Here is an 83822-nt window from a genome sequence, read left to right as displayed (position 1 = left end):
CATTCCGTCCGCCATGGGCGTTCGTGGATTTGTTTCACTAACTCTCAATTTACATCAATTCAATAGAAGTAACTTTATATCCCAGCTTTTCCACAGCCTCGCACAGTTCCTCTTCGGGAACATCTGCGCCGAGTTTTACGATTGCTTCGCCTTTCTTAAAGCTTGCTTTGGCATTGACCTGGGCCATGCCATTGAGGGCATTCTCAATGCGATTCTGGCAGTTCACACAGGACATTCCTTCGATCTGAAGCTTTTTCGTTGCTACGATGGTGTCTAAGTGTTTCGGCTTGATCTTCACATCGCCGCCTCCACCACAGCATCCGCCTTCTCCCTTGAAGTGCTTTCTGGATCCCAGTAATGCTGCCACGATCACTATGATCAATATTCCACATATCATATATGTTCCCATTTTTTCACTCTCCTTATTGTTTTCTTTCAAAAATAACTATTCAGAACCCCATTCGCAAAATTACCTCTACGAGGCTTCCTTTTTGCTGCAATATCTGTCAAAATTTCATGCAGATTAGTATTATCCTGCCACCCATATAAACAAAACCGGTGTAGGAAACAGCTCTGTCCATCCAGACCTCCTGCCCCACACCGGTTTTTTACTTATTTCTAATTTCTAGCATACCTGTTCCGCACACTCACACGGTCTGATGGTCACATTGGTCACCTTCTGACTGTTCAGGTAACCGCAGGACTTCAGTCCTGCCCGGATCACGGAATTCCATTTTTTTGCTGAGAGATGATGTATCGAACCATCATCCAGCTCAATGGTACAGGCATTTTCCATCATGCAATTTTCAGAGTAAGCTACCTTATACATGTTCTTACGGCTGATAGCACCGATTTCTTCTAACAGGTTGACCATGCGGTATACGGTTGCGACTCCCAGCTTGTCATCCTCTTCCAATGCCCGGTAGAAGATCTCCTTACAGCTGGAGCATTCATTCTGGAGGATAATATCAATCAGCCGAAGACGCTGTTTTGTAATCCGGCAGCCTTTTTCTTTCAGCTTGGTCAATATGATCTCTCTCTGCATTTTCGTGGTCTGATAGCTTACCTGTTCCCTAGTGTCCACAATGACCTCCGCAATGGCTGCAATCGCCACCACACTGAATGGATTTTCCATTCTTTTTGTCTTTTATCATTTTGCGGACAATCAATGCAACGACACCGGCCAGTATCGCCAATACAACTACGGTTCCCATAGACTGCCTCCTTACTCTTACTTTAAAATCCTGCGGGTTCCCTTATCGAAGACCCGCAAGTAATGTTACGTTCCTATCTGTTTACTCCCCTCACAGGTATCGGTCTTTGCCTGCAAGCAGTCACGCCAGACACCTGCGAGTGAGCTTAATTATTTATTTTACTTATGCAACCTTCTTGGTGTCAACCTTCAGAGTGGTGCTCTCCTTGTAAGGACGGAAGAGCAGATAAATGAAGCCAATGATCAGAAGGAATGCTACAACAGTTCCAATGCCGAAAGATCCGTTAAGGATCAGGTTGCCGATCTGGTATACACACAGGGATACTACATAAGCCAGGCCACACTGATATCCGATAGCGATCCAGAACCATCTGGTGTTATTCATCTCACGCTTGATCGCACCCATTGCTGCGAAGCAAGGTGCGCACAGCAGGTTGAATGCCAGGAAAGCATAACCGCTTGCTACGGTGAAGGTAGCGGCCATGTTCGCATATACGGAACCTTCGCCTGCGCTGTAAAGGATACCCATCGTACCTACGATATTCTCCTTAGCTACCAGACCGGTGATGGATGCAACGGTTGCCTGCCAGTTACCGAAGCCCTGAGGGATGAAGATCCATGCCAGGCACTGACCGATCTTGCCCAGGATACTCATATCGATCTCATCCTCAGCCAGCATACGGAAGCCGTCCTCGGTGAATCCGAAATAAGTAGTAAACCATACAACGATAGTGGACAAAAGGATGATGGTACCTGCCTTCTTAATGAAGGACCAGCCGCGCTCCCACATGCTGCGCAGTACCGTACCTACGGTAGGCCAGTGGTAAGCAGGGAGCTCCATAACGAAAGGAGCAGGATCGCCCTCGAAGATCTTGGTCTTCTTCAGGATAATACCGGAACAAATGATTGCCGCAATTCCCAAAAAGTATGCGGAAGGAGCAACCCATGCTGCGCCGCCGAAGATAGCACCTGCTACCATGGCGATGAAGGGAAGCTTCGCACCACAAGGAATAAATGTGGTAGTCATAATGGTCATCTTACGGTCTCTGTCGTTCTCGATGGTGCGGGAAGCCATGATACCGGGAACACCACATCCGGAACCGATCAGCATAGGAATGAAGGATTTACCGGACAGACCGAACTTACGGAAGATACGGTCCATGATGAATGCGATACGTGCCATGTAACCACAGGACTCCAGGAATGCCAGGAAGATGAACAGTACCAGCATCTGGGGTACGAAACCAAGTACTGCACCGACACCGGCTACAATACCGTCAAGGATCAGCCCTTTCAGCCAGTCGGCACATCCGATCGCATCCAGACCAGACTCTAACAGTACGGGGATACCGGGTACCCAGATACCGTAGTCAGCGGGATCGGGAGCTTCTCCGCCGTCTGCTGCGTATACATCAACTGCCTCTGCCAGCTCAGCACCGGTGTAAGTAACATCCTCGGTTGCCAGAGTCTCTTCATCTTCCAGAGTATACTCTGCGGTAGCGGATGCATCGATGCCTGCCGCGAACTCCTGAACAGCTGCTACTGCTGCTGCGGGATCATAGTCCTCAGACTCGCTGTCGATGACTGCTGCCAGAGCTTCATCGCCGTCAGCTTCTACGAATGCGTTGATCACGTTCATTGCATCATCATAAGGCTCGGCTGCTTCTTCATAAGCACCGGTTCCGATGGTGAACAGATGCCAGCCATCACCGAATACGCCATCGTTTGCCCAGTCGGTAGCCCAGGTACCGACGGTAGTTACGGATACATAATATACGATAAACATAACCACTGCAAAGATCGGCAGTGCCAGCCATCTGTTGGTTACGATCTTATCGATCTTGTCAGAAGTGCTCAGTTTCTGGCCTTCCTTTTTGGTATAACATTCTTTGATAATAGAGGAGATGTATGTGTATCTCTCGTTGGTGATGATACTCTCAGTGTCATCATCCATGGCAGCTTCCAGCTGCTTGATCTCTGCGGATACATCGGGAACACTCTTCATCTGTGCCTGGATCTTGTCATCCTTCTCTAACAGCTTGATAGCGAAGAATCTCTTCTGCTCCTCGGGAACATCGGTCAGCTTCTTCTCTACGGTCTCGATCACGCTCTCAACCTCAGGCGCGAATTTATGTACCGCAACGGCTGCACTCTTCTTCTGTGCCAGTTCGATCGCTTTCTTAGTAGCTTTCTCGATACCGGTCAGCTTCAAAGCGGAGATCTCTACAACGGGGCAGCCCAGCTTCTCAGCAAGCTTTGCTACGTTGATCTTGTCGCCGTTCTTGTTCACGATATCGATCATGTTGACAGCCATGACAACGGGGATACCCAGTTCCATCAGCTGTGTGCTCAGATATAAGTTTCTCTCAATGTTGGTACCGTCTACCAGGTTCAGGATCGCATCGGGTCTCTCACCGATCAGGTAGTTACGTGCTACCACTTCCTCCAGAGTATACGGAGACAGGGAATAAATACCGGGTAAGTCCATGATGATCACGTCATCACCGTTACCACCGTACTGCTTCTTTAATTTACCTTCCTTTTTCTCAACGGTTACGCCGGGCCAGTTACCTACGAACTGATTGGAACCGGTCAGAGCATTGAAAAGTGTCGTTTTACCGCAGTTAGGGTTACCTGCAAGTGCAATCTTAATTGCCATTTTTCTACCTCTTTCCTCTAAAATCATTTAATAACTATTCAGACCCCATTCGCAAAACGCTCTTTCAGAGCTTCCTTTTTGCTCATGTGATTAGCTTTCACTAATTAGTTCCAGCTAACCTTCCTGCTAAAAAAAAGATCATTTACTCAACGCAAATCATCTCAGCGTCTGCCTTACGAAGAGACAGCTCATAGCCTCTGACAGTTACTTCCACGGGATCTCCCAAAGGAGCAACCTTTCTCACATAGATCTCAACACCTTTGGTAATGCCCATGTCCATGATACGTCTCTTGACAGGACCTTCACCATTCAGTTTAGTTACCTTTACGGTCTGTCCGCAGGGAACTTCCTTCAATGTCTTCATTTTCTCCTCCTATTAGCATCTTTTGGTACAGCTGCCCGCTACACCATGATTTTATTGGCCATATCCTTGCCGATGGCTACTCTGGATTCCTTGATATTCACAATCAGGTTGCCTTCGGTCCGGGACACAACTGTCACTTTACCACCTACTACAAATCCGAGGGTCTCCAAAAACTTCTTCGTCTCCTCTTTGCCGCCGATCCTCTGGATCGTGTTCTCTTCACCGGCACCTACCATACTCAGGGGCATCATACACACTTCCTTCCCTTCAATAGTATTGAACTACTTGTGGTTTCTCATTAGCTCTTAATGAGATTCATTCTCAATTCACGTGGTTAGTATATACTAACCTTTTTTTACTGTCAATATATTTTTTCGATTTTTTTCATAGAAATCTCATAGGAATTTCTTATTGATATTTTTTCTCATTAGTTATGTTTTTTACTATCTTGTCTATCTCTTTTCAAAAACATAAGCGTAAAAAGAGCTTTACCACACAAATGAATAGCGGTAAAGCTCTTTTTCATTACTATTTCAGGATACGAGTATGAGATTCTATATCAAAATCTGTTGTTTCACCATCGTCTGAATAGTACTCATACTGTTTGATCTTTTCTCCGAAGGAATACAACTTTAAATCTTCAAAATTAATATCTTCCACACATTTTCCGCCTTTTGCCACAGGTAGCAGATATCCCTCTCTCAGGAAAACATTCACGGTTCCCATTGGCATATTTACATAGGAAAAACCTTTTTCAAAGATATTACCGTCTTCTATTATTCCATTTTTGAAGACGAGTTGCTTCATTCGTTCCGGGAAATATACAACTCTTCCCGTTACATTCTGTTCACAGACCGGTGCGATCATAATATTTTCTCCAACCAGCAGTTGATCCTCCACCTGTCTGGCTAAATTATCTTTTCCATAAATGAATGACAGTGGATTAAACATCATCGTATTACGAAGTGCTGCTTTCATATACTCACTATAAATATATGGCAGAAGTTGATACCTGGCTCCAATGACACTTGAAAACTTCGGAATGTGAGAAAAGCGATACACTTCCTGTTTTCTGGTTCCTCTGGCTGAGTGGTTCCGAAGCAGCGGTGTAAATACTGCAAATTCTAACCATCGGAGCAACAAATCCTCTGTTGTATCCGCACCGAATCCACCAACATCTGCACCTGTGTATAAAAATCCACACATATTTAAAGATGACATCATTTTCACATTCATCTTCAGATGGGACCACCATGCCATATTGTCTCCCTGCCAGATACCGCCATACCGGTGCATTCCGATATAAGATGCTCTGGAAAACAGCAAAATACGTTTCTCCGGCTGGTAACGTTCAAATGCCTCCGCTGCAGATCTTGTCATATAATATCCGAATAAGTTATGTACCTGATCATGGCGATAGCGTTTTCCTTTATAATTGTGATAAAAAGAAGCGTAATCCTCTGGATTATTGGATATTGTACCGATAAGATCTGTCATCTCAAAAAAAGTATTCACATCCAAATTTTTAGTTTTGTACTCTTCCATCTTATCAAATACTTTTTTCAGTCGCTTCTCCGAATAGAAAATAGCCGGTTCATTCATGTCATTCCAAAATCCATCAATTCCCTTATCTATCAGAATTCGATATTTATCTCCAAACCATCTTCTTGCCTCATCATTTAACATATCCGGGAAGCAGCATTTTCCGGGCCATACACCTATAACAAAATCCTCTCCGTTTTCATCCTTGCAAAAATAGCCGTTTTCTTTTCCTTCCTCGTAAACATCATAGCCATCTTCTTTCTTTACACCACCATCGATTATTGGCACAAGATGGATATTTTCCTTCTTCATCTCCTCTACAAGATTTTCAAAATCCGCAAAGCTGTCTCTGTTGATTGTAAAATCCTTGTAGCGTTCCATATAATCGATATCCAGATAAATACTATCTATGGGAATATCGCGTTTTCTGTATTCTCTTACGACCTCATGCACTTCATCCGCTGTCTCATAACTCCAGCGGCTCTGTCCATAACCGAATGCCCATCTGGGGGCAATATAACTTCTTCCTATCATCTCACGGAATTCTCGAACTACATCCTGATAAGTTTCTCCTTCTATCAAATATATTTTATAGTTCTCATTTTCCATTGCGATGCTTAACCGGTCTATATCTGTATAGCCCACATCAAAAATCACAGTCCCCGGTGTATCTACAAATAACCCGTAAGTTTCACTTACACCGTCTCCCATCATGATAAAATTATGCGCCCCATACAGAGAATTGGTATGTTCACAATGATTAGGATTATCTGAGCAATTACTTACATAGCGCCATCCTCTCTTGTTCATGCCTCGCACATTTTCTCCCAGACCATACACAATTTCATCCGTTTTTAACAAATAATGAAATACATTTCCTTCTTTTTGGAAAATGTCATCCTTCCAGCTGGTTTCTTTTATTTCTTTGACAACGGCATCCGTTTCTATGGGAGTTCCGAATACATATTTTTTAACCATATTTTCTATTCCCGGCTAGCCCTTCACTCCGCCAGCCATTAATCCTTCCTTAAAGTATTTTTGCGCAAGAGCATATATAACAACGATAGGAATCATAGATAATAAACTACCTGCCATCAGTATATTATATTCCGTTCCATATTGTCCATTTAAACTGTTTAAAGCCAATGTCAAAGTCATTTTATTCTTATCATTCAACATAAGCAACGGCCATAAATAATCATTCCAACTCTCCATAAACGTGGTGATCGTCAACGTTGCTATTGCCGAACCTGATAACGGCAGTACCACTGTCCGATAAATTCTGAATAATCCTGCACCATCAAGTTCTGCTGCTTCTATATAGTCGTTGGGGATTCCTCTCATCTGCTGCACCAGCATAAATACAGCGAAAGCTCTGAATAAGGATGGTAAAATCACGCTGGGATATGTATTGATCAATCCAAGATTATTCATGATCACAAACAACGGTATCATTGTGACTTGTGTAGGAATCATCATAGATGCCAAGTATAATTTAAATACTGTATTTCCATATGGAAATTGTATCTTTGTAAATGCAAATGCTGCCATTGATGCGGACAAAATGGTAACTGCCGTATAACTACAGGTAATAAAAAAGCTATTTAAAATTGCCCTCAAAAAAGGAAATCTGGAGAAGACCATCCGATAGCTGTCCAGCGTTGGATTTTGGGGAATCCATTCTATGGGAATCTGCATCAATGCACCTTTGCTTTTCAAAGAGGTTGAAAGCATCCATAAAAAAGGGATCATCACAATAATCGCAATCAGGCAGGCTAAAAAGTAATTCCATATTATTTTTAATTTTACATTCCATTTACTATGATTCATAATGCACCCACTTATTTTGTAATTTCATCTGAATTAAAGTTAGTATGAATATAATTGCGAACAGCAGCCAGGAATACGCAGATGCATACCCCATTTTGAAATACTTAAATCCGTATGTGTAAATTCTCTCTACCATGACCTGTGTAGCCCCATTCGGTCCACCTTCTGTCATAATCTGCACCTGTGGGAATAACTGAAACGCATTAATCAAAGCCATAATAATGCAGAAAAACATCGATGGGCTAAGCAGCGGCAAAGTAATTGAGAAAAACTGTTTCATTTTTCCTGCACCGTCAACGGTTGCTGCTTCGTAGTACCCGGTATCAATTGCTTTCAGGCCTGATAGAAGAAATAATCCGTAAAATCCCATATCTTTCCATACAGACGCAAGAACAATTGCCGGCATTGCCCAGACTTTATCTGTAAGCCATCCGGGACCGGATATCCCAATATATCCCAGCAGTTGGTTCAATATACCATACTGGGGACTTAACACCCATTTCCAGATCAGACTGGCTGCCACCCACGATGTCAATACCGGAATATAGTACATAATCCGGAATACGGTGATTCCTTTCATGTTTTTATTCAATATAGAGGCAATCAGAAGGGACATTATCAAAACCATCGGAATATACAGTACAATATAATAACAGGTATGTCCCAAAACCTTCCAAAATTCTGATGTCCCGAGTATCTGCTTATAGTTATCCAAAAATACAAAATTATTTGCCAGTGTCTTGTAAGATAATTTATCCAGTCCATTCCAGTTTGTAAAACTGATGGCTATAGAAATTATAATTGGCAAAAAGCTAAAAACAATCATCCCAAGAAAGCTGGGAAGCATAAATGGTATGGCGTTTTTCAAAGCTCTTTTCTGTCTTTTTTTGCTCATATTTTTTCCTGTCATTTTCAGGATCACTGTCGCATGGCTGGCACGCCATACGACAGTTTCCTAATTTAAAATTTCATTTCTACTGTAACTTAATCTGTGCAGTACACTCTTCCTGGGCCTGATCCAGTGCTTCCTTTACCGTGATTTCACCACTTGCTGCAAGGCTTAATTTATTTGTAATGATATCGGACATTAATGAATAATCTTCAATAATCGGAGCTACCGTCAGGTAATTCAGGGAATCAAATACTGCCTGACGATTCTCGGGAGGGGTCAGCTTCAAATATCCGGAAAGAACATCCTCATTATTGATTGCAGGAAGATCCCAACCAGCATCAATTCTCATCTGTGCTGCAGTATCACTGGATGCAAGCCAGTTGATCCAGGTTGCAGCAGCTTCCTTTTTATCGCTATCCGCATTCACTACAAGTGCATTACTGAAGAAATGTGTTGCTTTCTGTGTTCCACCCGGCTCTACACAAATATCCCAGTTAAAGTCACACGCATCTGCAAATGTATTAAATGCCCAGATACCGGTAGGAATCATTCCAAGTCTTCCACTTTCAAACAGGTCCCAGTCACCCATTCCTCCCATCTGTGCTTCCGTGGGCTGCACATTCGTCTCAGTCACTTTACTGATCATCATTGTAGCGGCTTTCAGATTTTCCTCAGAATTAATTGTGAACTCTGTTTTGTCCTCATTCAAGACTCCACCGCCATACTGCGCGGCTACTTTGAAGAATTCGTTAAAGGTGATTGGCTGATAAATGCCATAGATATCGTCACCTAATGCACTGATCTTCTCACACGCTTCCATCGCATCATCCCAGGTCCAATCATCTGTAGGATAAGCAATTCCAGCCTTATCAAATAAATCTTTATTATAAATAAGTACTATATTAGAGAAATTTCCGGGTACACCATACTGCTTACCATCTACGGAAAATGCGTTTAATGCGGTCGTATTATAGCCGCTGGTATCAATTCCTGTAAGCTCAGCCAGAACTCCTTTATTCGCATATGCTGCAAAATTCTCAATGTTCAGTTCATAGCAATCAGGTGCTGTTCACCGGCTACTCTTGTCTGCATCTGTGTAAAATAGTCGTCATATCCAATCGTTTCAATGTTAACTGTTATATTGGGATATTCTTCGTGGAATGCATCATACATTTTCTGAAGTGTTTCTTCATTGCCACCAGAGGCATTAAAATTAGCATAAGTAATTTCTGCCGTTTCTTCCGATACTTCGGTGTTGGCAAGATCAACAGTCTCCTGCTTACTTTCTGTTGCAGCTGCAGTTCCTTCCGCAGTATTATCATCTGTGCTTCCGCAGCCTGTAAGTAAAGAGGTTGCCAATACTCCGGTTAATAAAAGTGACATTAATTTTTTTCTCATAAATGTATCCTCTCCTTTTCATAATTTAAACGGTTAACCTCGCATATTTTTACTGTATGAACTCAAAAATGATATTTTGTTCTGTCTCCCCCTTTACTGTTATATTTTTTCCCTTCCAGGTAATATCTATCTGATCGGAAAGAATAGAATCCTTGCCTTCCTTTCCATAGAGGAAAATCTTATTTTTCCCATCCTGTTTCATTTGAATTGTTGTCCCGGACTTTACATAAACCGGTAATTTGGTCTCAGGATCTGAATCTATCCATTTTTCTCCTTCATAGCACTTATATGTAAAGAAATCAAACCATTGTCCTTTCGGCAAATATACCTTTCTGGATGTCTGATTTTCTTCCATAAGGGGAGCCACCAGCATACTATTTCCAAACAGGTATTCATCTTCTAAGTTAATTACATTGCTGTCTTCCTGAAAATCATATACCAAGGGGCGCATCATGGGTTTACTTTCTCTTACTGCAATTTGCGCCGTTTGATAAATGTAGGGAAGAAGTTCTTCCCTAAGTGTATGCCAGTAACGCATCTCCTCAATAAATTCCGGCTGTCCGTATGCCAAGGCTACATTCCATGGACTTCTTTCATTATTTCCATCACTTCCCGGCATCAATTCCCTGAACTGACCGCCATCCGGTTCCGAATGCCACTGCATTATGGGAGAAAATACTGCCATCTGCGTAGATCTTCTGTATAAATCAATACTTGGAAGCGGTCCTGCGAATCCGCCTATATCAAAACTCCAGAAAAGAATACCACTCATGGCTGCGGAAAGGGCTGCCCGCAAGACATTCTTTAATTCATCATTGGTTGACTGATGGTCTCCTGCCCATAAAATAGGAGTTCCGGAAGCTCCTGCATATCCTGCCCGGCTAAACAGCACTTGTTCTTCCGATATTTCATTACTGTATGCATTCACATAATCCTGACAATACTGATTCTTACCTTCTGCTCCGCTTGTTCCATCCGAAAAATTCACTTCTTGGGAATAAATGAACTCTCCACCGTCCGTCTTGAATCCATCCACGCCAATATCTGACAGGTATTTTCTTTTTTGAAACCAAAACTTCTTCGTTTCTTCATTTGTGAAATCCGGAAGATAAGAGCCTTCAAACCAATTGCCCGTCGGTATCTCGTAAGGCGTTCCTGCTTTATTCATTACAAGCAGTCCATGCTCCAGTGCATATTCCTTGTCCATGTCAAGCTGTTCCGATACTCTTCCCGGTTCCATTCCTTTAAAAACAGGAATTTGCCAAAGCACTAGCTTTTTCCCTTTTTCATGAAGCCTCTCGATCATGCGTTTCGGGTTTTTCCAGTATTTACTATTGCTAAAATCAAAATCATCATAGGAAAAACCTTCTGCCGACCTCTTCGGTGAATAGGTAGCTCCGTTCCAAATATAGAAAGTTGCTTCATCACTCCATGCTTCCAAGACAATAACACTGGCCGGAAAATGATATTTTTCCAATTCCTCCAGCAATCTGTCTACATCTGCTTCAGAATTCCAATGATTGGCTGATGCCCATATTCCAAATGCATAACGGGGTGGTATTTGCGGTCTTTTAAACAAACCGGTATAATCACGAATAACCTCACCTATTGTACCCGTAAATACATAGACTTTGGATTCGCTCGGTATCTGACATCGAATTGCATGATCAAGCGTAATTGTCGTTTTCTTCTTTGTCTCAATGTAAATACCCAGTCCCGAATCTGTCACGAAAAAAGGAGTCACGCAGTAACTGATATTTCCCTGATTACAGAATTTTTCTATAACCTGTGTCTCTACTGTCTTTCCTTTCTGATTCACTGCGTCGAATTTCTCGCCCAGACCATATACACCTTTATAATCCACATTAATGATTAATTGTGTACCTTCTTTGCGTTCTATCTCTGCATAGGAATTATTTGCCAGTAATATTTTTTTATGATATTCCTGATCTTTTATCGTTTCTAAAATCATAATATCTCCGTTCTTTTTCTTACACTTTGCCTTTCAATTAGTTTTACAGGAAATACTTCTTCCACTTTTTCCATCTGGGGATTTTCAATGTTTTCGATCAATATTTCAACAGCTCTTTCTCCCTTAGCTGAAATAGGTTGTTTTACCGTAGTGAGCCCGGGCGTCGTATACTTGGAAATATCCAGATCATCAAATCCTATAATGGATATATCTTCAGGCACCTGAACACCTTGTTCATAAAACCCCTTCATCAGCCCAATTGCGAGGACATCCGCTGTCGCTACCACTGCTGTAATATCTGCCTTATTATCTACGAACCATTTTGCAGCATTTACTCCGCTTTCATAATCAACCGTCGCTTCATAAAGATTTTCTTTTTGAAATTCCAGTCCATTTTGTTCAATAGCTTTCAAAAAACCTCTATATCGCTTCTGCATAACACCATCTTCCTGAAGATGTCCTGTCACCAATGCAATTTTTTTATGTCCCTGCTGAATCACAAATTCTGTAGCCAGATTAGAGCAATTCTCATCATCAATTCTTAGTTTATGAAAATAGTCATATTTACAATAACTATCAATTAACACTACCGGTACATCCAATGTTTTTAATTCACTAAAAAACTGATTCTGATAAGTACCAATAATAATAACTCCAGCCAAATTTCGTTCCTGGATCAGCTGAAGATAATCTTCAGTTACATCGGTAGCTGAGATAATTACATGGTATCCTCTCTGTCTTGCAGCATACTCTATGCTACCCAGTAATTCACTGTAAAAAATATTATGAAACATCAGCTTACTACCTGGCTCTGTCTGTGGAACGACTACTCCCAACAATTTAGTATCTTTTACAGTTAATCCTCGTGCATTCAAATCCGGCACGAATCCTAGCTCATCGATTACTGTCAGAATCTTTTGTTTCGTTTCTTCGGATACTTTTTTCTTTCCGTTTAATACATAGGACACTGTCGCTACTGATACGTTTGATGCTGCTGCAACATCCCTGATGGTTACTCTGTTTTTCATACTTTCTCTTTTCATACAGTTTTAATATGTTTTGTTAACCGGTTAACTATATTATATTCTCCTATTTTTGAATGTCAATTATTTTTATTTAAAATAATATTTTTTAGATAAAATAAACAAACATTACGTATCGTTTTTATAGATTTTTAACGTTGCTTCTTCAACGTAATTCATAATGCTTTTTTTCTCTTCTTTATTGATATTTTTTCTCATTAAGTTGAAATCTTGCATTTCCTACCCTTTTCTGCTATTCTTATTGTAATGCCTGCGGATGGTTAAGTTTCCACATGTAAAGCAGGTATTTCGGTTCAAAATGCTATGTATGGGAAGGGTATGGTCATTACATGAAAATACAGGAATCTGCTGAGAATTATCTGGAAACGATCTTAGTGCTGAAGAAAAAGAACGGCGTTGTCCGTTCCATTGATATTGCCAACGATCTGGGTGTGTCCAAGCCCAGCGTCAGTGTCGCTATGAAGAATCTCCGCAATGGGGAATATATTGAAATGGACAAGGAAGGCTACATCACCCTGCTGGATAAGGGGCGGGAAATCGCAGAGAAAATCTACGAGCGTCACACATTCCTCACGGACTGGCTGACCTCCATCGGCGTGGATCCCACCGTGGCTGCCGAGGATGCCTGCCGGATTGAGCATGTGATCAGTGCAGAGACTTTCACTGCTATGAAAAAGACATTGAAGACGAAATAGAACTCACAGTGAATCATTGCATGTTATTTGAAAGCAAGAACTCCCGGTGCGATATTGCTCCGGGAGTTTTGTTATTATCATAAGCTCATTACCTGCGCTCATTAAATCTTAATTGTCACCCTTTTTCCCTGTCGGAACCGAATCGACGCGAACAGGAATCTGGATACCTGATCCGCCAGAATACCCATCCAGATACCGGTCATTCTCAGTCCCAGGGGAAATCCGAAAATATAGGATGCCGCAGATATTCACCAGATTGGAGATCAGGTTCGTCCTAAGGGCAATCATCGTATTGCCCGCGCCGCGCTGTGCCGCATTGATTCCCATGGACAATACGTTGAAGATCATGCCACCCATGATGATCCGGTAGTATCTCGCCGCCATGGCATGAGTATCCTCACTCGATCCGCAGAATTCAATGATCTGATCTGCGAATCCCACCGTCAGTGCACTGATAATCACCGCTGCCACCGCATTGGCTCCGAGCGTACTCACCATAAAAGTATCCACCATACCCGCCAGTGCGATAAAAAAGGATTCTCAGACCGCCGGCCACGCCAGCCGGATCGCTTCTTTTGTCAGGGAACCCTGTGTGTGTTCTGTGCTCATAGCTATGTTACCTATTACCTTTTCTTGGATATTTCCTGTTTCTGATAGTCATAATGCTTTATTACACTCTTAATCATACACCAAAACCTCCGTTTGCCGATAGTCCCAAATTTTTGTCCTCATTTTATAGCTAGACACATAATTTTATCTCATTTTCATACAATACTAATCAGACCATACACGGATATTGACACATGCAAAATCATATTTTCAAAGGAGGCTCCCATGCAATTCTCCGACAAATTTCACAATATTCACTGGAAAAACCTCATCACTGCTGTTGCCATCCCTCTGGCAGTAGGCGGACTCTCTGCCTGGATCACCAAAGACGGCATGAAAGCCTTTGAAACAGTGAATCAGCCTCCCCTGACACCGCCTATGTGGCTCTTCCCGGTGGTGTGGAGTATCCTGTTCGTCCTTATGGGAATCGCCTCTTACCTCGTTGTCATGCAAAAAGGCGAGGACACGAAAGCCCTCACCCTGTATGCTGTACAGCTTATCTTTAATTTTTTCTGGTCCATCTGGTTCTTCAACCTGGGATGGTATCTTTTCGCCTTTTTGTGGCTGGTCGCTCTGTGGATCCTGATCCTCGCCACTACCGTTGCTTTTTACCGCATCTCGAAGCCTGCCGCATGGCTGATGCTGCCTTATCTGGTGTGGGTGGCGTTCGCGGGGTATCTGAATCTGGGAGTGTGGTGGCTGAACCGGTGAAAGAGTTTTCAAAAAAACGAAACACTGTTTCACTTATTTAATTTGATTGCAAAAGGCTATCTTATAAACGCGCGCGTGCGTTTATCGTGCGTTTATTTAATCATTTCATAATGCGCTGATCTGCCATTGCCGATTGTAATCTATTTCTGCACCAGGCTGGTGCAGCTTTCTCCAAATAAACTTAACAGCATGGATTCTTAATTATTTCGCAACAGCCTTGACGTTTACATATCTATACATCCCCCTGAAATGCCGGACACATTCTTTCGATTTCCCCACGGCTGATTCCATATTTTCCGGCAAGTGACCGCCAATTATCTGCTACCGTTTTTCTAATGGCTGTGACATTTTTCTTCGCCTGTTCTGTTGATATCTCATAGTATGGCGCTGCCTCTATTGCCAAATCAAAATCTATCGCAGAATTATCTTCGTCCACATTCAGTGATAAAAATTCTCCATAAATATCCGGATTCACATCATACATCGGAGAAAGTACCCACCCTTTCTCCTCCAGAATAAATCCATGATTTCTAAAATGATCGTCTGTATTGGACACTGCCATGCTAAACACAATACGCTTCCACAATTCCTGTATATCTTTTTTAGGTGTTGCTGCGTTTGCACCATCCTTTTTACCAAGCATAGTCATTGCTGAAGAAAAGTGAATTCTTCGGCTTTCTATTCTGTCAAATCGCTTTACAAGAAATGTCGTTCCCAATCTGGAAAATTTTTCAGCTTTTGCCTCCGGAACATTAAGTCCACACATAACAGCCAGTTCATGTCTGTCTAAAAGCTTTCTAGGTTTTTCACCTGCATTTTTGGCACGCAATTCCTCTCTGCGTTTCATCAGACGCTGTCCCCATCTATCAGGGCAGGAATCGGCAAATACTCCGAATATCTTCTTATCATCGTGAATATATTGCCTTCCCTTATACATCTGTAAATCGGGATCTAATATCATATTTCCCTTTTCCAGCCATTTCTGATCATACTCAAAAGAGTAAAATTCCTTTCCTCTCGTCTGCGAAACATAGATTGTACCTATAATTTCTTCGTGATAAGGCTGAAAATCAGCAAAAACAAAAATCTTTTTTTCTTTATCCACTCCCTATCCCCTCCTGGGTGTGCGCTTTCTTACAGGCAAATCAAGATCCTGTAATTTCCGTCCCAATTCATCATCTTTAGCAACAAGCAGTAAATCCTTATCCATATAATTCAATGCATGAAGCACAGCCGCATAGCACCCCATTGCCACAGAAGGTGAGCCTTTTTCTATGGATACTAAAGTAGCTCTGCTGATTCCTGCTCTTTCCGCAACCAATTCCGACGTCAATTTTCTGCGCAGCCTTGCATACTTTATCTGTAGTCCCATTTGCTCAAGTATTTTTTCTGTTTCAGGCAACAACACTATTGTTTTTTTCGGCATAATCCCATCTCCTTATGTAAATATTATTAAACATTTATATCTACTTTGTCAAATTTTATTTACACTATTGAAAAATATCTCTGTCACGGATCCGACAGAGATATTATATAGTATGCCTATTACTCCGTTATCCTATAACGAATAACATACTGTCAAATATTACGCACAGCAATCTGTTAGCTACTCCCCATTATTTTGTAGAAATTAATTAGATTCAACTTCCTATGCTACATCCTCTGCCTGAATCTCCGGCTCGGTATCGGCGATTTCAATCTGATCCGCCAAATCCATGCAATCTATATAATGATCTCCTATCCGGAACGCATAGAAACTTCTGTAATCCGAGGTCATAGGGTCTGTATCCTGATGCTTTCCGGCATTATTATCCTGAAAATATTTCGGAAGGTAGTCAGACTGCATATGTATGTCCTTTGCATCCATGTTCTGCAGATAAACATAAATAATGGTATTACTATCCTCTAACGTGATGGCATATTCATATCGGTCGGTCCAATTTGCCATCGCCACATACGCAACGCTGCAATAATTTTCTTCATCCTGATAGAGCATATTCGTCTGATCCTGATAAGAAAATTCCAAATTCCGCAGACGCTCTGTTTCTGCCTCATACTGTTCCCTGGTATATTGATTTTCCAAATAGATCTGGCAGGTTGCCGCAAAGATTTCATCACGGGTCTGATAATAAAAATCCTGTGAAACGGTATCCATATCTGCGGAAGGAAACACCGCTAACGGGCTGTATACTCCCTTTCCTTCTAATTTGTGGTATGCTTCTCCCTCCCGGGAAGTGATTCTTGTCCCATAAATAAAATGATAGCATACGTAAGACAAAATTATCCCCAGCACAAGCACTGCTGCCACAACTGCAAGCACTGCTGCCACAACTGCAAATACTACTTTCTGCTTCTTGGTCATCTTTTTGTTTATCCCCTATTATCTTCTATTTTCTTCTGTAAATCAAAAATATGGAATCTCCAGTTCTTCAACATTACCTTCGTTTGCGTTCAGCCATTCCCTATAGTCCGTCTCATCGCCTTACATATTTTCAAAAAATTTCTAATCCTCTACAATCTCTTCTCCATAATCATAGATAGGCATCTGACCGGAAACATAAACATCAACATTATAGATTTCACCGGTCGCTTCCCCCGGTATGCCGAATTCATGGAAACATTCTCCTAAAGCATAACGATAAATGGTATATCTCTCTTTGCCCATATAAGTATGTTTTTCATAAGAATCTCCATATTGGTCGACCATTTGAGAATAAGTATTTCCGGAATATATGCCTCTCGAGGTATGTGCGAATGTTTCATTACTGCTGATTCTTATTCTGACACATTCTTTTTCAAGAAAATAAACTTGTACAAATTGAGCTTCCCCATCACCTACGTTATAATAATAATTATATTTTTTGTTATCCGAATCCTCAACCTTTTCATACAACAGCCCCATCTTATCCAGCTTCCCCAATATTTCCTGCTCACTTTCATATAAGGAAACTGAAAAATCCCCTATATTGATAACGACATCCCTATCTGTCTGTGCATTTGTTGCATTCGGCATTTCACCAATTCTATTCCTTATAGCCGCTACTGTTTCTTCTATACTTTTTTCTCCATTAAAATAATACAACGTCTCTTCCTGCGTAATCCCTATGAAAGGAAGGTCACTGCGTTGCATTACCTTCGTATTATTTATCATCTCCCTTACATCCTGTATATCCTCATCTTGTGCCGCATAAACATTTTCATAGGTACCGCCAATTTCGTATGTCAGAATAGGAAGTTTCTCTCTTTTTCCATCCGATGTCTGATAATATTCCTGCTTTCTACTATCACTAAGCTGTTGATCCAGCACATCTTGCAATATTGAGAAATTCCAATTGGGAGCAATCGTTTTCTGTCCTTCCTCAGTAAAATAGCTTTCCACAAACTTCCATGCTTCTTCTTTGTGCGTGCTTTGACTGTTAATGGCGAAACAGTTGACAAAAATAAATATTCTTCCGTTTCCTTCTGCTCCCGGAAATCCTGTATAGACTGCATCCTCACCCCATACGGATTTTTTATATAAATATTGTTGCATGTCACCTATGCACTCAAGATTGAATGGAATTTTTCCTTCCCGCATCAAAAGGTCATTCGTTTGAAACATCGCCTGTTGCGGTAATTGTTCTGCAATTTTTATATATTGTTCCAATCTGTTATCTTCCGTTTCCCCGGAATATCCTCCGCAGATTGCCCCTTCCTGTAAAAATAAATCCCGTGAAATCATAGGATCCTCTTTACATTCCCGAACGGCCCGCAAGGCTTCCTCGAAGGTAAAATTTTCTTTGTTACTGCACCATTTTTCTTTTGTTATCAATGTATATAACACAAAATTCGTTGGCAACATATACAAGCCGCCATCCGATGTCAAAACCTGATGCGCGGAATCAACGATGTCCTCTTCCCCAATCACATCACTTTTCTCCAGATAAGGAATAAGATTCTCTATCGCACCCTTTTCTCTAAGCACTTCCACGTCCATTTCATCTGTCGAAAAACTAATGATATCAGGTCCTTTTCCTGTCAAAATATCATCATACAAACGACTAATTCCGTCGCTTATATTTTCTTCGTAATAATCATGTATTGTGATTGTTATTCCGTCATTTTTACTATTAAAATCAGCTACTGCTTCCTGTAATGTCGACGCTCTCCCGATATCTCCAAGTATAATCTCCGTTTTAGGTTCTTCCGGCACAATTGTAGCAGTCTCTTTCTCCCACGCAGATGTTTTCGTCCCGGCGTCTATTTCTCCGCATCCCATTAACAGCAAAGATGATACTGTACCTACCAGCAATGATGCTATTGTTTTAAAAGTTTTCATTCGTAATCCCCCTCGCACGTTGTCGCAATATCATTTTTTTCAACAGGTAAAAAAACAAGCACTGCTGCCACAACTTCCCACTGTATAACTTAACTTGTCTTCCGTAAATTCAGGAAAGGACGCACCTCTACGTTCTCCGGTCTCTTCCCGTCATATAGCAGTTCCACATACTGTTCCGCCTTTTCATCGGAGACATCTTCCTGATCCGTAAATACTATCATTATTAGTTCAATTTCACTTTGTTCCGGCTGCTTTCTAATTATGTTCAGGGAATGGAAATACATCTCGCTGTAATCAATTCCTCACTCACTAAATAGTGTACAATCACTAATTGCGCCGGTTGATTCTCTGATGTCTGCTCATAAAATTCGTCCAGCAATTCTGCTCCGCTGCATTCCCTTGACTGCCAATCCAAGACATACACCGGATAATCTTTGAGTTCTTCTATATTTAACGGAAGGACGGATAATTCCTGTCTGATTGCATCCGGATCGGTTTTCCCTTTCAAATTTTCCAAGCTGAAATCTTCCGATAAATCAACCGGTTCTGACTGCTCATTTAATACTGCTGTAGTCGTTATGGTATTAGGTATCATCTCCTCGGTAACTTCTGAAGTATTCTGTTCTGTATCATTCTGTTCCGGTCTATTCTGCCCACAGCTTACCATGCTTAACATAATTATTAATAATGCCACACACCTCATCTTTGCTTTGTACATACTTTTTCTGAATCCTCCTCCCACAAGATTTTTCAAAAGCCTTTTACCATACGTATTCCTCCAGCATCCTCTTTATAGAAATACCAATTCTTTCATCCTGTTTCTCACTCTCTGTAAGCGACAATGTCACACTCAATGGATCTTCCAGTTTCTTATTCTTAAAATCAATAAAGTATCCCAGTTCCAGAACAACGCATCCTATTTCTTCCCCGGAATGTACCTGCTTCATTTTTCTAATTCCGGATTCTGTTATTTCTTTTTTGGTAATTGCATAAGTCGGATATTCATTATCCGAAAGTAATGAGTACTCACATAGTGCAGTGATTCCTGCCTTTTTTTCCAATTGAATATCCTCTTTTAGCTCATACCTTGCAATCACAGGGTTTCTCAATATGACCCGTACATCATTCCACAGTTTCTGAATATCCGCCGGAACAGTTATCACCCTGGATTTACCCTTCATACCCAAAATATCCACATTCAGATACTCAATTTCATCAAAGCACCTGTTTGCAGACATTTTCGTAACGCCTAATCTTATTGCAGCTTTTGATGCAGTAACATTTTCCCATTTTTCATATATTGCAACCAATATAACTTTTTGTGTTAAAAATGAAATTAAATGAACCGGAGAAATTTTCCTTTCATTCTCATTGGACAGCAAATATCCGATAAAAGGCAAGTACACCTGTTTATCTTTCAGTACAAAGGGAATTCCCTCTTCCAATAATTTTTCTTTAATATAAAATGATGTAGAATCAAAAAAAATGGCGCAATTAAGACCTGCTGCCTTTTCAATTTTAATCCAGTCCTTTCTAAGCGCTGCCAAGCCAACATCTGCCTTGGGTTGAATTGCTATCCATGGTGAACCGTTTGTTTCAACCTTATAAAAAGTGTATCTTCCACGAAAGGCCAGGGGCAGCTTCTCATTCAAATATTCAGTTTCTTCTATCATCACATTTTGACGCAATGTTTTTTCCAAAAAATTCTTCATATAGTCACCATTTTTAAAAATGTAACTCTTTTTATGTTACATTTTTAAAATAGCATATTTTTATTGCACATTCAATATTTAATGATAAGATAGTCGACCGATATCAATTATTTTGATATTTTCAATTTAAAATATCTCAATCACATAATCATAACTATAGGTGTGCACATACAACCGGTCATCCTTCTCTGCCATGAGGTCCGGCATCTTTTTCAGAGACAGGCGGTCGATCACCTCTCCGGTATTTTTATCCAGCTGATAGAGATAATCGTCCTCTGCGGTAAAGCCATAGCCGCAGAAGATCACGTCCCCTTTCACGAGAAAATTCATGCTGTTATAAGTCTGGTCTGCACTTCGCCACAGCAGTTTCTCATTTTCCAGATCATAGGCAAACATAAAGCAGCTGTCCGGCTGCGCATAACCGTTCATTACTGAAGCCCCGTAAAAAATTCCGTTCTCAAGGCAGGCATTATTACCGTTGACGTACCATTTGTCTGTCGGATATTCCAGTACATACAGGCAGTTCTCACCATCGAAAATGCTGAGTTTTCCATCCTCCCACTGATAGGTATACTCCCACTGATAGGTATAATTTTCATCATAGAAGCAGTCCCAGTTTTCTCCGATCATGGGAAGGGAAATGTCTTCCGATGCATTGTACCATTCGTCTGCAAAAGTAATATTGTTATACGTCTCGGAAAGGATTTCCAGGGAATAGGGCTGCGCCGCAGTTCCTTCCGGGTGAAATTCCGAGATTCCAGTGAAATCTATGAGGATCTCTTTCGGTGCAATGGGTGTTTCCCGGGATTCGGACTCTGTGAGAGCTCCGGAGGTCTCTGCCTCATCTATTTTAGTGTCTATATTGGAAATATTTTCGGTTTGTTTCTCCGCTTCGTTGTTCTCCGGTGCATTGGTCTCCCGGGCGCCACATGCCATTAACAGGCAGGCGGACAGTGCAAATGTTGCTAATCTGTATTGTTTTTTCATGATAATCTCCCTTACTGCTTAAAATTCTCACGCATTTCTTACTTTAAATCCGTAACTCTTTTTATATTACGAATTTAAAATATCATATTTTTGTTGCACTTTCATTAACTGTTTCCAATAATTTCATATTAAAATAAACAATTCCGATGTAGCTTATTTCTATTTACCGTCCAGATACCTTTGCATAAAATTTGAGGCGGTAATTCAACGATGATCTATTCGATTTCCGCTGATAATTACCGCCTGAACATCATTATTCTTCTCTGTCAACTCTTTCTGTTAATCAATCGTTTTCATCTTCTTTTGAAATCTGGGGTGCTATTTGACTTTGCGAATCATTATTATGCTGCAGCTCTTGTACATTGCCACTGCTTTGTGCAAATGTTATGGCACTGCCATTTGTTTCATAGGATCGAATGATCTTTATATTCTCGTCTGTCATCTCGGTCAGTTCCACCTCCAATCTCAGTGGATTTTCCCTAATGACGGAGGTAACTACAAATGGTAATTTCCCGGCAACCATATCTGCCGAAATTTTCTCCTGCAATGTTTCTACATATGCCCCTGATGGTGTTCCATCTGAATTTCTGGAATCTAGAATTGTGTTTGCACCGGTCATATTGGGTTCTGCAAATATGATATCATCACTGTTCCGGCCGGTAGTGATCTGTCCGTTTTGCACCCAGATTTTACGAATATCCTGTGCGAAGCTTCCCACTTCCTGTAATTCGCCGTTCCGGTACCGGAACAGAAAGCTCTCGTACTGCCCCTGCTCATCTTTTCTGGTAAGGGCTAACAATATCTGTCTGCCGTCCGGGCTGAAGGCATAGATGCTGTTCCCCAGATTCTGTGCCGTCCGCATCTCGCCACTCGTCGTGTTGACCGTAAAAACATACTGATCCAGCGGAGAATGATCCGGCGTATTCAGTGCCTGCGCCATCCTGGAACGAAGCGTGATCCGGTCTGCGGTTCCGTCTCCGTCCAAATCAAGCAGCGCATAGGTCTCCTGTGCCGCACGCTCGGACACATCATAGACAACTCCTACTTTTGTCAGGATTTCCTGCCTCTGTGCGGCTGCATAGGCATCTGTCTCCTCTGCGGTCAGTTCCGCTGCTGTTTTCCCGTTCCATACCGGCCTTACAGACAGGATCGGCAGCTTCAGCTGTTCGCTGCCATCACTATTTTCGAAGATCCAGTAACCGTCCTCTGCACGAAACGAAGCCTTGTCGAAATCCTGCGCCTCCGACGGCAGCTTCCAGTCCGTGACCCCGTTTTCTCCGGTCTGTCCCGAAGTATCATATTCCCGGATCGTGTCGATCCAGATGTCCAAGTCGCCATCCTGATAGTCAGAGGATGCCAGGTAGTACAAGCGCACGCTCTCTATCTCATCCCGGTAACAATCTAAATAGTCACACTGATCCGAAGTATTGAAGAGTCTCCGATCCTGATATACGCATGACCAGTGGGATGCTGCATATCCCGGCGCAATATACCCCGGTACGACACAATCCAGTCCGGCATCACTCCCGGTTGCCACATAGATGCCGTAACTGGACACCTGATAAGTAGCATATTGATCTCTAAAAGATCCCTGAGGTACCTGCGTATAATCCCCGGGATGGGCTCCCGCCAAAGGATCCTCTTCCACATCCTGCGGTCCATATTCCGCATAGACGATTCTTGCCTGATTCTCTCCATCCAACGGACCGTAAGAATGCCGTCCTTTACTGTCGATATCTCCCAGTGACAGCATCCAGATCTGACTGCTCTCCTCGGCGAATACCATGGGAATATCAATATCGGATCCGTCAGCGAAAATATAATGTACGTTTGCCACAGAGCCTTCGCCGGGTCTTGTGGAATCTTTTTGGAAAAATAAATACTGCCTTTCCGCTTCATAGAGCAGTTCCGTCATTTCTCCGCTGCCACCCTCCAGATGCAGCAGTGCTTCCGCCGCTTTTACCGGATCCTTATAAGTCTCGTGGGCTGCGGTATCCCCATCCAGGATCTGTCTGTGCAGTTTTCTCGCCGCAACGCCGTTGTATTCCAGATATTGAATGCCGTCCTGTCCGGCAAAAGACCGGGTATCCTCCAAGGTATCCACATCAAACAACGCACTGAATTCTTCTCTGCTATGAATCCCCTGTTCCAATGCCGCCAGCCATTCGGTTTTCCTGCCTTCATCGTCTGAACCGTCCTCTGTGAATTCTCCGGTCGTCACTTCTTCTGTCGCATCGGAAACGTCAGACACATTTGCTGTATCTGCCCCGTTCCCATTTCCTCCGGGGTTGCTGCACAGGCACACCACCAGTACCACGATCACTGCTGCCGCGCCGATCATGACCCAGAACGGCGGCTTGCGATAATCCAGTACATGACGAATACGATTCTTCACATGGTCTTCGCCAAAAGAAAGCAGTGCGCAGATGGAACCGCCCCGATAACGCTTCCACTCTCCGCCGGAAGCTTCTTCCAGCAATGTATAGGAATAGATCTTCTTGCTCTCCTCGCCGAGAAGCTTCACAACTTTTTCATCGCAGGACATCTCACAGTCCATATTCATCAGATAAAATGCCAGCCACACCAACGGGTTAAACCAATGCACACAGCAGATCAGCAGCGCTGCCGGTTTGAAAAGGTAATCCCTGCGCTGCAGATGCACTCTCTCGTGGCACAACACGACTTTTCTGCTCTCCGGATCCAGCCCCGAAGAGAGATAGATCACCGGATGGATCAGCCCCATGACGAAGGACAGGTGTCCTCCGTCAATCTCGCAGATTCCCGGTTCCACCTGTCTGACACCGCTGTCAGGTCTGCGGATACGGTGACGCATACGCAGGTAGGAAAAAGTATGATACCCCATAAATCCTGCCATTCCAAGTAACCATGCGATCAACAGGACACGAAACCATGTTTTTCCCATTGTTGCACCGATCCTTTGCAAAGAATCGTCCGCATTATCCCGGTTATCCACCGGGTAACCACCATCCAAGGCATTCGTAACATTACCCGGTGCCTGAATTTCACCGACACCGTCATCTCCAATTTCATTCATGCCTTCTACGTTTCCATCCTGTCCCAGTGTTGGTGCAGAACCTTCCCTATTTCCGGTGGCTTCTAAAGTCCCGGCATTCAGATTTCCCGTATTATCCGCCCCGGACAGCACGGCATCCACAGTATTGTCTCCACGGTGGCTGCCATTATAAACTCCCTCATTGTCAACTGATCCGGCACTGTTCCCGGCAGTCAACTGTGCAGAGGTTGTCGCCGTCCCTACGGTCAACAGACGCTCCGGGATCAGACTGATCCTGGTCCCCGGCAGCACCGGACAACATAACCGCACAAATACGATTCCCCACAGCAGATAGGAACACCATTTCGGGGCTTTTTTCAGTAAAAATCTGGCCAGTATCACCAACAAAATACAATAGCTTCCCACCAGACTGAGACGCCATATACTGTCAAACAAACGATAGATGCCTTCCACCATAAAGTCCCTCCTATGTTCTCTGCTTCCCTATCCGCGGAAGCTCCGCTCTCTGTCATCCCTGTTCTGTAACGCCCCGAAGCTCACTAATTTTCCGTCCCGGCAGCTGAGGCTTCCACAATCGCCTTCCTGCAACTCGCTGTAGATTCTGTCGGAAACTTCCAAGGTGATCTGTTCGCCCTCTTTTTCCAGATTTTCAAAAATGACAGTCTTGACGTTTTCCGCCTCGGTTACTCCGGAATTTACTGTGCCGTTTGCCAGATATACCGGTTGGTTCACCGCAGTAGCCTGTGCCTTGCTATAGACTTTTGCACGGTTCACCGTATGATATCCCCGTTGCCTGTTCCGTAAGCTCCGCACCAGAAGGTACAGAAGATATCCCAGAATTGCCGCTGCGAACAGGACTGTCAATATGTTTTCCACCGGACTGAAACTTAACTGCTGCATCATAAGCACAACCTCCCCATTTTTCATTATTTATCTCATTTCACAGTATCCTTTATGATATCCTTGTATACTTCCAACAGCCACCAGGAAAACGCCTGTGATTGTTTTGCTGCATTGTCGATCATGCCATCTGCAGTTGCTTTGTCCTCCGCCGGTACTACCAGCAGGAACTCTTCCTCTTCTATTTTTACTCCACATAATACGTTTTTTAGATCTTTTGAGATAAGGAACATATTACCGGATGTATCTCCATCGGTAGTTGTGATGCAGGAATACGATGGTTCCGCTTTTACGAAAAGTGTCGTAAATCCCATTTCCTCATCACCAAAAATCTTTTCTCCATCCAGCCATACATTTCCCTGAATATAATCCTCCTGATTTTTCCAGATAAAATGTGCCTTTTTCGCATGAATCTCTACCGGAACCTGTTGATAAAATTGCGGATTTACCAAACCGACTAACATGCCACTGCCAACATAATCATATGTTTCCTCTTTCGGAGTATCATAATATCGCAATCCGTAATCTCCGAGACACAGCAGGACTACAGCAACTATAACGATCAGAAAAATTACGATTCCTTTGTTCTTTTTACTCCAATGCATGATCTGTATCTCCTTTTCACACTTTACCCTGCAAAATATAAACCGCTGAAATAGTCACTGTAATCCGTTCCATCCCGTAACCGAAACCACCCCTTCACACCATCCGTAATCTCGATGCAGATCCAGTCCTGTGTTGCATCCAGCTTCGTCATGCGTACCTTGCTTCCTTTGGGCAGCACAAAGGTCTCATCCCCGTCCGGTGTACGGTAGAGCGTTATATCCTGCCGCAGCTCCACTTCCTCCCAGGCACTTAATACATATTCCTCCTGTGGCACTTCCCGAAGTCTTCCGTTCGATGTTACCTGATAGATTTTCTGGATATAATCATTCTGCACCGCAAAATATGGTTCGGTGATAACCATCTGTCCATCCTGTATCCATGCCTTTCGCAGATCCTGTGCGAGCCGGTCTGTTTCCACCGGTTTTCCGTCTTCATAGTGATAGATTCGGGTCAGTGGATCTGCGCTTTCGCCGTCATCATACAATGCGATCAGGAGCTGTTCTCCGTCCGGGCTGAAAGCGAAGATCGAATTGCTCATATTTCCCGTGCTGTCCGGAATCTCAGCCGTCTGTCCGTCTATCTCCAACACTGCATCCTGCAGGTCATAGCAATTCATTTGACTAAGTCCCAGATTCAGATATATCGTATATTGCTCCAGAGAATACCCCGTTACCGGCTCCGCAGGATGCAGAGAAATCTTCTCCGGCACACCATCGCCATCCAGATCCAGCTGCGCCGATGTCTCAGTTTCTGTCCGCTCCGATACATCAAATACCACACCCGGATAGGCCAGAATGTCTGCTCTTTCGATGTGCTGGCTATCCGCCCCGCTAAGTGCAAACCGCATACTTATGGATGGATTACTATTGTAAATGTCATAATATCCGTCATGAACATGAAGCGTCGTGCCGCTGTTGAGCTGCAAATTCACCGGCAGAACCGTATCGGTGACAGTATGGGTACTCATGTCAAACTCCCGAAGTACCCTCGGCATCCACTCATCCGTCATAAGATGCGCCTCATCGGGATCTGTCAGATAATAGACCTTGCCGCCGCTCCATTCCGTCACATCCGGCAGATCTTTTTGCAGCTGTGTATAGGCATCCGATGTGTCATATGCGCCCCGCTCACAGGTAACGTCATACCAGCCCGTTGCCATGATGCGTTCCGCTTGAATGCAGCGAAATACACTGCCGGACGTTCCCCAAAGTTCACTCATGGTATAGATCCCGTAATTTGAAATCTGTACATGGGGATAATAAGTCGAATAACTGCCGGCATCCACAGGATACCAGTCCATCCAGCCCCAGTAGACCGCTCTGTCCGGTTGTCGGAGTTCGTACTCCCCATAGACCATTCTGGTACAGATATCACCGGTGAGCGGACCATATCCCGAGTCCTCCGCACTGCCCGGATCTCCAAAGGATAAGAGCCACAGCTGCGTCATCTCCTCCGCCATGACCATGGGAATATCTACAGCAGATCCATCCGCAAAAGTATAATGTACATTCACCACAGAGCCTTCTCCCGGCCGGTCAGAGTCCTCCCGATAATAAGGATATTGCCGCCCTGCCGGATACAGCGTCTCGGTCACGGCTCCGCTTCCATCACCCAGGTGCAACAGTGACACCGCTGCCGTTACCGGATCTGTATATTTTCTATAAGTCTCGGATGCAGGTTCCTCCGCCAGTGCTTTGAATATCGCATACGCGGCATTCGTATTGTTTTCACGAACCAGCAGATCATAAGCCACTTGATCCGCTGCAAAGGAATGCTTTTCTTCGATTTCTTCCACATCAAAAACAGCGGCAAAATCTTCTCTGCTATGAATCGTTACCTTTGCAAAATCTTCCGGTGTCTTGATGCTGTCCGGAAACTGCGCAATATTTCCACTCGTCTCCGCATTGCTGTCTACATCCATTTCTGCTCCTGCGCTGTCGTCTGTATCTGCACGATCCGCCGTGCCTGCCCCGTTCCCACTTCCACCGGGATTGCTGCACAGACACACCGCCAGTACCACGATCACTGCTGCCGCGCCAATCATGACCCAGAACGGCGGCTTGCGATAATCCAGTACATGGCGGATCCTGTTCTTCACATGATCTTCAACAAAAGAAAGCAAGGCACAGATGGAACCGCCCCGATAGCGTTTCCATTCCCCACCGGAAACCTCTTCCAGCAATGTATAGGAATATATCTTCTTGCTCTCCTCGCCGAGAAGCTTCACAACTTTTTCATCGCAGGACATCTCACAGTCCATATTCATCAGATAAAATGCCAGCCACACCAACGGGTTAAACCAGTGCACACAGCAGATCAGCAGAGCTGCCGGTTTGAAGAGATAATCCCTGCGCTGCAAATGCACTCTCTCGTGGCACAGCACAACGTTTCTGCTCTCGGGATCTAAGCCCGAAGACAGATAGATCACCGGATGCACCAGTCCCATGACAAAGGACAGATGCCCACCGTCGATTTCGCAGATCCCCGGTTCCACCTGTCTGACACCGCCGTCAGGTCTGTGAAGCCGGTTACGCATACGCAGGTAGGAAAAGGCATGATACCCCATAAATCCTGCCATTCCAAACAGCCATACCATTGCAATGACACGGAAACCTACCGGGCGATACAGTGTGTTTGCGACAGCTGTGCCATTTGTATCGGTAACCGATTCCTCCATGGCTGCACCACTGCTTCCGTTTTCTGCTCCTGTGATTTGCAAAGACCCGTCCGCATTGTCCCGGTTGTCAGCTAAGCAGCCACCATCTACAGCATTACCTGCTGCCTGGCTTCCATCGGCTCCGTCTGTTCCGAATGCATTCGCATCGCTTTCGTTATCGATTGCATTCGCAACATTTCTGTTTTCGTTCGCTAATCCTGCGGCTCCCGGCATATTTCCTGCCGTCCCGGCATGCAAATTTCCTGCCTGTTGCCAACTGCTCTGTCCGTTAGGATCCACATCTGGAAGCACACCATTATTACCATAGCCGTTTGCTGACTGTCCGTACATCGTCTCCGTTCCAACCGCCAGCAGCCGCTCCGGAATCAGACTGATCCCCGTCCGTGGCAACACCGGACAGCACAAGCGCACAAATACGACTCCCCACAGCAGATAAGAACACCATTTGGGGGCTTTTTTCAACAAAAGTCTGGCCAGGAGCACCAGCAATACGCAGTATCCTCCTACCAGACTTAATTTCCATACAACGTCAAATATTCTGTAGATGTTCTCACCCATAAGCCCCTCCGCTCTGCTGCACCAGCCATCGATAGTCGATAGAATATAGACTTTATAAGCATAGTCTACATTCTATCGACCTGTCTGTCAAGCAAGAAATCTATTTTCCCAACATTCCGGGATACAATACATCGGATATTTCATACGCTTCTTCCAATGTCGTCGCCGGGTACAAAATATAGAATATCTGATTCTCTTCCGCCGAATTTGCGGTGGCAGAAATCATCCCTTTTTCCACACCTTGCACTGCCTCATAAATTGCTGCACACGTGCTCATATCCGGCGTCAGGATCTGTCCGGCACCTCTCCCACTTTGGAAAACGCCTTTTCTTCCCCCGTACAGAAAGAAATAATCCTGTGGCTCCTCTCCCTCTCCTGCAAAGGATATCTTCCCGTTAAAAGAACTTGCATAAATCCAGGGCAATACGCGATAAGAATACGTTCCACTGACATCTACCTGTACCTCTTCCTGCTTTCCGGACGCATTTTCCTTCAGCATCCGTATTCCCGATGCCGTAAAATCCAACGTCTTGCGGAATTCAATAAAATTCAGTAAAAGGATTATCACTGCCAATACGATCACACTAAGAAAAACCGTTACTTTTACATTAATTTTCTTCATACACACTCCCCCGTTTCCTTTCGGACCTTTCAGACATCTCTATTTTACTCTGTTTTCTCAATTTCCAGATTCGCGGACACCGGAAAATCAATCACCACCTCTTTGTATATCTCCACATTTTCATTCTCTAAAGAAGTTGCCGTTCCCTGATAGGTAATCTTCGCGGTTCCATCCATAATTTCAACTGTGGATGACACATCCATGGGTGCTTTCAAGTCATTATGAAGCCATAGGTTTACTTCATTTGTGGCTTCCCACCAGTCTTTCATCTCCTTGTCGTAGCGGGCTGCCTGCCCAAATCTTGACTTTGGATTTATCGCATAGACTGGAAGAGAGCGATGTGATTCCTCTGTGTTTTCATTGCTATATGTGATGATTACTTCGGGATTGTTGTACAAATAAATTTCCCTGATACCCCATATACTGATTAGTATGATACATACCCCTATTATCCATAATACTTTTTTCTTCATTAGCTTTTCCCCTCTCTAAAGTCGAAAACGTATATGCTCCCGGTATGTCTGTGCGCTTGCCGAACCGCTGTCTTTTCTTGAGACATCCCAGACCATTCGATATTCTCCCGGTTCCAGTGCTCCGTAGAGCCACTCCCAATTATAGTAGATCGAGGCTTCCTCACCACCGGGGACATTATAGCCCACCATTGGAAAGCCATAATTATCCGGCACCGTCTCTGCATCCTGCCACTCTCCGTCTACCTGCCGTTGGAGAATATAAGCCTCTCCATAGATCACCTCTGCCCCGTCATCGTCATCCTCACGTCTGATGATAAGATTAGCACCCACATTGGAAATATCCCGCAAAGTCGCCGTTACACCTGCTTCCGGATCATAAATCGTCTCCGCCTGTCCCTGCTGCCCCTTCTCTTTCGGATCCCAAACGTTTTCTACCAGCTCCGGTGTTTCTTCCAAATGTAACACCTCTGCGTCCAGTTCATACTCCAGCACGCAGTCCCGGTTGATTTCCTCCATCTCTCCGGTCTCAATAGATTTCCCTGTTCCCCAGAAAGTGATCACCGTTTTTCCTTCACCTATTGTTACATCCGATGACACGGATAATGGGGAATCATACTTTTCGTTAATCCATTGAAACACTTCCCCTGTTGCATCCCGGAACTGCTATATTTCCTCATCATAACGTACCGCATATCCCTGTCCGATATGAGATCTGCCACGAATAACGCAAAAAGGATAAGAGCGATATATATTTTCTCTCTTGTCGCAGCTAAAGGTAATCCGGATCTCTGGGTGCTCATACAGCCAGACCTCACGCCCGCACAGGATACCTGCCGTCAACAGCACAACCGCAATTAAGCTAAGAAAAAACGTCACTTTTACGTTGATTTTCTTCATACATCTTTCGTCACTCATCATGCCAAATAAAATCTCTCCTGTTATTTACTTCTTTGCAATCCACTTCCCGTTTCTATTAGAACCACGTCTTTCAACCAAACCTTCTTCTCGCATGTCTTTTATAAGTCTTTGAATTTGTTTTCTTGAAAGATCAAATCCCTCCATAAGTTTAACCTGCGTTACCTCTGGATTTTCTTCCATTTGATATAATATATCTATCTTTCTATCGGCTCCATTTTTAGCTCCTTTTTGGCTCCTTTTTGATTATATCCTAATTTTTCTTCTAAAGTTGTTTTTTTCATATATACTTCGTTTTCTTTCGACTGCTTTGTGACCATTTTCGTTGCCATTTATTCTTATTTTCATTATACATGATAACGTATTATAGGCACAATAGAGCGAGTGGAAATTTCCCATTTTCCACTCGCTCAACCCATCTCATTATAGCTTTTTCTGTTACTTCAGCGGTTCATAATAAAAATATGTCTTCGCCGGGTCTTTTCCGGAGATGTCCACGCCGGCTGCCGTCTGTCCCTGCACACCGCCTGTGGCTCCGATATAGAGTATCCGGCCATCCGGAACGATTACCGCGCAGGTTCCTTCCGTACCGCAGGGCATCTCCCAGACTTCCTGCGCTCTGGTAAATTCCGCATCTTCCAAACGGTAGGTATCAACGCCGCTGTATCCCCACAGGATAAAATCGGAGCCATCACTCACACCTGCTGCCACCATATTCCACTGGTAGATCGTCCCTGTGCTTTGAACAGCCTTCGCATTCTCCGTTGCATCCCCCTGCACCGGTAGAAAACACAACCTCTCCGGGTCTACTGACACTAATGTCACAGGGTCATCCTCTGCTGTCACATTCTCCGTTGCCAGTGCTGCTGCATAGACTTTTCCGTCCTTTCCCTGTCCCAGGGCTCCGGCACCTTGCACAGCATACACACCATCATCCGCCATCGTTCCGATGAGGTCTCCCTCTGCCGTGTAGATCCGCACATAGCCGCCATCCTCCTGCATTCTCATTCGTGTATACAGCCTGCCCTGTGCATCCGTTGCCATACTATCTACAATATTCCACTCCCGGTCTCCGGCCGCAAAGCAGTCCAGAAGCGTTCCCTCCGGACTGATATGGTAGATCACAGGCAGCCGGCCATGTTCCGCTCCCGGAGATGCCAGTCCGCGCAATGCCGCATAGACACTTCCGTCCGGTGCGATGCACAGGCTATACACCTCGCCGTCCTCATCGAAATCATCATAAAACTTTTCCGGGGTCCCGCTGCCGTAAGCCAGATATTCCACCCGTGCTTTCCCTTCCATGGTGAACCCACCGACATACAGCCCCTGTTCTGCCGCCACAGCACACCGGATACTGAGTTCTCCCTCATAGGCGACCTGCCATTCTTGTGCTGCCGTATCTGCCCCCGGGACTACACTTGCCTCTCCTGCGCCCTGTGTCTGTTGCGATCCGCTCTCCTGTGACATATCACCCGGTAATGCACTATCTTCCGTCTTCACATATTCATAGTCGCCCGCCTCGATCTCTTCTGTGATTTTCGCCAGACTATAATCTCTCTTCTCACGGAAATCGATCAGCTCCAACAGTTCCTCCTCCGTCATTTCCTCTTCCGGCAGGAAAAATGTACTCCGCGCTGCATAGAAAGCCACGCCCTTTTTGTATTTTTCAGGACTATCAAGCATGGCAAGTTCCTTTTGGGGGAAATATCCTTCCTCCAGATAGGCCTGCCTCAGTTCTTCCAGCCTGTTTTTTCGCCGTCCGTAAGCGGTCTGCTGTAGCTATCCGCTGCAACATCTGCATCCTGCAACCCGGAAAAATATGTTTCCAGTTTTTCATGATTCATGCTCTCCATCCGCGCCCGGTACAATCTCGATTTTACGGTTCCCTGCCTGCATTCCAATATCCTGCTGATCTCCGGGATTGTGCACTGTTCATAGTAAAACAGTACGATCACATCCCGGTATCCGCCATCCAGCTGCATGACAGCATCCCACAGTTCATGGTGTTCGTCATAAAATGCCGGGGACAGATTCTCTTCCCATGCCACCGCACCGGTCCGCTTATTTTGCCGATAAATCTTTTTCGCTTCATTTGCCGTGATCTGTAAGATCCAGTTTTTAAAGCTGCCCGGATCCCGCAGTGTCCTTAATTTTTCATAGGCATGCAGCACCGCTTCACTGACAGCGTCCTCCGCATCCGTACTATTATTCAGAATAGAATATGCCAGTCGGTACATATGCAGGGTATAGCCCCGCACTTCCCGCACAAATTCCTCTTTTGTCATAACTGACAAAGTAACACCTCCTTCTCTTCGCCGGCTTCATACTATATGAGTCGCCGGACGGTAAAAAGGTTCCTGTATTTTAAAAAAAGGCACCGGATGTTCCGATGCCTTTAAATCCAATATACTCTATAACTCTTTGAATTTGTATTTTCCTTTTCCATGCCCGGATACCGGTTCGATTACATCAGCCTGTACCATATTGGATATTATTTTAGAAGCGCCTGAACTTTTCAGCCCAAGCAATTCCATAACCTCTCCTCTGCCAAAAAACTGACAATCTCCGAATTTTTCATATAATACACGGATATGCATAATTGTTTTTGTTGAAAAATTCAGCGTTTTTTCAGCCAATCTTGTTTCAATGTCCACTTTTGATGTTTCAATGTCCATTTTTTGAGTTCCAATGTCCACTTTTGAAGTTCCAATGTCCACTTTTGAAGTTCCAATGTCCACTTTTGTATCCTTTAAAAGTCCACTGATATGCATATTTCGATTGTGCAGCTCGTTGTGTTCATTTAAAAGCATATTTCTGAGGAAGAGTTCCAAATATTCCGTTGTCTCATGAATTCCTTTTTGTAAATTCGTATAATTGGCCCTGACAAGTGCATTTCTGAAATACCATGCATTTTCCGCAAAAATGTCATTTGTTGCAAAAAAACCAAGTGTTCTCAAATATTTTATGAAAAAAACCGCTGTGGTTCTTGTGTTTCCCTCACCAAAAATGTGAATTTGCCATAGCCTTGATACAAACAAAGCCAGATGATGAATGCTCTCTTCTATCGAAAGTCCTTTATAACTAAAATCCTTTTCCTGCGAAAAATCATATTCCAATGTAGCACGCAGTTCTGAAGCACTCCCATAAACGACCGTTGCGCCATCAAGCACCCATTCTTTCTTCGTAATATTATAATCTCTTATTTTTCCGGCATGCTTATATATTCCACGAAAAAGCTTACGATGAATAGCTATATACTCATTCGGTGAAAAGGAAAACGCCGTTTCGGAAAGGAGCTCCGCAATACGGCTGGAAACTTTATCTGCTTCTTCCGTGCGTTCATTATCTGATACACGGACAGGTCTCTCATTGTAATAGCTTTCTATAAGACTCTGTGCCTCTTTTAGCGTGATCTTACCTTCAATATTTTGAATTGCAGTGTCAATCAGATATTGCGAGGGTTTCAGACCATCTACTGCCTGAAGTCCAACCGCCGTGCTCCACACATACCCTTTTGTTGCTTTATTCGGTTCGGATTCTCTCAGATATTCTTTAAATGGGTCTTTGTCCATATTCATTTCCCCGCTATATATCACTATCTTAGTTTTCCTGCTACTATTTTTATTATATCTTAAAATAACGATAAACCAAAACATTTTTGTAGAGATTTTTGCGGAAATCAAAAATATTTTACCTGTAGATTTTTTCTTGACCCTCGAGTTAGTCTATGCTAATATAACAATTGTTATGGAGACAGATCGTAAGAAAATCACGGAAGAAAACTTAATCCGCTGCGGCAGGGAAGAATTTCTGGAAAAAGGCTACGCCGGGGCGAACCTCCGGGATATCTGCAAACGGGCCGGAGTTACTACCGGGGCTTTTTATTTCTCTTTTGAAAATAAAGAGGCACTGCTGGGGGCAATTCTGGATCCCCTGATTGCCGAATATCAGAAAATGATGTATGAAATTACCAAAAGAGAACAGGAACATCCTGAGACCGCAGAGCAGAATGAACGTGAGATCATGGAATATATCTGTGCGCACAGGCAGGAATGTGAACTGGTACTGGAGAAATGCTCCGGCAGCAAATACGAATCCTTCCGGGATGTCGTCTTCAACAATATGTTCACGGCCTTTCAGGGCTATTATGAAAAACAACTAGGCTATGTGCCCGATAAAGAATTACTACGGATTCTGACATCCATGAGGTTACACGGATTTCTGGAATTGATCAAAGGAGATTATGATATGGAACACCGCCTGTTCCTGACGAAAGCCATCGGTATTCACGCCGATGCCGGAACGCAGGGTTTAATTGCATATTTTAAGAGCGAGAAGGATGCTCACCGTTAATGCGGTGGGCATTTTCTTTTATAAAAAATAACAAATATAACTTTTGTTATATTCAGAAAACAAGTAGGAGGATTAGTTATGAACAAAAACGTGAACTACGGAAACTGGGTACCTGAAAAAATGTTGGCGCTGTGCTATGTCGCTGCTGCCGTACTCGGCATTGCCGCCTATGTGACCGGACCGGTGCTGCATCTTGCCATTCCGACATGGATCCTGGGCATTCTTGCCGCGATTTGCCTGGTCTATGGCATTTACATGCACATCTGTCATGAATTGTTTGCCTTCGGCAAAGGCAACATGATGGCAAAAGTCCATCAGCATCTCGTAGATCATCTGGAATGGGACGGCGAAGGCACTCTGCTCGACATCGGATGTGGTGCGGCTGCCCTGACGATCCGCTGCGCCAAGGCTTTCCCCAAGGCAAAACTCGTCGGTATGGACTACTGGGGTGCCGAGTGGAACTATGCCAAAGAGCAATGTGAAGCCAATGCGAAAGCGGAGGGTGTTGCCGACCGGATCACCTTCCACAAAGGAGATGCCGCCCATCTGGAAGATCCGGATGAGACCTTCGATGCCACTGTCAGCAACTTTGTCTTCCACGAAGTCCGTTCCGCCAAGGATAAACGGGATGTGGTCAGAGAAGCTCTGCGCATAGTCAAAAAGGGCGGTGCCTTCTCCTTTCAGGACATGTTCTCCCAGAAAGCACTCTACGGTGACATGGAAGAATTTGTCGAAGAATTGAAAAAAGAAGGAATCACAGAAATTCACTACATCGGCAATCTTGAGAAGAAACTGGATTTTATCCCGGGATATGCCGCTGCTCCCTGGATGATCTCCGGCATGGGAATCCTATACGGGCGGAAATAATCACGAAAATCAAAAATGTTTTTGTATAGTTTTTCACGAAATCCAAAAATGTTTTCACGTGGTTTTTCACGAAAATCAAAAATGTTTTCACGTGGTTTTTCACGAAAATCAAAAATGTTTTTATATAAAACCATCCCGGACACTGTGTCTGTCTCACAAGCACAGTGTCCGGGATGTCAAATTTCTTCTTATATGTCCACCCTATAATGTAATATTGATCACCGGCACAGGCGCCGCCGATACACCTACGCCGACAGCATCTGCGGAAAATGAAGTCCCTGTCATGCCGGAGGAAACCGCTCCTGCATTCCCGGTGGGAATGACCACGTTGTCTTTCATTTTCTCCAGGTGGTTGAAAACTGCTTTCAGGTACTCCGCATCGGCCTTGACGATGTCTTTCATCTCTTTGTTGCGGTGTTTGATCTTCATCATCTTGAGGTCTGCGGGATCCATCTCCCTATTCACAGAGACCGCATTATCTGATAATCCATCCAGCCCCATCTCTTCCATCAAGTCGCGTAAGCTATCGGACATTTCCTGCATCATCTCCGAAGTGAAATCGCTCATTTCCGACATAAAGTCTCCCGTCTGCGCATAGAATGCATCTATGCCAAGATCAATATAGTCGGATATATCATAGCTATCCCCTGCATGCACCTCATTGCCTGCATACTCATATGCGGAGAGATCCCTTGACATTTCATCCGCAGAACTTTCCGCAGACATTTCTTCCGCATTCCGCGCGTTTTCAGATTCTGCGTCCTGCGCATCCTTCGTTTCTTCTTCACTGATCCGGTCTCCCTGGCAGATTCCGCCGGCAGCCTTCATCATTTCCTCTTCTTCGAGATGTTTTGCTTTCTTCTTCGCCACACGTTCCATAGCCTGTGCATGAGCGATTGCTGCGTCGATCTCTTCACTGTCGCTGTCACTGTCACTGTTCTGCTTCTGCCGTTTCAGGCGCATGATCTCTCTTCTAGCCTGCCCGGCTGCCTGCTTTGCCGCCTGGGAAGTCTTACTCCGCAGTATCTTCGACGAGATATTTTTGAACTGGTACTTCAATTTTTTCAGCGCCAGCGTCGTATTTTTTGTCTGCTGCCTCTGATCGCGCAGCGATTCACTGTAACTTAAAGTACTCGTCACAATAGAATCCTGTCCCCAACTGTTCGCTGCCTGCGTCTGCGTACTTTGACTGTTTCTGGACAGCATTCTACGAATATCGGTAACAGAACTTTTATTTTTTGCTCCGAAGATACTGTTCTGCTTGTTCTGCGTCTTCCTTCCTCCGGAAAATGTCTGCGGCAAACCGGTATTACCGCACCCGTAAACACCTCCGGACTTCCCCATAGAAATCATACAACCTCACCCTACCCTCTGAAGTCAAAGTTCTGGCCGACCTGCCGTTCACTTGCAGTCTGCACACTGTCACTCCGCTGATTAAAATTGTAGGTTTCTATCTTAGACAACAGTTCTTCTATGGAACCGGCGCTGATTGTCACCGTATCCTCTGTGCCGGTTTCCTCCTTGTTGTCTGCTATCTTATCCGACTTCTTGTCTTTTAGCCGTTCTTCCTTTTCTTTCTTAGCAGCCTTCTTCTCCGCAGCTTTTTTCTCTGCTCTCTTCTGCTCGCCTTTTTTCTCGATTCTCGCCTTCTGGTCTGCGCTTGACTTCTTCAGCACTGCAAAAAATGACAGTGTTCCTCCATCATTTACCTGCATTCCAAAGCCCTTGACCTGCGCACCGGAACTCTGCAGGCTGGTCTTTAACTGCTGTATCTGTGCAGCGGCACCGCTCAGGATTCCCTCATACTGTTTGCGGAATTTCTCGTCTGTTGCCATCTGTTCGATCTTGTCCTCATCAATGAGAACAACCGTCTTATAGCCATTGGCATATTTTGCAGCATTGGCTTTTGCATTCTCCTTCTGATCTCTGCTGACCAGAATAAAATCATAATTTCCGTACCTCTTCTTCAGCTGCTCATAGTATTTCGCAGCCTTCTCCGACAGCTCCGGCTGACCGATGGTTCTGCCGTAATCCTCAGTCTTTCCCCTGGTCTGTGCCGTTTCGGACGTCTTTCCCGTACCTGTTGTGCCGGCTGTCTTATCCGGCGTTCCGAATACCTCAGGCTTCTTCGTCTTCGTACTCTTGCTGTAATCACTCTGCGCAGCATACGCACCTACGCTGCCGGTTGCTCCGATTCCCGCCATAATTATTTCCTCCTTGAAAATAAATGCCAAATCCGTTTGTTTACCTAGTTCCTCTATTGAGAATATCGGACAACTTCTCCGACTTTTTTATACACACCAAAAGGAAACATGCAAAAATGTGCAAAAAAACCGCCTTTCTGCGCCTTTGTGGATCAGAAAAACGGTTTTCCTGTAAACTTTATCCTAAATTACTATTGATTCAAATGGTTGATCGTAACATGCAGCTCTCCCAACAGCTTCTTAATGTCCGCACTGGAGGTCGCCATATCTCTTGCTAACTTCTGTACTTCCGTTGCCACCACGGCAAAGCCCTTGCCCTGATCTCCGGCTCTTGCAGCCTCAATCGAAGCATTCAGTGCCAGAATCTGCTGTCTCTTGCTGTAGCCATCGATTTCCTTGGTCTTGTCCGTTGCTTCCTCGATCTGTTCCGCAGCTTTCGTAATGCCACCCTTTAGCTCACCTACCAGATTCTCGTTTTTCCTGTTGACGTAGCTGGCTCTTACGAACATGTTGATCACATCTCCCAGCAGATTTGCCGAAGCGTCGATCTGCTCCCTTGTCTTTACATTTACCTTTTTCAAGGCCTTGATATATTTATCCTCATCAATGCCAAGTTCTCTTGCTGTCTGACGGAACTTCTCCTCATCCGGATTCTCCGGCAGCACCTGTCCTCCGATAATACTGCCCAGCACGGTTCCATCCTCCAGTGTGATCGGAATGCCGAAATCCACAAGTCCCGCATGGCAGGGATACACACCATGGCCTTCTCTGTCACACTGCTCGCAGCGCTTTTTCCCCTCTGCGCTTCCTCTCGTCAGATCAATACAGAACTCCGTAAAATTATAACAGTCACTGATGTATTTTCCGTCTGCACCCACAGCCACGGTTGCCAGTCCCGTGCTGTTTGCCCAGTTCTTCATGATCTGCTCGAATTTGTTCATGTCACAAAAATCCTGAATCTTCATATAACTTCCTACTTTCCCGGTTATCTTAACCGCCGAACGCATCAAATCCGGGGACTTTTTGTCCCGGTATTATCTTATATTTGCATAAAAAATTATACCACATTTTTCAATATTTTTCGCCCTTTTTAATATTTTTACAGATATTTTTTTCGACATTATCTGCCTGAATGCAGTATTTTGTATGGCTCTGAATAGTTAACAGAAATACATGAAATGTAGAGCCATCTATAGTATAATTATCTGGATACAAATATTGGAGCAGATCAAGCGAAAAAGGAGGTACCGTTAATTGAGGAAAACGAAGCTATTCATAAAAATAATATGTGTTCTCATTCTGATATTATCTACAGCCCTGCTCAGTGCCTGCTCCACCAGCACCTTCAATAGTGCAGAAAAATACATTGTCCTGATCGGCGAAGACCCTGAGATCACAGAAAAACTTTCTGACATTGATCTGCTTGTCATAGATGCGGAATATTTTTCCCAAAATGACATTGCCCGTTTAAGAGAAAATGGTATCCATGAAATCTACTCCTATATCAATATCGGATCGATCGAGAGCTTCCGGTCCTATGATACAGACTTTGAGAAATATACTCTGGGTGCCTATGAGAATTGGCCGGAGGAAAAATGGATCGATGTCTCAGCTCCGGAATGGCAGGCATGTACAGCTTCCAGAGTAGACGCCCTGGTACAGAAGGATGTGGACGGCTTTTTTGTCGATAACACGGATGTATACTATAACTATCCGCAGGAATCCATCTATGACGGAATCCTTACGATTCTGGACTATATAAACCATACAGGCAGAAAGATCATGATCAACGGTGGGGACTGTTTTGTAAAAAAATATCTTACAACAGAAAAAAACGTTCTCATCGATGGGGTAAACCAGGAGAACGTTTTTACTGCGTATGATTTTTCAAAGGATGTCTATACTAAAAATGATCAAAGTACGCGTGAATACTATACTGAGTATCTGGATCTGGCTATGTCACACGGCTGTACCGCTTACACCCTGGAATACGCAACGGATCCCACCATCCGCAGACAGGCAGCCGCCTACGCCGGGAAGCATGGATACATCTGCTGCATTTCTGATAATATCGGATTATGTCTGGGGAGATAACATATTCCTCTCAAGCGCCATCATAGAAATGTAATCATACAAGTCTCCAGATGCTTTTGTTTTGTCTGCTCATCTGCATCAGCAGCCGTGCACAGATCACAATGATAGCATAGATTGTAGCCTCCCTGACTTCTGGTATCTTCTGTCACAGCAAAATATCCTGCTTTTAATTTCACGGTCTGCCCGTTTAGAAAATGAATTTCCCTCTGCATATAATCCGCAGGGCTATTTTGTACGGTAGGTACCATGGAATTATACTTTCCTGTAGTAATATAATCCATCTGAATCTCCGTATAATAATTCTTCAGATTCGCCTGATCTGCCGCCACCTTTGCCTTATGTATATAAGACAGATACTGCGGTGCCAGTACTCCCACCAGCACTGCCATGATAGCTATTACAATGATCAGCTCTACTAATGAAAATCCCCCGTTTCCCTTCTTTCCTTTTGATTTTTTCATGACTTTTCTCTCCATTACATTACAATACATTCCGCAGGCATCAGGCCCACTGATTTTCTCCGTCATGATTTTATCATTTCCAAAGTAAATGTCAATAAAGTAATTATTAAATATATATGATGCCAGGGTCAAAAGGTCTAAGCCCACATGAGCTTGCTCATAAGTGGGTGAAAGACCTTATGCCCCGCCCCGATATGAGCATAAAAGTGGGATGATAATCCCACGATATGCGAATAGAGGGTAGGATTGTGAGAGTGCATAGCACGGAACAATCCGTAGGCATCAAAGTCGGGGGCTTTTGACCCCGACATCATATATAAGAAAGACCCGCGTGGTCTTCCCAAGCAGGTCTTTCTTCCGGTCATATATTCAGTTTTATCAGTGCTTTATTATTCGCAAAGCTTGGAAAATGCATCTGCTACGAACTGAACCTTAGGTCCGATGATTACCTGAACGGAGGTCTTACCGGGTTTCATGACACCGGCTACGCCTGCAGATTTGATCACCTTATCATTCACTGCGGTAATGTCTTTTACTTCCAGTCTCAGTCTTGTAATGCAGTTGTCAATGCTTGCAATGTTGTCCTTGCCGCCGCAGCCTTCCAGAATGGTTGCTGCGATTGCTGCGAAATCATCATTTGCCAGCTCGATCTTCTTCTCTGCTTCTACATCATCATCTTCTCTACCGGGGGTCTTCAGATCCCATTTCTTGATAGCGAAGAGGAATACGAAGTAGAATACAGCAAATGCTGCAATGCCCAGAGGGATGATCAGCCAGATTCTGGCTGCTGCAGGCAGGGAGGATGAGAACAGCAGATCCATCGCACCTGCGGAGAAGCTGAAGCCTGCACGGAAGCCAAGAGCAACAGTGATCATGGTGAAGATGCCGTACAGTGCTGCGTAGATCACATACAGTCCGGGAGCTAAGAACATGAATGCAAACTCAAAGGGCTCGGTAACGCCGCAGATGAAGGAACAGATTGCTGCGGAAGCTACCAGACCGATCGCTGCCTTTTTCTTGGCGGGCTTTGCACATTTTACCATTGCCAGAGCCGCACCGGGGACACCGAACATCATACAAGGGAAGAAGCCGGACATATACATTCCAAGGCTCCAGGATACATCAGCGCTTGTCTCACCTTTCCAGAAGTGCTGCAGATCTCCAAGTCCGATGGTATCGAACCAGAATACGTTGTTCAGTGCGTGATGTAATCCGGTAGGGATCAGCAGACGGTTCAGGAAAGCATAAATACCTGCGCCGACTACATCCAGACCTACAATGGCTTCACCGAGAGCTACCAGACCGCCGAACAGTAAAGGCCATACGAACAGCAGTACAACAGATGCCAGAATAGATACCACACCTGCTACGATAGCTACGCAACGCTTACCACTGAAGAAGGACAGCCAGTCGGGAAGCTTGGTATCCTTGAACTTGTTGTAGCACATGGAACCGATAATACCGGCAATAATACCGATAAAGGGATTCGCAATCTTATTGAATGCCAGTGTCTTGGTAGCATCCTCAGCGATGGAGGGCATAATGGTCGTAACAAATCCGGTAGACAAAAGTGTTGTGAGCATCAGCCAGGAAGCCAGCGCTGCGATGGCTCCGGTACCGTCATTTTTCTCTGACATACCGACACCTACACCAATTGCAAACAGGATCGCCATGTTGTCGATCAAAGCACCACCTGCTTTTACGAGGAACAGACCGATCAGATTTGCCACGCCCGAGATCTCACCACCCTGCATCGTTGCCGGGCACAACCAGTAACCAATACCCATGAGGATACCGCAGATCGGCAGAACCGCTACGGGAAGCATTAACGCTTTACCCAGTTTTTGAAGAAACTTCATACATTTCTCCTCCTTTACATTATACTCAACCGGAACAGCTCCGGTCAGTTTCGTTAGTTGATACGGACGTACCGCTCTTAAGAGATCTGGAGCACGTCCTCGCCGGGAGATACCTCTCCCTCTTTCAGAATACTGATCTTGTTATATTCATCGGTATTGCAGACCAGGACCGGAGTGATGATATGCAGTCCGGCTTCCTGAATCTTCTCCAGATCCGCATCCAGCAGAAGATCGCCCTTTTTGACATGGTCTCCGGCAGCAACATGTGCCGTGAAGGGGGCCCCCTTGAGCGTCACGGTGTCCAGTCCGATGTGGATCAGAAGCTCCGCTCCCTGATCCGTTGTCATGGTGATCGCATGAAGCGTATCAAATACCACGGTCACCTCTCCGTCTGCGGGAGCATATATTTTCCCCTCAGAGGGGATCACTGCAAATCCGTCTCCCAATATCTTCTCGGAAAATGTAGGATCCGGTACCTCCGTAAGAGCAACTGCCTTCCCCTTACAGGGAGATCCGATACAATTCCCTTTTCGCTTACCTTTCAAAAAATCTAACATGTGAACTCCTTTCCGTCGATATATACCGCTGCAATGTTCAGTTCCTGATCCAGGAGTACGAAATCTGCCCTTTTACCAACGGATATACTGCCCACTTCATTGAAAATGCCGATCTCCTTCGCCGGATTCTCCGTGGCACACATCACTGCCGTCTCTAACGGCAGACCGACCGTTTTTACTACAAACCGCATACAATCCATCAGATTCGTCGCCGATCCGGCGATCGTACCGTCATGCAGGGTAGCCAGATTGCCTCTGACGGTAACCGGCTGTCCTCCCAACGTATATTCACCATCCTCCAGGCCCGTTGCACGCATACTGTCACTGATCAGGATCATGCGGTCAGCACCAAACATCGCAAATGTTGCACGGATCACTGATGGATGAATGTGTACACCATCACAGATCAGCTCCGGATGACATTTCTCTGAATCTCTCACTGCTCCGATCACGCCGGGCTCCCTGTGGTTCAGCGGCGGCATTGCATTATATAAATGTGTCGCATGCGATGCTCCATGTTCAATGGCTTCCCTTGCTGTATCATAGTCGGAAGCTGTATGCGCCAGTGAAATGACCACTTCTCCTTTGGCTCTGTCGATAAATTCCATCGCTCCCGGCTCTTCCGGTGCGATATCTACCAGCTTGATCAGCCCGTTCGCCGCTTTCTGCAGCTGACTGAAATATTCATAATCGCAGTGCATGATATTTTCCGCCGCCTGAGCACCCTTTTTCGCCGGACTGATAAAGGGTCCTTCCATATTGATGCCCACCAGGTGGGATCCACCGGAATACTCATAGCTGCCGGCATTTTTCATGACCTCCAGCAGTTCATCCTTAGGGATCGTCATGGTAGCCGGGCAGACACTTGTCACACCGACAGATGCTTCATATGATGTGATGACATCCAGTGCTTCCTTCGTACCGTCACACATATCTGCGCCCTTACAACCATGGAAATGAATATCCACCAGTCCCGGTATCAGATACATGCCTTCCGCATCCACAACAGCTTCCTCACCTGCCGGTTCCCCGGTACAGCTTACGAACCTGCCGTTCTCCACGGCTGCATCCCCTCTGACAAACCGATGCTCCTCTGTATATATATTTGCATTTCTGATTCTCATGACCTATCAGCTTCCCCTTTCTTATTCAGAAAGCTTACTGAGTGCTGCTTCGTCTGCCACCAGCGTCACATCATTATGAAGCTGTAATACCGATGCCGGCACCTGCGGTGTAATGGGGCCGAAGAAAGCTTTCTGTACGATCTCCGCCTTGTCTTCGCCGCTGGCTACGATCAATATTTTCTTCGCCTGCATAATGGTCTTGATCCCCATGGTATATGCCTGCTTCGGGACATCCTCAGCCGATGCGAAGAATCTCTTGTTGGCTTCGATCGTAGACTCTGTCAGGTTCACACAATGTACCTGCTTGTCAAAACTCTCTCCCGGTTCGTTGAAGCCGATGTGCCCGTTATGTCCGATTCCCAACAGCTGCAGATCCACACCGCCCAGTGACTGGATCAGTTCCGTATATCTACGGCATTCTTTCTCCGAATCCGGCTCCATTCCGTTTGGCAGATGTGTATTTTCTACCGGGATATTCACATGGTCAAACAGATTCTGGTGCATAAAATAATAATAACTCTGCTCGTTTTCCCGGCTCAGACCTTTATATTCATCCAGGTTCACCGTCATAACCTCAGAAAAGTCCAGATCTCCCTTGCGGAACCATTCCACCAGCTGTTTATACAGGCCGATGGGAGTAGATCCCGTAGCCAGTCCGAGAACACAGTTCGGTTTCATGATAACCTGTGCCGATACGATATTTGCAGCCTTTCTGCTCATATCTGCATAATCTTTTGCTTTGTATATTCTCATGAATCTCTCACTCCATTTCGCATATTTTACTACGGACATTCAGTACCATGGACGGTGCCACACTGAGTTCATCAATTCCCATCTGCACAAATCGTGTGGTCAGTGTCGTATCCGCTCCCAGTTCTCCGCAGATGCCGACCCATTTTCCATGCTTATGCGCTCCGTCAACAGTCATCTGTATCATACGCAGGACTGCCTCATGATGTGGATTATAGAATCTGTCCAGTCTGTTGTTCTGCCTGTCGATAGCCAGCGTATACTGTGTCAGATCATTCGTGCCGATACTGAAGAAATCAACATGCTCCGCCAGCTCCTCACTCATCATGACAGCCGCAGGAGTCTCGATCATAATTCCCTGTTCCGGAATTGCGTAAGGAATCTTTTCTTCCTCCAGCTCCTTAGCCACCTCAGCCACGATTTTCTGAATATCCAACACTTCCTCCACGGAAATGATCATCGGATACATAATAGCCAATGTTCCGTATTTTGCCGCCCTGAGAAGTGCTCTCAGCTGCGTCTTAAAGATCTCCGGCTGCTCCAGACAGATCCGGATCGCGCGGTATCCCATGGCAGGATTATCTTCCTTGCCCAGTCCGAGGTAATCTACATTTTTGTCCGCACCGATATCAAGGGTACGGATGATGACCTTTTTCCCTGCCATCATCTGTAGCACCTGACGGTAAGCATTGAACTGTTCTGTCTCATCCGGAAGAGAATCCCTTCCGAGATATAAGAATTCACTGCGGAACAGGCCGATACCCTCCGCATCATTCTCCAGTACATATGCCACATCCGATACGCTGCCGATATTGGCATATACATTGACCTTGCGTCCGCTCTTTGTCACGGATTCCCGTCCCTTGTAATCTGCCAGCAGGCTTCTCTGTCTCTGCTCTGTCTGCTGTGCCGCTTCTGCCTGCCGGAGCTGCTCTTCCTCCGGATCCAGGTAAAATACCGCTTCCCTGCCGTCCACAATAGCACGGGTTCCGTTATGGATTTTCTCCAGTTCCAATGGTACCCCTATCAGTGCCGGAATATTCATCATACGTGCCAGGATCGCAGTATGGGAATTCGTTGAGCCATGTACTGTGACAAAGGCCAGGATCTTACTCTTATCCATCTGTACCGTCTCACTGGGTGTCAGATCATCTGCCACAATGATCGACGGCTCCATGGTACTCCAGTCAATCTGCTCCTCGCCGGACAGATTACGGACGAGCCGGTTGGAGATATCCCTGACATCCGCAGAGCGGGCCTGCATATATTCATCATCCATGTTGGCGAACATCTCTGCAAAATTATCACCGGTCACTGCCACCGCATACTCTGCATTCACTTCTTCGTTCTGAATCATGTTGTGAATGGCATCCTGATAATCGTCATCCTCGAGCATCATCTGATGCACCTCGAAAATAGCTGCATTGACTTCTCCGACCTCCTGCAGCGCCTTCTCGTATAACTGCCCCAGCTGCGTCATCGTACGTTCCTTAGCCGCATCCAGCCGTTTCAGTTCTTCCGCTGTGTTGTCGATATGGATTCTCTTAACGAGACTGTCCTTTTTCTTCAGAACACTGACAGGTCCGATCGCTGTTCCCTTATATACGGATTTTCCAATATATTTTTCCATTTTCTACCTTCCAAACTCTGTCGTGCAGGTCTTCTCCTAGAGGTTCTCACGGAAAAACTTCTGAAGCTCTGCTGCGGCGGTATCTTCATCCGCTCCTTCTACCGTAACTTCCACGTTGTCTCCGTGCTTCACGCCCATTCCCATGATCGCCATCAGCTTGCTTGCTGCAGCTGATTTCCCCTTACAGGAAAGTGTCACTGTACTCTGATACTTTTTTGCCTCCTTGGCGAGCAGTCCCGCAGGACGTGCATGCAGACCGATTTCATCCTTAATAACATAGCTGAACTGTTTCATCGACAACATTCCTCTCTATTTTATATTTCTTGCTTTAATTATGTAGCATATTGTACATACTTTTTGCCTGTCGATCTTATTATATATACATATTACCCACTTTTTTATTGTTTGTCTACATCACTTTTGATAAATTGTATATTTTTGAACATTATCGTAAAATTTTGTAAACTTTTTAATAAAAAAATTCAATCGTATGCACATAAAACAGGCACATCAGCTGAGCTGATGTGCCTGGGTTTTTTGATATGATTTCATATGATTCCATGTAAGCACCCGTCATGGAGCTTACAGCATGCTTTTTAATCTTCATCTTCTGTTTTTCCCGGGATTCCATCTGATGCCTGTGTCATCTTCCTGTACTCATACCGGGGAAGAAAATCATTCCTGCCGTAGGCATCATAATAATTCATGAATATCCGCTGTAAAATATCCGGGATATACGATTCTTCTGCTTCCACCAGTATGATCAGGTGCTGGAGAGAGCTGTATCGGGTGCATATATCGTTCTTCCGGATATTTTGCCGGATTGCTTTCTCCATGCACTCCATTGCTTTATCGATATGATCAATGTACATCGTCTGGTCTGATTTTGCATCCATGGTGACCAGCACCAGATAACAGCGGTGCCGGTATCGTTCTCCCAGGCTGCTTACATATTGATACAGTCTGGCGAACTCACGATAGTCAAGATCTAATGCTCCTGTATAGCTTCCGCTCTCCAGCAATGCTCCGGCGATTACCTCCAGATCATTTTTTCTGGCCTGTGCATCCGGCTGCTGTTCCTCCAGCTCCTCATAAAACCGGTAACTGTTTTTACCGTTCTGTTTGACATAATACAACGCTTTATCCGCTTTTATATAATATTCTTCAAAGTTTCCTCCCTGTCTGCACATGCACAGACCGCAGGACAAGGATGCCGGTGAAGTCTCCGCCGTGACATTTTTTGCCGCACCAAAGCTGTCAAACAGCTTTCTTATCCGCATGCTCATCTCTGCTTCTGATGCCGCCGGCAGGTAGAACAGGAATTCATCTCCTCCCAGCCGGCAGACTACTGCATTCTCCATGCACTCTGTGAGCATTGCTCCTACCAGCCTGAGAGCACGGTCCCCTGCCTTATGTCCATAGACATCGTTGATCTTCTTCAGATTATCCATATCGACAAATCCCAGACAGCCATCATGCTCCTGCATTTTCTCAAGGATCAGCTTTTCACCCTTATGACGCATGGGAAGACCAGTCAGATAATCCAGGCTTTCCCTGGCCTCTCTCTGTCTGGCCAGCTCCAGCTCGCGGATGCGGTCCATCGTCTGGATCAGAGTAACGACCAGCAGGACCACCAGTCCGGTTGCGATAAAGATTCCGGACAGAGACACAACACGGTACACTGCTGTCACCTCCAGCATGACTGCGATCATGGCAGCCACCAGCCCGATCAGCGGCAGCTTGTAATGCTTCGCTGTTCCCTGAATAAGATCCCTGCAAATGGTGATAAATACCGTCAGGAAGGTTCCTGCGATCACCATGTGGGACAAAAACATTGTCGAGATAAAATCTGCGATATTCAGTACCTGTAAGGCCGTGCATAGTACAAAATTCACATAGGTGATACACTCTGCCACATGATAGACCTTCCGGTACCTTCCCTGCTGCACACTGTCAATATAGAACATGATCGGAACCGGGCAGAGCATCACAACGAAGAAGCACATATTCGACAGAATAGAAGCATTGGAAACAAACAGCTGGCGCAGCTTCGATTCTCCCAGCATCCACACTGCTCCCAGGAGCATGCACCATCCCAGGTACTCCAGATCAAATCTCGTCTTATATATAATATCAAGCACCAGACTGATGATCAGCACGACCAGTCCGGCAAACAGCATGGCGCAGGCGATCAGAGTTACCATAAAATAGCAGTGGAACATATATGCCCAGATATCTGATTTATCCCCACAATATACCGTGTTGACGACACCGGAATACTTGTCGGTAAAGGACTGCAGTTCGATCCGCACTTCCTTTCCCGCATCCTCGCCGGATGTCTCGCAGAACACATACCCACTGGCAGAATTTTTCCCAAAAGGTCTGGTATTCTCCGTATCATACACCGCCCTCAGTTCCCCACCGATGTAAATGCGCACATTCTCCAGAGAGGATCTGATGGCGATCGTATTTTCATGATAATCCTGTGGGAGCACTGACCGGATGACCAGAGGCTCTCCGGCAGGCACATTATACCGGCCCGGAACCGGGATTTCCTCTTTGGTTCCGTCTGCCAGCACCCGGTAAAAGGTTCCGGTATAAGTAATGCTTTCCTCCGTGACCGGTTCCCTTTCACTTGGGTAAATATATTGTCCCAAAAGGAATGCCGCAAGCAGCACACATATCACTACATAAAATAAAATTCATTTATACTTTCGGATCGTATATTTCTCTTCTGTCAACTTTTCTACCTCATTAAATGATACCGGGGCAGCCCCCGCTTTTATTCCCTTATCGGGGTTCTGTCCATGATCTTTTACCCACTTATCAACAAGTTTATCACACGTAGCTGAAAAAAGTAACTATCTATTTTACCCCGTAAAATGTTTATGGAAAATTCATTCGACAAATCATGCTTTCCGAACTAAAATAGGAATGCGATATGATAATTTCATGATCCTATGAAAGGAGAAAACATGATATGAAGAATAAAAAATATTCCATCATTTATAGCAGTTTAACAGGTAATACCAAGGTGCTGGCTGATGCGATCCACGAGGCATTACCACAGGATGAATGTGAGTATTTCGGTGTGTCCGACACAGTGATCCCTTCTTCCGAACTGCTCTATATCGGATTTTGGACAGACAAGGGAAATGCAGATACCAAGACATTACAGCTATTATCGCAGTTAAAGAACAAACAGATTTTTCTGTTTGGAACTGCAGGCTTTGGTGGCAGTGATGTCTATTTCCGGAAAATCCTGAATCATGTTAAGCAGTTCGTTGACGCAAGCAATGTTATCGTCGGAGAGTATATGTGTCAGGGCAGAATGCCGCAGTCTGTCCGGGAACGCTACTTGAAAATGAAGGAAGCTCCTGATCATCCGGCAAATCTTGATGTATTGATCCAGAATTTTGACTGTGCATTGTCTCACCCTGATGTAGATGACCTGGAGAGACTCAGACAAGCCGTTAGGAACTCATCCTTCTGATAAGACCATAAAATAAGGCAGCCCCACATAGCTGAGTCTGCCTTACTCTCTTTATTTAACATTGATGCCACTGGCATATTGCTGTAGAAACTGTTCCTTCCCGCAGGGTCTGCCAAAATAATATCCCTGCAGATAATCCACCTTCATTTCTTTCATTTTCAGAAGCCATTCTCTTTCCTCGATGCCTTCTGCGCATATCCTGACGTTAATACTATGTACCATGGGGATGATATTTTTATATAATTCATAATCCCTGTCACTGTTCATCGCCTTGGCAGTAAAATCCCTGTCCATTTTCACATAACTCGGATTCATATCACGGATACAATGAAGGTTAGAATATCCTGTTCCAAAATCATCGATCACAAAGGAGATCCCGTTCTTTTCCAAGCTTTTACGGAATTTGCAGAACGCCGGTGTCATATCCATAAATCCGCTTTCTGTCATTTCAACGCATAAACATTCCGGCTTTAAAGCGTACTTTTGAATCGCATTCAGAATATCCCGCTCCACATTGCCCTGCAGGATCTGAACATAAGAAACATTGACATTTATCCTGAAATCTGGAATATATTTCTGCATTTCACGGCACATTGCTGCGGCTTCGTTCAAAATATATCTTCCGGCGGGAATGATCAATCCGGTCTCTTCCAATAGTGGGATAAACTCCATCGGTGAAACAAACTTCCGTCCTTCTTCCGTTATCATGGAAAAACGCATCAGTGCCTCTGCTCCAATGATCTGTTCCGTCTGGCAATCCACGATCGGCTGATAATTGACTTCAAAGCCTTCATAATTGTTTACAATAGCATTACGAAGTGCTGCTACGATTCTTCCTTTTTGTAAAAAATCCTCATAGTCATTCTGGTCAAAAACATAGAATCCGTTTTTGCCCATGCTTTTTGCCTGTTTCAAGGCAAATTCAAACTTTTTGCGGCATTCTTCGGTTCCCTCACAAAATGTTGCTGCATCTATAACACCAATAGAAATAGAAAATATAGCTTCATAATTTTCGGTTACTATGAAATTATGAAGTTTATCTGTGATCTTTTCTTTCAGTGCCACAGCGTCTTCTGCGGAGGAAGCTTCCAAATCCACGATCACATACTGATCCGCTACCAGATGGTAAATTCTCTGCTTGTCTGAAAGGCATTCCTTCATACAGCCGGCTACGCTTTTCAGGATATAATTACCATAATCAGCTCCCCTGGAGCTATTGATCGCTCCAAAATCATCAATTCCTACATGCATGAAAAATCCCTTGGTAATGGGGTCTTTTTGTGCACGCAGATAATCAAGGAATTCCGGCCCGCCAAGCAGTCCTGTAACATTATCGGCTCTTCTCTTGTTGCCGGTCTCGTTCAGACATCCGATCAGATACTCTGCCTTTCCCTGCTGATCATTGATCACGATACCACGGCAGTTGATCCAGACCGGCATACCTTCTTTATCAAGCCACCTGTAATGAAGATTATGTACCTTTTCTCTTCCTTCGCATATATCCGCGAGATGCTTTGTAAGCATCTCACGGTCTTCCTCATACACTACCTTCATAACTTCATTTGCAGCATCTGTCAGGACATTTTTCGACATATTAAACCGTTCCACAGCTGACTGTGAAATCTCAAAGATATTATTCTGCAGATCAAATATATACAGGTAATCATCCATACATTCTGTAATGATCTGAAATAAGATTTCTGCTGTCTGCTCTCCAAACACTTTAAATATATCATTAATCACAACAAGAACCTTCCTTCCGACAGCTTCACTCTATTCCTGCCATTTTTCTAGGATAACGGTTTCTAAATAACTACACCATTCACGTAGAATATTTTTCTGAGAGTGCAGGATAAAAAACGTAGGCGTAGCGGGCTACGCTGAGGATTTTTAGCCTGTGCTATCGGGAAAATAGGCAAGTGATATGGGGTAGTTTATTTAAAACTGTTATACTAGAATAGCTTAAAGATCTTCACACGGTCTTGCATCTTGGCTGCTCCCTCTGCCAGATTAACACTGATCGCGGTATTCTCTTCTGAGGATGCTGCATTGCCCTGTACTACGCCTGACAGCTGTTCAATTCCCTTGCCGATCTGCTCCAAGGACTCTGCCTGGGAGTTGGCTTTCTCCATGGTGCTCTGTGCAATCTCTGCAAAGGACTCCATATCTGCAATGATCTGATTGAATGCGTCTGCTGTTGTTCTTGTGATCGTATTGCCCTTTTCGATTTCCACTAAGGTCTTATCGATCAGATCTCTTGTATTCACAGCCGACTTCGCACTGTCTGCTGCCAGCTTGCCGATCTGATCCGCAACCACCGCAAAGCCTCTTCCTGCTTCTCCTGCTCTGGCAGCTTCAATGGAAGCATTCAGGGATAACAGGTTGGTCTGGGATGCAATATCCTCGATATCTGTGATAATATTACCGATCTCCTTGGAGATTTCTGTAATGTGCTCCATCTCCGTCAGCAGCTCGTTCATCTTTTCTTTTTCTTCGTTCGCTTTGTTTGCAGAGGTTTTTACACGTGCCGATGCGCTCTGCGTTTCCTTCGCTGTATCTGCAGCCAGATCCACGACAGTGTCAATGGTGGCATTCAATTCCTCGATGACTCCTGCCTGCTCTGTTGCACCATCCGCCAGGGATTTTGATGCATTTTCCACCTCTGATGCATTCGATGATACCTGTTCTGCCAGATTTCTGATCTCAGTCAGGGTACTGTTAAACCGCTTCAGGATATACAGCAGTGATGTCTTCAATTCCGAGAAATCGCCCAGGAAATCCGTAATGTCATCACCATTTCTGGTCAAGTCACCCTGTGCGATTGCCTTTACCTCCACAGAGATCTCGCTGACATAATCTGCCAGAATACCCATGGCTTCTTTCAGATTCCTGATGGTACCACCCAGCTCATCCTCAGACTCATAGGTAAGCATTTCTACGTTGGACAGTTCGCCCTTGCGCAGGCTGGCAACTGCTGCCTCTATCTGTTCTACCGGCTCTGTAATGGAATTGGTAATGATCCTTCCGATCAGTGTTGTCACTACAGCAATCGCAAGACCTGCTGCCACAATCACGACAAATATGATGATGGTGCATACATTGGCCATGGTCTTTGCCCGGTCTAATTCTACCTGGAACTTGTCACGTAATGTAGTTAATTTCTCAGCAAATGCCTTATACTCTTCATACACCTCTCCGATCATCAGTTTCGCTGCTTCCTGCTGTTTACCTTCACGGCTCAACTTCAGGATTTCATCCGAAGCAGCCCTGTATTCTTCCCATGCAGCGTTTGCTACTTCGTAATCGTCCTGTCCTTCTTGAGCATCTCTGTCTGCAGACATGATTGCCTCCAGATTCGCATCGGTATCCTGGATCTGACTCTCCAGCTTCTGAATTTCTTCTTCACAAGAGGTCATAACAGCATCATCTGATTCTACCAGATGTTGATACTGTTTGATTCTATATTTTGCAGTCATTGTTTCTAATTCCTGCAGATCTTCCAATGCCGGAGACCAGACCTCCGTGATCTTCTCTATATTTGAACGGATCACTAATGTCGAGATCAGTGCCACCAACACTAAAAAGAATGTCATAACAAGCACTGTCATTCGATATAATTTTAATTTTCCTGCAACCTTTAAGTTAGCTATATGCTTTTTGATCTTTTCCATGATAGTTTTCCCTTCCTTTGTAAATTTTCAATTCAACTTCTATGTGCTTAAACGTCCGTATTATAGCACAGTTGATTGGAAAAATCTATTAAAAAATATAATTTTTTTTACCAAATATTAGTGATTCTATTGCAATAAACTGGTGAAAATCAATCTAAATTCTGTCTCCCGTATGGAGGCTTTTCATAATTCTAGTTTGTATTCTTTTTGTAACTATTCGGAGCTGCAAAACTGCGTTCTGCGAATGAGGTTCTGAATAGTTACTCTATTTTTGAGTTTCTTGATGTGAACCTAAATTACGTTTCTTGCATAGTTGTTTATTTTCATACATATCGGAATCTGCCTTATCCAGTAACATCTGCAGCGTGCAGGTTCCTTCATCCGTTGAGTGTGCCCATCCGCATGCATAGTCGATCGGGATTTGATTTTCGTTATTATTCCATCTGTCTTTTTCTCTGCTTAAGCCTTGTAACAGTTCCTCAATCTCCGTTTTGCTTGTATGATAAATCACAGCCATGAATTCATCTCCGCCATATCTTCCCACAAAATGCTTGTCCGGGATCACGCTGCGTAAAAGCCGGGCGAAATCCATGATCAACCGGTCTCCTGCCGAATGTCCCATGGTATCATTTGTAGTCTTCAGATTATTCAGATCAAACATGATGCAGGCTGTAGGCTCAACAATGGTATCCTGATCTCTAAGCAGAGCCTCACAGGCGCCTTTATTAGGCAGTCCGGTATGGGCATCCGTATATGCCCTCTGTTCTAACAGCTTATTTTTCATTGCCATCTTCATAGCTGTCAGCGTCTGCATAATAACCAGAATCACCAGACACAACATATCCAGCGCTGACAACAGTTCTATCGTACGTATCTTTACTGCAATTTTTTCTGAATAATTTTCCGCAGCAAATACCGTTTCATCTGTCATATGAAAATAAATTTCGCTCATATTCACAATATCTGTATTTTGATAGCCCTTGCTTCTTACTGCCTCGATTTCTGTTTTTAATTTCTCCCAATAATCACTCTGAACCTGCAATTTATCCTGATATTCTTTATCGTGAAGCTTTACCAGATCATAATGTCCATCCTGATATCTTAATCCGCTCAGAATATCATCCAGATATTTTATCAATTCATCGCTCCGGCTTCCTGTAATTTCTAATTTCACCATGCGCTGCGTGGCTCCACGCACCAGACCTGCATAATTGATCACACGCGCAGTCCCCTGTAACCTGGTAATCTGTACCATTATCATAATAATAAGAACCACCAGGATCAATATAAGACAGCTTTGCATCATACCTATTATATTTTTGTTTTTCCTGTCTGATTGTATTTCTCTGTTTAACATGTTAACCCTCACGAATGCTCTATGTCAAAATCATATGATCTTTTTCGGTTATTTTACGAATAACACGGCATGGGTTTCCGGCCGCCAGACTATAGGGAGGAATATCTCTCGTCACAACACTTCCTGCTCCTATGACGCATCCCTCCCCTATGGTAACACCACCACAAACAACCACATTGGATGCCAGCCAGCAATTATCTTTTATAGTGATCGGCTTCGCATACTCAAGAGTATAAAGGCTGCCATCTTCTCTTTTCCTGACATTACGCTCCTCAGGCAATAATGGATGCATAGGAGTTGCCAATGTAACATTAGGACCGATCATCACATTATCCCCTATATGTATTTCACCTACGTCTAAGCATGTGAAATTAAAATTAGCAGAGCTATATTTTCCGAAGTAAGTATGACATCCATAATCAAAATAGACCGGTGCCTGCAAATACGGAAGCTCTTCTGTTGCCGGCAATAATTCCCGCAATATCTGTGTCTGCACCTCTTGCTGATCCTCATCTGTCAAATTATATCTTCTTGCTAATTTACGTGCATGCAAACGTAATTGTTCCAATTCGTTATCCGACGAATCATACAACTCTCCACGTAACATTTTTTCTCTTTCCGTCATTTCTGATAGCCTCCTGATCTCGTTTTTTATATTGTTATGTTCTCTGGTCAAAGTCTCGCATTATCTTGCTGTGATAAAGTCTTTTTTGATGTCAAGAAACGCTTTCATGTCTTCCAGGATATGATACAGCATGGACCGGTTTTCAAATTCCTGTCTCGTAACTGGGAGCGGCTGCTGTTCATAATAGTGGTGCAGTGTCTCTAACTCCGACAGCAGGGTTTCCACATTATTTTGTTCTTCAAATTCATCGGCAGTCTGACGTATAAAATCTGCCAGTGCTTTCCCCTGCTCCGGCGTAGTGGTCAGACGGATGATATCTGCATATATTCTTTTCAGTATCACGCACTGTCTTGCTCTCATCTGCATATATTCGTAATAGTAATCATCCTCTGTGATCAGATGATTATTCATATATCGTAATGCCTCTTTTTTCAGATTCACAAGCATTGCGTCCAGTTCATCAAAACAGCTTCCTGTATAATCCGTCTTGTCCTCCAGTTCTATATAGATCGCCATTCTACGGAGGATGTACACGATTTTGTCATCCACTGTTTTCTGATACTCCAACAGTTGTCTTCTGCCATCCGGCATATAGAGATTCCACAGTGTGCCTATCCCCGCTCCGATCACCAGGATCAGGAATTCGTTCAGGATCATGGACGGACTGCAGCTCTTAGCTGAAACATAATGTGTACAAAGCACTGCAATAGGAGCAATCGCTTCCTTCATGTCTAATGCCATGCAGCTAAACAGATATGGGATCAGTACAATACCGAACGCCCACACGTGATATCCGGCAAGTGGAAAGATCACTGCTGACAAGATCGTCATGATCACAAATATGATCATGCGCTTCGCTGTTATCCGCACAGTTTCTTTCTTCGTATCCTGGATCGTCAGGAGAGTGATAATTCCTGCGGCATACGCAAACTGAAGCTGCAGGGCTGCTGCAAGCAATACGGCAGCTACGGAGCCGGTAACATATTTGATCAGTTTTATGGTTTCCTCAGTTTTCATTTTCATAGGTATGGTTTCCATTCTTACTATTTAAAATTCAGCACCCACCTGCCCTCTGACATATAGTATATCAGCTTTGCGGCTAGCTGTCTGCCTAAAATGACAATCGTACAATCAAACTCTATGGATGGAATACCTGCATAGTTCTTTCGTTCCTGGGAGTGTATCTGCAGCTGTTTGATGGTCCGGATCTCTCCAAGCGGATTACTTTTTCGATTTCTTCTGCTGTTTCGTCATCCACATAATACCGTCCACACATAATGATCTCCTAATAAGCTACGCTATGTTCTTATTTCATCTTATCATAAACACCTGATCCAAACGATTCAAGAGGGTCTTTTCAAATTATAATCTATCATATTGATATTATTTATTCCATGATTTTTATACGATTCATGAATCACATCGGTTGACAGAGAAACCGGAACCGCTTCGTCACAGAAAAGCGTGGAGCCGAAGAATTGATGATGTAAACAGACTCGTCTACAACATTGATGAAAACGGATTTTTGTGGATTATTTCCTGCCGTGGACACTATGAGGATTGATAAAAGAGGGCAATGAGCCCTCTTTTGAGTGGAGTGGAGAGTGCGGACAAAATTCTGGACTACTATAGGGCTTCGAAAGGAGCCTTTTTATGTATTCAAAAGAACAAAAGGATATTGCACTACGGATATATCATCAAACAGAGTCTGTAACTGAAACTATTAGGATTCTAGGGTATCCAACACGCAGAAATCTGTACACATGGATTGCTGAGGAAAATACCCCACCCAAAACAAGGAAAGAATACCCTGTAATTGATAATCCTCCTGATCATCCTCGCAATCCTCCATTAGAAGTAAAATTAGATGCAATTCACCGTTGCTATGAGCTCGGAGAAAATATAAAATATGTTTCAGAAGACATTGGATATAGTAGAGCCAGTATTTATCAATGGCGAAAACGTTATTTAAAAGAAGGTACATTAGGTCTTATGAATCACAAAAACATTACTCCGGGAACATTAGTAGAAGGTTCTGTTTCAAGTACAGTTATTTCTTCTGATGAAATAAATCAGTTGAAGGCTCAAATGCAAGATATGCAATTAGAAATAGACATTCTTAAAGAAACGATAAATGTATTAAAAAAAGACCCCGACATCGATCAGAGTGCTCTCAGCAACAGAGAGAAGGCGGTGATAATCGATGTCTTGAAAAATAGATACTCACTGCCATTATTATTACAGAAATTACAATTATCAAAAAGCAGTTATTATTATCAGAAACAATCCCTACAAAAAGAAGATAAATATACACTTTTACGTGTTAGAGTCATTGAATTATTTACAGAGAATAAAGGTCGATATGGTTACAGACGAATTCACGCCCTACTTAAGCGTGAAAATATAATTGTCTCAGAAAAAGTTATTCGTAGGATTATGAAAGAAGAACAACTTGTAGTAAAAATCAAACGAACTCGTAAATATAATTCCTATCAAGGTGAAATATCTCCAGCAGTAGATAATCTAATTAACAGAAATTTTTCTGCATCTAAACCTAACGAAAAGTGGTTAACAGATATAACCGAGTTTGCAATTCCGGCAGGAAAGGTTTATTTATCGCCTATAGTAGATTGTTTTGATGGCTTACTTGTCAATTGGAATATAAGCACTTCTCCAGATGCATTACTTGTCAATTCTATGCTTGACGATGCAGCTAAATTACTATCTGTAGGAGAAAAACCAATCATACATTCAGACAGAGGCGTACACTACCGCTGGCCAGGCTGGATTGACAGGATGGAGAAAAATGGTTTCATACGATCAATGTCAAAGAAAGGCTGTTCACCTGATAATTCTGCCTGTGAGGGCGTATTTGGAAGAATTAAAAATGAGATGTTCTATAATGCAGATTGGTCTGGGGTAAACATCTCAGAATTTATTGGTATTTTAAATGATTATCTTTATTGGTATAATGAAAAAAGAATAAAAAAATCATTAGGATATTTGAGTCCTATAGAGTACAGACATAGACTTGGATTGGTCACTTAGATAGTCCAAGAAAATGTCCGCACCCTCGTGTGTGAAGAAAACTCTGTAAATACGTAGATCTTCTATGATAATGAATGGCGGAAGGCTTGTGAATAAGCTTTCCGCCTTGTTTTTATATATAACAGCGAAATGATTGCATGTCAAGCTTTCGCACACCACCATCTGGTTTGGGAATCGTGGCTCGTCTTACTGGAGACGGAGTATACTTTCCACGATAAATGCGGTCGGTTAACTCTTGTTGATGTTCCTTTAGATATGGAAGAGCCTCCTCAATGGTCATGCCATCAATTTCTGGCGCTCCCTTGTTTGCCTTAACTCTCTTATACGCTCTGTTAAAGTTATCTTTATACAGTATCGCTTCCAAAAGTCTCGGCTGTGCACTGTCTCTTTCTTTCCATATCCGATGGAATGACCTAGACGCTTTCACATATTACCGGGAATACAACCCCTTACTTTTTTATGAGCATAACTAACGGACGCTCTCAGCCTCCCACTCTATGACAGCTCCACTGGATGCATCGATCGTAAAGTCATATTCCGTTCCGCCATAGATGATCTTGCCTTCGTATTCCGGACGTCCATCATCATAATCGAATTTCCATTCGTAGATGTCCTTTTGTGTTGCACCGCTTACACGGCCAAGTGCCGTCTGCTTTGCATCTGCCTCACTGACAGTAACGTTACTGCTATTGCTGACACTCCATCCGGATGTTTTTTCATCGTATGCGGAACTTAAAATCTCACCGGTATCCACGGCTATTTCATAGTCGTACTTCTTACCGCCTGCGTACCATTCAATTTCATATACCTGGCGTCTGCCTTCATAGTCCAGCTTTGACTTGGTGATCGTTGCATCCGTTGCCTTCACTCCGGCATGCTCAAGAGCTATCTTCTGTGCCATTTCCTCATCCACTGTGCCGGTTACCGTCTGCGCGGTAGCTGCGGCAGAACTCTGCGTTGTGGCAGAATCGGCAGCGGAGACTGTCGCCTCCGTCTGTGCCTGGGTATCTACCGCATTCTTCTCCCGGCTGCTCATTTCCATGACTGCACCCGTTTCTGCATTTACAGTGTAGGCATAAGCATAATCGCCCGAAGTAAACTCAACCTTATAGCAGGACGTCCCTGCTACTTCATTCAGGGTCGTCGCTGAAATTGCTGCATCCTCCGCAGCAATATTGGCTGCCTTTAACGCTACCTCCTGAGCTGCTTCCATGCTGATCAGCTGTGCCTGGCTGCTTGGCTGCTGATTTATCACTGGTTTACCGCCACATCCGGTCATAGCCACTGCCAGGGACAGTGCTGCGCCGGTTAAAATCAATTTACGTTTCATCATCTATCTTTACCTCCTTCTATTCAAAGTGAATTGCGTAGATTGTAGCAGGCAGCCTTTTGTTGTGTCAATAGACGATTTTTAATTTTTCTATTAAATTTTCATGTAATCTATTGCGGTAATCATAGCGGAGAGCGTAAGGCCGGAAAAAAGAACCAGGTTATAGGGAACTCCAAGGTTTTGGGAAAAATCCCTTCCCAGACCTACGATATTGAAATGGTTTGCAAACAGGAATGCCAGTATCACCAGTGGCACTGTCAGCCACACGATTTCATAGCGGCCTTTCAGTACCAGTGAAAAATGCCCTACCAGCCATGAGGACAGCGCCTGTGTCATCTCATATTTATAGGCAAGATAACTGGTAATTCCGCCGATCACATTTCCAAACACGATACCCACCAGCGGAACCATAACAAGATCCTTGAACCGGATCCTCTGGATGAACCAGACAAAAACCCATGTGCCTAAGATTGCCGTAGCAAAGGCAAAAAGGGTGCGACTCCACAAGTTGGAAGCCGGCATAAACAACAGCGCAAGCAGGACAATGGTTGATCGATGCGACTTGATAAAATCAACTCCTTTCTTTTCTAGGTTAGCCATCACTAACTAAATAGTAAAATAAATACGCAGCTTTGATCAGACATACCATGCCTCTCGCACTGCGTATCGCTTTGCTATAATATCATATACAGTTAGTCTTGTGCAACTTCGCAAAAGCACTGATTTTTTCCATGAGATAGTGAATAAATTGTGCAAATTGCTATTTTTTAATTTTAATATTCTCACATATCGGTCTTCATCATACTCCCATCCGCAAACATCACAATAATATTTTTAGTCTGTTCATTTTCGTTCAAATACATATTCCGATTCAGATGACAAATCTCTTCTGAAAGTATATCCAAGTCTGTCAAATTTTTGTATCTCTGCAGGATTCTCAATTTCTCTTTCTGCCATGAACCGAACCATTTCCCCTCGGGCCATTTTGGCATATGTCCCTTTCGTTACCAGTTTATTTCCCGATAACTCACAAAAGGAGATCGTAATATAGGTATCCTTAGGTGTCAGATACTTTTCTATGCACTTTGAGTATTCTTTTGATGCCAGATTAATGATAACCCTGCTGTCATCAATCACTGAACGATATAATCTCTCCCCCCAGTAATCATACAGATTTTTTGCATCTCCTATCCCGACCTTTGCCTGCATTTCTAACCGGTACGGTGTCACCCCATCCATTGGTTCCAAAACCCCATAAAACGCAGACAGGATTCTCAAGTGCTTTTGTACATATGCAAGCTGTCTATCCTCAAACACAGCCGGTGCCATATACTGAAATGCGATTCCCTCATAGGATAATACTGCCGGAGTAAGTCCACGGTACAGATCCATAGTTTCCAGTCTGTGAAAGTTCTGTTCGGCAATCTTATCGTTACATTTCCAGACTGCTTTCAGCTCCTCTTTGGACTGACTCTTCATAAAACTCAATATCTCTGCTGTCTGATCCATATGTTTTGGCACATTAACCGGTGCAAGGCTGTCCGTATCGCTTACCATCTTTTTTGCAGGAGACAGTATGATTTTCATCCTTCTAATTCCTTAAGCATATTTTCAGGGTCATCTGCTGCTTTGACTTTATCATTAGCCTTGATGATGACTCCCTGTTCATCGATAAGATATGTGGTCCTTACCACGCCCATAGATATTTTTCCATAGTTTTTCTTTTCTTTCCAGACATCATAGGCTTCAATAACTTTACGTTCCGGATCAGCTAAAAGTGTAAATGCCAGACCATATTTTTCTTCAAATCTCTTATGAGAAGCCACGGAATCTTTACTGACTCCAAGAATGACCGCACCCTTTTCCGCAAACTGCGGATATCTCTCTGAAAAACCGCATGCCTGTTTCGTACATCCGGGTGTGTTATCCTTTGGATAAAAATATAAAATCACTTTTTTGCCTGCATAATCACTTAATTTATGCATTACACCGTCCTGATCCGGCAATTCAAAATCGGGTGCTTTTTTTCCTGCTTCTAACATATATGTTTTCCTCCACTTTCTTATCTAATTTGGTTTTTACATTATAATACATCACCTTGCTGTGATAAAGTCTTTTTTGATGTCAAGAAACGCTTTCATGTCTTCCAGGATATGATACAGCATGGACCGGTTTTCAAATTCCTGTCGTGTGACCGGGAGCGGCTGCTGTTCATAATGGTGGTGTAATCTCTCTAACTCCGACAGCAGGGTTTCCACGTTATTTTGTTCTGCAAACTCATCTGCATATATTCATAATAGTAATCATCCTCTGTGATCAGATGGTTATTCATATATCGTAATGCCTCTTTTTTCAGATTCACAAGCATTGCATCCAGTTCATCAAAGCAGCTTCCAGTATAATCCGTCTTGTCCTCCAGTTCTATATAGATCGTCATGATCACAAATATGATCATGCGCTTCGCTGTTATCCGCACAGTTTCTTTCTTCGTATCCTGGATCGTCAGGAGAGTGATAATTCCTGCGGCATACGCAAACTGAAGCTGCATGGCTGCTGCAAGCAGTACGGCAGCTACGGAGCCGGTGACATATTTGATAAGTTTTATGGTTTCCTCAGTTTTCATTTTACTATCTCGAATCTTTGATCCTTTGCCATTTCTGTCTACCTCCGAATGATTCCTTTATAAAATGTTACCGCATCTGCCAGATCTTTATGATCGGGGTGTCCCTTTGCAATCCCTCCAACCAGCTTGAACGGACCGAAGGTATCATACCCCTTACAGGAAAATTTTCCGACAATCTTCCCCTGCTTGCTTTTTACGACTTCTTCTATTGACTGGAATGCCGCACTGCCGCCACAGGTGCAGATCAGAAAAACATCTTTATTTGCCGGTAAATTGACAGAAGCAAAATTTAGTACTGTCTGATGAAATTTCCCATAATATACCCCGGAGGCAAAGCCGATCAGGTCATATCCTGACAAATCTCTTTCTTTTTCCTTCGTAGCATCGATCAGATCTACCGCGTTTTCACCGGCGATTGCTTCCACCACCTTTTTGGTATTTTCATGGTGAACCGATGCATAAATAATTGCTGCTTTCATGTACTCATTCTCCCTGATAATTTTCTCTGTTTATCATGCTATTTCATGTTCTGGCAATGGTTTAATTTTACTATAAATAACCGTCCCCTGCCGCCTGTCGCAGTTCCTTTTCTTTGTGCCATGTTTTTTCGACCATTATAAACTATCTTTCTGACTTTATCTTATCATGCTAAAAATACCAATTCAATGAAATTTGAACAGAATATCCGGACAAATGACCGCCAGTCTTCAAAAGGAAATCAGTTAAAATGGGAAAACGAAGGTATATGGTATAAAGCTGATTATACCGGATACGAAGGTCTGGTCGAATACATGATATCCCATCTGTTAAAAAAATCATCACTGGCAGAAAATGAATTTGTTTGTTATGATCTTGAAGAAATAAAATATGGAACTGTGATTTATAATGGGGTAAAGAGTCCTGATTTTTTGGGCAAAGGTTGGCAGATTATTACTTTAGAACGTCTATTCCGGAACTTTTTCGGAGAAAGTCTCCAAATGCGATGGATTGAATAGTACAGAGAAAAGATAAAAAGAAGAAAAGAGAGGGGCCTCGGCACCCTCTCCCGATATAGAAGATTATGCTACCTGTGGATAGTCAATAACTGCAATTTCCTGCATCAATTTCTTTGCCATATTTACAATCGTTTCAAGTCGCTCAGCAACTTCATCCGTATAATATTTTTCTCCACACTGCTCACATTCAAGGCATGGAACATTCTTAATTACAATAATGCAATTTTTATAATTTACGACGTGTGTTGTTGTACTATTTACGGTTGTACTATTTTTGCAATACATACACATATCCATCACCTCTTTCTTCGTGTCTTTAAATCATCTTCAAATTTCTTTGTATCTGGATAGTACGCTGTTATGATATATATATTTATATTATCACAACCTGCAACAATATGCAAAATCCGTCCATTTACATTATATCCAAAAATCAGACAGCTTGGATTAGGAAAATCATCTGGATAATCCTCTATGATTTCGCCGGTTGCAATTCCATTTTTTACGTCGGCACGACTGATATCTCTTTCCTGCATTCGCTGTAAACAATGCTGTGTCCAGAGAATTTTTGATTCAGCACACAATTGTTGATATATTTCTAAATTCATTCGTTCCCTCCTTAACATTGTTGTAATCTATAAATATTATACATCAGTTTTACCTCATATAATACCTAAATCTAGTTTACTCTATCTTTAGCTCATATCGTTACAAAAACCTTATATCTCTTGTATTATAATTATAAGGCGTTAACAAATCGGATTTTGATAGGGGAAGGCATGAATATGATTATAGTAATGGAAAAAACACAACTTCAGGACTTGCTTCGAGCGCAAACTATTCAGCTTTTATTGTTGGATTATGATGAAAATCATATATTTTTCCTTTTCATAAACCGTAACATAATATTACCTATGTATTGTTGCAAAAATACTCCGGAAAATCAATAGTCTTTTGTGACACAACATTAGCACTAAACTGTCCTCGCATGGCACGGCTTTGCGATTTTCACTGTCGCTTTACTATGCTACAATCCCATCTTTGGCTCTATAAAGTGTCAAAGATGGGAGAAGGAGATCTTGTCTTGATGAGTATTGATGCCTTTGAAAAAAGGGAACAGACACTGCAGCTACATGCAAATGTCTTACAAGCCGAGCAGGAACGCATAGACGGTGCTCCTACCCTCAGTGTATCCGAAGCCAGAAAGCAACTCAGGGAGCGCATGAAAAATGTATAATGTTAAGTGGCGTACATATAGCAATATAAATTACGAGACAATTGTGATTTTGTGTAATTGGGTGGATGGATTGAAAAATGTTTCCCCCTCTCATAAGTTCTACCTTCTACCTTTTTATTGTCTCAACAATATGAATCATTTTCTCTAAGCATTGTTCAAAAAAGAAACGATAGCTTTCGCAATAATAATTTGCATATTCTCCTTTAGCAACATCAAATTCCCTATTTCTTCGACAGCCCCCTCTGCATAGTGTATGGAACTTACATTCTATGCAGTCTTTTGCAGACTTTTGCGACTGCTCCACAAATGCAATTGATTTTCGCTTTTCATCAATCTCTACCAAACGGTCACTATTAAAATTGCCTAGTCTGTATTCATCTAACATATAAAAATCGCACGGATACACACTACCATCGGCTTCCACCACATTCTGTATACCACAGATTCCTCGTTGTTCGCAGGATTCCGGCTGATATCCAAGCAGAATTCCTATATAGTTTTCAAATTGTCTTATATAAGGATGTTCTCCATTTTTCCAATCCTCGTACCATAAGTTAAATAACTCTACTAAAAACCGTCCATATTGTTCAGGTTTTAAGGCAAATGAACTTTCCCCCCTAATTTCCCCCAACGGATCCAAACATGCAATATACTGTTGATATTTCCACCCCTGCCTCTTATAATAATTATATATTTCCGTCGCATGATAAGCAGTATTCTGTGTTACTACCGTCAGAATATTGTAATCCACTCCATATTGATCCATAAGATCTGCCGCAGACTTAATCCGATCAAATGTAGGATTTCCATTTTTGTCATGACGGTACATATCATGAAGCTGTTTTGTACCATCTATTGATAGCCCAATTAAAAATTGATTTTCTTTGAAAAATTTACACCATGCATCATCTAGCAGATATCCATTCGTCTGCAAAGCATTATTCACCCGTATTCCATGCTTGTTATAATGCCTCTGGTATTCCACAGCTTTTTCAAAAAAAGTAAGTCCACGCAAAGTAGGCTCACCACCTTGATATACATAGCTTATTAACCCTTCAGCATGAATCATAGTCTTTCTAATAACATTTTTTAGTGTTTGTTCTGACATAAACCCATACGAATCCTGTGACCTTTTTTTCATTTCATCACAATAGAAACAGTAATCACATTGCATGTTGCACATCCCTGATGCAGGTTTTATCAGTACGCTGATTGTCGGCATATCATCCTCCCTATATTTTTCTTATATAAGTGCTACTAATACTTTTAATACCCCAGCCAATATCATCACAAAAACAGGATTCCATTTTGTTTTCCTAAGCAGTACCACACTGATTGCAAAAATCAGCACCATGTCCCATTTAACTCCATCAATGTTGATAATACCACTTCCCCAAAAGGCCGTGCAAACATCAGCCAATGACACTCCGCTCCCCAAGTTTGAATGTCATTACCGGAGAGAACTGGCTTGTGCTGCCACCTTCCCAGATTCCGTCCTTTTCATGATAAAGTGCTGGAGTAAATTTTTCAGATTTTTCTAGTTTAGAGTAATCAACATTCTTCATAGAATCATATGAAAATGTATTTTTATCTTCTCCTTTTGGAATTTCATAAGAAGAAAGTAAAATTCCCTGTTCTATTTCCATGATAAGGAAAAGATGTGGAGATGCATGACGTTTTCCAGTTATCGAACACTATTTCTCTTTTGCTTTTGCTATACTGGCGATATCTCCCACTCCATTCAATACCATTGTCGGAAGATAAGCATAAGTTTTGAGTGTGTCCTTCGTTGAACATCCAGAGAGAACCAATACAGTAGACATACCACTTTCCATTCCTGAAATCACATCTGTATCCATACGGTCCCCAACCATTACTGCTTCTGCTGAATGACATCCAAGCATATTTAATCCAGTTCTCATCATCAGTGGATTCGGTTTTCCACAGAAATATGCCTGTGTTCCTGTTGCCATTTCTATCGGTGCAACCAATGCACGGCAAGCAGGAGCAATGCCGTTCTCAATCGGTCCGGAAACATCTGAGTTTGCTCCGATCAGCTTTGCACCTTTCAGAACTAAATTCGTTGCTTTTGTTAATGTATCCAATGAATAGGAGCGTCCCTCTCCCACAACAACATAATCCGGATTTACATCATTCATTGTGATACCTACATCATAAAGTGCATTTAACAGGCCGGCTTCTCCTATCACAAATGCCGAACATCCTGCCGCCTGTTCTTTTAAAAATGCGGCTGTTGCCAATGCACTAGTATAAAAATGTTCTTCTGGCACATCAAGTCCCATCCTAGCCAGTTTCTGATTTAATTCTCGAGGTGTATATCCACTGTTATTTGTCAAAAATAAATATTCTTTCTTTTCATCATGTAGCCACTGAATGAATTCTGGAACACCTGGCAATATCTGATTGCCATGATAAATTACACCATCCATATCACAGATAAAGCCTTTTTTCTCATTAAAATCAATTACTGATTTTCCCATATTCATATATGTCCTGCCTTTCTTTCTCTTTAGAGTATGCCTTGTTCTTTCACTTCAGAAAAATCTGTTTTCTACGACCATTTTAACATTGTATCATCCATGCATAAAATCAAATGCATAGCGGTGTGAAATCAAAGTAAATTTTTCTATCTGCAGAACATTTTATGACTGCATATCCTTCACACATGTACTTCGATAGTCACTTGGCGAAATTTTATATCTTTCCTTGAATACCCGGTTAAATGTCCTCTGGCTTTCAAATCCACTATCCAGGCAAATATTTGTAATAGAATCGCTCGTATTTTCCAAGCGATGACATGCATAGTTCAACCTTGCATCATTAAGATACTGATTGAAATTTCTATGAAAGATTTTGGAAAAGAGTCTGGATAAGACATATTTACTCACACCCAGGTCTTTTGCCATTTCTTCCAATGATAACTTTTTCTTGAAATTTGCTGATACATAGGAAACCGTCTGGTAAATAAGGTCTTTGCTCCCCACATGACTTTTCTCTACCAGATTCAGTTTTCCTATGCAGCGCGCAAACACAATTTGAAGATATGCCTGTGCAACAGTAATATCCGACTGTTCTGTCTCTAAAATTGCATTTATAACCCTATATACCTCTGATTCAACCTTTTCCGCTGTGATGATTGGGTATTCAGGAGCCATGGATTGCATGATATCTGCAAATTTGGCAATCGTAAATGGCGATGCAATCAGATAAGTCACTGTATTTACCCCTGGTGTCAGTACCTGATAGTGATGAATAACATTTGGAAATACAAAGCCTATATCTCCTTTTTCCATATGGTAAAGTTCCTGTCCGACACCAAGCTCTAATGTCCCACTCGTTACACAAACAATCTCCAGTGCATTATGAAGATGTGGTTCAATATGTTTTGCCTTCCTATTTATTGCTATGATCTCCTCTTTTGTGTCAACATATTTTAATTGCATGAAATACTCCCCTTTGCAACATTTGTCTATATCTTCTTTCGATTTGGCAAGCAATTCTTTTACACCTATCTTATAATCAACTTGTAAATAAGGAAAGGAGGAATTACAAATCTAATTCATGTCCGATTTATCTGTTACTTCATCTGCAGCAATTCCTTTTTCTGCTTTCAGTTTTTTATTTGCATCTTCAACATTCATTCTTGAAAGTGCAAACATAATCAATACATCAAAGATTAACGGAAGCCAAAGATACATGAACTGCATCATATTAAGTGCAGACTGTGGCTGAGTTGCATTTTTTCCGACATATCCACTGAGCTCAAGCATCCATCCAACAACAGCGGTTCCAATACCTCCACCGATTTTTACACCAAGAGAAGTACAAGAGTACATCGTTCCATCAATTCTCTTTCCCTGTGTAAGATAAGTGTATTCAGAGCAGGATGCAATAACAGCATTCATATCTCCCTGCCATGGTCCCTGACCTAAGGCTGCAAGAGCTGTAAACGCCATCATCAGCGGAACACTACCCATATATCCGGCAACAACAACAAGTGCTCTACCGATGACTGCTAAGACATAACCTCTTAAGTTCAGTTTATATATGCCTTTCCACTTACCAACTAATGTCGGTGTAAAAATCAGGGCAATAATCAGTGGAATATTTACTGCCCATGCAAATTGTCCAAACAAATTCTTATTTTTCAGTACCCATGTCATGTAATAAATGCCAGCTCCAATCATGGCACCATATAACTGCTGTAAAATATATGTTCCACAAATCATCATGTAATATTTGTTTTTGACAAGAAGCTTGAATGCCTGTACCATTCCATACTTTTCATTATTATTCTTTACTTCTCCTTCATTAAGTTCCTCCTCCGGAAGTTCCTTAACAGAAAGTGCTGAAATCGTATTTACGACCAGACCAATGATTGCATAGATAATAGCAACCGTTCTCCATGCTGCAGCATCTCCACCACATTTATCTACAAATCCAACTGTAATCGCCTGAATCAGAAGACTTGTTGAAAATGCAAAAATAAAACGGTAAGATCCCATCTGTACACGCTCTTTGCTGTTCTTTGTAATCAGTGACGTAAGTGCTGAGTAAGCAATATTGTTTGCTGTATAAAACACGCCATTTAACAGTGTATATGAAATAAAGAACCATGCATATTTAGCCGTTGTTCCCAAACTGACCGGTACTGTAAAGCAGCAGACCAGCGTAATGGCACAACCAATATATCCGTATAGCATCCATGGCTTCGCTTTTCCCATTTTACTGTGTGTTTTGTCAATCATTGATCCAAAAAATATATCCGTGAAACCATCAAATAGTTTTGATACGGCAATCAGGGTACCTACGACACCTGCAGCAAGTCCTACTGAGTCTGTCAGATAGGGCATCATGAAGGATGTCAGGAACGCATAGACCACATTTCCTGCGATATCACCCGAACCATATCCGATTTTGTTATACCATTTTAAATACTTTTTTTCTTCCATAGAATTCTTTTGCTCCTCATATTCATTGCACTTAGAATCTCAATATGTCTAACCGTATGATATCTAATTCTATTTTTTCTCTGTTTTGTCTGATTGCTCTGTATATTCGGACTTTACATTACAATCAGACTCTCTTTCCTTGTTTACGGGTTACATGAAACTTTATTATCCCTTTACATACGGTATCAGTGTAAACCGGAACCGGAATAATACATCATTAAATCGATACTGATCCAATACAACCGGACCACAACTGTTAGAGCCTATTCCATTTAATGCATAATCAACACAAAGAACTACACTGTCGGATTCTGCTAATTCATAATTATGCGTTTTCTTCTCAAGTTCTTCCTGTGTATAATAAGAAGCATTGAATGAAAATGCCTTTTCTGCGGATGCCACAATTCCATATCGGCTGTTGTTAAGTTCTACATATCCACAATCATAATGGCTTCCATTTTCCTGTGGACGGATATAATCCTCATGCAAATCTCTTACATTTGCCCGGTACAGACCGTGGCTTGCTGCCTGATGTTTGTCACGATAGCTCTCCTGTGGTCCCATTCCAAAGTATCTGGCATCTGAAAGTTTTTTATCCAGGAACATTCTCACACCAAATCTCGGAAGATCTGGGAATTCTCCATCTTTTGTTGCTTCTATGTCTGCATCAATCTTTCCTGAAGCATCTATTTTCCATGTAATCGTCACATCAAGAATCTTCTGCACTGTCTCTGCCACAACAGAAGCATGGCTTACAATCTTCACACCATGTTTTCCCTGCACAACCTCTGTCGTATAAGCTCTTGTATAAGCCTTGTCATAGTGGGCTTTTTTCCATTCAGCTTTGATATACATATCGTTATCTGTTGGTGCTCTCCAGATATTTAATTCCATCGGATGGTTCAAATATTCCCTTCCTGCAAATTTCATCTCTGTAAAGAGTGCAGTACGTCGGTCGATGGTATACGCAAATTCACGACCTTTGATGTGAATCTGTGTATCATTTTCATTTACCTGTAATTCAGAGTCCACTGCTGTCTTTTGCATCCATTTCTCTGCAAGTTTACATTTTGCATCATCTTTACTTACCTCAATTTCATCAAATCCAAGAATATGGTCTTCATCCAACAGTGGCAATTCTTTTTTCAGATGGTAAATAAGTTTTAAATAACATTTCCCATTCTCTGGCACACTGATCTTCAGGTTTGTTTTTCCTTCCCCGTGTGGTACCACAGAAAATTCCGAAAGTATGTCTTTGCTGATCACAAGACCATCCTGTGTCAGTTCATAGCTGATTTTCACATAATCTTTCAGGTCATCAAAATCCATGTAGTTGTGAAGCACCAGCTCTCCACTTTCTTTATCATAGGAAACAACTCTTACAGGACGATATACATTCTTGTATTCCAACAGTCCTGTGTGTACAGTTCTGTCCGGATATACCAATCCATCCATACAGAAATTGCCGTCATGGATCTCTTCTCCATGATCTCCTCCATAAGCATAGATTGTCTTTCCATTCTCGGCAGTACCATGAGCAATCGCATGGTCACACCATTCCCAGACAAAACCACCACACATTTTATCGTTGTCCTGAATCATTTGGAAATAATCTTCAAAATCTCCAGGTCCATTTCCCATGCTGTGGCAGTACTCGACCAGAAGGAATGGCTTGCTTCCGTCCTTGTCCAGATATTCCTGAATTTCGGAAAGTGCCGGGTACATCCGGCTGTACACATCCAGATTGCTGTAATCATATGTTTCATCATAATTACGGTATCTTGCACTCTCATATTGTGTGATGCGGTCTGGATCATAATTCTTTGTCCATTCTAGTGCTTTTTCAAAGTTGCAGCCATAAGCACTCTCATTTCCCATTGACCACATAACAATACAGAAACGGTTTTTGTCACGTTCCACCATGAGTTTTACACGATCAACGATTGCCTCTTCCCATACCGGATCATCTGCAATCTTCTCGTTCCATCGCTTGAACCGATTGTAATCGGTGTCTTCTTTTCTGTAAATCATAAATGGACCATGAGCTTCAATATCTGCTTCATCTATCACCATGAATCCATACTTGTCACACATTTCATAGAAAAATGGTGCGTTCGGATAGTGGCTGGAACGGATCGCATTAAAATTATGCTGCTTCATTAACGTAAGATCGGTTGTAATCTGTTCCAGACTGATTGTAAATCCCGTAACCGGATCGGAATCATGTCGATTGACTCCACGGAATTTAATCTTCTGTCCATTTAGATAAATGACCTGGTCTTTAATCTCTACCTTTCTTAATGCAATGTGATCCACAATTACTTCATTTTCTGTTTCAAGGATCAGTTTATACAGATATGGATTCTCTGTATTCCAAAGTTCCGGACTTGCGATTTCTAATACAGCTGTTCCTTCTTCGTCAATACTTCCTAGTGCTACAACTGCTCCATTTTTATCTTCAATCGAAATTTTTACATTTGTTGGAGAGTAGAATTTCACATCAAGTTCTACCTTTGCAAGTATATCCTCAATCTTTGATTTTATATGATAATCGCTGATTGCCTGCTCTGGACGTTTCAAAATGTACACATCCCGGAAAATACCACTCATACGGAATTTGTCCTGATCTTCCAAATAAGAACCATCACACCACTTCATTACCAACACTGCCACCGTATTTGTTCCATCCTGAAGTACATCTGTAACATCAAACTCACTGGTCATATGGGAAACCTGGCTGTATCCTACATAAGAACCATTGATCCATACATAAAAGCAACTGTCTACTCCTTCAAAGTTCAAAAAAGCTTTTGATGCTTTCTCATCTCTACTGTACTCAAAATTATGTACATAGGCTCCACACGGAATATCCTGCGGCACATATGGTGGATCAAATGGAAACGGATACCGGATGTTTGTATACTGATGTGTATCATATCCTGCCATCTGCCATACACTTGGAACCTGAATCTCATCAAAATTTTCTGTATCATAATTCTTCTCAAAGAAAGAATCCTTAATATTATAGATGCTGGTAAAATACTGGAATTTCCAAGTTCCGTTTAATAACTGCATACGGTCTGATTCTTCCCTGTGTTCCACCAAATTATCCATTCTTTTGGATGCTGGAATATAATAGGCTCTGGCTGGCATTGTGTTTTCGTGCAGTACGTTTAAGTTTTCATAATAACGTGGTACAATCATAAATAGCTCTCCTTCAATACATATACTTTTTTGTTTTTTGCTTTTTTAAAATAAACCTTAATACTTTACTTATATGCTTGCATTCCTTTGTTATGTTATATATAGCTTATCTTATTCTGCAAAATATGTCTATGAATTTGATTGGATAAAATATGCACTAAATGATACAATAATAAAAAGTGTGAAAAGAGGTGCTGCTCTATGTATATGAATACTGGTTATCTGAATCACTCCCACATGGATTTCAAAAACAAAAGTCGTCCACTGATTGTAGGAAGCTGTGGCACTTATCGCCTTTCCAGCTATCCAAAATTGCCAACCTACCGTCCAAAGGGACGCCTGGATTATCAGATCATCTATATCACTGCTGGTTGTGGGCATTTTCATTTTGACAATGTAGATAACGAAACGATTGTTCCCGCCGGTAATATTGTGCTGTACAGACCGAAGGAACTTCAGAAATATGAATATTATGGAGAAGATAAGACAGAAGTATACTGGATTCATTTTACAGGTAGCAATGTAAAAAATATCTTGCGTCAGTATGGATTTCCGGATAAAGAACGAGTTTTCCAAATCGGCACATCTATGGAATATGAACGGATTTTCAAGAGTATTATCATAGAGCTTCAACACTGTCAAAACGACTATGAGGAAATGCTTGTTCTTCTGCTTCGTCATCTGCTAATCAATTTCCACCGAGAACTGACACGGGAACATATTCTGAAAAGCGAATACCTGGATCAGGAAATGAACACTGCAGTGACCTATTTCAGCGAAAATTATAATCAGAACATCAACATAGAGGATTACGCAGCCTCACGAGGAATGAGTGTCAGCTGGTTTATCCGGAATTTCAAAAAATACACCGGTTCCACACCAATGCAATTCATCGTAGAAACCCGGATCAACAATGCTCAGATGCTACTTGATGCAACAACCTATTCCATCAATGAAATCTCTAAAATCGTCGGATATGATAACCAGCTATATTTCAGTCGGCTTTTTCACAAGCTGAAAGGATATTCACCGAGAGAATACCGAAAGCTGAGAAACAAATTCTGAAATCCACAAAGAGGATACCACCGAATCATCAAAACAATGATTTGTGGTATCCTCTTCTCACTTTTGCAATTCTTATTTTACAAACTCACTCCTTTAAATGTATCTTTTATGTTCTGTTAATAATCATACATCATATATGTAAAATCCGCAATTTCAGTGAACCTACATTGAATTTTTCGAGACTACCTGTTTTATTCATAATTCCATAAATACATTTAAAAAGCAAAATCTTGTGCAGAAATGACACTGCACAAGATCTCACATACACAACAATACTTAACAAACACTCATTAATAGGGACAAAACAAACTAATTGATTACTTATTAAAACTCTGTAATAATTCCAATCTACATTTTAACGTTTCTTCGCAGAGTAAATAAATATATTTTCCGCTTCCATCACCGTAATTGCCCTCCTGCTCAAAGGTAGCACCCATCTCCTCCTGCAAACGTTTAGCTACTTCGTCTGCATCATCCACTTGGAATGCAATGTGATGGATTCCTTCTCCATAGGTATTAAGGTAATCCCTCCATACAGAAGGTTCTTCATTGGGCTGAATCAATTCCAGCTGAACACCAGGGGTCATATCAAAAAATGCCATGACGCATGCCGCATCCGGTGCCGGTTTCCCATAAATCTGTGTCTGTGTCACATCAAATGTGCCGCAATCACATGTAGGGGGTATTTCACATCCAAACAACAAAGCAAACTGCTTTTTTGCTTTCTCAATATCGTTTACCACAAATCCTACTTGTGCAAATTTAGACTGACTGACAATTTTCTTAACATCCATTTCTAGCTTATCCTCCTTAATTGTTTTTTGTTATTTGGGCCCGAATTTTATTCATTACTTCACTGTTGTCTCTGTCCACCTTAATATTCAGCTCTGTTTTTAAGCTGTCAAAAGTGTCAACAAATGAATAACTCTGATCGGGATAATAACCTATATGATAATATCCATCTGTTCCGCATGCTTCCTTGATTGTGCGGAACGCCTCTTCCTCATCCGGAGTCAGGAATGCCATATGCATCATTCCCTCCCCATGCTTTTCCAAGAATGTCTTCCATGGGCTGGGTTCATCTCCTGGCTGAGTAAGCTCCAAAGTAACATTTTCCAATTGAATTACACTAATTCTGCAATTTGTATAAATCTCCGGATGTCCATTCGTTAATACCGGAGCAACATCAGGTCCCGGTATATTCCATATTCTTGGTCTTTCAATACCAAGTATTTTTGTCCAAGCATCTACTACCTTGTCAAGATCCCTCACCACAAATGCGATGTGTACAAGCTTTTTTGTTCCAATTGACATATTCTTTCCTCCTCGTATATTGTCATCCATTTATAAAGGCATTGCATTACCACGATAATCAATAAACCATTGATCCTTTTCTATATGCGTTGTTCCTTCAAGAATATTGCAAAATCCGATAGCAGCTTCTTCAGGTTCTATCTGTGCTGTAGTTCTTCCCATATCTGTATTCATTCTCCCAGGGTGCACGGCATATACATTTATGCTTTCGCCAACTGTCACCCGCAATGTCTGAATGATTTTATTGGCAGTTGTCTTAGAAACCCCATATGCCGGGAACAAGCTACCTTCATTCGCAAAGCTGCCTCCTTCTGATGTTACTCCAATAAACAATCCTGACTTTTTGATAACAGGTAAAAAATCTCTAAATACCGTGATCAATCCAAGCGCATTTACTTCTATCTGTTTCCGAATATCATCTAAGCTTTCTGTCAGCAGAGTCTCTGTGCGATCAGATTGAAGTAAAATACCTGCTACGTATACAACCGCATCTATTTCCCCCACATGATGCTTTGTCCATTGTACTGCATCCCTTATCTGTCCTTCATCTGTAGCATCCATCTGCAGATAAATTAGATTCTCTCTTTCAGAGATAGTGTCATCCAATCTTCTAAGCCCTGCGACAACAGTATGACCTTTTTCCGCCAACATTTGTGCCAATACATGTCCCAGACCTCTCCCGGCTCCGACAATCACAATCTTCATTTTTATCCTCCTAAAACACTACATTTGCATCTTGTAATCGTTTCTTCACATAGGTTAGACTTTTTAAGTACTCTTCGTCTGTGTCTAGATGTTCAATAATTACTGGCATATCGTGATTATAGTTCTGAAGATGTTGAATTAATTGTTCAATATCCAATATGCCATTTCCACAGTTGGTTTCTTCCAATTGAAAAGTCAATTCTCTTTTAAGTCTTATATCCTTTAGGTGACAACTCAATATTCGATCCCCAATCTTGTCAAAACACTCTTGCATAAATTCATTGATGTGAAAATATCGCTGTGGGGAATTAATCATATTGACAAAATCAAAATGAATCCCAAATTCTTCTCTATTTATATCCTTCTCTAATCTTAAATACTCATCCGGGCCGGTTGGATACATCCATGGCATGGGTTCAATACTATATTTGACCCGATGAGGTCGTACCTCATCAATCAGTTTTTTTGTATAACTGACCAGTTCACTCCATGCTTCCGTAGAAAAGTTTTCAGGATATCCTCCATCCCAAATCGGTCCGCCAAAGGTTCCAGCAACGTTGACACAGCAGACCGCACCGATTTCATCTGCAAGCCTTAGCTGCCTTCGTGCATATTCCCGAGCTTCTTCTCTTTCTTTTGGATTGACAGCAAAAACATTTTTCCAGATTCCCACCTCTGCGATCAACAGATCATGTTTTTTTGCTTCATTCATGTAATCTGCAACTAATAGATCTGATGCAGTACAGTCAACAGGAAAAACGACAGCTTTGCATCCCAACAGTTCCATTTTTTCTGCCCATTCTTTAGGTGTTGTATGTTTCAATGCAGTGGAGATCCCCAATCTCATAACTCATTACCTTTCTTCATATTCCGTCTCTAACACTTGAGGTAGTCCTGTTTCTGCAGATTTAATAATGCTTGTAATAATATCCACAACATGAACTGCCAGCTGTGCATCCTCTTTCTCATTATTATCTAATTTATGAACAAGATCTACCACACCTGCTCCTCGTACGAAATTGCCCACATCCTGATATAATTCGGGAAGTGTGCAAAAGCCTCCGTCATTTTGATCCTGTCCGCCAAAGCATTCTGCAAGCATTTGTTCCCTTCGATATACCTTCGGAACCCCTCCGGTCATATTAGGATCCGGTGCTTCTAAGGTTCCATCTGTCCCATATATCTCCATGTGCGGCATGGTACTTTTGGAAATATCAAAACTAAAGTTCATATTAGCAAGCATCCCATTTTTTAAATCAGCAATCACTGCGAAATGAGTAGGTGTTTCTACCGGAATTTTGCAACCAAACCGTTCACTGGTATACACTGTTCTTTCAGCAAATCCTTTCTTCGCATTTGCGTACACTTTCCTGACAGATCCAAAAAGTTTTACTAACGCAGATAAATAGTATGGTGCCATATCATATAAGGGTCCTCCACCTTCTTCATAAAATGCTTCAGGTCTTGGATGCCATGTTTCCACTCCTGCACTCATCATATTGGCATTTACATATAAGGGTTTTCCAATCCACCCATCATTGATTAATTTCTTGCAAGTACTGAGTGAACTACCCAAAAAGGTATCCGGTGCGCATCCCACTGCCAAACCTTTTTTTCTTGCCAGTTCTTGTATTTCCCGTGCTTCTTCCAATGTCAAAGCAAACGGTTTCTCACAATATACATGTTTACCTGCCAACAGTATTTTACGATTTACTTCTGTATGCATCTTGGGCGGTGTCAGATTTATAATAAGCTCCGTCTCTGTATCGTTCAACAATTCATCCGGAGTTCCCCACCGTAGAATATTATACTGTTGGGCAGTCCTTTCTGCTACATCTGAGTGAACATCCGCAACCATACAGATTTCCAGTTCCCGGTATAATCTCTGAATGTCCTGAATATACTGTTTACTGATCACTCCGCAGCCCATAATACCAATCTTCATATGTCTCCCAACTCACCTTTCACAGTCTGATTTATGAATTATTTGACTCTCCAAATTTTAAGAACTTAAATAATATAAGAATAATCGCAAATGCTACAACCAGCATAATCCATGCCTGTGCAGACGCATATCCCATTTTAAAATAGGTGAATGCATTCTGATACAGATAAAGCGAATAAAACATTGTTGCATTATTGGGTCCGCCCTGTGTCATAATGTATGGCTCTGCAAACCACTGAAAGACGCCAATCACTAGAGTAACCATGTTATATAAAATGGTAGGCTTCAGCAAGGGTAGCGTAATGGAAATAGTCTCCCTAAAAAAACTTGCCCCATCGATTTCAGCCGCTTCATACAATGTTTCTGAAATATCCTGCAAACCTGCCAAATAAATTATGATAGCATTTCCACAGGTCCATATCATCATCATGATAAATGCAGGCTTTGCCCATGTAGGACTTGCAAGCCAACCGGGACCTTTAATACCGATATATCCTAATAGCGTATTGACAACTCCAGTTTCTGGCTGCATAACCCAAATCCAAAGCAGACAAGCCACTACGGTAGGTACAAGCGTTGGAATAAAGAACACAACTCTCATCCAGCCAGTATGTCTTAATTTTTTGCTATTAAGAATTACAGATACTGCAACAGCAAAAAAAGTGGTCACCGGCACCCCGATTAACATCATGTACGCTGTATTCTTACATGCTTTAATAAACGTCTGGTCATGAAAAAGGGTGACATAGTTTTTTACTCCCGTAAATACCGGCTCTTTAATAACGCTATAGTCACAAAAAGAGTAATATAAAGAGCTTAATATCGGGTACAGAGTGAATCCTAAAAATCCTATAATCCAGGGAAGCACAAACAAAATACCATTTTTTGCTTCAGCCCTTCTCATTCTCGAGTTTTTATATTCGCTAAATTCCGTTTTGACTGTTTTCTTCATAACGGCCTCCTATCCTTTGATTCCGCTCATGGTTATACCCTGGATAAAATACTTCTGAAGTACAAAAAACAGAAGCAAGACCGGAAGTACCATCACAACCCCTAACGGTAACAGTAAATCCCAGTTGGGATCATAATTAGACTTTAGCATTGATGCCGCAAGTGATAAGGTATACAATCTATCACTTCCCAAGAATACTAACGGTCCAAGGAAATCATTCCACGCTCTGATAAATGCCATAATTGCTACAGATGCTAATGCAGGTTTTGAGATTGGCATAATTACTTTTAAGAAAATTTCAAATTCATTTGCTCCATCAATACGCGAAGACTCTGTAATTTCTTTTGGTACTCCCGTAAGGAATTGCCGTAATAAAAATATATAAAATGCATTTCCAAAAAATTGCGGAACAATCAGCGGAAGGAATGTTCCTACCCAATGCATTTTGGTGAACATTAAATACAAAGGGATCATTGTTACCTGATACGGAAGAATCATTGTGGCAAGTACAATCATAAACACTTTATCTCTTCCGGGCCAGCGTAATCTTGAAAATCCATATGCTATCAAAGAATTAGAAATCAAAGCTCCTACTACACTGAAAAAGACAATTATTAATGTGTTTTTTAAATACCGTAAAAAAGGAATCTGCTGAAACATATTTATGTAGTTATCAAAGTCAAAGTGCTTTGGCAGCCATCTGAACGGTACCTGAAAAAGTTCGCTGGTGCTTTTAAACGATCCCATTACAAGGAAGAAAAAAGGAATAAGCCAAAGCAGTGCGAAGAACAAAAGGATGAAATATAATATAAATTTTCGGAAGAAGACTCCCATTTTGTAAAGACGCATATTTTTCTTCATATTGTTTCCTCTTATTCAGACAGGATAAAGCAATACCTTATCCTGCCTGAAATCACTTGTTATTTACTTCGCATCCATTGTTGCCTGCATTTGATCCTGAAGAGTCTGTAAAGCAGCCTTTGCATCAGCATCCGGATTATATATCATGTTCTGTCTCAGTGCAATAAACTGATTCGACAGTTCTGCAGATACAGAACAAAGTGCCGGAATTCCATTTTCAGGAGAGTTTGCAATTTTACGTTCTAGTGCATACATTTCATCACCATTTTTTGTCAAGCTGACATCATCAAATGCCGCATCGATAACCGGAATGGATCTCCACACAGAGAAATTATCTTCATTGATACTTCCCTGTTCAGCAAATTTAATAAACAGTGCAGCTAACTGTGCTTTATCAGGGTCTGTTCCTGCAGGAATCGCAAAGACATTGGTTCCAAACGTTGTACTGTTTGCGCGTCCACCTTCGGGGACAGGAACTGCACATACTTCGTATGGCACATCGGGTGCATACTCCTTTAAAGCCTCGGAAAACCAGTTTCCGGTAATAGTCATGCCTACTTTTCCAGTCATAAACGGATGATCGGGGGAGAACATCTGTCCCAATCCAGAAGTAAAGGCATTGATTTTTTCCGGATCATATTTTTTAGCATATCCCTGAATCCAAGCCATATAATTCAGCATTTTATCCGAAGTTAAATCCACTTTTCCAGTTGTTTTATCATAAGGATCCGCGCCAAACAGATACGGCAGGATAAATGCCTCATTTCCGGAATCAAGCCACGGCACAATTCCAAGCCTGTTATAGGATCCGTCAGCAGCTTTCACTGTCATCGCATCAGACCAGCTATCCAGTTCTTCAATGGTCTTAGGTGGATTTTCAGGATCCAAACCGCACTCTTTTGCAATTTCTGGATTATAATATAGCATGATAACATTGGTATCCTGAGGAATCAGATAGCAGACGTCATTATAATACATGACATCCTTGCAACCTTCAAAAAAGGAAGACACATCCAAGTCAATTTCGTCTAACACTGCATCAAGTCCCATAAAGGATCCTTCTGCCGCATACTGATAACACGATATAGAATTGTCTGTCACGATCAGATCAGGAGCAGTTCCACCTGCTATTGCGCTAAGGAGCTTACCATTATTTATTCCTGCGCCATCAGGTACAAACTGTAAATCACACTTTATTCCAAGATCTGCATAGGCTTCGTTGAATGCATCAACTCTCTTCTGCTCCCATATAGCAGAGTCACCCGTATATGCCGACCAGAATGTAAAGGTACCGGTTTTCCCAATATCCGTCACTTCTACTTCAACATCATTATCTCCCATTTTTACAGTTTTTACTGTGGTTGTCTTGTCTCCGTCAAGGCTGACGGCCTGTGTCTGAGCTGATGATGTTTGAGAAGCATCCATATTTTCAGTATCTTTGGTGCCTCCGCAGGCAGTCAGGCTAGATGCAATTAACATTGTCGCCATCACCGCTGCTAATGCTTTTTTCTTTTCCATAAATGTACCCTCTCTTCAATTCATTAAAAAGCGATTAATAGTTGCGTCATCATATTTAACAAGCTTGTTTTGTATGTAAGTGTATTCTATCTCTAATTAGCATTTTTTGCTTATAATATTTTGTTATGTACTTATTATTTTTTGTCATTTATTTCATTCTCATTGACTGAATAATATAATTTTGTAACAAAATTAACAAACATATTGACTGTATCGCCTAAAAATAGTAGTATATTTGTATATTATATCGTATAACTTTTCCTAAATTTACGGATAATTTGTTTTAAATTATTGTTATTGTAATTGCTTATAAATTGCTATTGAATAAGCAAAAGGAGGCTTTGTATGCAATCTTCTGAAAAAATGGAAAACATAATTACAGATCTTGATTATAACGTCAAATTTTCCTACATGGGTGCGCCAAGATCATTTCCTGAACATTGGCACGAATTTGCGGAGTTTATTATCGCAACTGATAATAATGGCAGTTACTCTGTCGGAAACGAGCAATACCACCTTGACACCGGGGATCTCCTCTTAATCTGGCCGGGTGAAATGCACAGCAATATATCTGTAACTTCAAATAGTTCTCTCTTGCTTCAATTTGGTGATAACTTTATTTATAACTGTCATGACCTAATGATTAACTATAGGCATTTTAAAACCTATCACAAAATAGGCCGCGAGGATATGACAGAATTAAACGAAATATTAACCTATCACATGAAAGAAGCCTATCATATTTTTAAATCACATGACCCTTTTACCGAAACAGCTTGTACTATACAGATTTATTCAATGCTGATGGCTTTAGGTAAATATATTTATAATAATATAAATACAAGTCAGATTACCTCCAATTGCAGTAGCCAAAATTATATTAAAATACAAAATGCATGCACTTATATTTCTCAAAACTGTGAAAAAGATCTGTCTCAAAAGGATATATCCGATATTTTTGGATTTAGTCATTTTTATTTTTCACGGTTATTTAAAGAATATACACATATGACATTTAATGATTATCTATCGAACGAACGTATTCAGCGAGCTACCCGACTGTTATGTGAGGAAGCCCTGCCAATTACGGAAATAGCTTATCAATCCGGATTTCAAAGTATTTCTAACTTTAATCGCGTTTTTAACAAAATAACGCATTATTCTCCGTCTGAATACCGTAAAAAATACAATGGAAATCAAGAGCCCACAAGTTAATGTGGGCTCTTCAGACTGTAGACAAAGCTCCTTCCTGTGAGGGAGCTTTTCTTGTGTCATGA

The 83822-nt window shown here is 42.6% G+C and carries 83 protein-coding genes and 3 pseudogenes; 12 read left to right on the top strand and 74 right to left on the bottom strand.

Annotated features, from left to right (window positions below; translation table 11 throughout):
• Nucleotides 1-49 precede the first annotated feature (49 nt).
• The 13 genes from DWZ61_RS12510 to DWZ61_RS12455 form a co-directional block, all read right to left on the bottom strand.
• Nucleotides 50-409: a heavy metal-associated domain-containing protein gene (locus DWZ61_RS12510; protein ID WP_117466607.1), complete on the bottom strand. Its 360-nt coding sequence runs from the start codon at nucleotides 407-409 to the stop codon at nucleotides 50-52.
• 216 nt (nucleotides 410-625) lie between these two features.
• The gene (locus DWZ61_RS12505) at nucleotides 626-1135 is read right to left on the bottom strand and encodes a transcriptional repressor (RefSeq protein WP_347475443.1); all 510 of its coding nucleotides are present in this window, start codon (nucleotides 1133-1135) and stop codon (nucleotides 626-628) included.
• Nucleotides 1074-1214: a FeoB-associated Cys-rich membrane protein gene (locus tag DWZ61_RS12500; protein WP_022154449.1), complete on the bottom strand. Its 141-nt coding sequence runs from the start codon at nucleotides 1212-1214 to the stop codon at nucleotides 1074-1076. The genes DWZ61_RS12505 and DWZ61_RS12500 overlap by 62 nt, the downstream gene beginning before the upstream one ends.
• Before the next feature lie 162 nt (nucleotides 1215-1376).
• Nucleotides 1377-3872, bottom strand: a complete 2496-nt coding sequence (locus DWZ61_RS12495; RefSeq protein WP_118538859.1) for a FeoB small GTPase domain-containing protein — start codon at nucleotides 3870-3872, stop codon at nucleotides 1377-1379.
• Nucleotides 3873-4014: 142 nt separating this feature from the next.
• On the bottom strand, nucleotides 4015-4236 hold the full coding sequence (locus tag DWZ61_RS12490) for a FeoA family protein (protein WP_022154451.1): 222 nt from the start codon (nucleotides 4234-4236) through the stop codon (nucleotides 4015-4017).
• A 38-nt stretch (nucleotides 4237-4274) separates the two neighbouring features.
• The gene (locus tag DWZ61_RS12485; protein ID WP_118538857.1) at nucleotides 4275-4487 is read right to left on the bottom strand and encodes a FeoA family protein; all 213 of its coding nucleotides are present in this window, start codon (nucleotides 4485-4487) and stop codon (nucleotides 4275-4277) included.
• Between the two features lie 277 nt (nucleotides 4488-4764).
• Nucleotides 4765-6756: a TIM-barrel domain-containing protein gene (locus DWZ61_RS12480; protein WP_118538855.1), complete on the bottom strand. Its 1992-nt coding sequence runs from the start codon at nucleotides 6754-6756 to the stop codon at nucleotides 4765-4767.
• 15 nt (nucleotides 6757-6771) lie between these two features.
• Nucleotides 6772-7608, bottom strand: a complete 837-nt coding sequence (locus tag DWZ61_RS12475) for a carbohydrate ABC transporter permease (protein WP_118538853.1) — start codon at nucleotides 7606-7608, stop codon at nucleotides 6772-6774.
• A complete protein-coding gene (locus tag DWZ61_RS12470) occupies nucleotides 7598-8503 on the bottom strand; it encodes a sugar ABC transporter permease (RefSeq protein ID WP_118538852.1) in 906 nt (301 codons plus the stop codon). The genes DWZ61_RS12475 and DWZ61_RS12470 overlap by 11 nt, the downstream gene beginning before the upstream one ends.
• Before the next feature lie 79 nt (nucleotides 8504-8582).
• Nucleotides 8583-9506: a sugar ABC transporter substrate-binding protein gene (locus tag DWZ61_RS12465; RefSeq protein WP_347475444.1), complete on the bottom strand. Its 924-nt coding sequence runs from the start codon at nucleotides 9504-9506 to the stop codon at nucleotides 8583-8585.
• Nucleotides 9507-9544: 38 nt separating this feature from the next.
• Entirely contained in the window at nucleotides 9545-9898 is a 354-nt protein-coding gene (locus DWZ61_RS20420) for an extracellular solute-binding protein (RefSeq protein WP_279220505.1), read from the bottom strand.
• Nucleotides 9899-9947: 49 nt separating this feature from the next.
• On the bottom strand, nucleotides 9948-11870 hold the full coding sequence (locus DWZ61_RS12460; protein ID WP_118538850.1) for a TIM-barrel domain-containing protein: 1923 nt from the start codon (nucleotides 11868-11870) through the stop codon (nucleotides 9948-9950).
• On the bottom strand, nucleotides 11867-12898 hold the full coding sequence (locus tag DWZ61_RS12455; protein WP_118538848.1) for a LacI family DNA-binding transcriptional regulator: 1032 nt from the start codon (nucleotides 12896-12898) through the stop codon (nucleotides 11867-11869). Before DWZ61_RS12455 ends, DWZ61_RS12460 begins: the two co-directional genes overlap by 4 nt.
• A 344-nt stretch (nucleotides 12899-13242) precedes the next feature.
• On the opposite strand from DWZ61_RS12455, the gene DWZ61_RS12450 reads away from it, so the two are divergent.
• Complete coding sequence (locus DWZ61_RS12450; protein WP_022154453.1) at nucleotides 13243-13608, top strand: metal-dependent transcriptional regulator; 366 nt, start codon at nucleotides 13243-13245, stop codon at nucleotides 13606-13608.
• 108 nt (nucleotides 13609-13716) lie between these two features.
• Here DWZ61_RS12450 and DWZ61_RS12445 read toward each other — a convergent pair whose 3' ends face one another.
• A complete protein-coding gene (locus DWZ61_RS12445; RefSeq protein ID WP_243026405.1) occupies nucleotides 13717-14106 on the bottom strand; it encodes an MATE family efflux transporter in 390 nt (129 codons plus the stop codon).
• Nucleotides 14107-14442: 336 nt separating this feature from the next.
• Here DWZ61_RS12445 and DWZ61_RS12440 point away from each other — a divergent pair, with 336 nt between their 5' ends.
• Entirely contained in the window at nucleotides 14443-14928 is a 486-nt protein-coding gene (locus DWZ61_RS12440; protein WP_118538846.1) for a TspO/MBR family protein, read from the top strand.
• A gap of 232 nt (nucleotides 14929-15160) precedes the next feature.
• Here DWZ61_RS12440 and DWZ61_RS12435 read toward each other — a convergent pair whose 3' ends face one another.
• The 21 genes from DWZ61_RS12435 to DWZ61_RS12345 all read right to left on the bottom strand — a co-directional run bounded on the left by DWZ61_RS12435 (nucleotide 15161) and on the right by DWZ61_RS12345 (nucleotide 35308).
• Nucleotides 15161-16033 carry a type II toxin-antitoxin system HipA family toxin gene (locus tag DWZ61_RS12435; protein ID WP_207664183.1) on the bottom strand — a complete coding sequence of 291 codons (873 nt, stop codon included), beginning with the start codon at nucleotides 16031-16033 and terminating at the stop codon, nucleotides 15161-15163.
• 3 nt (nucleotides 16034-16036) lie between these two features.
• A complete protein-coding gene (locus DWZ61_RS12430) occupies nucleotides 16037-16354 on the bottom strand; it encodes a helix-turn-helix transcriptional regulator (RefSeq protein ID WP_118538844.1) in 318 nt (105 codons plus the stop codon).
• A gap of 222 nt (nucleotides 16355-16576) precedes the next feature.
• On the bottom strand, nucleotides 16577-17290 hold the full coding sequence (locus DWZ61_RS12425; protein ID WP_118538842.1) for a hypothetical protein: 714 nt from the start codon (nucleotides 17288-17290) through the stop codon (nucleotides 16577-16579).
• Between the two features lie 141 nt (nucleotides 17291-17431).
• On the bottom strand, nucleotides 17432-19246 hold the full coding sequence (locus DWZ61_RS12420) for an extracellular solute-binding protein (protein WP_118538840.1): 1815 nt from the start codon (nucleotides 19244-19246) through the stop codon (nucleotides 17432-17434).
• Between the two features lie 89 nt (nucleotides 19247-19335).
• A complete protein-coding gene (locus DWZ61_RS20415) occupies nucleotides 19336-19467 on the bottom strand; it encodes a hypothetical protein (RefSeq protein ID WP_265104389.1) in 132 nt (43 codons plus the stop codon).
• Nucleotides 19468-19511: 44 nt separating this feature from the next.
• Nucleotides 19512-19964, bottom strand: a complete 453-nt coding sequence (locus DWZ61_RS12415; RefSeq protein ID WP_118538838.1) for a hypothetical protein — start codon at nucleotides 19962-19964, stop codon at nucleotides 19512-19514.
• A gap of 43 nt (nucleotides 19965-20007) precedes the next feature.
• The gene (locus tag DWZ61_RS12410) at nucleotides 20008-20958 is read right to left on the bottom strand and encodes a hypothetical protein (protein WP_118538836.1); all 951 of its coding nucleotides are present in this window, start codon (nucleotides 20956-20958) and stop codon (nucleotides 20008-20010) included.
• A gap of 126 nt (nucleotides 20959-21084) precedes the next feature.
• On the bottom strand, nucleotides 21085-21945 hold the full coding sequence (locus DWZ61_RS12405; protein WP_118538834.1) for a hypothetical protein: 861 nt from the start codon (nucleotides 21943-21945) through the stop codon (nucleotides 21085-21087).
• 283 nt (nucleotides 21946-22228) lie between these two features.
• The gene (locus DWZ61_RS12400; RefSeq protein WP_118538832.1) at nucleotides 22229-25435 is read right to left on the bottom strand and encodes a M56 family metallopeptidase; all 3207 of its coding nucleotides are present in this window, start codon (nucleotides 25433-25435) and stop codon (nucleotides 22229-22231) included.
• A 27-nt stretch (nucleotides 25436-25462) separates the two neighbouring features.
• Entirely contained in the window at nucleotides 25463-25882 is a 420-nt protein-coding gene (locus DWZ61_RS12395; protein WP_172594684.1) for a DUF2500 family protein, read from the bottom strand.
• Between the two features lie 32 nt (nucleotides 25883-25914).
• On the bottom strand, nucleotides 25915-26484 hold the full coding sequence (locus DWZ61_RS12390) for a hypothetical protein (protein WP_118538830.1): 570 nt from the start codon (nucleotides 26482-26484) through the stop codon (nucleotides 25915-25917).
• Between the two features lie 23 nt (nucleotides 26485-26507).
• Complete coding sequence (locus DWZ61_RS12385; protein ID WP_118538828.1) at nucleotides 26508-29720, bottom strand: M56 family metallopeptidase; 3213 nt, start codon at nucleotides 29718-29720, stop codon at nucleotides 26508-26510.
• A gap of 100 nt (nucleotides 29721-29820) precedes the next feature.
• Nucleotides 29821-30342, bottom strand: coding sequence for a hypothetical protein (locus tag DWZ61_RS12380; protein ID WP_118538826.1), 522 nt, complete (start codon nucleotides 30340-30342; stop codon nucleotides 29821-29823).
• A gap of 44 nt (nucleotides 30343-30386) precedes the next feature.
• Nucleotides 30387-30815 (bottom strand): hypothetical protein, encoded by a 429-nt coding sequence (locus DWZ61_RS12375; protein ID WP_118538824.1) that lies wholly within the window; start codon nucleotides 30813-30815, stop codon nucleotides 30387-30389.
• A 15-nt stretch (nucleotides 30816-30830) separates the two neighbouring features.
• On the bottom strand, nucleotides 30831-31454 hold the full coding sequence (locus tag DWZ61_RS12370) for an immunoglobulin-like domain-containing protein (RefSeq protein WP_145985581.1): 624 nt from the start codon (nucleotides 31452-31454) through the stop codon (nucleotides 30831-30833).
• A gap of 24 nt (nucleotides 31455-31478) precedes the next feature.
• Nucleotides 31479-31733 carry a hypothetical protein gene (locus DWZ61_RS12365; protein WP_118538820.1) on the bottom strand — a complete coding sequence of 85 codons (255 nt, stop codon included), beginning with the start codon at nucleotides 31731-31733 and terminating at the stop codon, nucleotides 31479-31481.
• 24 nt (nucleotides 31734-31757) lie between these two features.
• Nucleotides 31758-31877, bottom strand: coding sequence for a hypothetical protein (locus DWZ61_RS12360; protein ID WP_243026404.1), 120 nt, complete (start codon nucleotides 31875-31877; stop codon nucleotides 31758-31760).
• A 50-nt stretch (nucleotides 31878-31927) separates the two neighbouring features.
• Nucleotides 31928-32062 (bottom strand): hypothetical protein, encoded by a 135-nt coding sequence (locus DWZ61_RS20410; protein ID WP_262593662.1) that lies wholly within the window; start codon nucleotides 32060-32062, stop codon nucleotides 31928-31930.
• A gap of 106 nt (nucleotides 32063-32168) precedes the next feature.
• Nucleotides 32169-33413: a hypothetical protein gene (locus tag DWZ61_RS12355; protein ID WP_118538816.1), complete on the bottom strand. Its 1245-nt coding sequence runs from the start codon at nucleotides 33411-33413 to the stop codon at nucleotides 32169-32171.
• A 47-nt stretch (nucleotides 33414-33460) separates the two neighbouring features.
• Nucleotides 33461-34015: an RNA polymerase sigma factor gene (locus DWZ61_RS12350; protein WP_118538814.1), complete on the bottom strand. Its 555-nt coding sequence runs from the start codon at nucleotides 34013-34015 to the stop codon at nucleotides 33461-33463.
• A 126-nt stretch (nucleotides 34016-34141) separates the two neighbouring features.
• Nucleotides 34142-35308, bottom strand: a complete 1167-nt coding sequence (locus DWZ61_RS12345) for a Fic family protein (protein ID WP_347475442.1) — start codon at nucleotides 35306-35308, stop codon at nucleotides 34142-34144.
• 169 nt (nucleotides 35309-35477) lie between these two features.
• Here DWZ61_RS12345 and DWZ61_RS12340 point away from each other — a divergent pair, with 169 nt between their 5' ends.
• Both DWZ61_RS12340 and DWZ61_RS12335 read left to right on the top strand, forming a co-directional pair.
• A complete protein-coding gene (locus tag DWZ61_RS12340; protein ID WP_118538812.1) occupies nucleotides 35478-36083 on the top strand; it encodes a TetR/AcrR family transcriptional regulator in 606 nt (201 codons plus the stop codon).
• Nucleotides 36084-36161: 78 nt separating this feature from the next.
• Complete coding sequence (locus DWZ61_RS12335; protein WP_022312346.1) at nucleotides 36162-36950, top strand: class I SAM-dependent methyltransferase; 789 nt, start codon at nucleotides 36162-36164, stop codon at nucleotides 36948-36950.
• A 201-nt stretch (nucleotides 36951-37151) separates the two neighbouring features.
• Here the strand turns inward: DWZ61_RS12335 and DWZ61_RS12330 are convergent, their stop codons facing one another.
• The 3 genes from DWZ61_RS12330 to DWZ61_RS20405 all read right to left on the bottom strand — a co-directional run bounded on the left by DWZ61_RS12330 (nucleotide 37152) and on the right by DWZ61_RS20405 (nucleotide 40119).
• On the bottom strand, nucleotides 37152-38294 hold the full coding sequence (locus DWZ61_RS12330; protein WP_119623349.1) for a hypothetical protein: 1143 nt from the start codon (nucleotides 38292-38294) through the stop codon (nucleotides 37152-37154).
• Between the two features lie 20 nt (nucleotides 38295-38314).
• Entirely contained in the window at nucleotides 38315-39154 is an 840-nt protein-coding gene (locus DWZ61_RS12325) for a DUF6033 family protein (protein ID WP_022312348.1), read from the bottom strand.
• Between the two features lie 191 nt (nucleotides 39155-39345).
• Nucleotides 39346-40119, bottom strand: a complete 774-nt coding sequence (locus DWZ61_RS20405) for a PocR ligand-binding domain-containing protein (protein ID WP_118538808.1) — start codon at nucleotides 40117-40119, stop codon at nucleotides 39346-39348.
• Nucleotides 40120-40408: 289 nt separating this feature from the next.
• Here DWZ61_RS20405 and DWZ61_RS12315 point away from each other — a divergent pair, with 289 nt between their 5' ends.
• Nucleotides 40409-41248 carry an endo alpha-1,4 polygalactosaminidase gene (locus tag DWZ61_RS12315; RefSeq protein WP_118538806.1) on the top strand — a complete coding sequence of 280 codons (840 nt, stop codon included), beginning with the start codon at nucleotides 40409-40411 and terminating at the stop codon, nucleotides 41246-41248.
• Nucleotides 41249-41268: 20 nt separating this feature from the next.
• On the opposite strand, the gene DWZ61_RS12310 is transcribed toward DWZ61_RS12315, so the two are convergent.
• The 8 genes from DWZ61_RS12310 to DWZ61_RS12275 all read right to left on the bottom strand — a co-directional run bounded on the left by DWZ61_RS12310 (nucleotide 41269) and on the right by DWZ61_RS12275 (nucleotide 50286).
• Nucleotides 41269-41709, bottom strand: a complete 441-nt coding sequence (locus DWZ61_RS12310; protein WP_243026403.1) for a type II secretion system protein — start codon at nucleotides 41707-41709, stop codon at nucleotides 41269-41271.
• A 389-nt stretch (nucleotides 41710-42098) separates the two neighbouring features.
• Nucleotides 42099-43568, bottom strand: coding sequence for a PTS transporter subunit EIIC (locus tag DWZ61_RS12305; protein ID WP_118538804.1), 1470 nt, complete (start codon nucleotides 43566-43568; stop codon nucleotides 42099-42101).
• Nucleotides 43569-43645: 77 nt separating this feature from the next.
• Nucleotides 43646-44125: a PTS glucose transporter subunit IIA gene (locus DWZ61_RS12300; RefSeq protein WP_022154621.1), complete on the bottom strand. Its 480-nt coding sequence runs from the start codon at nucleotides 44123-44125 to the stop codon at nucleotides 43646-43648.
• Nucleotides 44119-45249 (bottom strand): N-acetylglucosamine-6-phosphate deacetylase, encoded by a 1131-nt coding sequence (gene nagA, locus DWZ61_RS12295; RefSeq protein WP_118538802.1) that lies wholly within the window; start codon nucleotides 45247-45249, stop codon nucleotides 44119-44121. The genes DWZ61_RS12300 and nagA overlap by 7 nt, the downstream gene beginning before the upstream one ends.
• A gap of 21 nt (nucleotides 45250-45270) precedes the next feature.
• Nucleotides 45271-46002 carry a glucosamine-6-phosphate deaminase gene (nagB, locus tag DWZ61_RS12290; protein WP_118538800.1) on the bottom strand — a complete coding sequence of 244 codons (732 nt, stop codon included), beginning with the start codon at nucleotides 46000-46002 and terminating at the stop codon, nucleotides 45271-45273.
• Nucleotides 46003-46009: 7 nt separating this feature from the next.
• Nucleotides 46010-47629, bottom strand: coding sequence for a phosphoenolpyruvate--protein phosphotransferase (ptsP, locus tag DWZ61_RS12285; protein ID WP_118538798.1), 1620 nt, complete (start codon nucleotides 47627-47629; stop codon nucleotides 46010-46012).
• Nucleotides 47630-47665: 36 nt separating this feature from the next.
• Nucleotides 47666-47923, bottom strand: coding sequence for an HPr family phosphocarrier protein (locus DWZ61_RS12280; protein WP_118538796.1), 258 nt, complete (start codon nucleotides 47921-47923; stop codon nucleotides 47666-47668).
• Nucleotides 47924-48225: 302 nt separating this feature from the next.
• Nucleotides 48226-50286: a diguanylate cyclase gene (locus DWZ61_RS12275; protein WP_243026402.1), complete on the bottom strand. Its 2061-nt coding sequence runs from the start codon at nucleotides 50284-50286 to the stop codon at nucleotides 48226-48228.
• Between the two features lie 323 nt (nucleotides 50287-50609).
• Between DWZ61_RS12275 and bilS the strand changes: the two genes are divergently transcribed.
• The gene (bilS, locus tag DWZ61_RS12270) at nucleotides 50610-51122 is read left to right on the top strand and encodes a flavodoxin family protein BilS (RefSeq protein ID WP_118538792.1); all 513 of its coding nucleotides are present in this window, start codon (nucleotides 50610-50612) and stop codon (nucleotides 51120-51122) included.
• Between the two features lie 51 nt (nucleotides 51123-51173).
• On the opposite strand, the gene DWZ61_RS12265 is transcribed toward bilS, so the two are convergent.
• From DWZ61_RS12265 to DWZ61_RS12245, 5 genes are all read right to left on the bottom strand, one after another.
• On the bottom strand, nucleotides 51174-52865 hold the full coding sequence (locus DWZ61_RS12265; RefSeq protein ID WP_118538790.1) for an EAL domain-containing protein: 1692 nt from the start codon (nucleotides 52863-52865) through the stop codon (nucleotides 51174-51176).
• A gap of 209 nt (nucleotides 52866-53074) precedes the next feature.
• Nucleotides 53075-54793: a methyl-accepting chemotaxis protein gene (locus tag DWZ61_RS12260; RefSeq protein WP_118538788.1), complete on the bottom strand. Its 1719-nt coding sequence runs from the start codon at nucleotides 54791-54793 to the stop codon at nucleotides 53075-53077.
• A 265-nt stretch (nucleotides 54794-55058) separates the two neighbouring features.
• Entirely contained in the window at nucleotides 55059-56054 is a 996-nt protein-coding gene (locus DWZ61_RS12255; protein ID WP_347475441.1) for a GGDEF domain-containing protein, read from the bottom strand.
• A 115-nt stretch (nucleotides 56055-56169) separates the two neighbouring features.
• The gene (locus DWZ61_RS12250) at nucleotides 56170-56775 is read right to left on the bottom strand and encodes a sugar O-acetyltransferase (protein WP_118538784.1); all 606 of its coding nucleotides are present in this window, start codon (nucleotides 56773-56775) and stop codon (nucleotides 56170-56172) included.
• 60 nt (nucleotides 56776-56835) lie between these two features.
• Complete coding sequence (locus DWZ61_RS12245; RefSeq protein ID WP_172594683.1) at nucleotides 56836-57798, bottom strand: aromatic acid exporter family protein; 963 nt, start codon at nucleotides 57796-57798, stop codon at nucleotides 56836-56838.
• A 412-nt stretch (nucleotides 57799-58210) separates the two neighbouring features.
• On the opposite strand from DWZ61_RS12245, the pseudogene DWZ61_RS12240 reads away from it, so the two are divergent.
• A pseudogene (locus tag DWZ61_RS12240) lies at nucleotides 58211-58339 on the top strand (type II toxin-antitoxin system YoeB family toxin); the annotation flags it as partial.
• Nucleotides 58340-58428: 89 nt separating this feature from the next.
• Nucleotides 58429-59823 (top strand): IS3 family transposase, encoded by a 1395-nt coding sequence (locus DWZ61_RS12235; protein ID WP_118538778.1) that lies wholly within the window; start codon nucleotides 58429-58431, stop codon nucleotides 59821-59823.
• 142 nt (nucleotides 59824-59965) lie between these two features.
• Here DWZ61_RS12235 and DWZ61_RS20220 read toward each other — a convergent pair.
• The 7 genes and pseudogenes from DWZ61_RS20220 to DWZ61_RS12195 form a co-directional block, all read right to left on the bottom strand.
• Nucleotides 59966-60250 (bottom strand): annotated as a pseudogene (locus DWZ61_RS20220) (group II intron reverse transcriptase/maturase); the annotation flags it as partial.
• 42 nt (nucleotides 60251-60292) lie between these two features.
• Nucleotides 60293-61156, bottom strand: a complete 864-nt coding sequence (locus tag DWZ61_RS12225; RefSeq protein ID WP_118538776.1) for a PepSY domain-containing protein — start codon at nucleotides 61154-61156, stop codon at nucleotides 60293-60295.
• Between the two features lie 90 nt (nucleotides 61157-61246).
• On the bottom strand, nucleotides 61247-61753 hold the full coding sequence (locus tag DWZ61_RS12220) for an iron chelate uptake ABC transporter family permease subunit (protein WP_279220504.1): 507 nt from the start codon (nucleotides 61751-61753) through the stop codon (nucleotides 61247-61249).
• Nucleotides 61754-61996: 243 nt separating this feature from the next.
• The gene (yaaA, locus tag DWZ61_RS12215) at nucleotides 61997-62740 is read right to left on the bottom strand and encodes a peroxide stress protein YaaA (protein WP_118538774.1); all 744 of its coding nucleotides are present in this window, start codon (nucleotides 62738-62740) and stop codon (nucleotides 61997-61999) included.
• Entirely contained in the window at nucleotides 62737-63195 is a 459-nt protein-coding gene (gene bcp, locus DWZ61_RS12210; RefSeq protein WP_117467542.1) for a thioredoxin-dependent thiol peroxidase, read from the bottom strand. The genes yaaA and bcp overlap by 4 nt, the downstream gene beginning before the upstream one ends.
• Before the next feature lie 191 nt (nucleotides 63196-63386).
• Complete coding sequence (locus DWZ61_RS12200) at nucleotides 63387-63776, bottom strand: aromatic acid exporter family protein (protein ID WP_118538770.1); 390 nt, start codon at nucleotides 63774-63776, stop codon at nucleotides 63387-63389.
• A gap of 38 nt (nucleotides 63777-63814) precedes the next feature.
• Nucleotides 63815-64255, bottom strand: coding sequence for a flavodoxin family protein (locus tag DWZ61_RS12195; RefSeq protein ID WP_118505520.1), 441 nt, complete (start codon nucleotides 64253-64255; stop codon nucleotides 63815-63817).
• Nucleotides 64256-64441: 186 nt separating this feature from the next.
• Here DWZ61_RS12195 and DWZ61_RS12190 point away from each other — a divergent pair, with 186 nt between their 5' ends.
• On the top strand, nucleotides 64442-64771 hold the full coding sequence (locus tag DWZ61_RS12190) for a hypothetical protein (protein WP_227063401.1): 330 nt from the start codon (nucleotides 64442-64444) through the stop codon (nucleotides 64769-64771).
• A gap of 63 nt (nucleotides 64772-64834) precedes the next feature.
• Here DWZ61_RS12190 and DWZ61_RS12185 read toward each other — a convergent pair whose 3' ends face one another.
• Both DWZ61_RS12185 and DWZ61_RS12180 read right to left on the bottom strand, forming a co-directional pair.
• The gene (locus DWZ61_RS12185) at nucleotides 64835-65056 is read right to left on the bottom strand and encodes a type II toxin-antitoxin system MqsA family antitoxin (RefSeq protein ID WP_330385670.1); all 222 of its coding nucleotides are present in this window, start codon (nucleotides 65054-65056) and stop codon (nucleotides 64835-64837) included.
• 11 nt (nucleotides 65057-65067) lie between these two features.
• Nucleotides 65068-65379, bottom strand: a complete 312-nt coding sequence (locus DWZ61_RS12180; RefSeq protein ID WP_022153072.1) for a DUF4258 domain-containing protein — start codon at nucleotides 65377-65379, stop codon at nucleotides 65068-65070.
• 479 nt (nucleotides 65380-65858) lie between these two features.
• Here DWZ61_RS12180 and DWZ61_RS12175 point away from each other — a divergent pair, with 479 nt between their 5' ends.
• A complete protein-coding gene (locus tag DWZ61_RS12175) occupies nucleotides 65859-66008 on the top strand; it encodes a hypothetical protein (protein ID WP_227733920.1) in 150 nt (49 codons plus the stop codon).
• A 106-nt stretch (nucleotides 66009-66114) separates the two neighbouring features.
• Here DWZ61_RS12175 and DWZ61_RS12170 read toward each other — a convergent pair whose 3' ends face one another.
• From DWZ61_RS12170 to DWZ61_RS12145, 6 genes and pseudogenes are all read right to left on the bottom strand, one after another.
• A complete protein-coding gene (locus DWZ61_RS12170; protein ID WP_118538768.1) occupies nucleotides 66115-67230 on the bottom strand; it encodes an anaerobic sulfatase maturase in 1116 nt (371 codons plus the stop codon).
• A 214-nt stretch (nucleotides 67231-67444) separates the two neighbouring features.
• Nucleotides 67445-67690 (bottom strand): annotated as a pseudogene (locus tag DWZ61_RS12165) (hypothetical protein); the annotation flags it as partial.
• Between the two features lie 12 nt (nucleotides 67691-67702).
• The gene (locus tag DWZ61_RS12160) at nucleotides 67703-68515 is read right to left on the bottom strand and encodes an HAD-IIA family hydrolase (protein ID WP_118505521.1); all 813 of its coding nucleotides are present in this window, start codon (nucleotides 68513-68515) and stop codon (nucleotides 67703-67705) included.
• A 156-nt stretch (nucleotides 68516-68671) separates the two neighbouring features.
• Nucleotides 68672-69472 (bottom strand): AraC family transcriptional regulator, encoded by an 801-nt coding sequence (locus DWZ61_RS12155; RefSeq protein WP_118538766.1) that lies wholly within the window; start codon nucleotides 69470-69472, stop codon nucleotides 68672-68674.
• A gap of 111 nt (nucleotides 69473-69583) precedes the next feature.
• Nucleotides 69584-70981, bottom strand: a complete 1398-nt coding sequence (locus DWZ61_RS12150; protein ID WP_118538764.1) for a glycoside-pentoside-hexuronide (GPH):cation symporter — start codon at nucleotides 70979-70981, stop codon at nucleotides 69584-69586.
• A gap of 165 nt (nucleotides 70982-71146) precedes the next feature.
• A complete protein-coding gene (locus DWZ61_RS12145) occupies nucleotides 71147-74185 on the bottom strand; it encodes a glycoside hydrolase family 2 TIM barrel-domain containing protein (protein WP_118538762.1) in 3039 nt (1012 codons plus the stop codon).
• A 201-nt stretch (nucleotides 74186-74386) separates the two neighbouring features.
• Here DWZ61_RS12145 and DWZ61_RS12140 point away from each other — a divergent pair, with 201 nt between their 5' ends.
• Nucleotides 74387-75250, top strand: a complete 864-nt coding sequence (locus DWZ61_RS12140) for an AraC family transcriptional regulator (RefSeq protein WP_118538760.1) — start codon at nucleotides 74387-74389, stop codon at nucleotides 75248-75250.
• Between the two features lie 317 nt (nucleotides 75251-75567).
• On the opposite strand, the gene DWZ61_RS12135 is transcribed toward DWZ61_RS12140, so the two are convergent.
• From DWZ61_RS12135 to DWZ61_RS12100, 8 genes are all read right to left on the bottom strand, one after another.
• A complete protein-coding gene (locus DWZ61_RS12135) occupies nucleotides 75568-76044 on the bottom strand; it encodes a VOC family protein (RefSeq protein WP_118538758.1) in 477 nt (158 codons plus the stop codon).
• Between the two features lie 16 nt (nucleotides 76045-76060).
• Entirely contained in the window at nucleotides 76061-76564 is a 504-nt protein-coding gene (locus DWZ61_RS12130; protein ID WP_172594680.1) for a VOC family protein, read from the bottom strand.
• A gap of 30 nt (nucleotides 76565-76594) precedes the next feature.
• Nucleotides 76595-77269, bottom strand: coding sequence for an SDR family NAD(P)-dependent oxidoreductase (locus tag DWZ61_RS12125; protein ID WP_118538754.1), 675 nt, complete (start codon nucleotides 77267-77269; stop codon nucleotides 76595-76597).
• Between the two features lie 10 nt (nucleotides 77270-77279).
• Complete coding sequence (locus DWZ61_RS12120; protein ID WP_118538752.1) at nucleotides 77280-78116, bottom strand: sugar phosphate isomerase/epimerase; 837 nt, start codon at nucleotides 78114-78116, stop codon at nucleotides 77280-77282.
• 6 nt (nucleotides 78117-78122) lie between these two features.
• The gene (locus tag DWZ61_RS12115; RefSeq protein ID WP_118538750.1) at nucleotides 78123-79214 is read right to left on the bottom strand and encodes a Gfo/Idh/MocA family oxidoreductase; all 1092 of its coding nucleotides are present in this window, start codon (nucleotides 79212-79214) and stop codon (nucleotides 78123-78125) included.
• A 31-nt stretch (nucleotides 79215-79245) separates the two neighbouring features.
• Nucleotides 79246-80166, bottom strand: coding sequence for a sugar ABC transporter permease (locus DWZ61_RS12110; protein WP_243026400.1), 921 nt, complete (start codon nucleotides 80164-80166; stop codon nucleotides 79246-79248).
• Nucleotides 80167-80175: 9 nt separating this feature from the next.
• The gene (locus tag DWZ61_RS12105; RefSeq protein ID WP_118538748.1) at nucleotides 80176-81027 is read right to left on the bottom strand and encodes a carbohydrate ABC transporter permease; all 852 of its coding nucleotides are present in this window, start codon (nucleotides 81025-81027) and stop codon (nucleotides 80176-80178) included.
• 63 nt (nucleotides 81028-81090) lie between these two features.
• Nucleotides 81091-82545, bottom strand: coding sequence for an extracellular solute-binding protein (locus tag DWZ61_RS12100; RefSeq protein WP_118538746.1), 1455 nt, complete (start codon nucleotides 82543-82545; stop codon nucleotides 81091-81093).
• Between the two features lie 345 nt (nucleotides 82546-82890).
• Between DWZ61_RS12100 and DWZ61_RS12095 the strand changes: the two genes are divergently transcribed.
• Nucleotides 82891-83760, top strand: coding sequence for an AraC family transcriptional regulator (locus DWZ61_RS12095; protein WP_118538744.1), 870 nt, complete (start codon nucleotides 82891-82893; stop codon nucleotides 83758-83760).
• Nucleotides 83761-83822: the final 62 nt, after the last annotated feature.

The organism is Clostridium sp. AF34-10BH, assembly GCF_003478095.1.
Taxonomy (GTDB): Bacteria; Bacillota; Clostridia; order Lachnospirales; family Lachnospiraceae; genus Acetatifactor; species Acetatifactor acetigignens.
The sequence above is the reverse complement of the archived record's forward strand: the minus strand, read 5'-3'. Positions and strand labels throughout refer to the sequence as shown.

Excerpts from the sequence above, each read along its gene's own strand:
- DWZ61_RS12415 (WP_118538838.1), bottom strand. The coding sequence starts at position 19,964 with ATGTACAAAGCAAAGATGAGGTGTGTGGCATTATTAATAATTATGTTA.
- DWZ61_RS12405 (WP_118538834.1), bottom strand. The coding sequence starts at position 21,945 with ATGAAAAAACAATACAGATTAGCAACATTTGCACTGTCCGCCTGCCTG.
- DWZ61_RS12245 (WP_172594683.1), bottom strand. The coding sequence starts at position 57,798 with ATGAAAATGAAAACTGAGGAAACCATAAAACTGATCAAATATGTTACC.
- DWZ61_RS12345 (WP_347475442.1), bottom strand. The coding sequence starts at position 35,308 with ATGAATATGGACAAAGACCCATTTAAAGAATATCTGAGAGAATCCGAA.
- DWZ61_RS12510 (WP_117466607.1), bottom strand. The coding sequence starts at position 409 with ATGGGAACATATATGATATGTGGAATATTGATCATAGTGATCGTGGCA.
- DWZ61_RS12225 (WP_118538776.1), bottom strand. The coding sequence starts at position 61,156 with ATGATGAAACGTAAATTGATTTTAACCGGCGCAGCACTGTCCCTGGCA.
- DWZ61_RS12460 (WP_118538850.1), bottom strand. The coding sequence starts at position 11,870 with ATGATTTTAGAAACGATAAAAGATCAGGAATATCATAAAAAAATATTA.
- DWZ61_RS12360 (WP_243026404.1), bottom strand. The coding sequence starts at position 31,877 with ATGGAGGGATTTGATCTTTCAAGAAAACAAATTCAAAGACTTATAAAA.
- DWZ61_RS12305 (WP_118538804.1), bottom strand. The coding sequence starts at position 43,568 with ATGAAGTTTCTTCAAAAACTGGGTAAAGCGTTAATGCTTCCCGTAGCG.
- DWZ61_RS12480 (WP_118538855.1), bottom strand. The coding sequence starts at position 6,756 with ATGGTTAAAAAATATGTATTCGGAACTCCCATAGAAACGGATGCCGTT.
- DWZ61_RS12195 (WP_118505520.1), bottom strand. The coding sequence starts at position 64,255 with ATGAAAGCAGCAATTATTTATGCATCGGTTCACCATGAAAATACCAAA.
- DWZ61_RS12190 (WP_227063401.1), top strand. The coding sequence starts at position 64,442 with ATGAAATTTGAACAGAATATCCGGACAAATGACCGCCAGTCTTCAAAA.
- DWZ61_RS12330 (WP_119623349.1), bottom strand. The coding sequence starts at position 38,294 with ATGGGGAAGTCCGGAGGTGTTTACGGGTGCGGTAATACCGGTTTGCCG.
- DWZ61_RS12200 (WP_118538770.1), bottom strand. The coding sequence starts at position 63,776 with ATGAAAACTGAGGAAACCATAAAACTTATCAAATATGTCACCGGCTCC.
- DWZ61_RS12355 (WP_118538816.1), bottom strand. The coding sequence starts at position 33,413 with ATGCTTGATAGTCCTGAAAAATACAAAAAGGGCGTGGCTTTCTATGCA.
- DWZ61_RS12350 (WP_118538814.1), bottom strand. The coding sequence starts at position 34,015 with ATGACAAAAGAGGAATTTGTGCGGGAAGTGCGGGGCTATACCCTGCAT.
- DWZ61_RS12105 (WP_118538748.1), bottom strand. The coding sequence starts at position 81,027 with ATGAAGAAAAATATGCGTCTTTACAAAATGGGAGTCTTCTTCCGAAAA.
- DWZ61_RS12115 (WP_118538750.1), bottom strand. The coding sequence starts at position 79,214 with ATGAAGATTGGTATTATGGGCTGCGGAGTGATCAGTAAACAGTATATT.
- DWZ61_RS12450 (WP_022154453.1), top strand. The coding sequence starts at position 13,243 with ATGAAAATACAGGAATCTGCTGAGAATTATCTGGAAACGATCTTAGTG.
- DWZ61_RS12340 (WP_118538812.1), top strand. The coding sequence starts at position 35,478 with ATGGAGACAGATCGTAAGAAAATCACGGAAGAAAACTTAATCCGCTGC.
- DWZ61_RS12135 (WP_118538758.1), bottom strand. The coding sequence starts at position 76,044 with ATGGATGTTAAGAAAATTGTCAGTCAGTCTAAATTTGCACAAGTAGGA.
- nagA (WP_118538802.1), bottom strand. The coding sequence starts at position 45,249 with ATGAGAATCAGAAATGCAAATATATATACAGAGGAGCATCGGTTTGTC.
- DWZ61_RS12485 (WP_118538857.1), bottom strand. The coding sequence starts at position 4,487 with ATGATGCCCCTGAGTATGGTAGGTGCCGGTGAAGAGAACACGATCCAG.
- DWZ61_RS12410 (WP_118538836.1), bottom strand. The coding sequence starts at position 20,958 with ATGAAGAATTTTTTGGAAAAAACATTGCGTCAAAATGTGATGATAGAA.
- DWZ61_RS12125 (WP_118538754.1), bottom strand. The coding sequence starts at position 77,269 with ATGAAGATTGTGATTGTCGGAGCCGGGAGAGGTCTGGGACATGTATTG.
- DWZ61_RS12110 (WP_243026400.1), bottom strand. The coding sequence starts at position 80,166 with ATGAAGAAAACAGTCAAAACGGAATTTAGCGAATATAAAAACTCGAGA.
- DWZ61_RS12180 (WP_022153072.1), bottom strand. The coding sequence starts at position 65,379 with ATGAATTTAGAAATATATCAACAATTGTGTGCTGAATCAAAAATTCTC.
- DWZ61_RS20420 (WP_279220505.1), bottom strand. The coding sequence starts at position 9,898 with ATGAGAAAAAAATTAATGTCACTTTTATTAACCGGAGTATTGGCAACC.
- DWZ61_RS12220 (WP_279220504.1), bottom strand. The coding sequence starts at position 61,753 with ATGGCTAACCTAGAAAAGAAAGGAGTTGATTTTATCAAGTCGCATCGA.
- DWZ61_RS12420 (WP_118538840.1), bottom strand. The coding sequence starts at position 19,246 with ATGAAAACTTTTAAAACAATAGCATCATTGCTGGTAGGTACAGTATCA.
- DWZ61_RS12390 (WP_118538830.1), bottom strand. The coding sequence starts at position 26,484 with ATGCATTGGAGTAAAAAGAACAAAGGAATCGTAATTTTTCTGATCGTT.
- DWZ61_RS12150 (WP_118538764.1), bottom strand. The coding sequence starts at position 70,981 with ATGGAAGAAAAAAAGTATTTAAAATGGTATAACAAAATCGGATATGGT.
- DWZ61_RS12430 (WP_118538844.1), bottom strand. The coding sequence starts at position 16,354 with ATGCCGAAAAAAACAATAGTGTTGTTGCCTGAAACAGAAAAAATACTT.
- DWZ61_RS12365 (WP_118538820.1), bottom strand. The coding sequence starts at position 31,733 with ATGATGAGTGACGAAAGATGTATGAAGAAAATCAACGTAAAAGTGACG.
- DWZ61_RS12300 (WP_022154621.1), bottom strand. The coding sequence starts at position 44,125 with ATGTTAGATTTTTTGAAAGGTAAGCGAAAAGGGAATTGTATCGGATCT.
- DWZ61_RS12145 (WP_118538762.1), bottom strand. The coding sequence starts at position 74,185 with ATGATTGTACCACGTTATTATGAAAACTTAAACGTACTGCACGAAAAC.
- DWZ61_RS12120 (WP_118538752.1), bottom strand. The coding sequence starts at position 78,116 with ATGAGATTGGGGATCTCCACTGCATTGAAACATACAACACCTAAAGAA.
- DWZ61_RS12445 (WP_243026405.1), bottom strand. The coding sequence starts at position 14,106 with ATGGTGAGTACGCTCGGAGCCAATGCGGTGGCAGCGGTGATTATCAGT.
- DWZ61_RS20410 (WP_262593662.1), bottom strand. The coding sequence starts at position 32,062 with ATGGCAACGAAAATGGTCACAAAGCAGTCGAAAGAAAACGAAGTATAT.
- DWZ61_RS12130 (WP_172594680.1), bottom strand. The coding sequence starts at position 76,564 with ATGTCAATTGGAACAAAAAAGCTTGTACACATCGCATTTGTGGTGAGG.
- DWZ61_RS12335 (WP_022312346.1), top strand. The coding sequence starts at position 36,162 with ATGAACAAAAACGTGAACTACGGAAACTGGGTACCTGAAAAAATGTTG.
- DWZ61_RS12175 (WP_227733920.1), top strand. The coding sequence starts at position 65,859 with ATGAGTATTGATGCCTTTGAAAAAAGGGAACAGACACTGCAGCTACAT.
- DWZ61_RS12385 (WP_118538828.1), bottom strand. The coding sequence starts at position 29,720 with ATGGGTGAGAACATCTACAGAATATTTGACGTTGTATGGAAATTAAGT.
- DWZ61_RS12470 (WP_118538852.1), bottom strand. The coding sequence starts at position 8,503 with ATGAGCAAAAAAAGACAGAAAAGAGCTTTGAAAAACGCCATACCATTT.
- DWZ61_RS12505 (WP_347475443.1), bottom strand. The coding sequence starts at position 1,135 with ATGGAAAATCCATTCAGTGTGGTGGCGATTGCAGCCATTGCGGAGGTC.
- DWZ61_RS12475 (WP_118538853.1), bottom strand. The coding sequence starts at position 7,608 with ATGAATCATAGTAAATGGAATGTAAAATTAAAAATAATATGGAATTAC.
- DWZ61_RS12255 (WP_347475441.1), bottom strand. The coding sequence starts at position 56,054 with ATGATAATGGTACAGATTACCAGGTTACAGGGGACTGCGCGTGTGATC.
- DWZ61_RS12140 (WP_118538760.1), top strand. The coding sequence starts at position 74,387 with ATGTATATGAATACTGGTTATCTGAATCACTCCCACATGGATTTCAAA.
- DWZ61_RS20415 (WP_265104389.1), bottom strand. The coding sequence starts at position 19,467 with ATGATAGTATTTACGGATCAGGAAGATGTCTCCGATGAAAAGGCGGAA.
- DWZ61_RS12455 (WP_118538848.1), bottom strand. The coding sequence starts at position 12,898 with ATGAAAAACAGAGTAACCATCAGGGATGTTGCAGCAGCATCAAACGTA.
- DWZ61_RS12095 (WP_118538744.1), top strand. The coding sequence starts at position 82,891 with ATGCAATCTTCTGAAAAAATGGAAAACATAATTACAGATCTTGATTAT.
- DWZ61_RS12160 (WP_118505521.1), bottom strand. The coding sequence starts at position 68,515 with ATGAATATGGGAAAATCAGTAATTGATTTTAATGAGAAAAAAGGCTTT.
- DWZ61_RS12235 (WP_118538778.1), top strand. The coding sequence starts at position 58,429 with ATGTATTCAAAAGAACAAAAGGATATTGCACTACGGATATATCATCAA.
- DWZ61_RS12500 (WP_022154449.1), bottom strand. The coding sequence starts at position 1,214 with ATGGGAACCGTAGTTGTATTGGCGATACTGGCCGGTGTCGTTGCATTG.
- DWZ61_RS12395 (WP_172594684.1), bottom strand. The coding sequence starts at position 25,882 with ATGATGCAGCAGTTAAGTTTCAGTCCGGTGGAAAACATATTGACAGTC.
- DWZ61_RS12375 (WP_118538824.1), bottom strand. The coding sequence starts at position 30,815 with ATGAAGAAAAAAGTATTATGGATAATAGGGGTATGTATCATACTAATC.
- DWZ61_RS12280 (WP_118538796.1), bottom strand. The coding sequence starts at position 47,923 with ATGAAACAGTTCAGCTATGTTATTAAGGATGAAATCGGTCTGCATGCA.
- DWZ61_RS12310 (WP_243026403.1), bottom strand. The coding sequence starts at position 41,709 with ATGAAAAAATCAAAAGGAAAGAAGGGAAACGGGGGATTTTCATTAGTA.
- DWZ61_RS12250 (WP_118538784.1), bottom strand. The coding sequence starts at position 56,775 with ATGACGGAAAGAGAAAAAATGTTACGTGGAGAGTTGTATGATTCGTCG.
- DWZ61_RS12400 (WP_118538832.1), bottom strand. The coding sequence starts at position 25,435 with ATGGTGGAAGGCATCTATCGTTTGTTTGACAGTATATGGCGTCTCAGT.
- yaaA (WP_118538774.1), bottom strand. The coding sequence starts at position 62,740 with ATGAAAATCATACTGTCTCCTGCAAAAAAGATGGTAAGCGATACGGAC.
- DWZ61_RS12100 (WP_118538746.1), bottom strand. The coding sequence starts at position 82,545 with ATGGAAAAGAAAAAAGCATTAGCAGCGGTGATGGCGACAATGTTAATT.
- DWZ61_RS12495 (WP_118538859.1), bottom strand. The coding sequence starts at position 3,872 with ATGGCAATTAAGATTGCACTTGCAGGTAACCCTAACTGCGGTAAAACG.
- bilS (WP_118538792.1), top strand. The coding sequence starts at position 50,610 with ATGAAGAATAAAAAATATTCCATCATTTATAGCAGTTTAACAGGTAAT.
- DWZ61_RS12260 (WP_118538788.1), bottom strand. The coding sequence starts at position 54,793 with ATGGAAAAGATCAAAAAGCATATAGCTAACTTAAAGGTTGCAGGAAAA.
- DWZ61_RS12185 (WP_330385670.1), bottom strand. The coding sequence starts at position 65,056 with ATGTATTGCAAAAATAGTACAACCGTAAATAGTACAACAACACACGTC.
- DWZ61_RS12155 (WP_118538766.1), bottom strand. The coding sequence starts at position 69,472 with ATGCAATTAAAATATGTTGACACAAAAGAGGAGATCATAGCAATAAAT.
- DWZ61_RS12380 (WP_118538826.1), bottom strand. The coding sequence starts at position 30,342 with ATGAAGAAAATTAATGTAAAAGTAACGGTTTTTCTTAGTGTGATCGTA.
- nagB (WP_118538800.1), bottom strand. The coding sequence starts at position 46,002 with ATGAGAATATACAAAGCAAAAGATTATGCAGATATGAGCAGAAAGGCT.
- DWZ61_RS12425 (WP_118538842.1), bottom strand. The coding sequence starts at position 17,290 with ATGACCAAGAAGCAGAAAGTAGTATTTGCAGTTGTGGCAGCAGTGCTT.
- DWZ61_RS12440 (WP_118538846.1), top strand. The coding sequence starts at position 14,443 with ATGCAATTCTCCGACAAATTTCACAATATTCACTGGAAAAACCTCATC.
- DWZ61_RS12490 (WP_022154451.1), bottom strand. The coding sequence starts at position 4,236 with ATGAAGACATTGAAGGAAGTTCCCTGCGGACAGACCGTAAAGGTAACT.
- DWZ61_RS12170 (WP_118538768.1), bottom strand. The coding sequence starts at position 67,230 with ATGCCGACAATCAGCGTACTGATAAAACCTGCATCAGGGATGTGCAAC.
- DWZ61_RS20405 (WP_118538808.1), bottom strand. The coding sequence starts at position 40,119 with ATGAAGATTCAGGATTTTTGTGACATGAACAAATTCGAGCAGATCATG.
- DWZ61_RS12325 (WP_022312348.1), bottom strand. The coding sequence starts at position 39,154 with ATGGCGGGAATCGGAGCAACCGGCAGCGTAGGTGCGTATGCTGCGCAG.
- bcp (WP_117467542.1), bottom strand. The coding sequence starts at position 63,195 with ATGTTAGAAGCAGGAAAAAAAGCACCCGATTTTGAATTGCCGGATCAG.
- ptsP (WP_118538798.1), bottom strand. The coding sequence starts at position 47,629 with ATGGAAAAATATATTGGAAAATCCGTATATAAGGGAACAGCGATCGGA.